Annotated in this window: 96 protein-coding genes, 6 tRNA genes and 7 rRNA genes (2 of these 109 cut by a window edge); 65 read left to right on the forward strand and 44 right to left on the reverse strand. The window is 61.5% G+C overall.

Features of this window, described 5'->3' with window-relative positions; translation table 11 throughout:
• Positions 1–540, forward strand: the end of a protein-coding gene (locus tag CLU91_RS19345; protein WP_100875439.1) for a TonB-dependent receptor. It extends 1,953 nt beyond the left edge of the window; only the last 540 of its 2,493 coding nucleotides appear in the window; the start codon falls outside the window, past its left edge; its stop codon occupies positions 538–540.
• Positions 541–668: 128 nt separating this feature from the next.
• Here CLU91_RS19345 and CLU91_RS19350 read toward each other — a convergent pair whose 3' ends face one another.
• Complete coding sequence (locus CLU91_RS19350; protein ID WP_232730802.1) at positions 669–1,343, reverse strand: response regulator; 675 nt, start codon at positions 1,341–1,343, stop codon at positions 669–671.
• Positions 1,340–2,248 carry a histidine kinase gene (locus tag CLU91_RS19355; protein WP_157814737.1) on the reverse strand — a complete coding sequence of 303 codons (909 nt, stop codon included), beginning with the start codon at positions 2,246–2,248 and terminating at the stop codon, positions 1,340–1,342. The genes CLU91_RS19350 and CLU91_RS19355 overlap by 4 nt, the downstream gene beginning before the upstream one ends.
• 435 nt (positions 2,249–2,683) lie before the next feature.
• Here CLU91_RS19355 and CLU91_RS28280 point away from each other — a divergent pair, with 435 nt between their 5' ends.
• The 5 genes from CLU91_RS28280 (at position 2,684) to CLU91_RS19380 (ending at position 8,837) form a co-directional block, all read left to right on the forward strand.
• On the forward strand, positions 2,684–3,499 hold the full coding sequence (locus CLU91_RS28280; RefSeq protein ID WP_198521365.1) for an NF038120 family PEP-CTERM protein: 816 nt from the start codon (positions 2,684–2,686) through the stop codon (positions 3,497–3,499).
• 1 nt (position 3,500) lies between these two features.
• Complete coding sequence (locus CLU91_RS19365) at positions 3,501–6,662, forward strand: S8 family serine peptidase (protein ID WP_100875441.1); 3,162 nt, start codon at positions 3,501–3,503, stop codon at positions 6,660–6,662.
• 121 nt (positions 6,663–6,783) lie between these two features.
• Positions 6,784–7,437, forward strand: a complete 654-nt coding sequence (locus CLU91_RS19370; protein WP_100875442.1) for an AIM24 family protein — start codon at positions 6,784–6,786, stop codon at positions 7,435–7,437.
• A gap of 17 nt (positions 7,438–7,454) precedes the next feature.
• Complete coding sequence (locus CLU91_RS19375; RefSeq protein ID WP_099389936.1) at positions 7,455–8,096, forward strand: AIM24 family protein; 642 nt, start codon at positions 7,455–7,457, stop codon at positions 8,094–8,096.
• A 3-nt stretch (positions 8,097–8,099) separates the two neighbouring features.
• The gene (locus CLU91_RS19380) at positions 8,100–8,837 is read left to right on the forward strand and encodes an AIM24 family protein (RefSeq protein ID WP_100875443.1); all 738 of its coding nucleotides are present in this window, start codon (positions 8,100–8,102) and stop codon (positions 8,835–8,837) included.
• A 6-nt stretch (positions 8,838–8,843) separates the two neighbouring features.
• Here CLU91_RS19380 and CLU91_RS19385 read toward each other — a convergent pair whose 3' ends face one another.
• Positions 8,844–9,641 (reverse strand): enoyl-CoA hydratase, encoded by a 798-nt coding sequence (locus tag CLU91_RS19385; protein WP_100875444.1) that lies wholly within the window; start codon positions 9,639–9,641, stop codon positions 8,844–8,846.
• Between the two features lie 42 nt (positions 9,642–9,683).
• Positions 9,684–10,313 carry a head GIN domain-containing protein gene (locus tag CLU91_RS19390; RefSeq protein ID WP_100875445.1) on the reverse strand — a complete coding sequence of 210 codons (630 nt, stop codon included), beginning with the start codon at positions 10,311–10,313 and terminating at the stop codon, positions 9,684–9,686.
• Between the two features lie 174 nt (positions 10,314–10,487).
• Here CLU91_RS19390 and CLU91_RS19395 point away from each other — a divergent pair, with 174 nt between their 5' ends.
• Positions 10,488–11,048, forward strand: a complete 561-nt coding sequence (locus tag CLU91_RS19395; protein ID WP_100875446.1) for a flavin reductase family protein — start codon at positions 10,488–10,490, stop codon at positions 11,046–11,048.
• A 136-nt stretch (positions 11,049–11,184) separates the two neighbouring features.
• Here the strand turns inward: CLU91_RS19395 and gdhA are convergent, their stop codons facing one another.
• A complete protein-coding gene (gene gdhA, locus CLU91_RS19400) occupies positions 11,185–12,528 on the reverse strand; it encodes an NADP-specific glutamate dehydrogenase (protein WP_100875447.1) in 1,344 nt (447 codons plus the stop codon).
• Between the two features lie 262 nt (positions 12,529–12,790).
• On the opposite strand from gdhA, the gene CLU91_RS27940 reads away from it, so the two are divergent.
• Complete coding sequence (locus CLU91_RS27940; protein ID WP_157814738.1) at positions 12,791–13,387, forward strand: hypothetical protein; 597 nt, start codon at positions 12,791–12,793, stop codon at positions 13,385–13,387.
• An 84-nt stretch (positions 13,388–13,471) separates the two neighbouring features.
• Here the strand turns inward: CLU91_RS27940 and CLU91_RS19405 are convergent, their stop codons facing one another.
• The 5 genes from CLU91_RS19405 to CLU91_RS19425 form a co-directional block, all read right to left on the reverse strand.
• Complete coding sequence (locus CLU91_RS19405; protein ID WP_100875448.1) at positions 13,472–14,719, reverse strand: DUF819 family protein; 1,248 nt, start codon at positions 14,717–14,719, stop codon at positions 13,472–13,474.
• A 184-nt stretch (positions 14,720–14,903) separates the two neighbouring features.
• Complete coding sequence (trhP, locus tag CLU91_RS19410) at positions 14,904–16,265, reverse strand: prephenate-dependent tRNA uridine(34) hydroxylase TrhP (RefSeq protein WP_100875449.1); 1,362 nt, start codon at positions 16,263–16,265, stop codon at positions 14,904–14,906.
• Between the two features lie 118 nt (positions 16,266–16,383).
• On the reverse strand, positions 16,384–18,816 hold the full coding sequence (locus CLU91_RS19415; RefSeq protein ID WP_100875450.1) for an acyl-CoA dehydrogenase: 2,433 nt from the start codon (positions 18,814–18,816) through the stop codon (positions 16,384–16,386).
• 123 nt (positions 18,817–18,939) lie between these two features.
• Positions 18,940–19,272 carry a hypothetical protein gene (locus tag CLU91_RS28725; protein WP_100875451.1) on the reverse strand — a complete coding sequence of 111 codons (333 nt, stop codon included), beginning with the start codon at positions 19,270–19,272 and terminating at the stop codon, positions 18,940–18,942.
• A 290-nt stretch (positions 19,273–19,562) separates the two neighbouring features.
• Positions 19,563–19,638, reverse strand: a tRNA-Phe gene (locus CLU91_RS19425).
• A gap of 119 nt (positions 19,639–19,757) precedes the next feature.
• Here CLU91_RS19425 and CLU91_RS19430 point away from each other — a divergent pair.
• On the forward strand, positions 19,758–20,528 hold the full coding sequence (locus CLU91_RS19430; RefSeq protein ID WP_232730803.1) for a hypothetical protein: 771 nt from the start codon (positions 19,758–19,760) through the stop codon (positions 20,526–20,528).
• 41 nt (positions 20,529–20,569) lie between these two features.
• On the opposite strand, the gene CLU91_RS19435 is transcribed toward CLU91_RS19430, so the two are convergent.
• Complete coding sequence (locus CLU91_RS19435) at positions 20,570–21,007, reverse strand: hypothetical protein (protein WP_100875453.1); 438 nt, start codon at positions 21,005–21,007, stop codon at positions 20,570–20,572.
• Between the two features lie 208 nt (positions 21,008–21,215).
• On the opposite strand from CLU91_RS19435, the gene CLU91_RS19440 reads away from it, so the two are divergent.
• Complete coding sequence (locus CLU91_RS19440; RefSeq protein WP_100875454.1) at positions 21,216–22,211, forward strand: cytochrome-c peroxidase; 996 nt, start codon at positions 21,216–21,218, stop codon at positions 22,209–22,211.
• Positions 22,212–22,220: 9 nt separating this feature from the next.
• On the opposite strand, the gene CLU91_RS19445 is transcribed toward CLU91_RS19440, so the two are convergent.
• The 3 genes from CLU91_RS19445 to CLU91_RS19455 all read right to left on the reverse strand — a co-directional run bounded on the left by CLU91_RS19445 (position 22,221) and on the right by CLU91_RS19455 (position 27,892).
• Positions 22,221–24,608, reverse strand: coding sequence for a S9 family peptidase (locus CLU91_RS19445; RefSeq protein ID WP_100875455.1), 2,388 nt, complete (start codon positions 24,606–24,608; stop codon positions 22,221–22,223).
• A gap of 92 nt (positions 24,609–24,700) precedes the next feature.
• Positions 24,701–26,974, reverse strand: coding sequence for a putative bifunctional diguanylate cyclase/phosphodiesterase (locus tag CLU91_RS19450; RefSeq protein WP_100875456.1), 2,274 nt, complete (start codon positions 26,972–26,974; stop codon positions 24,701–24,703).
• A 90-nt stretch (positions 26,975–27,064) separates the two neighbouring features.
• Positions 27,065–27,892, reverse strand: coding sequence for a YggS family pyridoxal phosphate-dependent enzyme (locus CLU91_RS19455; RefSeq protein WP_100875457.1), 828 nt, complete (start codon positions 27,890–27,892; stop codon positions 27,065–27,067).
• 92 nt (positions 27,893–27,984) lie between these two features.
• Here CLU91_RS19455 and ptsJ point away from each other — a divergent pair, with 92 nt between their 5' ends.
• Together ptsJ and CLU91_RS19465 are read left to right on the forward strand one after the other, a co-directional pair.
• A complete protein-coding gene (gene ptsJ, locus CLU91_RS19460; RefSeq protein WP_100876814.1) occupies positions 27,985–29,286 on the forward strand; it encodes a MocR-like B6 salvage transcription factor PtsJ in 1,302 nt (433 codons plus the stop codon).
• A gap of 30 nt (positions 29,287–29,316) precedes the next feature.
• A complete protein-coding gene (locus CLU91_RS19465; protein ID WP_100875458.1) occupies positions 29,317–30,036 on the forward strand; it encodes a glutamine amidotransferase-related protein in 720 nt (239 codons plus the stop codon).
• Between the two features lie 7 nt (positions 30,037–30,043).
• Here CLU91_RS19465 and CLU91_RS19470 read toward each other — a convergent pair whose 3' ends face one another.
• Positions 30,044–31,012: an IS1595 family transposase gene (locus CLU91_RS19470; protein ID WP_100875459.1), complete on the reverse strand. Its 969-nt coding sequence runs from the start codon at positions 31,010–31,012 to the stop codon at positions 30,044–30,046.
• Positions 31,013–31,152: 140 nt separating this feature from the next.
• Positions 31,153–31,458, reverse strand: coding sequence for a PsiF family protein (locus CLU91_RS19475; protein WP_100875460.1), 306 nt, complete (start codon positions 31,456–31,458; stop codon positions 31,153–31,155).
• 266 nt (positions 31,459–31,724) lie between these two features.
• Between CLU91_RS19475 and CLU91_RS19480 the strand changes: the two genes are divergently transcribed.
• A complete protein-coding gene (locus CLU91_RS19480; protein WP_071079601.1) occupies positions 31,725–32,264 on the forward strand; it encodes a DUF2058 domain-containing protein in 540 nt (179 codons plus the stop codon).
• Between the two features lie 29 nt (positions 32,265–32,293).
• On the opposite strand, the gene CLU91_RS19485 is transcribed toward CLU91_RS19480, so the two are convergent.
• Positions 32,294–32,764 carry a hypothetical protein gene (locus tag CLU91_RS19485; RefSeq protein ID WP_157814739.1) on the reverse strand — a complete coding sequence of 157 codons (471 nt, stop codon included), beginning with the start codon at positions 32,762–32,764 and terminating at the stop codon, positions 32,294–32,296.
• A 290-nt stretch (positions 32,765–33,054) separates the two neighbouring features.
• Here CLU91_RS19485 and CLU91_RS19490 point away from each other — a divergent pair, with 290 nt between their 5' ends.
• On the forward strand, positions 33,055–35,754 hold the full coding sequence (locus tag CLU91_RS19490) for a protein kinase domain-containing protein (RefSeq protein ID WP_100875462.1): 2,700 nt from the start codon (positions 33,055–33,057) through the stop codon (positions 35,752–35,754).
• A 90-nt stretch (positions 35,755–35,844) separates the two neighbouring features.
• Here CLU91_RS19490 and CLU91_RS19495 read toward each other — a convergent pair.
• Both CLU91_RS19495 and CLU91_RS28835 read right to left on the reverse strand, forming a co-directional pair.
• Positions 35,845–35,920: transfer RNA gene (locus CLU91_RS19495), tRNA-Phe, on the reverse strand.
• Between the two features lie 202 nt (positions 35,921–36,122).
• A complete protein-coding gene (locus tag CLU91_RS28835) occupies positions 36,123–36,302 on the reverse strand; it encodes a hypothetical protein (protein WP_100875463.1) in 180 nt (59 codons plus the stop codon).
• Between the two features lie 130 nt (positions 36,303–36,432).
• On the opposite strand from CLU91_RS28835, the gene CLU91_RS19505 reads away from it, so the two are divergent.
• From CLU91_RS19505 to CLU91_RS19540, 8 genes are all read left to right on the forward strand, one after another.
• The gene (locus tag CLU91_RS19505) at positions 36,433–38,613 is read left to right on the forward strand and encodes a S41 family peptidase (RefSeq protein ID WP_157814740.1); all 2,181 of its coding nucleotides are present in this window, start codon (positions 36,433–36,435) and stop codon (positions 38,611–38,613) included.
• A gap of 78 nt (positions 38,614–38,691) precedes the next feature.
• The gene (locus tag CLU91_RS19510; RefSeq protein ID WP_198521366.1) at positions 38,692–39,936 is read left to right on the forward strand and encodes an FAD-dependent monooxygenase; all 1,245 of its coding nucleotides are present in this window, start codon (positions 38,692–38,694) and stop codon (positions 39,934–39,936) included.
• A 159-nt stretch (positions 39,937–40,095) separates the two neighbouring features.
• Positions 40,096–40,812, forward strand: a complete 717-nt coding sequence (locus CLU91_RS19515; protein ID WP_100875466.1) for a DsbC family protein — start codon at positions 40,096–40,098, stop codon at positions 40,810–40,812.
• 131 nt (positions 40,813–40,943) lie between these two features.
• The gene (locus CLU91_RS19520; RefSeq protein WP_034753534.1) at positions 40,944–41,402 is read left to right on the forward strand and encodes a (2Fe-2S)-binding protein; all 459 of its coding nucleotides are present in this window, start codon (positions 40,944–40,946) and stop codon (positions 41,400–41,402) included.
• A gap of 10 nt (positions 41,403–41,412) precedes the next feature.
• Entirely contained in the window at positions 41,413–43,686 is a 2,274-nt protein-coding gene (locus CLU91_RS19525) for a xanthine dehydrogenase family protein molybdopterin-binding subunit (protein WP_100875467.1), read from the forward strand.
• 13 nt (positions 43,687–43,699) lie between these two features.
• The gene (locus tag CLU91_RS19530) at positions 43,700–44,308 is read left to right on the forward strand and encodes a nucleotidyltransferase family protein (protein ID WP_100875468.1); all 609 of its coding nucleotides are present in this window, start codon (positions 43,700–43,702) and stop codon (positions 44,306–44,308) included.
• A gap of 27 nt (positions 44,309–44,335) precedes the next feature.
• Positions 44,336–46,165 (forward strand): M61 family metallopeptidase, encoded by a 1,830-nt coding sequence (locus CLU91_RS19535; protein WP_100875469.1) that lies wholly within the window; start codon positions 44,336–44,338, stop codon positions 46,163–46,165.
• A gap of 220 nt (positions 46,166–46,385) precedes the next feature.
• On the forward strand, positions 46,386–47,561 hold the full coding sequence (locus CLU91_RS19540) for a GGDEF domain-containing protein (RefSeq protein ID WP_100875470.1): 1,176 nt from the start codon (positions 46,386–46,388) through the stop codon (positions 47,559–47,561).
• Here CLU91_RS19540 and CLU91_RS19545 read toward each other — a convergent pair.
• The 7 genes from CLU91_RS19545 to rpe form a co-directional block, all read right to left on the reverse strand.
• Positions 47,512–47,991: a hypothetical protein gene (locus CLU91_RS19545; RefSeq protein ID WP_100875471.1), complete on the reverse strand. Its 480-nt coding sequence runs from the start codon at positions 47,989–47,991 to the stop codon at positions 47,512–47,514. The genes CLU91_RS19540 and CLU91_RS19545 overlap by 50 nt on opposite strands.
• Before the next feature lie 20 nt (positions 47,992–48,011).
• On the reverse strand, positions 48,012–48,812 hold the full coding sequence (gene trpC, locus CLU91_RS19550; protein ID WP_100875472.1) for an indole-3-glycerol phosphate synthase TrpC: 801 nt from the start codon (positions 48,810–48,812) through the stop codon (positions 48,012–48,014).
• 34 nt (positions 48,813–48,846) lie between these two features.
• Positions 48,847–49,890 (reverse strand): anthranilate phosphoribosyltransferase, encoded by a 1,044-nt coding sequence (gene trpD, locus CLU91_RS19555; RefSeq protein WP_100875473.1) that lies wholly within the window; start codon positions 49,888–49,890, stop codon positions 48,847–48,849.
• A 65-nt stretch (positions 49,891–49,955) separates the two neighbouring features.
• The gene (locus tag CLU91_RS19560) at positions 49,956–50,519 is read right to left on the reverse strand and encodes an aminodeoxychorismate/anthranilate synthase component II (protein ID WP_100875474.1); all 564 of its coding nucleotides are present in this window, start codon (positions 50,517–50,519) and stop codon (positions 49,956–49,958) included.
• A gap of 1 nt (position 50,520) precedes the next feature.
• Positions 50,521–52,017 (reverse strand): anthranilate synthase component I, encoded by a 1,497-nt coding sequence (gene trpE, locus CLU91_RS19565; protein ID WP_100875475.1) that lies wholly within the window; start codon positions 52,015–52,017, stop codon positions 50,521–50,523.
• A gap of 232 nt (positions 52,018–52,249) precedes the next feature.
• The gene (locus CLU91_RS19570) at positions 52,250–52,966 is read right to left on the reverse strand and encodes a phosphoglycolate phosphatase (protein ID WP_100876815.1); all 717 of its coding nucleotides are present in this window, start codon (positions 52,964–52,966) and stop codon (positions 52,250–52,252) included.
• A complete protein-coding gene (rpe, locus tag CLU91_RS19575) occupies positions 52,966–53,640 on the reverse strand; it encodes a ribulose-phosphate 3-epimerase (RefSeq protein ID WP_100875476.1) in 675 nt (224 codons plus the stop codon). The genes CLU91_RS19570 and rpe overlap by 1 nt, the downstream gene beginning before the upstream one ends.
• Before the next feature lie 167 nt (positions 53,641–53,807).
• Between rpe and apaG the strand changes: the two genes are divergently transcribed.
• A complete protein-coding gene (gene apaG / locus CLU91_RS19580) occupies positions 53,808–54,182 on the forward strand; it encodes a Co2+/Mg2+ efflux protein ApaG (protein ID WP_034753698.1) in 375 nt (124 codons plus the stop codon).
• A gap of 23 nt (positions 54,183–54,205) precedes the next feature.
• On the opposite strand, the gene CLU91_RS28285 is transcribed toward apaG, so the two are convergent.
• The gene (locus tag CLU91_RS28285; protein WP_167468630.1) at positions 54,206–54,352 is read right to left on the reverse strand and encodes a hypothetical protein; all 147 of its coding nucleotides are present in this window, start codon (positions 54,350–54,352) and stop codon (positions 54,206–54,208) included.
• Positions 54,353–54,449: 97 nt separating this feature from the next.
• Between CLU91_RS28285 and mltA the strand changes: the two genes are divergently transcribed.
• Positions 54,450–55,628, forward strand: a complete 1,179-nt coding sequence (gene mltA / locus CLU91_RS19585) for a murein transglycosylase A (protein WP_332870895.1) — start codon at positions 54,450–54,452, stop codon at positions 55,626–55,628.
• Positions 55,629–55,660: 32 nt separating this feature from the next.
• On the opposite strand, the gene CLU91_RS19590 is transcribed toward mltA, so the two are convergent.
• Together CLU91_RS19590 and CLU91_RS19595 are read right to left on the reverse strand one after the other, a co-directional pair.
• Positions 55,661–56,098: a universal stress protein gene (locus tag CLU91_RS19590; protein ID WP_100875477.1), complete on the reverse strand. Its 438-nt coding sequence runs from the start codon at positions 56,096–56,098 to the stop codon at positions 55,661–55,663.
• Positions 56,099–56,235: 137 nt separating this feature from the next.
• Entirely contained in the window at positions 56,236–57,537 is a 1,302-nt protein-coding gene (locus tag CLU91_RS19595; protein WP_232730804.1) for an MFS transporter, read from the reverse strand.
• Between the two features lie 76 nt (positions 57,538–57,613).
• Here CLU91_RS19595 and CLU91_RS19600 point away from each other — a divergent pair, with 76 nt between their 5' ends.
• The 8 genes from CLU91_RS19600 (at position 57,614) to CLU91_RS19635 (ending at position 65,482) form a co-directional block, all read left to right on the forward strand.
• On the forward strand, positions 57,614–58,390 hold the full coding sequence (locus tag CLU91_RS19600) for an enoyl-CoA hydratase (protein ID WP_070282850.1): 777 nt from the start codon (positions 57,614–57,616) through the stop codon (positions 58,388–58,390).
• A 366-nt stretch (positions 58,391–58,756) separates the two neighbouring features.
• Positions 58,757–60,287 (forward strand): 16S ribosomal RNA (locus tag CLU91_RS19605).
• A gap of 98 nt (positions 60,288–60,385) precedes the next feature.
• Positions 60,386–60,462, forward strand: a tRNA-Ile gene (locus tag CLU91_RS19610).
• Positions 60,463–60,481: 19 nt separating this feature from the next.
• Positions 60,482–60,557, forward strand: a tRNA-Ala gene (locus tag CLU91_RS19615).
• 238 nt (positions 60,558–60,795) lie between these two features.
• Positions 60,796–63,671 (forward strand): 23S ribosomal RNA (locus tag CLU91_RS19620).
• 138 nt (positions 63,672–63,809) lie between these two features.
• Positions 63,810–63,922, forward strand: a 5S ribosomal RNA gene (gene rrf / locus CLU91_RS19625).
• Together the 16S, 23S and 5S rRNA genes with 2 tRNA genes alongside form the textbook arrangement of a ribosomal RNA operon.
• 215 nt (positions 63,923–64,137) lie before the next feature.
• A complete protein-coding gene (gene pedF, locus CLU91_RS19630) occupies positions 64,138–64,623 on the forward strand; it encodes a cytochrome c-550 PedF (RefSeq protein ID WP_100875478.1) in 486 nt (161 codons plus the stop codon).
• 25 nt (positions 64,624–64,648) lie between these two features.
• A complete protein-coding gene (locus CLU91_RS19635; protein WP_232730805.1) occupies positions 64,649–65,482 on the forward strand; it encodes a substrate-binding periplasmic protein in 834 nt (277 codons plus the stop codon).
• A gap of 57 nt (positions 65,483–65,539) precedes the next feature.
• On the opposite strand, the gene CLU91_RS19640 is transcribed toward CLU91_RS19635, so the two are convergent.
• Entirely contained in the window at positions 65,540–67,684 is a 2,145-nt protein-coding gene (locus tag CLU91_RS19640) for a TonB-dependent receptor family protein (protein WP_100875480.1), read from the reverse strand.
• Positions 67,685–67,889: 205 nt separating this feature from the next.
• On the opposite strand from CLU91_RS19640, the gene CLU91_RS19645 reads away from it, so the two are divergent.
• From CLU91_RS19645 to CLU91_RS19675, 7 genes are all read left to right on the forward strand, one after another.
• Entirely contained in the window at positions 67,890–68,846 is a 957-nt protein-coding gene (locus CLU91_RS19645; RefSeq protein ID WP_100875481.1) for a beta-propeller fold lactonase family protein, read from the forward strand.
• Positions 68,847–69,098: 252 nt separating this feature from the next.
• A complete protein-coding gene (gene adh, locus CLU91_RS19650) occupies positions 69,099–70,619 on the forward strand; it encodes an aldehyde dehydrogenase (protein WP_071075146.1) in 1,521 nt (506 codons plus the stop codon).
• Positions 70,620–70,673: 54 nt separating this feature from the next.
• Entirely contained in the window at positions 70,674–71,063 is a 390-nt protein-coding gene (locus tag CLU91_RS19655) for a DUF779 domain-containing protein (protein ID WP_034756816.1), read from the forward strand.
• Between the two features lie 55 nt (positions 71,064–71,118).
• Positions 71,119–72,849, forward strand: a complete 1,731-nt coding sequence (locus tag CLU91_RS19660) for a PQQ-dependent methanol/ethanol family dehydrogenase (RefSeq protein ID WP_100876818.1) — start codon at positions 71,119–71,121, stop codon at positions 72,847–72,849.
• A 287-nt stretch (positions 72,850–73,136) separates the two neighbouring features.
• On the forward strand, positions 73,137–74,297 hold the full coding sequence (locus CLU91_RS19665; protein ID WP_100875482.1) for a porin: 1,161 nt from the start codon (positions 73,137–73,139) through the stop codon (positions 74,295–74,297).
• Positions 74,298–74,354: 57 nt separating this feature from the next.
• Positions 74,355–76,457, forward strand: coding sequence for a 4Fe-4S binding protein (locus CLU91_RS19670; RefSeq protein ID WP_232730807.1), 2,103 nt, complete (start codon positions 74,355–74,357; stop codon positions 76,455–76,457).
• Entirely contained in the window at positions 76,447–77,457 is a 1,011-nt protein-coding gene (locus CLU91_RS19675) for an FAD:protein FMN transferase (protein ID WP_100875484.1), read from the forward strand. Before CLU91_RS19670 ends, CLU91_RS19675 begins: the two co-directional genes overlap by 11 nt.
• A 1-nt stretch (position 77,458) precedes the next feature.
• Here CLU91_RS19675 and CLU91_RS19680 read toward each other — a convergent pair whose 3' ends face one another.
• The gene (locus CLU91_RS19680) at positions 77,459–79,447 is read right to left on the reverse strand and encodes a sigma-54-dependent Fis family transcriptional regulator (protein WP_232730808.1); all 1,989 of its coding nucleotides are present in this window, start codon (positions 79,445–79,447) and stop codon (positions 77,459–77,461) included.
• A gap of 624 nt (positions 79,448–80,071) precedes the next feature.
• Here CLU91_RS19680 and CLU91_RS19685 point away from each other — a divergent pair.
• The 6 genes from CLU91_RS19685 (at position 80,072) to rrf (CLU91_RS19710) (ending at position 85,544) form a co-directional block, all read left to right on the forward strand.
• Positions 80,072–81,602: ribosomal RNA gene (locus CLU91_RS19685) — 16S ribosomal RNA — on the forward strand.
• Positions 81,603–81,700: 98 nt separating this feature from the next.
• A tRNA-Ile gene (locus CLU91_RS19690) sits at positions 81,701–81,777 on the forward strand.
• A 12-nt stretch (positions 81,778–81,789) separates the two neighbouring features.
• A tRNA-Ala gene (locus tag CLU91_RS19695) sits at positions 81,790–81,865 on the forward strand.
• Between the two features lie 260 nt (positions 81,866–82,125).
• Positions 82,126–85,001 (forward strand): 23S ribosomal RNA (locus tag CLU91_RS19700).
• Positions 85,002–85,139: 138 nt separating this feature from the next.
• Positions 85,140–85,252 (forward strand): 5S ribosomal RNA (rrf, locus tag CLU91_RS19705).
• 179 nt (positions 85,253–85,431) lie between these two features.
• A 5S ribosomal RNA gene (gene rrf / locus CLU91_RS19710) occupies positions 85,432–85,544 on the forward strand.
• A gap of 61 nt (positions 85,545–85,605) precedes the next feature.
• Here rrf (CLU91_RS19710) and CLU91_RS19715 read toward each other — a convergent pair.
• The 4 genes from CLU91_RS19715 to CLU91_RS19730 form a co-directional block, all read right to left on the reverse strand.
• Complete coding sequence (locus CLU91_RS19715; protein WP_100875485.1) at positions 85,606–85,950, reverse strand: DUF1840 domain-containing protein; 345 nt, start codon at positions 85,948–85,950, stop codon at positions 85,606–85,608.
• A gap of 180 nt (positions 85,951–86,130) precedes the next feature.
• Entirely contained in the window at positions 86,131–86,676 is a 546-nt protein-coding gene (locus CLU91_RS19720) for a hypothetical protein (protein WP_100875486.1), read from the reverse strand.
• 64 nt (positions 86,677–86,740) lie between these two features.
• Complete coding sequence (locus CLU91_RS19725) at positions 86,741–88,261, reverse strand: YifB family Mg chelatase-like AAA ATPase (RefSeq protein WP_100875487.1); 1,521 nt, start codon at positions 88,259–88,261, stop codon at positions 86,741–86,743.
• Positions 88,262–88,372: 111 nt separating this feature from the next.
• A complete protein-coding gene (locus CLU91_RS19730; RefSeq protein ID WP_035824443.1) occupies positions 88,373–88,621 on the reverse strand; it encodes an accessory factor UbiK family protein in 249 nt (82 codons plus the stop codon).
• Positions 88,622–88,890: 269 nt separating this feature from the next.
• Between CLU91_RS19730 and CLU91_RS19735 the strand changes: the two genes are divergently transcribed.
• The 13 genes from CLU91_RS19735 to CLU91_RS19795 all read left to right on the forward strand — a co-directional run bounded on the left by CLU91_RS19735 (position 88,891) and on the right by CLU91_RS19795 (position 101,669).
• Positions 88,891–89,658: a TorF family putative porin gene (locus CLU91_RS19735; RefSeq protein WP_100875488.1), complete on the forward strand. Its 768-nt coding sequence runs from the start codon at positions 88,891–88,893 to the stop codon at positions 89,656–89,658.
• A gap of 11 nt (positions 89,659–89,669) precedes the next feature.
• The gene (locus CLU91_RS19740) at positions 89,670–90,008 is read left to right on the forward strand and encodes a P-II family nitrogen regulator (protein WP_010393464.1); all 339 of its coding nucleotides are present in this window, start codon (positions 89,670–89,672) and stop codon (positions 90,006–90,008) included.
• An 11-nt stretch (positions 90,009–90,019) separates the two neighbouring features.
• The gene (locus CLU91_RS19745) at positions 90,020–91,555 is read left to right on the forward strand and encodes an ammonium transporter (protein WP_100875489.1); all 1,536 of its coding nucleotides are present in this window, start codon (positions 90,020–90,022) and stop codon (positions 91,553–91,555) included.
• Between the two features lie 204 nt (positions 91,556–91,759).
• Positions 91,760–93,058, forward strand: coding sequence for a glutamate--cysteine ligase (gene gshA / locus CLU91_RS19750; protein ID WP_034749425.1), 1,299 nt, complete (start codon positions 91,760–91,762; stop codon positions 93,056–93,058).
• A 97-nt stretch (positions 93,059–93,155) separates the two neighbouring features.
• The gene (gene gshB, locus CLU91_RS19755) at positions 93,156–94,112 is read left to right on the forward strand and encodes a glutathione synthase (RefSeq protein ID WP_100875490.1); all 957 of its coding nucleotides are present in this window, start codon (positions 93,156–93,158) and stop codon (positions 94,110–94,112) included.
• A 14-nt stretch (positions 94,113–94,126) separates the two neighbouring features.
• Positions 94,127–94,531: a PTS sugar transporter subunit IIA gene (locus CLU91_RS19760; protein ID WP_035824452.1), complete on the forward strand. Its 405-nt coding sequence runs from the start codon at positions 94,127–94,129 to the stop codon at positions 94,529–94,531.
• Positions 94,532–94,623: 92 nt separating this feature from the next.
• A complete protein-coding gene (locus CLU91_RS19765; protein ID WP_010393142.1) occupies positions 94,624–94,893 on the forward strand; it encodes an HPr family phosphocarrier protein in 270 nt (89 codons plus the stop codon).
• 44 nt (positions 94,894–94,937) lie between these two features.
• Positions 94,938–96,680: a phosphoenolpyruvate--protein phosphotransferase gene (gene ptsP / locus CLU91_RS19770; protein WP_100875491.1), complete on the forward strand. Its 1,743-nt coding sequence runs from the start codon at positions 94,938–94,940 to the stop codon at positions 96,678–96,680.
• A 132-nt stretch (positions 96,681–96,812) separates the two neighbouring features.
• A complete protein-coding gene (gene metX / locus CLU91_RS19775) occupies positions 96,813–98,012 on the forward strand; it encodes a homoserine O-succinyltransferase MetX (protein WP_100875492.1) in 1,200 nt (399 codons plus the stop codon).
• Positions 98,009–98,620 carry a methionine biosynthesis protein MetW gene (gene metW / locus CLU91_RS19780; RefSeq protein WP_070222822.1) on the forward strand — a complete coding sequence of 204 codons (612 nt, stop codon included), beginning with the start codon at positions 98,009–98,011 and terminating at the stop codon, positions 98,618–98,620. Before metX ends, metW begins: the two co-directional genes overlap by 4 nt.
• A complete protein-coding gene (locus CLU91_RS19785) occupies positions 98,620–99,879 on the forward strand; it encodes an AmpG family muropeptide MFS transporter (RefSeq protein WP_100875493.1) in 1,260 nt (419 codons plus the stop codon). Before metW ends, CLU91_RS19785 begins: the two co-directional genes overlap by 1 nt.
• Positions 99,860–100,762: a M48 family metallopeptidase gene (locus tag CLU91_RS19790; protein ID WP_100875494.1), complete on the forward strand. Its 903-nt coding sequence runs from the start codon at positions 99,860–99,862 to the stop codon at positions 100,760–100,762. The genes CLU91_RS19785 and CLU91_RS19790 overlap by 20 nt, the downstream gene beginning before the upstream one ends.
• A gap of 1 nt (position 100,763) precedes the next feature.
• A complete protein-coding gene (locus tag CLU91_RS19795) occupies positions 100,764–101,669 on the forward strand; it encodes a pseudouridine synthase (protein ID WP_100875495.1) in 906 nt (301 codons plus the stop codon).
• Here CLU91_RS19795 and CLU91_RS19800 read toward each other — a convergent pair.
• Complete coding sequence (locus CLU91_RS19800) at positions 101,666–102,442, reverse strand: exodeoxyribonuclease III (protein ID WP_100875496.1); 777 nt, start codon at positions 102,440–102,442, stop codon at positions 101,666–101,668. The two genes, CLU91_RS19795 and CLU91_RS19800, sit on opposite strands and share 4 nt — an antisense overlap.
• 109 nt (positions 102,443–102,551) lie before the next feature.
• Between CLU91_RS19800 and pyrE the strand changes: the two genes are divergently transcribed.
• The gene (gene pyrE, locus CLU91_RS19805; RefSeq protein WP_058050268.1) at positions 102,552–103,214 is read left to right on the forward strand and encodes an orotate phosphoribosyltransferase; all 663 of its coding nucleotides are present in this window, start codon (positions 102,552–102,554) and stop codon (positions 103,212–103,214) included.
• On the opposite strand, the gene CLU91_RS19810 is transcribed toward pyrE, so the two are convergent.
• Positions 103,211–103,453 (reverse strand): GNAT family N-acetyltransferase, encoded by a 243-nt coding sequence (locus tag CLU91_RS19810; RefSeq protein ID WP_157814741.1) that lies wholly within the window; start codon positions 103,451–103,453, stop codon positions 103,211–103,213. The genes pyrE and CLU91_RS19810 overlap by 4 nt on opposite strands.
• Positions 103,453–104,196: a sulfite exporter TauE/SafE family protein gene (locus CLU91_RS19815; protein ID WP_100875498.1), complete on the reverse strand. Its 744-nt coding sequence runs from the start codon at positions 104,194–104,196 to the stop codon at positions 103,453–103,455. The genes CLU91_RS19810 and CLU91_RS19815 overlap by 1 nt, the downstream gene beginning before the upstream one ends.
• Positions 104,197–104,321: 125 nt before the next feature.
• Between CLU91_RS19815 and CLU91_RS19820 the strand changes: the two genes are divergently transcribed.
• From CLU91_RS19820 to CLU91_RS19835, 4 genes are all read left to right on the forward strand, one after another.
• Positions 104,322–105,215 carry a LysR substrate-binding domain-containing protein gene (locus CLU91_RS19820; RefSeq protein ID WP_070222806.1) on the forward strand — a complete coding sequence of 298 codons (894 nt, stop codon included), beginning with the start codon at positions 104,322–104,324 and terminating at the stop codon, positions 105,213–105,215.
• Between the two features lie 21 nt (positions 105,216–105,236).
• Entirely contained in the window at positions 105,237–106,106 is an 870-nt protein-coding gene (locus tag CLU91_RS19825; protein WP_100875499.1) for an alpha/beta fold hydrolase, read from the forward strand.
• A gap of 95 nt (positions 106,107–106,201) precedes the next feature.
• Positions 106,202–106,393: a YqaE/Pmp3 family membrane protein gene (locus CLU91_RS19830; RefSeq protein ID WP_035824477.1), complete on the forward strand. Its 192-nt coding sequence runs from the start codon at positions 106,202–106,204 to the stop codon at positions 106,391–106,393.
• 65 nt (positions 106,394–106,458) lie between these two features.
• On the forward strand, positions 106,459–106,923 hold the full coding sequence (locus tag CLU91_RS19835; RefSeq protein ID WP_100875500.1) for a carboxypeptidase-like regulatory domain-containing protein: 465 nt from the start codon (positions 106,459–106,461) through the stop codon (positions 106,921–106,923).
• Positions 106,924–106,941: 18 nt separating this feature from the next.
• Here CLU91_RS19835 and CLU91_RS19840 read toward each other — a convergent pair whose 3' ends face one another.
• The 3 genes from CLU91_RS19840 to CLU91_RS19850 form a co-directional block, all read right to left on the reverse strand.
• The gene (locus CLU91_RS19840) at positions 106,942–107,979 is read right to left on the reverse strand and encodes an oxidoreductase (protein WP_100876820.1); all 1,038 of its coding nucleotides are present in this window, start codon (positions 107,977–107,979) and stop codon (positions 106,942–106,944) included.
• Positions 107,980–108,064: 85 nt separating this feature from the next.
• Positions 108,065–109,312: a M56 family metallopeptidase gene (locus CLU91_RS19845; RefSeq protein WP_100875501.1), complete on the reverse strand. Its 1,248-nt coding sequence runs from the start codon at positions 109,310–109,312 to the stop codon at positions 108,065–108,067.
• Positions 109,309–109,692 carry a BlaI/MecI/CopY family transcriptional regulator gene (locus CLU91_RS19850; RefSeq protein ID WP_100875502.1) on the reverse strand — a complete coding sequence of 128 codons (384 nt, stop codon included), beginning with the start codon at positions 109,690–109,692 and terminating at the stop codon, positions 109,309–109,311. Before CLU91_RS19850 ends, CLU91_RS19845 begins: the two co-directional genes overlap by 4 nt.
• A 305-nt stretch (positions 109,693–109,997) precedes the next feature.
• Here CLU91_RS19850 and CLU91_RS19855 point away from each other — a divergent pair, with 305 nt between their 5' ends.
• The gene (locus CLU91_RS19855) at positions 109,998–110,594 is read left to right on the forward strand and encodes a hypothetical protein (RefSeq protein WP_157814742.1); all 597 of its coding nucleotides are present in this window, start codon (positions 109,998–110,000) and stop codon (positions 110,592–110,594) included.
• A 126-nt stretch (positions 110,595–110,720) separates the two neighbouring features.
• On the opposite strand, the gene gatB is transcribed toward CLU91_RS19855, so the two are convergent.
• Genes gatB through gatC form a run of 3 tightly spaced genes read right to left on the reverse strand, consistent with a single transcriptional unit; the run spans position 110,721 to position 114,073 of the window.
• On the reverse strand, positions 110,721–112,196 hold the full coding sequence (gatB, locus tag CLU91_RS19860) for an Asp-tRNA(Asn)/Glu-tRNA(Gln) amidotransferase subunit GatB (protein ID WP_269800654.1): 1,476 nt from the start codon (positions 112,194–112,196) through the stop codon (positions 110,721–110,723).
• A gap of 37 nt (positions 112,197–112,233) precedes the next feature.
• Positions 112,234–113,718, reverse strand: a complete 1,485-nt coding sequence (gene gatA / locus CLU91_RS19865; protein WP_100875505.1) for an Asp-tRNA(Asn)/Glu-tRNA(Gln) amidotransferase subunit GatA — start codon at positions 113,716–113,718, stop codon at positions 112,234–112,236.
• A gap of 52 nt (positions 113,719–113,770) precedes the next feature.
• Positions 113,771–114,073, reverse strand: a complete 303-nt coding sequence (gene gatC / locus CLU91_RS19870) for an Asp-tRNA(Asn)/Glu-tRNA(Gln) amidotransferase subunit GatC (RefSeq protein WP_070222787.1) — start codon at positions 114,071–114,073, stop codon at positions 113,771–113,773.
• A gap of 351 nt (positions 114,074–114,424) precedes the next feature.
• Between gatC and CLU91_RS19875 the strand changes: the two genes are divergently transcribed.
• On the forward strand, positions 114,425–115,343 hold the 5' portion of the coding sequence (locus CLU91_RS19875; RefSeq protein WP_010393186.1) for a rod shape-determining protein. Its footprint extends 125 nt past the window's final position; 919 of the gene's 1,044 nt are visible here — the first part of the coding sequence; its start codon is at positions 114,425–114,427; the stop codon falls past the right edge of the window.

A 115,343-nucleotide genomic window follows, 5' to 3' on the forward strand; every position in this document is an offset into this window, starting at 1 on the left:
CTGCAGGCGACGTATCAAAGCCGCGAAGTGGTCAACGGCAGCGCCAACAGCAGCAGCGATGCGGACGCGCCCGGCCTGGAAGGCAATATCGTCATCACGCCGGGCAAGCGCATTCCTTTGACACCAAGCCATATTTTCAAAGCGCACGTGGATTACGAGGGCGGGCGCGACTGGACGGTAGGCCTGGCCATGACGGCCGTGTCCAGCGCGTATGCGCGCGGCAATGAAAACAACCAGCACCAGGCGGGCGGGGCGTCGTATCTGGGGTCGGGCAAGAGCGGTGGCTATGCCGTGGTGGAACTGAATGGGAAATATCAGCTGACGCCGCAGCTGAGCATATTTGCCCAGGTGAATAACCTGTTCGACCGCAAATATGCGACGGCGGCCCAGCTGGGCGCCACGGCTTTCGACGCCAACGGCAATTTCGCCGCCCGGCCGCTGCCCGCCGTGAACGGCGAGTATCCGATGGTCAACGCGACCTTTTATGCGGCCGGCGCGCCGCGCAGCGTGAACGTGGGCCTGCGCTATGTATTTAATTAGGTTTTCTTGACACTCAAGATGCCTGACAAAACCGTAGCGAGCGGATGGGATTTGTGGCTAAGAAGCGCAACCGTACTCTAGTACGGTGAGCATCGCAGGCCGCAAAGCGCGCCGCGCAGTAGGTTTGGTCAGGCATTCGGCTGAACGTGTTCGATGACGCCGTTGCGCAAGGCCAGGTGCACCAAAGCGGCGGGGCCGGGCACGTCGAGCTTTTCCTTGATGCAGGTCTGGTGGTTGGCCACCGTCTTGCTGCTCACGTGCAGCAGGCGGGCGCAGTCGGCGGCGCTGCGGCCTTCGGCCAGCAGGCGGAAGATTTCGAATTCGCGCTGGCTCAGGCTGCTCAAGCGCTGCACTTCCATGCTGGCCGTGCCTTGCAGCACGCCGGGTGCGCTGTGCGGATCGAGGTAGCGCCGGCCCGCGTGGGCGGCGCGCACGGCGTCGACCAGGTGTTCCGGGTCGGCCTGCTTGCTGACGAAGCCGCAGGCGCCGCCGTCAAACGCGCGCGCGATCAGCTGCGGCGTGTCGTGCATGGTAAACACCAGCACGCGGGCAGCGGCGTCGCGCGCGAGCAGCTTGCGCAGCAATTCCAGGCCGCCGATGCCGGGCATGGACAAATCCGTGACACACACGTCGGGCGCGTGCTCCAGGTGCAAGCCATACGCCGTTTCGCCATTGCCCGCCTCGGCCACGACGGTGATGTCGCCGCCCTGTTCCAGCAGGCGCCGGTAGCCCGTGCGCACCACCGGGTGGTCGTCCACCAGCATCACGCGGATCGGCCGCAGGGCGCTGTGCATGGCGTTCATGCCGCGCACCGGGCCGCCAGGGCCACTTCGATGCGCAAGCCGTTGCCCAGCGCACTGATCCAGCGGATATGGCCGCGCAGGCCGGCGACTCTTTCGCGCATGCCCAACATGCCGAAGCCGGGATCCTGCTGCCTGTCCTGGCACAAACCCTGGCCATTGTCTTCGATGGCCAGGTGCAGCAAGCCGTGCGCATCGGCGCGCAATTCCACGGTGGCCCGGTCGGCGCCCGCGTGGCGCGCCACGTTCGTCAAGCCTTCCTGCACCAGGCGGTAGATGGCCGTGGCGATGCCGTCGTCAAGGTCGGCGGGGATGGCATGCGGCGCGAAATGGCAAGCGATGCCGTGCTGCTGGGCCCAGCTGTCGCACAGTGTTTGCAGGGCCGCTTCCAGGCCCAGGCTGTCGAGCACGGGCGGGCGCAGCCGGCGCAGCATGCTGCGCACCATCGCATGCAGCGTTTCCGCGGAGCGGGCGATGCTGGCGGCGCAGGCTTGCACGTTCGCCTGGTCGGTGGCACCTGCGCGCAGGATGTAGCTGGCGGCGGCGCGGATGGCCGTGCAATCTTGTCCCACCTCATCGTGCAGCTCGCGCGCCAGCGCGCAGCGTTCCTCTTCCTGCGCGCGCAGCAGGCGCTGCGTGAGCGCGCGGTTTTGCGCCAGCAGCAGCGCCACCTGGCGTTCGCGCCGTACGGCAAAGCCGGCCAGCGCCAGCACCAGCAGCAGCAGGCTCAGGGCCAATTCATCGAGTTGCCAGTGCTCCTGGCGCCAGAGGACGCGCGTCAGCCGTTCGGCCAGGTCCAGCCTGGCGGCCAGCAGGAAAAAAGCCAGCGCCAGCGCGCAGCACACGATGCTGCGCCAGGCCGGCCGCTTGCCTGAGCGGCCGCTGCCGGCCAGTTGGTAGTGTTCCATGATGCTGCTCCCTGAGCACGGTCGATCCCCTTGTTGTGCAAGCTTCATGCCATCGGTGCAAGGGCAGCAGGGGCCGATCAGGCTGGGCAGAGAGGGCAGGCAGTGTTCCAGGATGGAACAGGTGTACCGCGATGTGACGGTGAGGACGACGCGGCAAGCGCGGTTTTCGAGCTTATCTGAAGTCGGGCCGGTCCGTTGGCGCGCACGTCAGGCGCGCGATGCATTGTTGTTCAAATGTAACGTTGAGATTCCTCAAGCTTTCATAGATAAAACAAAACAAAGTTTCGCGGAGTTAGATAAAAAATAAATAAATGATATTAAAAATATGATATTTATTTTATGCGATTTGCTATATTTGTTGACACTTTTGTGAAAAAGCTAAAAGCGGGCGCCAGACCTGCCGACCTATCTATCCACAACAATCAAGGGAATAGAATGAATCGTTCATCACATGCGCGGGTATCGCCCGCCACCGTCAATCCGCCCGCTATCCGCGGTCGTTCAACCGCCTTTGCCGCGCTGGCCACCTTGTCCGTGCTGGCCTCGGCGCCGGCCATGGCCGGTGTCCTGACCTTCGACAATTTGCCCCCCGACGTGTATGAAAGCGGCCAGACGCTCAATACGTCGAGCTACAACCTGCTGTTCCTGGCCGACCCGACCACGGCGGCCGGCGGCGGCGTCAGCGGCGTGGGCGCCATCCTCGATGGCCGGGTGGACTCGTCGTGCGATATCGCCGCCTGCCCGCAGGGCGCCACCGGCAATTACCTGGCCATCCTCAACGATGGCGGCGTGAATTTCTCGCGCGCCGACCACCGCGCATTCACCCTGGCCGGTTTCGACTATTCCTTCATCGCCCCCGTCTCCGGCTTGCCGAACATGCAGTGGGGCCAGCTGCAGCTGAGCGGCACCCTCAGCAACGGCCAGGTGATCAGCACTTCGTGGGCGTTTCCCGGCCAGGGCAACGATGGCAATTACTATTTCCAGAGCGCTTCCCTGCTGAGCGGCTTTGGCAACTACGCGTTTACGGGCCTGACCTTCAACGCGTGCATTTTCAATGACACGGGCGCGTGCAGCAATTCCCTCGATTTCCCCGCCTTTAACCAGGGCCAGTTCGCGCTCGACAATATCAATATCAGCGCCGTGCCGGAACCGTCGACCTACATGCTGATGCTGGCCGGCCTGGGCACCATCGGCATGCTGTCGCGCCGCCGCAGCGGCAAGTTCGCCGCTGTCACCGTGCAAGGAGCGTGAGATGAAACTACGTCCCGTTTCGCTCGGTATCCTCCTGCTGGCCGCCAGCCTGGCGCAAGCGGCGCAGGCGCAGGAACGCCGCTCCTACATCGTGCAACTGGTCGACAAGCCGGCCGCCACCTACACGGGCCAGGTCGCCGGCCTGGCCGCCACCAAGCCGGCCCCGGGGGCACGCATCAACGTGGGCGCCGCCGATGTGCAGGCCTACCTGAGCTACCTCGACACCAAACAGGCCGCCGTGGCCGGCACCGTCAGCGCGGCGCAAATCACGCACCAGTACAGCGTCGTCTTCAACGGCTTTTCCGCCCTGCTGACGGACGATGAAGTGCGGGCCCTGAAGAAAAACAGCGGCGTGGCCAGCATCAGCGCCGACTCCATCCTGCAGCTCGACACCAGCTACACACCCAGCTTCCTGGGCCTGGACAAGCCGGGCGGGATCTGGGAGCAGCTGGGCGGCAAGGCGCACGCCGGTGAAGACATCATCATCGGCATCGTCGACAGCGGCATCTGGCCCGAGAACACGGCCTTTGCCGACCGCCTCGACGAGAACGGCGTGCCCAGCCACAGCGGCAACAACGTCGTGTACGGCGCGCCACCGGCCAACTGGCAGGGCACGTGCCAGACGGGCGAGGGATTTTCCGCCGAAAATTGCAACAACAAGCTGATCGGCGCGCGCTACTACCGCGCCGCCACATCGGCCCTGCACTGGACGGAATTTCTGTCGCCGCGCGATTCCGTCGCCGGGCTGACGGGGCACGGCGGCCATGGCACGCACACGGCGTCCACGGCTGGCGGCAACAATGGCGCCCTGGCTACATCGAACGGCGCCTCGCTGGGCAAGGCGTCGGGCATGGCGCCGCGCGCGCGCATCGCCGCCTATAAAGTGTGCTGGACGGCCGCCTCGACGGGCCGCAACGGCTGCGCCACGGCCGACAGCGTGGCCGCCATCGACCAGGCGGTCAAGGATGGCGTCAACGTCATCAACTTCTCCATCGGCCCGAACGCGGGCGGCGGCGCCTTCGACGAACCGACGGAAGTGGCCTTCCTCGGCGCGGCGGCGGCCGGCGTGTTCGTCGCTACGTCGGGCGGCAACTCCGGCCCGGCCACGCCCGCACCCGATGTGCCGGCGCCCGTGTCGCACATCAGCCCGTGGCTGGCAACGGTCGCCAATTCAACCCATAACCGCCTGTATGCGGCCAACGCCATCCTCAGCAATGGCACGAAACTGGAAGGCGCATCGAGCAATGCGAATACGCCGGCGCTGCCGCTGATCCAGTCGCGCGACGCGGGCCTGGCCGGCGTGCTGCCGACGGACCTCAATTTGCTGCGCTGCTTCGGCGGGGCCGATGCCACCTCGGCGTATCTCGATCCGGCGAAAGTGGCGGGCAAAATACTCGTGTGCGACCGTGGCGGCAACGTGCTGGTCAACAAGAGCGCGAATGCCAAAACGGCGGGCGCGGCGGGCGTGATCATCGCCAACGTGGCCGGCGGCGCCAACACCATCATCAACCAGGCGCACGCGCTGTCGACCGTGCACCTGGCGCAGGCTCAGGGCGACGCGCTGAAGGCTTTCATGGCCGCAAACCCCGATGGCACGGCGGCGCTGGGTGAAATCCATACGATCCCCGACACCACGGTGCAGGCGCCGATCGTCAGCGACCGTTCCTCGCGCGGGCCGAACGTGGCCAACGCGAACATCCTGAAACCCGACCTGTCGGCGCCCGGCACCAACGTGCTGGCCGGCGTGACGGCCGACCTGACCCCGGCGCAGCGCGATGCCGTGGCGGCCGGTGGCGTGGCACCGTCGGCGGAATGGGATTTCTATTCCGGCACCTCGATGGCCAGCCCGCACGTGGCCGGCGTGGCGGCGCTGCTCAAGCAGCAGCACCCGGACTGGTCGCCCGCGGCCATCAAGTCGGCGCTGATGACGACGGCCTTCAGCACGTATCCGGATGGCTTGAACGGTTCCGTGTCGTGGGATGCCACGGCAAAGACCTCGGGCCAGCTGCCGTGGGGCCAGGGTGCCGGCCACATCGCGCCGAACAGCGCGGCCGATCCGGGCCTCGTGTACGATATGTCGGAAATCGACTATGCGCGCTTCCTGTGCGGCCTGAACCTGAAGGTCTACACGGCCGCCACGTGCCAGGCCATCGGCACCATCCCGGCCTATAACCTGAACCTGGCGTCGCTGACGGCGGCCAACGTGCTGGGCACGCAAGTGCTGACGCGCACGGTGACCAACGTGGGCGCCGGCAGCGCCGTCTACAATGTCTCGGCCAGCCTGCCAGGCTATACGGTGGCGGTGACGCCAACGAGCCTGAGCCTGGCGCCGGGTGCCAGGGGCCAGTACCAGGTCAGGCTGACGCGCACCACGGCGCCGGCCAATACCTGGACCTACGGCGCCCTGAGCTGGACGGATGGCACGCATACGGTGCGCAGCCCGCTGACGGCGCGCGGCACCGCGCTGGCCGCCATTCCACTGGTCAGCAGCGAAGCGGCCACGGGCAGCAAGGTGCTGACCCTGGGCACGGGCTTCACGGGCGCGCTGGTGGGCGTCAAGTCGGGTCTCGTCGAAGCCGTGCGCGAGACGCGCACGGTAGGCCAGGCCAACAACAGCACGGCTTCGGCCAGCTGCAAGGCTGGCGGCGCCACGGGCGTGAACGTGCACAGCGTGGTGATACCGGCCGGCACCCTGGCGGCGCGCTTTGCCACCTACGATTCGGAAACGACGGGCGGCGCGAATACCGACATGGACATGGAGGTCTACAACGCCGCCAATGTGCTGGTCGGCAGCAGCGGCAATGAAAGTTCCAATGAGCAGGTGGAACTGCGCCTGCCCGCCGCCGGCACCTACAAGGTGTGCGTGATCGGCTTTGCGCCGCAAAACGGCCAGGCCGACTACAGCTTGTCGTCGTGGGTGCTGGCGCCGGGCCTGTCGAATGGCGGCTTCAAGGCGCTGATGCCGGGCACGGCCTACACGGGCGGCACGGCAACCGTCTCGCTGAGCTGGTCCAACCTGGCCGAAGGCAAGCGCCACCTGGGCGCCGTCGGCTACCAGGTGGGCGGCGTGGTGCAGGGCGTGACGGTGGTCGAGGTCAATACCAATGATCCCGTGCCGCTGTTCCAGAACGCGCGCGGCGCCAGGCCGGTGCTGGCTGACTAAACCGTTCTTTGCGTGAATGCAAGGCGTGCCTCCGGGCACGCTTTTTTTATTCAGGCCCCCCCCGTTCGGGAGGAATAGCACTTGCATGGCGGTAAAGCCAACGGTATCTTGTCGGATAGCCATGGCTTTGTGGCCTGGCATTCTTGGGGAGTCGCGCGTGACCAGTTTCCGCACCAATACCGACCGCCTGCTGGAAGTGCGCCTGCAGGATGAAAAAGTGCTGGCGATTGCCGGCGCCATGGTCGCCTATACGGGCGCCATCAAATTTGAAAAATCCTTGCTGGGCGGCGAGGGCATCTTCGGCGCGCTCAAGCGCAAGGTGACGAACGAAGGCATGCAGCTGATGCAGGCTGCAGGCAGCGGCACGGTGTTTTTCGCGCAGAATGCGGCCGAGATCACCGTCATGGCGCTGGCCGGCGAAAAGCTGACCATTGAAAGCAGCAGCCTGCTGGCCTATGACACGGGCCTGAAGACGGGCACCAGCTTTGCCGGCTTGCGCGGCGCCAGCTCGGGCCAGGGCCTGTTTTCCACCACCGTCGAAGGCCACGGCAACCTGGCCGTCATTTCGCGCGGCAACCTGATCATGCTGGAAGTGACGCCGGCGCACCCGCTGCGCGTGGACCCGGACGCCTTCGTCGGCTTCAAGGGCGATATCCGCCAGGAATTCGTTTTTGATGTCAACTGGCGCACGATGATCGGCCAGAGCTCGGGCGAATCGTACCAGCACAAATTCACAGGCCAGGGCGTGGTGTTCATCCAGCCCGCCGAACGTTAAGTCAGCGAGGACCCGCGATGCCTGTCTATCAGCAGATCAATGAAAAGATGCTTGAGGTCAAACTCGGCAATGAAGAAGTGTTCGCCCGCAAGGGCGCCATGGTGTCTTACCAGGGCGACGTGGCGTTCAGCCGCTCCTTCCTGGCCGGCCAGGGCGTGCAAAGCCTGGCCATGCGCGCCGTCACGAACGAAGGCTACGCCATGATGTCGGCGCGTGGCACGGGCAGCGTGTTTTACGCCCAGGGCGGCCTGTTCGTCACCATCGTCCCCGTGCGCGGCGAAACTTTTTATGTGGAAAGCGATTCCCTGCTGGCCTTCGATGCGCGCCTGACGGCCGGCACCATGTTCCTTGGCAACCAGGGCGGCGTGCAGGGCGTGGTGCGCGGCATGGCTTCCGGCCAGGGGCTGTTCACCACCACCTTGCAAGGCACGGGCGAAGTGGCGATTTTGTCGGATGGTAACGCCATCGGCTTGCCCGTCACGCCGGACGTACCCGTGTTTGTCGACCCGCAAGCGTATATCGGCCACACGGGGCAGCTGAGCTCGACCATCGTCACGGACTTGAACTGGAAAACCTTCGTCGGCCAGGCGTCCGGCGAATCGTACCAGGTGAAGTTTACGGGCCAGGGCACGGTCTACATCCAAGCGAGCGAAAGGTAAGCCATGACGATTTACAATCCCGATACCTTGCCGAAGAACGATAACCTGAACCGTTTTTCGTATGTCATCGACGTCAAGGAACAGATCTTCATTCGCAAGGGCAAGATGATCGCCTTCTATGGCGAGCTGCGCTTCGAAGCCATGGGCAGCAGCGTGCTCGACCTGATCGTGCGCAATGCCTTCAATGCGCCCAAGTACGTGCACCATTTTGTCGTGGCGCAAGGCCAGGGCCAATTGATCCTGGGTGACAACGGCAACGACCTGGCGTGCTACGACCTGGACAACGCCAACATGACCATCCGCGCGAAAAACCTGCTGGGTTTTACCAAGGATGTGATTTGCCAGGAATCGACCTTGCCCGGTTATCTGACCATGATCGGCACGGGTAAAGTGATCGCCTCGTCGAACGGTCCCGTGCATTTCCTGGAACTGCCGTGCCGCGTGGACGAGCAGGCCGTGCTGGGCTGGGCCGATTGCCCCAGTCCCTCGTATCACTACGATTACGCCCACGTGCAGGGCTGGGCCTCGGCCGCCGGCGCGCTCACGGGTTTTAGCCTGTCGGGCGAGGAAAAGCAGATCGACTTCACGGGCGCCGGCACGGTGCTGGTGCAGTCGTCCGAGCTGGACGTGACGGGCAGCTCGGCCTTGGCCAACCTGCTGGCGCAATTGCCGCTGCTGGGCAAGGAAGACCTGGGGACCTTGAGCTTGTCCGTGCAGCAGCAGATGAAGCAGGAGCGTTAAGTTATATTACGGCCGCGCCCAGTTGGGCGGCCGCTTTTCCAGGAAGGCGGTGACGCCTTCGTCCGCATCCTCTTCCATCATGTTGCGAGCCATCACGTCGCCCGCATACGCATACGCCTCGTCCAGCGGCAGCTGGCGCTGTCGGTAGAACATTTGCTTGCCGTAGCGGATGGCCGTCGGGCTTTTCGCCATGATCTGCTGCGCCAGGCGCGCCACGGCCTCGTCGAGTGCCGCGTCGGCCACCGTTTCGTTGATCAGGCCCCAGTCGGCGGCCGTGTCGGCGTCGATGAAGCGGCCCGTCACCAGCATGTCGAAGGCCCGCTTGGGCGAGACGTTGCGCGACAGGGCCACCGACGGCGTGGCGCAAAACAGGCCCACGTTGATGCCGGAGACGGCAAAGCGCGCGGACGCGCCCGCCACGGCCAGGTCGCAGCTGGCGACCAGCTGGCAGCCGGCCGCCGTGGCGATGCCATGCACGCGGGCAATCACGGGTACGGGCAAGGTTTGAATGGCTTGCATCACGCGCGAGCATTGCGCGAATAGGGTCTGATAATAATCAAGCTGGCGCGTAGCCTGCATCTGGCGCAAATCGTGGCCCGCGCAAAAGGCTTTGCCTTCGGCGGCCAGCACCACGCAACGCACGTGCGGCTGCTGCGCGATGGCATCGAACGCCTCTTGCAGCGCGCCCAGCATGGCTTCCGACAGGGCATTGAATTGCAGCGGACGGTTCAGGCGCAGGGTGACGAGGCCAGCCTCGTCCTCGCGCAGCACCAGCGGTGCTTGCGGGTCATGTGTTGCGGTCATGCGGTCTCCAGTGGCCTGATGGCCTTGTTGTTCTAGGAAATCTTATTTGGCGGCATTGACGCTGCCGATACCGGCGATCGACTTGTGCACGATCTTCGGCTTGCCGTAATAGATCAGTTCGCCCATGCCGCGCACCACGGCGTTCAGTTCGCCCGAGGAATACACTTTGACGGAGCCGATGCCGTCGAAATTGACGTCGACGTTTTTCGCCAGCAAGGCTTTCGTATCGACTTCGCCCACGCCTTGCGCCTTCAGGCGCAGCCAGTCGACCTGGCCATCGGCGGCCAGGCGGCCCGCGCCCTTGTAGCTGATGTCGACTCTTGGACCATTGAGCTTGGTCAAGATCTTCTCGCCCGCGCCTTCCGCGATCAGCTTGCGCAAGGTGGGCATGGTGATGATGACGCGCGGGTCGCCCTCGGTCTTCTTGATATCTTTATCCTTCATGGAAATTTTCAGCTCGCCATCGACCACTTCCGTGATGACGCCGCTGAGGAATTTCTGGTCGCCGCGCAGCAGCAGGCTTTGTTCCTTGCCCGATTCCACTTCGATGCTGATGGGGCCGCGGATGTCGATGGCGTTGAAGGCGGCTACCGTGCGGGTTTGCTCGTCGGCATGCGCGAGGGTGGACAGGCAGGCGAGGGACAGGACGGACAACAGGAACAGAGGGCGCATGGCGGTTTCCTTGAGTAGTTGATCAGTGTATTCTATTGTGCAACATCTCCATTGGGGAGAACTTTGCGATGAACGGCACAAATCGCGGCGCGGATGACAGCCGCCGCCGGCCAGCCGCGCGCCCGGCAAGGCGCCGTTGGGCTATGCTGTGGCGTACCGCGTCCTGGAGCCTGCATGAAAAATTACCACAAAGAAGATTATCCCGTCGCCGATATCCGCCGCTTCCTCGAACCGGGGCCCGTGGTACTGGTCAGTTCCACGTGGCAGGGCGAGAGCGACGTCATGACCATGGCCTGGCACATGTTGATGGAGTTCACACCATCCTTGCTGGGCTGCTTCATTTCCGATGCGAACCACAGCTATGAAATGATCAAGCGCAGCATGGAATGCGTGATCAACCTGCCCACGGCCGACATGGTCGACCAGGTGGTCGCCATCGGCAATTGCAGCGGCGAAGACACGGACAAGTTCACCGCCTTCGGCCTCACGCCGCAGCCGGCCGAGCTGGTGGGCGCACCGCTGATCGCCGAGTGCTACGCCAACTTCGAATGCAAGCTGGCCCAGGTGTCGGGCAACCCGAAAGGCGGCTTCTTCATCTTCGAGTGCGTGAAAGCCCACGTGGCTACGTCGCCCAAGCTGCCGGAAACGTTACATTACCGCGGCAACGGCGAGTTCATGGTGTCGGGGCGGACCATCAGCCGCAAGAGCCTGATGAAGCCCGAGATAGACACCTGACCAAACCTACTGCGCGTCGATATAGGCGGCCTGCGATGCTCACCGTACTTGAGTACGGTTGCGCTTCTTAGCCACCTCTATCTTCCGCTCGCTACGGTTTTGTCAGGTGTCGTGAGGCCGCTTAAATCACCCCCCCTTAAATCACCCCTTGCGCCAGCATCGCGTCAGCGACTTTGACGAAACCGGCGATATTGGCGCCATCCACATAGCTGACCGTGCCATCGGCGCGCGTGCCGTATTGCTTGCACGCGGCATGGATGCCTTGCATGATCTGCAGCAAACGCGCGTCGACTTCTTCGCGCGGCCAGGAAATTCGGGCCGCGTTCTGGCTCATTTCCAGGCCGGACGTGGCCACGCCGCCCGCATTGCTGGCTTTGCCTGGCGCGTACAGCACGCCGGCCGCTTCGAAGGCCTTGGCTGCCTCGATGGTGGTGGGCATGTTGGCGCCTTCGGCCACGCATTGCACGCCGTTGGCGATCAAGGTGCGCGCATCATCGATGTTCAATTCATTTTGCGTGGCGCAGGGCAGGGCGATGTCGACCGGCACATGCCATGGCGACACGCCCGCCTCGAAGCGCACGCCCGTGCGCACAGCGTAATCGCTGACCCTGCCGTACAGGTGGTTCTTGATTTCCATCAGGATGGCCAGCTTTTCCGGCGTAAAACCGTCTTCATCGATGACGGTGCCGCTGGAATCGGAGACGGTGATGACTTTCGCGCCCATGGCCATGGCTTTTTCCACCGCGTATTGCGCCACGTTGCCCGAACCGGAAACGGACACGCGCATGCCTTCGAACGAGCGGCCCCGCGTTTTCAGCATTTCCTGCGCAAAATACACGGTGCCGTAGCCCGTCGCTTCCGGCCGCATCAGCGAGCCACCGAAGCTGGCGCCCTTGCCCGTAAACACGCAGTCGGCGCGGTTGCTGAGCTTTTTCATCATGCCGGCCATATAGCCCACTTCGCGCCCGCCCACGCCGATGTCGCCGGCCGGCACGTCCGTGTCCGAACCCACGTGGCGGAACAGTTCACTGACGAAGGCCTGGCAGAAGCGCATCACTTCGCCCGGGCTCTTGCCCTTCGGATCGAAATCGGCGCCGCCCTTGCCGCCGCCCATCGGCAAGGTGGTCAGGGCATTCTTGAATGTTTGCTCAAAGGCGAGAAATTTCAGCACGGATAAGGTGACGGACGGGTGGAAGCGGATGCCGCCCTTGTACGGCCCGATGGCCATGCTGTGCTGGATGCGGTAGCCGCGATTGACTTGCACTTGCCCATGGTCATCGACCCACGACACGCGGAACATCACCACGCGCTCCGGCTCGATCAAGCGTTCCAGCAAGCCTTGTTCCGCGTATTTCGGGTGCTGTTCCAGGAACGGCCACAAGCTCTCCATGACTTCGGTGACGGCTTGCAGAAACTCGGGTTGACCTGGATTGCGTGCGGCGACATGCTGGACATACTCGTGAGCAGATGCGTATTTCATCAGAATTCCATGGAGGTAATCGGTTATTTGGGCAACTATCATCGCAGATTTCGCACAAAAATGGTGCGGAAATTTGGTTTTGAGGGGTTTCTGCTACATTCTGGGGCGCATTTTCCGGCTGGCCGGCGCGGCAAAACAGGTAGTGCTCTGGTGGTTTTTAAGAATTGTTTATTTATTGAAAGATTGACAGATCCCAATCACCCCTGTGGGTAGTCAGGCAAGAATGACTTGCTGTTTGCCAACTTTGAATGGGGGAATCCTTATGTTCAAGTGTCTTGCCACTAAAAGCGCGCCTATCGTCATCGCCTTGCTTTGCGCGCACATGCTTTCCGGATGCGTAACAAAGACAGTGCCAGTGGTAGCATCGGCCTCAAGCTATGAATGCAGGCCGACGCCAGTCGATGGCTTGCCCATGGCGGGGGAGGGTGCGTATGGATGCCATTTTCAACTGCTCGATACGGAGACGAAAGCAATTCTCGTCAATACACCGTATTCGCTCGACGTCTATGCACCGTCGAAATCGGCAGCCTCAGCAACACCCTTTCTCACTACACTGAAAGGTGTGACCGATGCGCATGGGCGATCCGGATTCATACGGGCATCATTTCCCATCACTCCCGAGCGCATGCGATTTGTGCGGGTGGTGGGAAGCGGGCCATATGGCCTCAGTCCTCAATTGTTGCGCCCGACGGACGGCTCGGGCGTGGCCGGCATGCATTATCACGTGACAGGTTGCGGATACGATCAAACAGGCATTACCGATGAGCAAGGTCTTGCGCCCCTGTTTCTCAGTGTATCCGAGTGCAAACTGAAAGCGGCTTTTTACATGTGCCGTAATGGCAAGTGCCCGACCAAGTGACGTCTCCGTCGCCTCCTTGCGCAGCCCATAAACGACAACGCCAGCCCGCAGGCTGGCGTTGTCGTCACTGCGCTGCCAGGAGCGTCACCCCGCCATGCCGCGCAGGATCAAACCCGTGATGTAGGCGCCATAGGTGCCCAGCGCGTAGCCCAGCACGGCCAGCAGCACGCCGACGGGGGCCAGCGAAGGGTGGAAGGCGCTGGCGATGACGGGGGCGGAAGCGGCACCGCCGATGTTCGCCTGCGAGCCGACGGCCATGAAGAACAGCGGTGCGCGGATCAGCTTGGCGACGAGCAGCATCAGGCCGCCATGCACGGCGATCCAGATCAGGCCCAACAGGAACAGGAAAGGCTTGTCGAACAGGGCTTTCAAGTCCATGTGCATGCCGATGGTGGCCACCAGCACGTACAGCATGGCCGAGCCGATGGTCGAGGCGCCCGCGCCTTCCAGGCTGCGCGCTTTGGTAAAGCTCAGCAGCAGGCCGAAGGTGGTGGCGAGCACGACGATCCAGAAAAAGTTCGACGTCAGGCTGTAATCCTGCAGGCGCCACTCGGCGGGCAGGGTGGCGATCCAGCTGATGATGGGGCCGGCCAGGAAGTGTGACAGGCCCGTCACGCCCAGGCCCACGCCGAGGATGATCATGATATCGGTCAGGCTGGCGATGCGCGCGTGCTGGGCCCGATAACTTTCGATGCTGTCCTTGAGCGCATTGATGGCGGATAAATCCGCGCCGGTCCAGCGGTCGAAGGCGCCCGCGCGGCCGGCCAGGAACAGCAGCACGGCCGTCCAGACGTTGGCCACCAGCACGTCGACGGCGACGAACTGGCCGAACAGCGTGGCGTCGACTTCAAACACTTCCTTCATGGCCGCCTGGTTGGCGCCGCCGCCTATCCACGAACCGGCGACGGTCGTCATGCCGCGCCAGGTGTCGCCCGCCACCGTTTCCGGGTGGATCAAACGCAAGGCTTCGAACGAAACGAGGGCGCCCAGCATCACGCCCAGCGTGCCCGTCAAAAACATGATGATGGCCTTGGGGCCGAGGCGGATGATGCCGCCGAAATCGATGGCCACGCACAGCAGCACCAGCGCGCTGGGCAGCAGATAGTCGCGTGCCACGGCGTACAGGCCGGAGGCGTTGCCGTTGATGATGCCAAACGTGTTGAGCAGCGCCGGGATCAAATAGCACATCAGCAGCGACGGGATATAGGTATAAAACTTTTTCCAGAAGCCGTCTGCGCGGGAGGCTGTCCAGAAGACGGCCCCCAGGGTCATGGCGAGCAGGCCGAGGACGACGGCGTCGTTGGTGATGAGGGCGGTATTGGCAGGTGGCATCGGGGATTCCGGTGAACGTGTCAGGAACGCCCGGGATGCCGATAAGGCCCCCGGGTGCGAGGTGGCCGTATCGTATAGCAATGTTGAGGCTTAAACAAATTGTTTAAGCGGCGATGTGCGGATTTTTACTTGTCAAATCAAACACTTGGAAACTGCTACGCCACCTGGCGCAGCAGACTGGCGGTTACAAATAGCGGGCCAGCAAGGCCTTGTCGAGCGCCCCGTCGAGTTCGATGCGCACGAAGTGGCCGCTGCCGGGCGCGACCTGGATCTCCTTGCCATCGTCGCTGAGCATGCGCGCGATGGTGAAGTCGCGGTTGCCGCCCGGATGCAGGGCCTCGATGCGGTCGCCCACGGCGAAGCGGTTTTTCACTTCCACCCTGGCCCAGCCGTCCGTCACGTCCAGCACGTCGCCCACGTACTGGCTGCGGTCCGCCTCGGAGGCGCCGCGCATGTAGTTCTGGTGCGTTTGCGTGTGATGGCGCTGGTAAAAACCGTCCGTGTAGCCGCGGTTGGCCAGGCCTTGCAGCTGACCCAGCAGGCTGATGTCGAAGGGACGGCCCGCCACGGCGTCATCGATGGCCTGGCGGTAGACTTGCGCCGTGCGCGCCGCGTAGTACAGCGACTTGGTGCGGCCCTCGACCTTCAGCGAATCGACGCCGATTTTCACCAGGCGCTCGATATGCTCGACGGCGCGCAAGTCCTTCGAATTCATGATGTAGGTGCCGTGCTCGTCTTCGAGGATCGGCATCAGCTGGCCCGGCCGCTGGGCTTCTTCGATAAAGTAGGGCTGGTCGGCCAGCGGGTGGCGCGGCTGCTGGTGCAGGGCGGAAAACGCATTGTTGTCGGCCTCGGCCAGCGCCTGGTGAAATTCCAGCGGCACCACCTGCATGCCGCCCAGGTCGCCGCTGGCGTCCTCGGACGCATTTTTCACCTTGTAGTCCCAGCGGCAGGAATTCGTGCACGTGCCCTGGTTCGGGTCGCGGTGGTTGAAATAGCCGGAGAGCAAACAGCGGCCCGAATAGGCGATGCACAGGGCGCCGTGGACGAACACTTCGAGTTCCATTTCCGGGCAGCGCTGGCGGATTTCCTCGATCTCGTCGAGCGACAGTTCGCGCGACAGAATCACGCGCGTCAGGCCCATGCGGTGCCAGAATTTCACGTCAGCCCAGTTGACGGCATTCGCCTGCACGGACAGGTGCACGGGAACGTCCGGCCACTTGTCGCGCACCATCATGATCAGGCCCGGGTCGGCCATGATCAGGGCGTCCGGGCGCATGGCGATTACCGGTTCCATGTCGCGCAAATACGTTTTCAGCTTGGCGTTGTGGGCGAAGATGTTGCTGGCAACAAAGAATTGCTTGCCGCGCGCATGCGCGCCATCAATGCCCTCCTGCAAGGCTTGCAAGGTCGAAAAATCGTTATTGCGCACGCGCAAACTGTAGCGCGGCTGGCCCGCATAGACGGCGTCGGCGCCATAGTCGAAGGCGGCATGCATCTTGGCCAGGGAGCCGGCAGGCAGGAGGAGTTCGGGAGCGTGGCGCATGGAAGATGGGCAAAGCCGGCGATTGTAGGCCGGCTGGCCATGGATTTCCTTGCCTGGGGTCAAAGGATTGCAATATGGCGGCGCGCAATGCGCCGCCGTGCCGCTGAGCAGCCTGTAATTATTTTGGCGTCAGGGCGTACCGGCTATCGCTCATCCTCGGGTTCGCCGCCTCGCTCCCGTGCGTGGCGCGCTTGTCGCCGGGTGCCACCACGCCCGCATCATCGCGCGGATAGGCATCTTGCGTTGCCAGCACTGCGGCGGGCGCAAAATCGTCGACCTGTATCAAACCATCGACCAGGCGCGCGAATTCCAGCAAGGTATTGTGCTCCTGGCCGCTGACGGTGCCCGCCGCCTTGGCCGTCACCAGCCACTGCTGCATGGCGGACAGGCTTTGCGGCAGGTGCCGCAGGGCCGCGCCTTCGGGCGTGTCTTTCAGGCGTTTTTCGATGGACAGCACGTCCGGCAGCAGGGTCAATGCCCGCTCGGCGCAGGCCACGGGGTCGCTGGTTTCGCTGGCAACATGGCCGTCGGCCAGCAGGCGTTCGCGGTCGGCGCCCGGCGTTTGCAGGGCCAGCGCCACTTCACTGCCCAGTTCGTCGGACGGCGGACGGTGGGGCAGGCCAAACGGGAACAGCAGGGTACGCAGCAGCACGGCCAGCACGCGCGCGGGGAAATTGTCGAGCACGCCCGTCAAGCCCTGCTGCGCCTTGACCAGCGCATCTTGCAGCGACCAGTGCACATAGGGCAGGTCGGCCTCGGGCTGGCCATCGTCCTCGTAGCGCTTCAGCACGGATGACGCCAGGTACAGCTGCGCCAGCACGTCGCCCAGCCGGGCGGACAGCCGTTCGCGGCGCTTGAGTTCGCCACCGAGCACGAACATCGACATATCCGTCATGACGGCAAACGCCGTCGACAGCCGCGTCAGGGCGCGGTAATAGGGCGCCAGTGCGGGCGCGCCGGCGTCGGGCACGGCCGCCAGGCGCGCGCCGCCCAGTCCGTACCAACATCCCCTGGCCAGGTTGCCCAGCACAAAGCCCACGTGGCCAAAGAAGGCCGCATCGAAATCGCGCAGGGCCTTGCGGCCGTCGCTTTCGCTGACGGCGGCCATTTCCCTGAGCACATACGGGTGCGCGCGGATGGCGCCCTGGCCGAAGATGATCAGGCTGCGCGTGAGGATGTTGGCGCCTTCGACCGTGATGGCGATGGGGATTTGCTGGTAGGCGCTGGCGAGGAAATTGTTGGGGCCAATACAGATGCCCTTGCCGCCGAGAATATCCATGCCGTCGTTGACAAGCGCGCGGCCCCGTTCCGTGACGTGGTATTTGACGATGGCGGAAATGACGGCCGGCTTTTCGCCCAGGTCGACGGCGTGCGCAGCCAGGGTGCGGGCCGCGTCCATCAGGTACAGGTTGGCGCCCATGCGCGCCAACGCTTCCTGCACCCCTTCGAACTTGCCGATCGGCATGTTGAACTGGCGCCGCACGGCCGCATACGCGCCGGTGCCGCGCACGGCCATCTTGCCCATGCCCACGCTGGACGAGGGCAGAGAGATCGCGCGCCCCGCCGCCAGGCATTCCATCAGCATGCGCCAGCCTTTGCCCACCTGCGCCTGGCCGCCGATGACCCAGTCGATGGGGATGAAGACATCGTTGCCGGACGTGGGGCCGTTCTGGAACGCGGCGTTCAATGGGTGATGGCGGCGGCCGATCACCACGCCGTCGTGGCTGGCGGGGATCAGCGCGCAGGTGATGCCCGGTGCATCGTTGTCGGAGAGTAAATGGTCGGGATCGCTGGTCTGGAATGCCAGGCCCAGCAAGGTCGCCACGGGCGCCAGCGTGATATAGCGCTTGTTCCAGCTGAGGCGGAAACCCACAGTGGCGCGGCCCTCATGCATGCCCATGCACACGACGCCCAGGTCGGGAATGGCGGCCGCGTCGGAACCCGCATACGGGCTGGTGAGGGCGAAACACGGGATCTCGGTGCCGGCGGCTAATCGCGGCAGATAATAATCTTTTTGCGCCTCGGTGCCGTAGTGCAACAACAATTCGGCCGGCCCCAGCGAATTGGGCACCATCACGCTCACCGCCAGCGCCGAGCAGCGGCTCGACAGCTTCATCACCACCTGCGAGTGCATATAGGCGGAGAACTGTTTGCCACCGTATTGTTTCGGGATGATCATGCCGAGGAAACCCTGGCTTTTCATGTAGGCCCAGGCTGGCGGTGGCAAGTCGAGTTGCTGTTGCGTTTCCCAGTCATTGACCAGTTCGCACAGCCGCTCGACGTCATGCTCAAGAAAGTGGCGTTCCTCGGCCGTGAGCGTGGCGCGGCCATAGGCATGCAGTTTTGTCCAGTCGGGCCGGCCGGAAAACAGCTCGGCATCCCACCACGTGGTGCCCGCTTCGAGCGCGTCGCGTTCCGTGTCGGACATCGTCGGCAGGATGCGCTTGAACAGGGCCAGCAGGCGCGGAGCAAGCAGGGCGCGGCGCACGGGGCCGGGCGCGAACAGCAAAGCCAGGCCCAGCAGGGCCAGCATCAGTATGATCGTCAGCATGCGATATCTCCCTGTGTAATAAGGACAGGGTAGGCGCATATGGCCGATGTTACCGTGCGGTACAGCGCATACGCACAACGCCAACCGCATGGGTTGGCGTTGTGGTGTCTGGCGTGGGGCGTATTAGCGTTGTGGCACGACAATCACCGTATCGCCCGTCTTGCCCTTGGCGCCCGTGTCGCCTTTGGCGCCTGCATCACCGGCGGCACCAGCGTCGCCCTTGGCGCCATCGTTGCCTTGCATGCCGCTGTCGCCGGTCTGGCCCGTGGCGCCGGTGGCACCGGTCGCGCCTGCAGGGGCTTCGGCGCCCGTGGCACCGGTAGCGCCGGCAGGACCAGGCGCGCCGGCAGGGCCGGGAACGACTTGCACGACGGTCGGCGCGGGTGGCGCTTCGCGCTGGCAAGCGGTCAGGGCGAGGGTAGAGGCGAGCGCGAGCAATATCAGGGTAGGTTTCATGATGCATCCTTTGGCAGTGTGCCGTTATGTACGGAACGGCTCGACGGCGTCGGGCGCGAGTTTCGCATGGCGGTGTGGCGGGGAGAGCTGACCTGTCACCCCGTCTGCCGTGTCGCGCAGGGCGCTGGCGGCGGGGAGGGTGTGTGATCTGCCTGCAGCATGGGCCCTTGCGCGGCTGCAGTCCGTACGTTTGCGTACATAGCTGGCGATGGATGGCATGGCGTTGTTTGCAGGAGAAAACAAAAAAGCCAACCCGAAGGTTGGCTTTTTGCTATGCACTGCTGAATTCTTGGTGGCCCGGGGCGGAATCGAACCACCGACACAAGGATTTTCAATCCTCTGCTCTACCGACTGAGCTACCAGGCCAAGGCGGCGAATTATAGCAGAAAGACTTTCCACCTGACCAGAGCTAGCTGTGTTCAAATGCAACAGATGGCCAAAACATGGTGTTTTGGCATCCTTGTATGACCTGAAGGGATGTGGCGATGCAGCGATGTATTGGAGTGCAGGGCCTGGCGGCTGTGGGCTTGTTCAGTTTGTTTTGCGGTACGGCGCGGGCCGATGGCCTGGCCGATCTGAATGCGGCGCTGGCGCGTTTGCAGGGCCAGATGCCGATCAAGGCGCAGGTCGAATCGAAAACCTGGCGCCGCGAGGGCGAGGGCAAGGCGGCGGAAGACGATAGCGGCCAGGCGACGGTGGCGGTCGACAGCGGGCCGGCGGGCTTGCAGGTGCTTTACGGCAAGGACTTGCTGGCGAAAGTGGAAGCCGAGCAGCGCGCCAGGGTGAAGGATCCGAAGGTCAAGACGCCGATCGGCTTTGCGCTGGGAGAAATGAAGGCGACGGAGCTGCGTTCCATGGTGTCGGCGGCGGACTCCCTGTCGCGCGAAATCGAGGAAGCCGTGTTCAGCGGCGAGAAGATGGATAGCTACAAGGGCAAGCCGGCGCGCCTGCTCAGCTTTACCTTGTCGCTCGACAAGGTGCCGGAAAAGGACCGCAAGTATGTGAAGAAGTTCGAAGGCGGCATCGAGGTGTGGATCGCCGCCGACGGCACGCCGCTGGCCAGCCATTTCCACTTTGACGTGAGCGGACGCGCTTTCGTCGTCATCAGCTTTACGCAAAAGACGGACGAGACGCGCCAGTATGGCGTCAGCGGTGACCATTTATTGCTGCTGCGCAAGGAAAGCAAGAATGCCACCTCGGGCGCGGGCGAGAAGGTGGAAAGCAAGATCATCAAGACCTTGCAACTGCAGTCCTGACCTGTTGCAGAACCCCCCAAGCCGCTGATCCAGCGGCTTTTTTACATCGCCGAGCTGCCGCCCAGGCCGCTCTTTTGCAGCACGCAGCGTCCCGCTTCGCAGGTGGCGCCCGGGTCCGTGACGATGGCGCAGGTCGACATCATGCTGTCTGCCTGCTGCTGCTTGCGGCTCGCCTCGGCTTGCGCCTGGGCCAGTGCCTTGAGTTTCTTGCCGTCATTATCCTTGCTGGACCAGGCCAGGTAGCGCTCGGGCCCGCCACAGGCCTTGGCGCCGATGGCGAGGGTCTGGCATTGCTGCGTGGAATCGCAGACGGCGGCACCCACTTCCGCCTGGATTTGCGCCAGCAAGCTGGCATTGCCGGGGGCGGGCGGTGCATCTTGTGCGGGGGCGCTGCCGCAGGCGCTGGCAGCGAGCAGCAGGAAGCTGGCGCACGCGGCGCGCAGCAGTGGCAACAGGGCGGAGTAGGTAGGCGTTTGCATGCCTTCATCATGTGCCACGCTTGCGTAAATGGCAAGCGCGATTCGCGCTTGGCCAGAACCTTGATCCCGGTCATTTATATTATCAACCCGTCAAAGTTAATATAAATCAACATCCAATCAGCGATGTACGGGTGGCAACCGGGCCGGTGCGCTGTATTCCCGCGCCGGCGCGTGCCGCCGATTCGGGAATGTTTCCAGGAGTTAGACTATGCGCCGCACCCTCTCACCCATCCTTTTCATCACCAGCCTGGCCTTCGGCGGCGTGCTGCACGCCGCCGAAAAGGAAGCGATCCAGCCGATCACTGCCGCCAAGGTGGCCAATCCGGCGATGGTCGAATTGGGCAAGAAATTGTTTTTCGACCCGCGCCTGTCGCGCTCGGGCTTTATTTCCTGTAATAGCTGCCATAACCTGAGCATGGGCGGCACGGACAACATCAAGACCTCGATCGGCCACAACTGGCAGCGCGGACCCATCAACTCACCCACGGTGCTCAATTCCAGCATGAACGTGGCGCAATTCTGGGATGGCCGCGCCAAGGATTTGCAGGAGCAGGCGGGCGGTCCCATCGCCAATCCCGGCGAGATGGCTTTTACGCACGAGCTGGCCATCGACGTGCTGGCCTCGATTCCCGCCTACCGCGCGGAGTTTCGGCAAGTCTTTGGCCGGGATAAACTGACCATCGAACAAATCACGCGCGCCATCGCCGCCTTTGAAGAGGTGCTGGTGACGCCCGGTTCCCGCTTCGACCAATGGTTGATGGGCAAGAAAAGCGCGCTGACGAAAGACGAGCTGGCCGGCTACCAGCTGTTCAAATCGAGCGGCTGCATCGCCTGCCATAACGGCCCCGCCGTGGGCGGCAACACCTTCCAGAAGATGGGCGTGGTGGAACCGTATAAAACGGCGATGACGGCGCAAGGGCGCTCGGCCGTGACGGGCAAGGATGCCGACCGTTTCAATTTCAAGGTGCCGACCCTGCGCAACGTGGAGCTGACCTACCCCTACTTCCACGATGGCGAAGCGGCCACCCTGACGCAAGCCGTCGACGTGATGGGCCGTTTGCAACTGGGCCGCACCTTTACGCCCGACGAAAATGCCAAGCTGGTGGCCTTCCTGAAAACCCTGACGGGCAAGCAGCCGCACATCGTGCTGCCGATCCTGCCGCCATCGTCGGACACGACGCCGCGGCCCGTGCCGTTTGACTGACCCCAGCCTTTACTTCAGCGTGCGCTGGAACAGCTGATAAATCCGGCGGTACTCGTCATACCACGCTTCCGGCTGCACGAAGCCGTGGCGCTCCATCGGGTAGCTGGCCATTTCCCAGTTATCCTTTTTCAGCTCGATCAAGCGCTGCGACAGGCGCACGGAGTCCTGGTAAAACACGTTGTCGTCGATCATGCCGTGGGCGATCAAGAGGTTGCCCGTCAGCTTGTCCGCGTATTCGATCGGCGACGAGATTTTATACGCTTGCGGATCGACGTCCGGCGTGTTCAGGATATTCGCCGTGTACTCGTGGTTGTAGGTCGTCCAGTCCGTCACGGGACGCAGGGCGGCGCCCGATTTGAAGATGTCCGGCGCGCGCATCAGGGCCATCAGGCTCATGAAGCCGCCATAACTGCCGCCATAGATGCCCACGTTCCGGATGTCGCCTTGGTGCTGCTGCGCCAGCCAGTTGGCGCCGTCGATGAAATCTTCCAGTTCCGGGTGGCCCATCTGGCGGTAGATGGCCGTGCGCCAGGCGCTGCCGTAACCGAGCGAGGCGCGGTAGTCGACGTCGAGCACGATGTAGCCTTGCTCGACCAGCAGGTTGTGGAACATCTGTTCGCGGAAGTAGACGGGATAGCGCTCGGTCACGTTCTGCAGGTAGCCGGCGCCGTGGGCGAACATGACGATCGGGTAGCGCTTGCCCGTTTCCAGCTGCGCCGGGCGATACAGCTTGGCCCAGATCGGTGCCGCACCATGCGTGGATGGCACTTGCACCAGTTCCGGCATGACCCAGCTGCGCGCCTTGAAGGCGTCGCTGCGTGTATCCGTGAGGATAGTCGCCTTGCCGCCAGAGACAGAAACGGTGGCCAGCTGGGCCGGCATATAGCTGGTGGAATAGCGCAGCAGCAGCTTGCCGTTGTCGGGTGACAGGCCGAAGTTTTCCACGCCTTTCAAACTGGTGACTTCGCGCGCGCCGCCCTCTTTCGCCGTGCTGGCGCACACTTCATACGTGCCAGGCGCTTGCCGGTTGCACATGAAATAGGCATGCTTGCCGTCGCGGCTCCATTCGACGGCGCTCACTTCCCATGGGCCGCTGGTCAGCGCGCGCGCCGGGGCCGCGCCCGTTTTCGCGTACAGGTGAGCGTAGCCGCTTTCCTCGGACAGATACCACAGGGTGGCGTTGTCGGGCAGCCAGCCGAATTGCTCGGCGCGGCGGTTGACCCAGGCCGCGTCGCTGATGCGGTGCACGGGCACGAGGGCGCCGTTGGCCAGGTCGACGTTGGCGAGCCAGCCATCCTTGTTGTCGATGGCGCGGATGCGCACGGCGGCCTTGCTGCCGTCATCGGTCCAGGCGATGCCGTCGCGCTGGGCGTCGATACGCACGGGGCGGTTGCCTTTCAACGGCGGCAGCTTCTGTTCCGCGCGCAGTAGCGCCAGCGGATCGATCGCGATGCCGGGCAGGCTGTCGAAAGCGATCTCGCGCACCTGGCCCGTGCGCAGGTCGGCCAGTTTCAGGCTTTGCGCAATCGGCATGTTGCGGCCCACGCGCGTGCGCTCGTCGTCCGCTTCCGGGTAGCCCGTTTCCGTGACGTAGCGGGCCAGTTTGCCCAGCTTGCCCTTTTCGGCGGCCTTGTCTTGCGTGACGAACAGCAGCCAGCGGCCGTCCGGCGACAGGGCGCTGCCGGAAATGGTGACTTTCTCGCCCAGGTAGATCGGTTCCGGCGCGCGCGTGGCGTCCAGGCGGCGCTCTTCCTGGCGGCGTTCGCGGCTGGCATCGCGGTCTTGCTTCTGGCGCGCCAGGTTGACGATCAGGCGCAGCTGCAGTTCGCGCAGCGCGTCCGCTTCCGGCTTGGCGTCCGGGTCCTTGGCCGCGCGCAGCAGGGCCACGGGCGCGCTCAGGCGCTCAACGCGGCTCCAGCTGAACCAGTCGCTGCCGCTGCGGTATTGCACGGCGCCGCCGTCGCTTGAGTATTGCGGGTCGCTGATGGCGGTGACGCCGCGCGTAATTTGCGTCAAGGCGCCGTTTTTCAGGTCGCGCTCGAACAAGTCGCCGTTGCGCAGCAGGATGGCGCGCGTGCCGGCCCGGTTGACGAGCATCTGCTGGCCATCAAGATGGGCCAGTTGCGCGTCGTCGACCTTCGCGCCGCTATTGAGTCTGGCGCCGGCGCCTGGCAATTGATAGGTGTCGCGCAGGGGCGAGCCGAGGCGTTTTTGCTTGTAATACAGCTGGCCATTCCAGCCCCACCACGCCGCTTCGACGGGTGTGCCTATCCAGTCGGGATCGGCCATGGCCTGGTCCAGGGTGATCGGCGTGGGGGCGGTGGCGGAGGGGGCGGCGTGCGCGGCGGACAGGGCGGCAGCTAGCAGTGTGAGTAGCAGGGGAAGAACCAGACGCATCGGGGATCACTTTAATCAAAGGGGATGGTGAAGGTACAGGCTATGAGGCCGGTATTCTAGCGGAGGAGTTTCGTACAAGAAATGTCGGAAAGCTAAGCTTGCTGCCGGGCCAGCCACGTCATGAAATCAGGCAATGGCATGGGCCGCGCATACAGGTAACCCTGCAAGCCGTCGCAATCGTGGGCGACCAGGAAGTCGGCCTGCTCCTGCGTTTCCACGCCTTCGGCCACCACGCGCAAGCCCAGGTGGCGCGCCATGGCCAGGATCGCCTGCACGATGGCCTTGTCGCGTGCATCGCGCGGCGTGTCGTCGATGAAGCGCTTGTCGATTTTGAGTTCGTACAGCGGCATCGAGGTCAGGTAGGAGAGGCTGGAATAGCCGGTGCCGAAATCGTCGATGGAAAAGCGGATGCCCAGGTCCGCCAGTGCGCGCATGCGCGCCAGCGAGGCATCGCGCTGGTCGATCAGCAAGCCTTCCGTCAGTTCCAGGATCAGGGCACCGGCCGGCGTGCCGTGTTCGGCCAGCGCCGCCTGCACGCGGGCGGTGAAATCGGGCTGGCGAAACTGGGCCGGGCTGACGTTGACGGACAGGGGAACGGGCTGGCCAGCCTGCGCCAGCACCTTGGCGGCGCGGCACGCCTCGCGCAGCGCCCAGTGCCCCAGCCTGACGATCAGTCCCGATTCCTCGGCGATGGGGATGAAGATGCCCGGTGCGATGAAGCTGCCGTCCGGCTGCTGCCAGCGCATCAGCAATTCGGCGCCCGTGACCCGTCCATGGCGGTCGACCTGCGGCTGCACGTGCATGCACAATTGGCCCATGTCGAGCGCGCGTGCCAGCGCCCGTTCCAGGGTCAGGCGACGCTCCACGTCCGCCTGCATGGCCGCTTCAAAGAAGGCGATGCCGTTGCGCCCTTCCGCCTTGGCGCGGTACATGGCGATATCGGCTTCGCGCAGCAAGTCGTGCGCCTGCTGCTGCGCTTTCGGCAGCAGGGTCACGCCGATGCTGGCGCTGCAATGATACGACTGCCCGCCGATCTCGAAGTCGCGCGCGATGGCGGCGCGGATTTTCTCGGCCACCTGGGCCGCCGCATGGGCCGCGCCGTGCAAATCATCGGCCAGGTGCGCCAGCAGCACGACGAATTCGTCGCCGCCGATGCGCGCCACCGTGTCGGCCTTGCGCATCAGCTGTGCCAGCCGTTCTCCCGCCAGGCGCAGCAGCGCGTCACCGGTGGCATGGCCGCGCGCGTCATTGATGTGCTTGAAGTGGTCGAGGTCGATGAACATCAGCGCGCTGATGGACTGGTCGCGCGGCGCGGCGGCCAGCAAGTGGGCGATGCGATCCATCAGCAGGCGCCGGTTGGGCAAGCCCGTCAGCACGTCGTAGAAGGCCAGGCGGTGGATGTCCGCTTCCGATCGCTTGCGCTCGTCGATTTCGCGTTCGACGGCCACCCAGTGCGTTTGCCTGCCGTCCGCATCCGTAAACGGCACCAGTTCCGCTTCGACCCAGTACGCCTTGCCGGCCTTGTTGTAGTTCAGCAATTCCACCCTGGCCGGCTGGGCGCTGGCCATGGCGGCGGCGACGCGCGCCAGTTCGCCCGCATCGGTGGCGGGGCCCTGCTGGAACAGCAGGCTGCGGCCCAGCACCTCGGCACGCGCATAGCCGCTGCTGCGCTCGAAGGCGTCGTTGACGAAAATGATGCGCGTGGCTGGCACCGCGCCTGGGCCGGGCGGGGCATCAGCCACTTCGGCCACTTCGGCGATCATCACCATGTCGTTCAGGCGGGCCAGCGCCGTGGCCGTCAAGCGCAGCTCGGCGTTGCGTTGCGACAGGGCCTGGCTGCTGTCTTCCAGGTGGCGCAGCAGGAAGGCGCAGGACAGGGTCAGCACGGCGGCGATGAACAGGAAGTTCAGGGCCACGATCAGCGCGCGCAGCACGGGGGAGTCGGGCGTGCCCGGCATTTGCAGGGCGACGTCGGGGTGCAGGCCGAGCAAAAAGATGGTCAGCGAGGTCAGCGCCAGGGTGGACAGGGCTGGCCGCATGCCCAGCAGCAGTGCCGCCAGCACGGGCATGAGCATCATGTAGATCTGGCTGACGGGGCCGATTTTCAGCAGCAGGCCCACGCCCACCAGGTAGGCGACGATGAGGAATTGCCACACGCGCCAGCGGTAGGGCATGGCGCGCAGATGCCAGATGACGCCGATCCAGCCGATGGCCAGCAAGTCGAGGGCGACAATGGACCAGATGGCTTCGCTGGCCGCCAGCAAGGCGCTGGGAATGGCCGTCACGAAGCCAAGCAGCAGCACCACCTGCAGCAGGTGCTTAAAGACCTGGCCGCGCCAGTGCGCGAGATCGTTCGACGCCGCCACGCTGCCGTCCTTTCTCCAGAATGCCGTGTAACCGTACTGAGCAGTAGGTTGACTAAATACTACGCGCTATCTTTCTTCATGTCATCTTGATCATTCGGCATGATTGACTGCACGATCATCTTCCGCTGCCGGCCAGTAGTGGCTATCGGGCGTGTCCCGCGCGCCGAAGATGGCCTGGCCGACGCGCACGACGGTGGCGCCTTCTTCGATGGCGATTTCGTAATCTCCGGACATGCCCATCGACAGCTCGTCGAGGCTGATGCCATCAGGGGCGTCCTGGCGCAGCCGGTCGCGCAGTTCGCGCAGCAGTACGAAGCAGCGGCGCACGCGCACGGCTTCCGCCGATAACAGCGCCAGGGTCATGAGTCCGCGCACGCGCAGCGCCGGGAAGGCGGACAGCTGGCGCAGGAAAGCGGCCACATCGTCCGGCGGCAAGCCGTACTTGCTGGCTTCGCCCGAGGTGTTTACTTGCACGAACACATCAAGCCCGCGCCCTTCCGCTTGCAGGCGCCGCTCCAGCGCCTCGGCCACGCGCAGACTGTCGAGCGCCTGGAATTCGCTGGCAAAGCGCGCCACCAGCTTGGCCTTGTTGGTCTGCAAATGGCCGATCACCGACCATTGCAGGTCGGCCAGGTCCGCCATCGCTTCCCATTTGCGGCCCGCTTCCTGCGGCTTGTTTTCTCCCAGCATGCGGCAACCGGCGGCGTAGGCCAGACGCAGGCTCGCCTCGGGCTTGGTCTTGCTGACCGGCAGCAGGCGCACGCCGGCCGGATCGCGCCCGACCCGCTGGCATGCGGCCGCCATGCGCGCATGCACTGCCGCCAGATTGCGGCGGAAGTCGTCCACCGACACGGCTTGCGGCCAGCGCCCATGCCGCTCATGCATGGTGGGAGTGAGCAGGGGAGTGTCTGTGTGCATGTGTCAGCCTTGTCTTCGCGCTATTCGCGGCAGGAGTCGCCGCAGTGATGTATTATTGTCCTATGCCAAAATATATCATGTCTGAGACTATCGTGAAAATCACAGGGAAAACCGCCGCGGAACTGTTCGACAGCATCCGCGCGCTGACGCAGGCGGGCGAATTGCTGCCGGGCCAGGAGCTGCCCACCGTGCGCGAGCTGGCCGCGACCTTGGGCGTCAACCGCAATACCGTGTCGCTGGCGTACCAGCGCCTGGTGACGGCCGGCATCGCGGTCACGCAAGGGCGCCTGGGCACGGCCATCCGCCCGCAGCGCGATCCCGGCGAGCAGGAAGGCTTGCTGCCCGGCTCGCCGCTGGCTGACCTGGCCGGCGGCAATCCGAACCTGGCCTGGCTGCCCGATGTCGGCGCGGCCCTGGCGCGCAAGCCATACCGCCCGCGCCTGTATGGCGAGGCTACCGTGGATCCGGAACTGGAAGCGCTGGCGCGGCGCTGGATGGCCGGCGACTGCCCCGAGGGCCACGACATCACCCTGACGAATGGGGCGGTGGACGCGGTCGAGCGCCTCTTGGGGGCGTATCTGGTCGCGGGCGACAAGGTGGCCGTGGAAGACCCGTGTTTCGTCAGCAGCATCAACACCTTGCGCAGCGCCGGGCTGCACGCCGTTGGCGTGGCGGTCGATGCCGAGGGCATGCAAGCCGGGGCGCTGGAGCGGGTGCTGGCGCAAGGCGCGCAAGCCGTCATCGTGACGCCGCGCGCGCACAATCCCACCGGCTGCAGCCTGAGCGCTGCGCGCGCGGATCAGCTGCGCGCCGTGCTGGCCGCCTACCCGCACGTGCTGGTCATCGTCGACGACCATTTCTCGCTGCTGTCCGCCGCCGGCTACCAGGATGTGATTGCGCCTGCGGCCCGGCGCTGGGCGCTGATCCGTTCCGTGTCGAAGATCTTCGGCCCCGACCTGCGCCTGGCCGTTGTCGCCAGCGACGGGCAGACGGCACAGCGTTTGCGCCTGCGCCTGGCGCCCGGCACGAACTGGGTCAGCCATCTCTTGCAGGATGCCGTGAGTTCCTGCCTGTCGTCGCCCGACGTATCCGCGCAAGTGGTCCTGGCCCGCGCCGACTATGCGCGCCGCCGCGACATGATGGCGGCGGCGCTGGCGGCGCACGGCCTGGTCTGCGCCAGTCCCGCCGATGGCCTGAACCTGTGGCTGCCGCTGCCGGACAGCAGCCAGGCGGCCGTGCTGGCGCTGGCCCGGCATGGCTGGCTGGTGCGTGGCGGCGAAGCCTTCGGCGTGCAGGCGCAGGCGCAGGGATTGCGGATCACCGTGTCGACCATCGATGAAGCGGGCGCGCAGGCGTTCGCCAGCGTGCTGGCCCAGGTGCTGGGCAGGTCATAGTTTCAGTTACTCGTCACAGAAGGGAACATCATGAAAGTCCATTTCATCGTGCATGAAGCGTTCGAGGCGCCGGGCGCCTATGAGACTTGGGTGCATGAACGGGGCCACGAGGCCGCGTATTCCCGCGTCCATGCCCACGAGCCGTTGCCCGGCTCCATCGCGGACATCGACCTGCTGGTCGTCATGGGCGGGCCGCAGTCGCCGTCGACGACGCGCGAGGAATGCCCGCATTTCGACGCGGCAGCCGAACAGGCCCTGATAGCCGCCTGTGCCGCGGCGGGCAAGGCCGTGGTCGGCGTTTGCCTGGGCGCGCAGCTGATCGGTGCGGCCTTGGGAGCGCGCCATGCGCACAGCCCTCAAAAGGAGATCGGCAAGTTTCCCGTCATGCTGACGGAGGCAGGGCGGGAGAACGGCAAGTTCACGCATTTTGGCGATGTCCTGGAAAGCGGGCATTGGCACAGCGACATGCCGGGCCTGACCGGCAACGCAAAAGTCATCGCCTATAGCGAAGGGTGCCCGCGCCAGATCGTCGAATACGGTAACCTGGTGTACGGCTTCCAGTGCCATATGGAGTTCACGCCGGAGGTGGTCGAGCTGCTGATCGCCGCGTCGGAAGCAGAACTGGCCACGCTGGCGTCGCACCGCTTCGTGCAGCAGCCGGCGATTCTGCGCGCCCATGACTGGCAAGCGATGAACGGCCAACTGTTTGTTTTCCTCGACCGGCTGATGCAGACCTACGCAGCGCAATAAAAAAAGGCTATGTCACCGCCAGGTGTGGGAACGCGCCCAGCGTTGCTTTCAATAATGTTTCTGGGGAACGAATACGCCCGGCGTCGAGTATCCAGCGCCACCCCAGGTAGTTCGGCAGGTAGCGCGTGGCCACGCCGTGAAACGGCCCCAGCCATTGTCGCAAACGGCTGTGATAGGCGTTGACGTTCTGTACGTGGGCGGCGCCCTGCACGCGGATGCCTGCGCGCAAGTTGACGGCCTGATGGCTGATACGAGCTTCCCTGGCAAAGGCCCGGTAGGCCGCATGGCCGTCGGTGACCAGCAGGACATCCTTGTCGATCATGGGCAACAAATAGTGGCGCAACCGCGCCTTGGTCAGCGCCCCTTTGCCCGTGACGAAATTGAGGGTCTGGCCCGTGCGGTCGCGCGCCACCAGAATGCAGACCTGTTCATTGGAAATGCCGCGCTTGTGGGCACGGCCGCCCCGGCGGCGCGCCGGACGCGTCATGCTTCTGGATCCCTTTTCCGATTCCAGCAGATATAACTCGTCGGCCTCGGCAATGCCATGCAGGCCATGCGGCCGGTCCGTCTTTGCCAGCGATAAAAACCGGTGGCGCCAGCGAAACGTGGTATTGCGGTGTACGCCCAGTTCAGTGGCTGCCTTGCGCACGGAATCCGATGCCAGCAGACAATCGGCGTAGTCGAGCCACAGCGATTTATGGCGCAAGCGGGCCAATGGGGTGCCAGAGAGCGCATTGAAGGTGCGGCCGCACGGCACGCAGCGGTAGCGCTGCAGTCCGTGCGCATGACCATGTCGATGCAGGTGATGCGATTGGCAGGCGGGGCATGCCAATCGCGGCTGTAGCACACCTTCCAGCAGCGCGACGGTCGCGTCATGTGGCGCGTTGCCACGCAGCAGGGCCATTCCTGCCTGTCGTTGGCGCCGGCTCAAATGCGCAAATTGCGCGATAAAACTGATCCATTCGGCTGGCTGCATGATCTGCTCCCTGTGTGGTGAGTATGCAGAGTCAGACAGCACAACCAAGGGAAGATTCGGCATTTCCCCTATTTGCCGATGACAGAGCCTAAAAAAACGCCAGCATGATGCTGGCGTTGCTGGGGCAAGCGGCGAGGCGCTTATTTCTTCGGTGCGCTCAGGCATTCCTTCATGAAAGCCTTGCGCGCATCGCCCTTCATGTCCTTGGCGTCGGCATTGCATGTTTTCATCTTGTTTTGTTGCGTCATGGCCGGCGCCGGCTTGGCGCTCAGGCATTCCTTCATGAAGGCCTTGCGCTCATCGCCCTTCTTGCCGGCGGCATCGGCATTGCAGGTGGTCATTTTCGACTGTTGCGCCGTCTTGGCGACGGGGGCCGCTTCCGGTGCGGCGGCAAAGGCGGTGCTGGCAAACGCGGCAGCGATGCAGAGGGCGATTAATTGTTTCATGGCAAATCCTTGTAGACGCAGGCGATGGAAGGGGACGTGCAATCGGCAGCTCACTGCCGATATGCAGAACGTAACTAACTATATGACATTTATCAACAAAATTTCCACTTGTGTGTGTCTTTTTGTTACTGCCGGGCGCCAGACGTCCACCGGCTGGCGCGGACAGCCATGTTGCGGCGGCAGCGGTCCTGTTTTTTGCTATGCTAGCGTCTTTCTACCGGCCGATGCCGCTGCCTTGGCCGGCGCACCCTCAATACGGAGTAGTTATGGTCTCGTTGCAAGAGCAGTTTTTAAAGGCCGGCCTGGTCGACAAGAAGAAGGTCAAGCTGGCCAACCAGGACAAGAGCAAGCAGAAAAAGGACGAGCGCAAGAGCGGCACGCAAAGCGTCGACGAGGTGCGCCTGGCGGCGCTTGAGACGCAGCGCAAGAACGCGGAACGCGCGCGCGAACTGAACGCGCAGCGCGACGCGGCCGCCAACCAGAAAGCCATCGTGGCGCAGATCGCGCAAATGGTGCAAAAAAACCGCCAGAGCAAGGGCAACCACGGCGAGCTGCCGTACAACTTCACGTTCAACAACAAGATCGAGCGCATCTACGTGACGGCCGCCGTGCAAGCCCACCTGGTGGCGGGCCGTCTGGTGATCATCTGCCTGGGCGGCGCCGTGGAACTGGTGCCGCGCATCATCGCCGACAAGATCGCCGAACGCGATCCCGCCATCGTCGTGCGCGTGAAACAGGCCAGCACGGAAGTGGACGAGGACGATCCGTATGCGGCGTTCCAGATTCCTGATGATTTGATGTGGTAGTGTTGGCGCCCCCTTTTGGGGCGCCGCGGCTATTTCAGGTCTTGATCGACCCTGATCGCGCCATCAAGCGACATCAGGTAGTCATATAGTGCGTAGGTGGACGCTAGTTTCTTTTTCGTGCTCCACCATATCGCCAAGAGAATGAAGCCCGCACCTATCGGGAGCGTCAGCAGCGAGAGAACCAGTATTGCCGACATCCAGCCCTTGATCGTGCGTGTGCCGGCGGGTGGATTCAACGCATACAGCACGCCGTTGGCGCGCTCCAGTGCCAGCAAGGCGCCACTCTGCGTTTCCTGCGTCATGATGGTCATGTGCAGCTTGACCTTCTCGCCCGACTGCAGCACCTCCTGCAGGATATCGTCCATTTCTTCCGTGACGAGGAAACGCCTTCTCACCCGGGTGCCATCGGCCATCGTCAGCTTATTGTATTGGTAGTAGCAGCCTTTGCTCCATTTGTCCCCCAGGGACTCGATGACACCTTCGTAGACCTTGATACTCATTTCCATGCTCCTTGCGATAACGTGCTCAAAGCATGCCAGCGCAGCTGCCCGCCGCGCCACGGTTTTGACATAACTGAATCATGACAGCCATGTATGTTGTTGATTTAAAAGCAGATTTGTATGTGCGTAGGGAATCGGGTGTATCCGTGCGGCATGCCGGTGGCGGCGTCGGCTGGCATGCCATGAATATTTTCCAGTAGGAAACTTGTCGAGTTTGTTATCATTTCGTTTAACTTGTGGTGCGCCAGGGCGCCACGTTTGTTGGTGTACTGATAACAGCAAGGAAAGTCATGGGCAATGTGTATCGCTACCGTTTTGGGCCGGTCGAGTTTGACGAGGCCAGCGGCGAGCTGTCGGTGAATGGCTTGCGGGCGGAAATTCATCCCCAGGGCCGTGCCTTGTTGTCGGCCTTGTTGGCGCGCCGCCATGAAATTGTCTCGCGCAGCGAGCTCGAGGCCATCGTCTGGAAGGGCGGTTCGGCCAGCAAGGAAGCCCTGGCGACTGCCGTCAACCGCTTGCGCAATGCCCTCGGGGAGTCGCATGCCAGTCTCATCGAGACCGTGCCGCGCCAGGGTTACCGCATCACGGGGGACGGCGACCGGGTAGTGGTCGGCAAGACATTTGAAAGCCAGATCGCCCTGGCGCCCGGACAAGCCGTGCCGGGGCGGGATCATTTCCGCCTGGAACGCATCCTCGGCCAGTCCACTTCAGGCGAAGTCTGGCTGGCCTGCGATGCTGCCAGCGGCGAGCGCCGCGTGTTCAAGTTTGCCACCGATGCGCAGTATCTGGCCTCGCTGAAGCGGGAAACGACGATTTCGCGTTTCCTGCGCGATGAACTGGGGCCGCGCCCCGACATCGCCATGGTGCTGGACTGGAATTTCGAGCAGCCGCCGTTTTTCATGGAAAGTGAGTTTGGCGGCGACAATCTGCTGGAGTGGAGCCGCCAGGATGGACGCCTGGCCCAGCTCGATGGCGCAGCGCGTCTGTCGCTGTTCCTGCAAATTGCCGATGCCGTGGCCGCCGCGCATGGCGTGAGCGTGCTGCACAAGGACTTGAAGCCGCAAAATATCCTGATCGCGCCAGTGGCGGCAGGCTGGCAGGCGCGTCTGACCGACTTTGGCAGCGCGCGCCTGCTCGAACCGGGACGGCTGGAGCAGCTTGCCATTACACAATTGGGCATGACGGGCACGCACGGCGTCGGCAGCGACGTGTCGCAGGGCACGCCCATGTATATTGCGCCCGAATTGTTCGCCGGCGGCGCAACGACGCAGCGCAGCGATGTGTTTGCGCTGGGCGTCATGTTGTACCAGTTGCTGGTGGGCGACATGCAGCGGCCATTGATGCCGGGCTGGCAGCGCGACATTGCCGACAGCCTGCTGGCCGACGATATCGCCCAGGCCACCGATGGCGATCCCGTGCGCCGCCTGGCCAGCGTGGCCTTGCTGGCCGAGCGGCTGCGTAGCCTGGACGCGCGCCGGGCGCAGGCGCAGGCCGAGCACGCAGCGCAGGAGGCGGCGCAACTGGAGCGTGCGCGCGTGCGCCGCTTCCAGGCGCAGCGGCCATGGATGCTGGTATCGCTGGCCGTGCTCGCCGTCGGCCTGGCGGCCAGCCTGGTGTTTTATCAGCAGGCGCGGCGCGACCAGCAGGCCCTGCTGCGGCAAGTGGCCGTGGGGCAGGCGATGAACCGCTTCCTCGGCGAAGACTTGATCGCCCAGGCCAACCCGTCCATCAGCGGCCGTGCGGGCGTGACCATGCTGGAGGCCGCCAGGAAGGCGGCGCCGGCCATCGATGCTCGCTTCAAGGACAGCGCGCCGGAAGTGCAAGTGGCCCTGCACGAGGCGATGCAAAAGACATTTTCGGGTTTGACCGAGCATCAGGCCGCCATAGCCGAAGGCCGTTTGGCCCTGCGCGCAGGCCAGGCGATGCCTGCCGATAGCGAGCAGCTGGCGCAGATTCGCGTCAACCTGGCCAGCGACCTGATCGAAATGTCGCAGACCAGTGAGGCGCAGGCGGAGCTTGATATTGTCGAGCGCTGGCTGGCCAGCCGCCAGGGCCGGTATCCGGTCATCGAGGCCGGCTATTGGCTGGCCCGCGCCACCATCGCCACCACCGCATTTGATGAAAAGCTGGGCGTCGAGCAAACGCGCCGCGCCTTGCAGATACTGGGCGCCATGCCGCAACCCCCGCATGCCATCGAGGAATATGCGATGCTGATGTATGCCGATGCCAGTCGCATGGCGAAAGATTATGGGGAAGCGGAAAAGTATTTTCTCAAACTGATTGCCCTGCAAGAAACCCGCTATGGGGCGCAAGGGGCGCGCACCTGTTTTACGCGCCTGGGCCTGGCGTCGACGTACAGCTATCTGAATCGGGTGGAAGAAGCCATTGCCATGTTGCGTGACAGTGCACATTGCCTGAAAGCGGCGCTGGGCATGGAAAATACGCGCACGGCGATAGCGTACGACATTTTGGGCGCCGCATATTACAAGGCGCAGCGCTACCAGGAGTCAGTCGATGCCTATATGACGGCCAGCCCGGTGTATGGCCGGCTCAAGGGACAGCAGTCGTTCCACTCCGTCGGTGCGCGTTCTTCCGCCGCGCTCGCGTATGTCGGCATGGGCCGCTATGGAGAGGCGGAGCAGCTGTTCATCGATACCTTGCGCGACGTACGCGCTGGCAATGCGGAAGACAGCGCGGCGGTGCAATGGAATCGCTACCAGCTTGCCAATTGTCGCCTGCAGCAGCGCCGTACCGATGGTGTGGCGGCCTTGCTGCAAGGCTTGCAGGAAGACACGCTGGGGCACGCTCAGGTATTGCTGGACTGGGATGGCCGCCTGGCCTACCAGCGCGGCCGCCTGGCGCTCTACACGGGGCAGCGGGCGCAGGCACTGGCGCTGCTGGAAACGGCAGCCACCATCATTGCAGCCAAGAATCCCGAAGGCCCTATCTCGGAAGCGGCGATCCGCGCGCTGATGGCGAGCGCAAAATAGTAGCGCGAGCAGCGCGGCGGCAGGCCAAAGCTTGCCGCCAACGCAAAAACGCCACCCGAAGGTGGCGTTTTTGAACGTATTACGAATTCTTGGTGGCCCGGGGCGGAATCGAACCACCGACACAAGGATTTTCAATCCTCTGCTCTACCGACTGAGCTACCAGGCCAAGGTGGCGAATTATAGCAGACCAAAACAGGAATGCAAGAGCCGGCTGCGACTTTTCCCCGATTTCCTGCATGGCCATCACATTACTTGCCTACAGGTCAAATATGATTTGATATAAACGGTATTTTTTCAATAAAGGAAGGGCGGATAGTGCGGCTCTCGACATTCATTCGAGAGTACCGCCGCTTGCACGCCACCACCAATCACACAATCACCTGGGCCTGGATGAGGACCAGCCCACGCCGCTGCAGCGTTTCCGCTTTGGCGGGCGCACGCGACGCAATGGCCTGATCGCCGAACTGCACGCCATGCGCGAAGCAGGCGTTCGGCACATCGGCTTGCAGCTGCGGCAGAACCGCCGTCTGAGCGCTTGTCTCCCGCATGATGTTGCCGGATAATCAAGCACTCAACGCCGCTTGTGAACGGAGGTTCACAAGCGGCGCTTTTTCATGGCGGAACCGGCGGGAGCAGCGATTGAAAGCAGGTCAGAGGATGAAATGGCAACTGGGAGTCATGTCCATGCTCGTCCTGCACATGACTGCCGCGCAGGCGGGCGAGGGCGACGTGCTTGCGCTGGCGCGGCTGTGGAGCGAGGCGCGCGCCACGCATCCGGCCCTGGCCGATGGCGCCATCGACTGGGACCGCGCACTGGTCTCTGCGCTGCCGCAACTGCAGGGCAAGGATGACGAGGCCAGCTTGCGCGGCGCCGCCACCGCCATGATGGCGCCTTTGCATGACGGCGCGCTGCGCATTGGCGTGCCAAGCCAGGAGTTCGTGCGCTGGCCGGCCGATGGCCCCGTGCTGGAATGGCTGCCCGGCGATACGGCGCTGCTGCACCTGCACCCGGGCATGCGGATCGATGCGGCGCCGTTCGTGCTGCCGGCGCGCGCCAGGCGGGTGATCCTGGACCTGCGCCCGATCGCTGAAGTACCGTCCATGCCGCCGCCAGTCATGCTGCACGCCGTGCTGGCCCGGTTGATCGGCCATCCGCTGTTGCCGCCGGCGCGACGCTACCGCTTTTCAACGGGGCCACGGCCGCAAGATCCGCAGGATTGGGAAGGCATCACGCCCGGTTTCATGCAGATGGAAACGCAGCGCCTGCAGCCGTCGGCCGGTGCGCGCGCCCTGCCCATGGTGGCAATCGTGAACGATACGCAGCCTGTGCCAGGCGCCTTGCTGGCACTGCAGCGGGCGGGGCGCGCACGCATCGTGGCCGAGGAAGGGGCGTGGCGCAGCCGGACCGGCCCGCTGCAAACGCTATGGTTGGCCGAAGGCCTGCCGGTGGAGTTTTCTGCTGGCCAGCTGGTCTGGCCAGACGGCAGCGTGGCGCTCTGGCATGCCGACCGGACCTTGCCCGAGGATCGCGCCACGGGAGAGGGCAGTGCGCCTGTGACGGCGGCGCTGGCGCTGCTGGCGCACCAGGAACACCCCGCACGCAAGGTGGCGCCTGTGGTGCAAGCGGCCATCTATCCCGTGCGGCAGGACGATGCCGCGTATCGCGACATGCGTTTTCCACAGCGCGAGTGGCGCATGCTGGCGGCGATCAAGCTGTGGGCCACCATGGATCAATACTTCCCCGCCCGCCGTCTGATGGATACATCCTGGGAAGAGGCCTTGCGGGTCTGCCTGCGGCGCATGGAGGAGGTGCGCGACGCCCGAGAATATGGGCTGGCGCTGCAGGCGATGGCGGTGCATCTCGATGACAGCCATGTCGGTACGGCCAGCCGGGCACTGGGCTGGAACGAGCGCACGCACGGACTTGGCGTGCAGCTTGCGCGCATCGACGGGCAGATCGTGGTGGCCGGCGTGACCGACCCCGCGCTGGAACGCACTGGCCTGCTGCACGCGGGCGATGAGATCATCAGTATCGATGGCGAAGACGTGGCCGTGCGCCTCGCGCGCTTGCGCACCATGACGGCCGCCTCGTCAGATGCGGGCCACTGGCGCAAGGCCATGTACGAGATGTCGATCGTCCCGGCCGGAATCAAGGTGCAACTGCTGCTCGCCGGCGGCGATGGGGTGCGGCGCAGCGTGACGCTGGAGCCAACGCCGCTGGGCGATGCGCGGCCCTTGCGCCATGCCTGGCCAGCCGTGCGGGTGGAACAGGGCATCGCCTATGTCGACCTGGATCGATTGCCGCCCGAAGACGTCGACGCCATGTTCGATACCATCCGGGACAGCCGCGCGCTGATACTCGACATGCGCGGCTACCCGCGTGCGACGGGACGCGCCATCGCCAGGCGCCTGAACGTCAATCATGCCGCTTTCTTTTCCACATCGTACCAGCAGCTGGCAATGCCGCTGGAAGCGGGCCATGGCGCGCAACTGGCGTATGTGGACCGTCTTTTTCCCGCGCGAGGGCCGCTGTACCGCGGCAAGGTCGTCATGCTGATCAACGAGCAAACGCAAAGCGCGGCCGAACACCTGGCGTTGATGGTGGAGGCGGCCACGCCCGTCACTTTCATCGGTACGCCCAGCGCGGGGGCGAATGGCGACTTGCGGGACGTCGTGCTTCCTGGAAATGTCCATGTCTGGTATTCGGGCCTGGAGGTGCGCCATGCGGATGGGCGCCAGCTGCAAAGAGTGGGCGTGCAGCCGCATATCCTGGTCGCGCCCACGCTGGCCAGCTTGCGTGCCGGGCGCGATGAAGTGCTGGAACGGGCGCAGGCATTTCTGCGCCAGGATCAAGAATAGTCAAAATCTTTGGCTTCCCCCGTTTCCGCTGGCGCGCAAGCATGCTGAAACGGGGGCGGCAAACGCTATAATGACCGCATGAACAGTCCCACTTCCCCCACCATGCGGCGCTTCATGCACAGCCACAGCGACGTTTGCATCGTCGGCAATGGCGCCATCGCGAAAACCACGGCGCTGGCGTTTGCCCAGGCAGGACAAAGCGTCACCCTGTTATCTCCGGCGAGCCCGCCGGTGACCGCATCCCCTTCGGTCGCCAAGCCGGTCGAAGCCAGCTGGGACGTGCGCGTGTTTGCGCTCAATCACACGGCGCACGACTTGCTGTCGTCGCTGAAGGTGTGGGGCGCCCTGGAGGCTGACAGGGTGGCGCCCGTCGACGCCATGCTGGTCAACGGCGACGGCGCGCAGGCGGGCGGACTCGGTTTCGACGCCTACGGCGCCCATGTGGGTACCCTGGCGTGGATCATCGAAGACCGCAACCTGGGCCAGGCGCTGGACGCCGCCCTGAAATTCGCGCCGAACGTCAGCGTGCTGCAGGGCCGCGCCAGCCGTCTGGAATGGACGAATGACTCGGCCATCGTGCACCTCGATGGCGGCGACACCATCACCTGTGCGCTGGTGGTGGGCGCTGACGGCGCCCAGTCGTGGGTGCGGGGCCAGTGCGACATCGGCCTCGATTACCGCTCGTATGGCCAGCGCGGCGTGGTCAGCAACTTCGCCTGCGAAAAGCCGCACCATGGCGCGGCGCACCAGTGGTTTACGGGCAGCGAAGGCATCGTCGCGCTGCTGCCGCTGCCGGGCGAGCGCGTCTCTCTCGTCTGGTCGGCGCCCGATGCGCTGGCCGATACCTTGATGGCCGAATCGGCCGATGCCCTGGCCGCGCGCCTGGCCGCGTATTGCCACGACAAACTGGGCAAGCTCACGCCGCTGCAGCCGGAACTGGTGCGCGCGTTTCCGCTGACCCTGATGCGCCCGCACGCCATGGTGGCGCCGCGCGTGGCCCTGGTCGGCGACGCCGCCCACGTGGTCCATCCGATGGCCGGCCACGGCATGAACCTGGGCTTTGCCGACGTGGCGCAGCTGGTCAAGACGATCAGCGAACGCGAAGCGCACCGCGGCATCGGCGACGAGCGCGTGCTGGCCCGCTATGCGCGCGCGCGCAAGGAAGACGTGCTGCTGATGCAGCTGGCCACCGATGGCCTGGCGCGATTATTTGGCGCCGATCTGGAGCCGCTGCGCGTGGTTCGCAATTTGGGATTAAACTTGCTGGATAAATTACCGGCCCTGAAGCGAAAAATGATTGCGCACGCCTTGGGGCATCAGTGAAAATCAGGAAGTCTTAAGATATCGCTGGATAATGGCAGCAGTGAAAATTCAAGGTCGCCGCAGCAGGTCTGCGGCGATCGTTTTATCAAAGAGATAACGACGCCGGGCTCCCTGCCAGTTTCGCCGGGCGTTACAAGTGGAGAAGTGATAGTGATCAAAATGAGCAGAATCGCATTGGTACTGGCCTCGGGCCTGATGATGTCGTGCGCCGGCGCGGAAACGCCAACGGAAGCGAGCATCAAAAAGCTGATCGAGCCGCGCCTGGGCGAAGGCGCCAAGGTCGATTCGGTCAAGGAAACGCCATACGGCGGCCTGTACGAAGTGCGCACCGGTGGCGACATCCTGTACACGGACAAGGCCGCGCAATACCTGTTCGTCGGTCACGTCTTCGACGCCAAGACGTCGCAAGACCTGACCAAGGTGCGCCTGGACGAAGTCAACCGCATCAAGTTCTCGGACCTGCCGCTCGACTCGGCCATGAAGACCGTCAAGGGCAATGGCAAGCGCGTGATCGCCGTGTTCGAAGATCCGAACTGCGGCTATTGCAAGCGCTTCCGCCAGAACGCCCTGAAGGAAATCGACAACGTCACCGTCTACACCTTCATGTACAACATCCTGTCGCCCGATTCGATCGCCAAGTCGCGCAATATCTGGTGCGCGCCGGACCGCAACAAGGCCTGGGATGACTGGATGTTGAACGGCAAGGCGCCGGCCACGGTGGCCGCCACGTGCGCCAATCCGCATGAAAAAATCCTGGCCCTGGGCCAGCAGTTGCGCGTTTCGGGCACGCCGGCCATCTTCTTTGCCGACGGCAGCCGCATTCCGGGCGCAGTCGATGCGAAAACCTTGGAACAGAAATTCTCGACCATTAAGTAATCCGGGCTGTCGCCAGGAAGGCTGGACGGCGCGCCCTCGCAAGGCGCGCTTTTTTTTGCGTTTTTTTCCGCTGTCGTATCATCAAGTGTTGTTCGTAGACGCCATAACAATCCAAAGAGGGGAAGCAGCAGATGATTACCTTGAATATCAACGGACGCGACACGCAGGTCGACGCCGATCCTTCCACGCCCATCCTGTGGGCGCTGCGCGATAACCTGAACATGACGGGCACCAAATTCGGTTGCGGCGCGGCCCTGTGCGGCGCCTGCACGGTGCACCTCGACGGCCAGCCGATCCGCTCCTGCATCACGCCGATTTCCTCGGTGGGCGCGCAAAAGATCACCACCATCGAAGCGATGGAAAACGACCAGGTGGGCAAGGCCGTGCAGGCCGCATGGGTGCGCCACGACGTGCCGCAATGCGGCTACTGTCAAAGCGGCCAGGTGATGAGCGCGACGGCGCTGCTGCGCACCAACAAGGCGCCCAGCGATGCCGACATCGACGGCGCCATGAGCGGCAATATCTGCCGCTGCGGCACCTATCAACGGATCCGCGCAGCCATCAAGGACGCGGCCAAGACCCTGGCCTGAGGAGAGCGACATGCGTATCGAATGGTTGAATCAGGAAGCATTGCAGCATGGCGGCGTGACCCTGGGCGCGGCGCTGGCAGCGGTGCCGGTGGCTGTGGTTGGCGCGGCCGATGGCGTGTCGCGGCGCGGTTTCATGAAGGCCGGCGCGGTGGCCGGCGGCGGCTTGATGCTGGGCTTTTTCCTGCCCGGTGCCGGCAAGCTGGCGCAGGCGGCCGATGCCGCTCCCGCCAAGCCCGTGTATGCGCCGAACGCGTTTTTGCACATCGCTCCCGATAACACGGTGACGGTGCAGGTGAACCGGCTGGAATTTGGCCAGGGCGTGCAAACGAGCTTGCCCATGCTGATCGCCGAGGAACTCGACGCCGACTGGAGTCTGGTGCATGGCGCGCTGGCGCCCGCCGGCGAGCAGTACAAGGATGCCGCCTACGGCATGCAGATGACGGGCGGCTCGGGCAGCATCGCCCATTCGTTCACGCAGTACCGCGAAATCGGCGCCAAGGCGCGCGCCATGCTGGTGGGCGCCGCTGCCACACAGTGGAAGGTCAGCCCCGACCAGGTGCGCGCCGCCAAGGGCGTGCTGTATGGCCCCGGCGGGCAAAAGGCGACGTATGGCGAACTTGCCGACGCGGCCATGCGCCAGCCCGTACCTTCCAGCGTCAAGCTGAAGGACCCGCGCGACTTCGTCATCATCGGCCAGCCCGTGAAACGCCTGGACGCGGCCGCCAAATCGACGGGAAAACAGCAGTTCGGCATCGACTTCAAGCCGCCCGGCGCGAAAGTGGCCATGGTGGCGCGCCCGCCCGTGTTTGGCGCGAAGGTGGCGAAATTCGACGCCAGCAAGGCGAAAGCCATCAAGGGCGTGCTGGACGTGCTGGAAGTGAAGACCGACCGTGGCGGCAGCGGCGTGGCGGTGATTGCCGACGGCTACTGGCCCGCCAAGCAGGGACGCGACGCTTTGGTGATCGAATGGGATACGAACGCCGTGGAAAAGGTCAGCAGCGACCAGCAACTGGTGGCCTTCAAGGCGCTGGCGAAAACGCCGGGCACGGTGGCGCGCGCATTCGATGTCGCCGCATTATCCAAGGCGCCGAAAAAGATCGAAGCCGTGTACGAGTTCCCTTACCTGGCGCACGCGCCGATGGAGCCGCTCAATTGCGTCGTCGACCTGCAGGACGACAAATGCACGATGTGGGTCGGCTCGCAATTCCAGACGGGTGACCAGGCAGCGATTGCCGCCACCTCGGGCCTGAAACCCGAACAGGTGACCCTGCACACGATGATGGCCGGCGGCGGCTTCGGCCGGCGCGCCGTGCCCTCGTCCGACTACGTGGTCGAAGCCGTCAACGTCGCCAAGGCGTACCGCGCGGCGGGCAAGAGCGGTCCGTTAAAACTGATGTGGAGCCGCGAGGATGACATCAAGGGCGGCTACTACCGGCCGTCGCATGTACACCGCGCGCAGATCGGCCTCGACGGCAAAGGCAAGATCCTCGCCTGGGACCACACCATCGTCGGGCAGTCCATCATGGCCGGCACGCCGTTCGAAGCCTTCATGGTGAAAAATGGCGTCGACGGCACCATGGTCGAAGGCATGGGCGAGCCGTACACCCTGCCGATGAAGCTGTCCGTGCACACGGCCAAGGCGAACGTGCCCGTGCTGTGGTGGCGTTCCGTCGGCTCGACGCATACGGCCTTCGTGATGGAAACCCTGATCGACGAGGCGGCGCATGTGGCGAAGATGGACCCCGTCGCCTACCGCAAGCAGCTGATCGACGCGAAGCACACGCGCCACATCGCCGCGCTGGACCTGGCCGTGGCCAAGTCAGGCTATGGCAAGAAGAAGCTGCCGAAGGGGCAGGCCTGGGGCGTGGCCATGCATGAATCGTTCAATTCCGTGGTCGCCTACGTGGTGACGGCGTCGGTGGTCAAAGTTGCGCCCAGGCTGCACCAGGTATGGGCGGGCGTGCATTGCAACCTGGCCGTCAATCCCCTGACGATCGAGGCGCAAGTGCAGGGCGCCGCGCTGATGGCGCTGGGCATGACCATCCCCGGCGCGGCCATCACGCTCAAGGATGGCGTGGTGGAGCAGCAGAACTTTGGCGACTACCCGGTGCCGCGCATGCCCGACATGCCGGTGATCGAGGTACACCTGGTGCCGTCGGGCGACGCGCCGACGGGCATGGGCGAGCCGGGCGTGCCGCCATTGGCGCCTGCGTTTGCCAATGCGCTGTTTGCCCTGACGGGCAAGCGCCTGCGCAAGCTGCCGTTCGACCTGGCGGCCGCATGACGGCAGCAGTTTTTTGAGTACGGTCGGCATCTTGCTGGCAGCCGGAAGGGGACGCAGGTTCGACCCTTCCGGCGTACAGAACAAATTATTGCAGCCGTTGACGGAAGGCTCGCATGCGGGCTTGCCTGTCGTGGTGGCGGCAGCGATGAACATGCTGGCGGCCTTGCCGCGCGTGCTGGCCGTGGTGCGTGCCGACGACACGCAGGTGGCGCGCGCGCTCGGTGCGCTGGGCTGCGAGGTGCGCGTCTGCCATGACGCCGATACGGGCATGGCCGCCTCGCTGACCTGCGCCATCGACTATGTGCGCGGCGCGCCGGGCTGGCTGATCGCCCTGGGCGACATGCCTTTCGTGGAAGCGGCTACAATCGCCGCCTTGTCGCAAGCCATCGGCGCTGGCGCGCGCATCGCCGTGCCCGTGTTCCAGGGGCGGCGCGGCAATCCTGTCGCGTTCAGCGCTTTTTACTTGCCGCTGCTGCTGGCGCTCGATGGCGACCAGGGCGCGCGCAGCATCGTCAACAGCCATGCCGTATGCGACGTGACAGTGGACGACGGCGGCATCTTGCGCGATATTGATACACCTGACGATTTGTCGCCGGTGCATGGCACGCCCGGGCGACTTTAGAACACCCATGCCAGACACGAGAAAAACATGAAAAAAGCTCCAATTAAAAAAAGTATCGCCAAGGCGCCCGCCGCCGGCATCATCTACAGCATCGCCGCCCTTGATCTGGCTGGCCACATGTTCAAGGTCACCTTGACGGTCAAGTCGCCAGCCGCCATCGGCCAGGTCTTTTCCTTGCCGGCCTGGATCCCGGGCAGCTACATGATCCGCGAATTTTCGCGCAACATCGTCAGCATCCGCGCCGAGTCCGAGGGCAAGGCCGTGGCGCTGACCAAACTGGACAAGCATTCGTGGCAAGCCGCTCCGTGCAAGGGCGCCTTGACGCTCGAATACGACGTCTACGCCTGGGATTTGTCCGTGCGCGCCGCGCACCTGGACCAGAATCACGGCTTCTTCAACGGCACCAGCGTGTTCCTGCGCGTGCTGGGCCAGGAATCCGACGCACATGAAGTGCACATCGTGCAGCCGAAGGATGCGGCCTGCAAGACCTGGCGAGTCGCCACCACCCTGCCGGAACTCAAGGCCAAGCGCTATGGTTTCGGCAGCTACCAGGCGGCCAACTACGATGAGCTGATCGACCACCCGGTGGAGATGGGCGACTTCGCGCTGGCCACTTTCAAGGCGCATGGCGTGCCGCACGATATCGTCGTCACGGGCAAGGTGCCGAACCTGGACCTGGACCGTTTGTGCCGCGACCTGAAAGCGATCTGCGAAACGCAGATCGCCTTCTTCGAGCCGAAGACGAAAAAAGCGCCGATGGACCGCTATGTGTTCATGACCATGGCCGTCGGCGACGGTTACGGCGGCCTGGAACACCGTGCCTCGACGGCGCTGATCTGCGCCCGCGCCGACTTGCCGACGACGGCGTCGATCAGCACGGAGATCGGCGACGGCTACCTGAAATTCCTCGGCCTGTGCAGCCACGAGTACTTCCATACCTGGAACGTCAAGCGCATCAAGCCGGCCGCCTTTGCGCCGTACAACCTGCAGGCGGAAAGCTATTCGCCGCTGCTGTGGCTATTCGAAGGCTTCACCAGCTATTACGACGACCTGATGCTGGTGCGTGCTGGCCTGATCGACGAGGCAGCCTATTTCAAGCTGCTGGGGAAAACCGTCAACAGCGTCTTGCGTGGCAGCGGCCGCAGCAAGCAAAGCGTGGCCGATTCCAGCTTCGACGCCTGGGGCAAGTACTACCGCCAGGATGAAAACGCGCCGAACGCCATCGTCAGCTACTACACCAAGGGTTCGCTGATCGCGCTGGCCTTCGACCTGACGATCCGCAGCAAGACGAGTGGCGAGAAATCGCTGGACGACGTGATGCAGGCGCTGTGGCAGCGCTATGGCCGCGATTTCTACAAGGGTAAAGCGCGCGGCGTGACGCCGGCCGAGGTCGAAGCCCTGTTCGATGAAGTTTCCGGCACGCGCATGAAACCGTTCTTCGAGCGCTACATCCGCGGTACGGACGACGTGCCGCTGGCGCGCCTGCTGGCGCCGTTCGGCGTGAAATACAGCGACGCGCGCAAGGCGGAAAAGCCCAGCCTCGACGTCACTCTGGGCCGCGACGGCAACGACGCCAGACTGGCGCAGGTGCACCAGGGCGGCGCCGCCCACGCGGCCGGCCTGTCGGCAGGCGACGTGCTGGTGGCTGTCGATGGCTTGCGCGTGACGGGTTCCAACCTGGACACCTTGCTGGGTCGTTATGCCGTCGGCGCCAGGGTGGCCATCCACGCCTTCCGCCGCGACGAGCTGATGACGTTTGCCACCGTCTTGCAGGGCGACCGCGTCCCTAGCGTCAGCTTGACACTGCTGCCGGCGCCAAAGAAAGCCACGGGGCCAAAGCGTCCTAGCGCCGCATGACGCTCATGCTGATGAACATGCGTTAAGACAGAGAACCGGCCGTTATGGCCGGTTTTTCATTTCAGGATGCAACTTCTTAAATGCAAGTTATCCACCCGTATTGGCGCTGTGCCATCATATTTACCGCAAATGAACTAATTTTCCTTCAACTAAACTAAAATTGCCGAACTGTTTCTTTTAGATCGCGCCCAACGTGCAAACCCTCGATCCACGAACGATCATGCTGATGACGACCCTGATGTGCGGGGCCATGAGCATCGTCATGTTCTCGGTGTATCGCAGTTTCCGGCGCGAGGTGCATGGCCTGGGGCATTGGGCGGCCGGTTTGCTGTTGCTGGTATGCGCGTCGCTGCTGTTTGGCACCCGCGAGGTACTGCCGCCGGCATTGTCGATGATCGCGGCCAATGCGGCGCTGGTGGCCGGCATCGGCCTGTCGATGCTGGGCACGGAGAAATTCTTTGGCCTGGCGCCCAGCCGCCGTGCCTATTTGCTGATACTTGCCCTGGCCATCGCCGGCAATAGCTGGTGGCTACTGGCGCGCCCCGATTTCTCGGCGCGCGTGGCGGTTTTCTCCCTGCTGGTCTTCCTGTTGTATGCGCGCCAGGTGCAACTGGTGTGGCGCCATGGCGAGCGCCATTTCTCGAGTTTTTTCTTTGGCGTGCTGATGCTGATGCAAGCCCTGGTGGTGCTGGTGCGCGGCATGTCGGCCTTGCTGCATGGCGGCGCCAGCGTGAACCTGGCGGTGGCAGGCACGCCGGCCGGCATCTATCTGGCGGTCGCCAATTTCATGGCGCTGCTGCTGACCGTGGGCTTCATGACGGTGGCGACGCGCCGCCTGCAGCAGATACTGGAGCGCCGCTCGACCCACGATCCGCTGACGCAGGTGCTGAACCGGCGCGGCTTTGGCGACGCCTATGCACGCGAGATAGATAATCTGCGCCGCCGCCGTTTGCCGTTGACGCTGCTCAGCATCGACCTCGATTACTTCAAATCGATCAATGACCGCTACGGTCACGCGGTGGGAGACCAGGTGCTGGCGCATGTGGCCACCGTGATCAAAGGCGCCTTGCGCGAATCGGATTGCGTGGCGCGTTTCGGCGGCGAGGAGTTCGTCGTGCTGATGCCGGATATGCCCGTGCATAATGCCTTGGGCGTGGCCGAACGCATACGCGCCTTGCTGCGCGAGTCCAGCCATGCGGAACTGCCTTCGTGTACCGTCAGCATCGGCGTCGCTTGCCAGGCATCGCTGCTGGAGGGGCTGGAAGAATTACTGTCGCGCGCCGATGCGGCCCTGTACCTGGCCAAGGAGCGGGGGCGTGACCGCATCGAACTCGATGCCGCTGCGCTTACTGCGGACCGGACAATGTCCGCAGCTGGAATCGGTACTGTTCGTTGAACAGGAAGGTTTCGGAAAAATCGAAGGTTTTGGCGTGGCGGCGCATCAGATGTGCCGCTGGCGGAAAGAGGGTTGGCACGCGCCGTACGGCGGCCAGCGCCGCAGCCGATGCTTCGCCGTCGCGCGAACGGTGCACGTGCACGCTTTTCAGCTCGCCGTCGGGGCCAACGCTCAGGTCGAGCACGACGATGGCCGGCAACATGGGCGGCAGGCGCCCGCTGAACGTGTATGCACCGTTGGCCGCCATGATCTGCTGCGCCACCAGCGATTTGTAGGCGTCGATGCTGGCGGCCAGCTGTATCGCGGCCAGCTGTATCGCGGCCGGCGTGCGAGGGGGCGTACCTGCGGGCGTGCGCGTCGCCGGCGGGGCCGCAGTCTGGCAAGCCGACAGCAGGGCAGCAGTGGCAAGGACGATGATCGCGTGTCTCATGCCTGCCAGACTACCATGCTTTAACTGAACAGGCGTTCCAGTTCCACGCCGGGGTCTGGCGCGCGCATGAACGCTTCGCCCACGAGGAAACTGTGGATGTGCGCGTCGCGCATGCGTTGCACGTCGGCCGTGCTGTGGATGCCCGATTCCGTGATGATCAATTTGTCTTGCGGGATGCGCGGCAAAAGATTAATCGTCGTGTCCAGCGACGTCTCGAACGTGCGCAGGTTGCGGTTGTTGATGCCGATCAGCGCGCTCTTGAGTTTCAGGGCCGCCGTCAGTTCGTCGCCATCGTGGCTTTCGATCAGCACGCCCATGCCCAGTTCGTGGGCGCATGCTTCCATCTCCGCCATCAAGCCATGGTCGAGCGCCGCGACGATCAGCAGGATGCAGTCGGCGCCCATGGCGCGCGCTTCATAAATCTGGTACATGTCCACCATGAAGTCCTTGCGCAGCACGGGAATGGCGCAGGCGGCGCGCGCCTGCTGCAGGTATGCCACGCTGCCCTGGAAGAACTGTTCGTCCGTCAGCACGGACAGGCAGGCCGCGCCATGCTGGGCATAGCTGGCGGCGATGTCCGCCGGGCGGAAGTCGGCGCGGATCACGCCTTTCGATGGCGACGCTTTTTTGACTTCGGCGATGATGCCGGGCTTGCCGGCGGCGATGTGCTGGCGCAGGCTAGCTTCAAAACCGCGCAGACCGGCGCGCAGGGCGCCGTCGCTTTCCACGTCGCCGCGCAGGCTGGCCAGGCTGCGGCGGGCTTTGGCCTTGGCCACTTCGTCGGCCTTCACGGCCAGGATTTTATCGAGTATGTCGGACATGATGGTCGCTATTCTATAAGGGAGGGCGGAGGACTTACGCTTGTGCCGGGGTGCCCAGCTGCTGCGTCACCTGCACGAATTGTTCCAGTTTTGCCAAGGCGGCGCCCGAGCTGACGGCGGTGCGCGCGCGCGCCAGGCCGTCTTCGATCGAGCTGGCCACGCCGGCCGCGTACAGCGCCGTACCCGCGTTCAGGGCGACGATGTCGGCAGCGGCGCCGGGTTCGCCGCGCAGCGCTTCCATCATCTTCGCTTTTGACTCGATGGAGTCGGCCACCTTCAGGTTGCGGCTGGCGATCATCGACATGCCGAAGTCTTCCGGATGGATTTCATATTCGCGGATTTCGCCGTTGATCAGTTCACCGACCATGGTGGCCGCACCGAGCGACACTTCATCCATATTGTCGCGGCCATACACGACGATCGCATGCTGCGCGCCCAGGCGCTGCAGCACGCGCACCTGGATGCCGACCAGGTCAGCGTGGAACACGCCCATCAGAATGTTCGGCGCGCCGGCCGGATTGGTCAGCGGACCGAGGATATTGAAGATCGTGCGCACACCGAGTTCGCGGCGCACGGGCGCCGCATGCTTCATGGCCGCATGGTGGTTGGGCGCATACATGAAGCCGATGCCCGTTTGCGCGATCGACTGGGCGATCTGCTCGGGCTGCAGGTTGATGTTGACGCCCAGCGAGTCGAGCACGTCGGCGCTGCCGGACGAGGACGAGACGCTGCGCCCGCCATGCTTGGCCACGCGCGCGCCGGCGGCCGCCGCCACGAACATCGAGGCGGTGGAAATGTTAAACGTGTGCGCGCCATCGCCGCCCGTGCCGACGATGTCGAGCAGGTTGGTGGTGTCAGCCATGGGCACCTTGGTGGAAAACTCGCGCATCACTTGCGCGGCGGCGGCGATTTCGCCGATGGTTTCCTTTTTCACGCGCAGGCCCATGGTCAGCGCCGCGATCATGGTGGGTGACATTTCGCCGGACATGATCTGGCGGAACAGGTACAGCATTTCGTCGTGAAAGATTTCGCGGTGTTCGATGCAGCGCAGCAGGGCTTCTTGTGGGGTGATCGGCATGATGCTTCCTTCTTCAATGATGGCGCAGGAGGACACTGATGGCACGCCGTGGCGTGCGCAGGGAATCAGCGCTCGAGGAAATTCTTCAGCAGGGCGTGGCCGTGCTCCGAGAGGATCGATTCGGGGTGGAACTGCACGCCCTCGATATCGTATTCCCGGTGGCGCACGCCCATGATTTCGCCGTCGTCCGTCCACGCCGTCACTTCCAGGCAGGAAGGCAGCGAGGCGCGTTCGATCGCCAAAGAGTGGTAGCGGATCACTGTGAAGGGACTGGGCAAACCTTTGAAGACGCCCACGCGCGTATGCGCGATGAGGGAAGTCTTGCCATGCATGACTTGCTTGGCGCGGATGACCTTGCCGCCAAACGCTTCGCCGATGGCCTGGTGGCCCAGGCACACGCCCAGTATCGGTTTCTTGCCGGCGAAGTGCTTGAGCACTTCCACCGAAATGCCCGCCTGTGCCGGTGCTTTCGGGCCGGGCGAGATGCAGATGCGGTCCGGGTTCAGCGCTTCGATCTGTGCTATCGTGATTTCATCGTTGCGGTAGACCCGCACGTCTTCACCCAACTCGCCGAAATACTGCACGATGTTGTAGGTGAAGGAGTCGTAGTTGTCGATCATCAGCAGCATCTTAAAACTCCCCATCCAGGCCATCTTGCACTTGTTCGGCGGCGCGCAATACGGCGCGCGCCTTGTTTTCGGTTTCCTGCCATTCCAATTCGGGGATCGAGTCGGCCACGATGCCGGCCGCGGCCTGCACATACAGCATGCCGTCCTTGATCACGCCCGTGCGGATGGCGATGGCCACGTCCATTTCGCCGCCAAACGACAGGTAGCCGCAGGCGCCGCCGTAGATGCCGCGCTTGGTGATTTCCAGTTCGTCGATCACTTCCATGGCGCGCACTTTCGGCGCGCCCGTCAGGGTGCCGGCGGGGAAGGTCGCACGCAGCACGTCCAGGTTTGACAGGCCGTCTTTCAGCGTGCCTTCCACGTTCGAGACGATGTGCTGCACGTGCGAGTATTTTTCGATGACCATGCGGTCGGTGACTTGCACGCTGCCCGTTTCGGCGATGCGGCCGATGTCGTTGCGCGCCAGGTCGATCAGCATCACGTGTTCGGCGATCTCTTTCGGATCGGCCAGCAGTTCGGCCGACAGCTCGGCGTCGCGCTCTGGCGTGGCGCCGCGCGGACGGGTGCCGGCGATGGGGCGCAAGGTGACTTTCTTGCCGCCGTCTGCCCTCGTCTCGTTGCGCACCAAAATCTCGGGCGAGGCGCCGATGATCTGCATGTCGCCGAAATTATAGAAGTACATATACGGCGACGGATTGAGCGAACGCAGGGCGCGGTACAAGGTCAGCGGCGAATCGACATACGGTTTGCGGATGCGCTGGCCGATCTGCACCTGCATCAGGTCGCCCGCCATCACGTATTCATGCGCCTTGGCGACCGCCTTCAGGTAGTCTTCCTTGGAAAAGTCGCGGATGGTTTCCGTGCGCACGGAAGCGCTGGTGACGGGTGCATCGACGCCGCGGCGCAGCATCATGCGCAAGTCTTTCAGGCGCTGACGCGCTTTCGAGAACGACTCGGGCTGCGTGGTGTCGGCGTAGACGATCAGGTAGAGTTTGCCGGACAGGTTGTCGATGACGGCCAGTTCTTCCGTCACCATCAGCTGGATGTCGGGCAGGTTCAGGTCATCCTTCGGCGCGCCGCCGGCCAGCTTTTTCTCGATGTGGCGCACGGTGTCGTAGCCGAAGTAGCCGGCCAGGCCGCCGCAGAAACGCGGCATGCCGGGGCGCAGGGCCACCTTGAAGCGCGACTGGTACTGTTCGATGAAATCGAGCGGATTGCCTTCGTGCTCTTCGATCACGACGCCGTTCTTGACGATTTCCGTGTGGCTGCCATAGCTGCGCAACACGGTCGTGGCGGGCAAACCGATGAAGGAATAGCGGCCGAAGCGCTCGCCGCCGACGACGGATTCGAGCAAGAAGGTGTTCTTGCCGCCTTGCTGCGTCTGCGCCAGTTTCAGGTACAAGGTGAGCGGGGTTTCGAGGTCGGCAAAAGCTTCCGCGATCAGGGGAATGCGGTTGTAGCCTTGCTGGCCCAGCGATTTGAATTCGAGTTCGGTCATGTGTCTCTCCATGCCGCCAGGGTACGCGTGTGCGTCGTGCTGTCAAAGCACAGATCCTGCGGTGGGTTATCAAAAAACCTGCCGGCGCGCGTGCGCAGCCGACAGCAATCTTACACGGCTCGGCCCTCAGGCCTGCCAGGATTGCCAGCGTCGCCAAAGCCAGGCCTCAATCGAGCCGGTTTGGGTGACATTGTGTTTTTTGATGAGAAACGTGTTCACGATGTGGTGTGGGTCAGTATGCTGGTCTGTTGTGCATGCTTATAAAATGCGCCGCTTCGAGCAGCGTATTTACTATACCATCGGAATCGGTGTCGTGTATAGAGTGTCCGTGGTTGTAACCATACGGTACGGTCAAGACGGGGCAAGCCGCAGCCCGTGCCGCTTGCGCGTCATTCGAGGAGTCGCCGATGGCCACCACTCTGGCGGGTGCCAGGTCGAAGTCCGCGCACACTTGCAGCAGCGGCATGGGGTGCGGTTTTTTCTGCGGCAGCGAATCGCCGCCATAGACGATCTCGAAATACTGTGCCAGGTTTTTCTGTTGCAGCAGAGGCAGGGCGAAGGCGATCGGCTTGTTGGTGACGCAGGCCAGGCGCAAGCCCGCCGCCTGCATCGCCGCCAGCCCCGCTTCCACGTCCGGGTAGATGGTGCTGAACTGGCCGTTGATGGCCAGGTAGTGGCGCTGGTAGCCGTCCATCGCCTGCTCGAAACGCTGTTCCACGCCGGCCGCATCGAAGTCGAGCGCCAGCACGGTGCGGATCAGGTTTTCCGAACCCTTGCCCACCATCAGCTTGATGGCGTCGGCGCTGATGGGCGCCAGGCCCAGTTCGGCGCGCATGCCGTTGATGGCGACATGGAAATCGGGCACGGTGTCGAGCATCGTGCCATCGAGGTCGATGATGGCGGCGCGCACGCCGGCCAGTACGTGGTCTTTCACCGTGCCCGCTTGCATCATGCGCCCGTCACTTTTGCCAATTCGGCGCGCATGGCGTCGATGACTGCCTTGTAGTCGGGCTTGCCGAAGATGGCCGAACCGGCGACGAAGGTGTCGGCGCCAGCGGCGGCAGCGGCGGCGATGTTGTCGATCTTGATGCCGCCATCGACTTCCAGCATGATGTCACGGCCCGATTCGTCGATCATGCGGCGTGCTTCGGCGATTTTTTTCAGTGCTTGCGGAATGAAGGACTGGCCGCCGAAGCCTGGATTGACGGACATGATCAGGATGATGTCGATCTTGTCCATCACGTGTTCCAGGTAGTGCAGCGGCGTGCCCGGGTTGAACACCAGGCCCGATTTGCAGCCATTGTCGCGGATCAGCTGCAAGGAACGGTCAAGGTGATCCGACGCTTCCGGGTGGAAGGTGATGATGTTCGCGCCAGCCTTGGCGAAATCCGGGATAATGCGATCAACAGGCTTGACCATCAGATGCACGTCGATGGGTACTTGCACGTGCGGGCGGATCGCTTCGCATACCAGCGGGCCGATGGTCAGGTTCGGCACGTAATGGTTGTCCATCACGTCGAAGTGGATGATGTCGGCGCCGGCGGTAACGACGTTGCGTACTTCCTCGCCCAGGCGGGCAAAGTCGGCGGACAGGATGCTGGGAGCGATACGGAATGTTGTCATGGTGGCTTAGGGCTAAGAGTAGAAAATGCGAAGATGCGCTATTTTACGCTTGACGCCGTTACCATGCCTCATTGAAGCACGGTGGAACGCAGAATACACGGCGCGCGATGGCCTATGCGGCGCGCGCGACACACAATATGACTGGCAATGTCTGAATAGGAATGACGATGGCGACTTATGAATTTACGGTAACGGTCAAGACGCAATACCTGCCCGAGCAATCGGCACCGGACCAGGGGCGGCACGTGTTCAGCTATACGATCCGCGTCGTTAACACGGGCACGGCGGGCGCGCAACTGATTTCGCGCCACTGGGTCATCACGGATGCGAACAACAAGGTGGAAGAGGTGCGCGGCCTGGGCGCCGTCGGCCACCAGCCGTTGCTGCAGCCGGGCGAGCAGTTCGAATACACGAGCGGCACCATGCTGGGCACGCCGCAAGGTTCGATGCACGGCGAATATTTTTGCGTGGCCGAGGATGGCCATCAGTTCGAAGCGCCAATCCCCGAATTCGTGCTGTCGGTGCCGCGTACCCTGCATTAAGGAAACGCCGGGGGCTTGCCCCCTTACTTCAGTTTTTCGGTGGCGTCCTGTTCTTCACTGAGCTGCTTGCGCGCCGGCGGTGCGGGCTTTTTGCCCGAATACATGGTCCACCAGACTATAAATGCCAGCAAGAAGAACGCCACCAGCGCCTCTATCATCAAGATCCACATACGCACTCCTATGTTATTTACCCGCAGCTTAGTATTTACCCGCCGTCTGTTGACACGCGGTAGTCTACCCGTTTCAATCGGCGCCGTCGCGCTTGCGTTGTCCGCCTGTACCACGCCACCCGCGCCGCCCGCTGCCAGCGGCAAGGCGCCGCCCATCGCGCCGACCGTCGTCAAGCCCGTTCCGGCCAAACCGGCCGACGCCAAGGACGCTGCGGATGTGGCGGCGCCCACCTTCGTGCCCGCCAAATTTTCCGCCTTGCCAGGCTGGGCCCGCGACGACATGCGCGCCGCCTGGCCCGCCTTCATGGCCTCGTGCGGCGTGCTGGTCAAGCGTCCGGACTGGAAGGAATCGTGCACGATTGCGCGCCAGGTGAATGCGGACAGCGACAAGGCCATCCGCCTGTTCTTCGAGACCTTCTTTGTGCCCAATCAAGTCGTCACGGCCGATGGTGCCAGTACTGGTTTGGTGACCGGCTACTACGAACCCTTGCTGCACGGGGCGCGCAAGCGGGGCGGTCCCTACCAGACGCCGCTGTACAAGGTGCCCGACGACCTGGTTTCGGTGGATTTGTCCGGCGTGTATCCGGAATTGAAAAACATGCGCTTGCGGGGCAAGCTGGTCGGCAAGAAGGTGGTGCCGTACGCGACCCGCGCTGACATCGAGCGCGCCACATCCGTCACGGGCAAGGAATTGCTGTGGGTGGATGACGAAGTCGAGGCCTTTTTCCTGCAAGTACAGGGATCGGGGCGCGTGCAGCTGACCGATACGCAGGAAACCGTGCGCGTGGCGTACGCTGACCAGAATGGTCATCCGTATAAATCGATCGGCCGCTACCTGGTCGACAAGGGCGAGCTGACCCTGAGCCAGGCGTCCGCGCAGGGCATCAAGGCGTGGATCGCCGGCCATCCCACGCGCAAGGATGAATTGTTCAACGCCAATCCCAGCTATGTCTTCTTCAAGGAAGAGCGCTTGCCCGATCCGAAAGTGGGACCGAAGGGCGCATTGGGCGTGCCGCTGACGCCGCAGCGCTCGGTGGCCATCGATTCGCGCTTTTTGCCGCTGGGTGCGCCCGTGTTCCTGTCCACCACGCAAGCCAATAGCGAGATCCCCATGCAGCGCCTGGTGATGGCGCAGGATACGGGCGGCGCCATCCGCGGGCCGATCCGGGTCGATTATTTCTTTGGTTTTGGCGCGGAAGCGGCCGAGAATGCGGGCCGCATGAAGCAGAGCGGCGCCGTGTGGGTGTTGTTGCCGAAGCAGGCGCCGGCGCGCTAGGGAAAGCGTCGCCGGGCAGTTCGTGGTGTGACTTAGCGCAGTACCATCACTGGCAGGTGCGTGTGGGCCAGCACTTTTTGCGTTTCGCTGCCCACGAACAACTTGTTCAAGCCTTTGCGGCCATGCGAAGCCATCAGGATGATGTCGCAATGGTAGGTTTGCGCCGCATTGACGATTTCATCGTGCGGGCTCGGCGACACGGCGACCACGCCTTCGAAAGGCACGCCTGCGGCACTTGCCGCCTCGCCGATCTTGTCGATGGCGCGTTGCGACGCTTCCTGCATCTGCTGTTCATACAGGCTGGCGTCGAGCACGATGCCGCCGTCGGCCATCGGCGAGAACGGGAACGGCTGCACCACGCTGATGGCGACCAGCTTGGCCTTGTTCAATTGGGCGAAGGCGAGGGCGGTCTCGGCGGCTTTGTCGGACAGCGGCGAGCCGTCGGTGGGAAATAAGATGGTGTTAAACATAGCGTGCTCCTCAAGTGATGTAAGACAGCTTATGGATTTACATCAATTAAAACCTTGATATAAATCAAACCTCATAGGCTTTGGCGTGAATAGTGTCGCCAAAGCAATCTTTTGCCAGTGTATTCCCGTTCACCGCTTCAGGTGCGCACGCTACGCAGCGGCGTGCCCCACACCATCGCGACGGTCAACACAATGCTGCCAGCCGCGATGCAAGCGAGGCCAGTGCGCACGCCGAAGTGTTCCGCTACCCAGCCGGCGGCCAGCGCGCCCAGCGGCGCCGTCGCCACCGTCAGGAAACGCATGGTCGACGTCATGCGGCCCAGCATGGGGTCGGGCGTGACCTTCTGGCGCAGGCCCAGGTAGGGAATGAAGAACAGCATCACGCCGCAATCGAAAAAGAACATCAATATGGCATAGGCCACGGCGCTGGCGGCCGCGCTGCCAAACAGTGCGGCGGGAATCGTGGGCGTCAGGGCAAAACAGAGCGAGGTCGATGCCAGGCCGATCAGGATGGTGCGGCCGGCGCCGTAGCGGCGCGTCAGCGGCTTGACGATGAAGGCGCTGAGCAGCACGCCGGCGCCACCGAGCATCTGCGTCATGCCCAGCACGCCAGGACTCATGCCCAGGTCGCGCGTGGCGAACAGCACCGTCAATGCCATGCTGGCATAAAACAGGAAGTGCCAGATGCCGGCGCCCCAGGCCAGTGCACGCAGCAGCGGTTCGCGCCAGACGAACAGCAAGCCGTCGGCGATGTCGCGCAAGGCGTGCTTGTCAGACGGCGCCGGCCGTGGATCGCGCACGCTCATGGCGCGCAAATTGCAGACGGAAACCAGATAGCCGCACGCCGTGCACAGGATGGCGACGGGCGCCGACAGCACTTGCACCAGCACGCCGGCCAGGCCGGGACCGATCAGGCGCGAAGCCGATTCGGTGGCGGCAAACTTTGATTGCGCATCGATCAAGCCGTCGCGGCCCACCAGGAAAGTCAGGAACACCTGTTCGGCGCCGCCACCGACGACGAAGCCCGTGCCGATGATGAACCCCACTATATATAACCATGGCATCGACAGCACGCCGCACCAGTAGGCCACGGCCACGCTGGCCAGGGCCAGGCCGGACATGCTTTCGCTGAACAGCATGATCGGGTGCTTGCTGCGCCGGTCCAGCAGCACGCCGACGGGCAAGCCGAAGAGGGCGAACGGCAGCGCCTGCAAGGCGACGAGCACGCCCATCTGTTCCGGCGTCGCATGTAGTAACAATACCGCGCACAGGGGCAGGGCCAGCGAGGTGATCTGGGCGCCGAAGCAATTGAGGCCGTTGCTGAACCACAGGCGGCGGAAATTGACGCTGGCGGCGCTGCCGTCGCCGCGCAGGTAACGGGCGCAGTACTGGAAGAAGGAAGAGAAAATACGCTGCTCGATAAAGATGATCGGACTCACAATAATAGCAGCGCACCTGCCGCGCCGCTGCCGTTAGCCGCTACAATCGTTGCACCGTTCATCGAGAGGAGACACCATGCAATACGAAGACCTGATCATCGACATCCAGGACAAAGTGGCGGTCATCCGCCTGAACCGCCCCAAGGCTTTGAACGCCTTGAACGACAACATGATGAATGAGCTGGGCGACGCCCTGCTCAAATTCGATGCGGACGAGAATATCGGCTGTATCGTCCTCACGGGTAGCGAAAAAGCATTTGCCGCCGGCGCCGATATCGCCGCCATGGCCGATTACACCTATCCGGACACCTTTACCCAGGGTTACATCAGCCGCAACTGGGAGCATATCTTGCGTGTGCGCAAACCCGTGGTGGGCGCGGTGGCCGGCTATGCGCTTGGTGGCGGCTGCGAACTGGCCATGATGTGTGATTTCCTGATCGCCGCCGACAGCGCCAAATTTGGCCAGCCGGAAATCAAGGTCGGCGTCACGCCAGGCGCGGGCGGCACGCAGCGCTTGCCGCGCGCCATCGGCAAGGCCAAGGCCATGGATCTGCTGCTGACGGCGCGCACCATCGATGCTGCCGAGGCGGAACGCATCGGCCTCGTGTCGCGCGTGGTGCCGGCTGATAAATTGCTGGAAGAAACCCTGGCTGCCGCCAAGACCATTGCCGCCATGCCGACCTCGGTGGCCATGATGATCAAGGATTGCGTCAACCGCGCTTTTGAAACCACCTTGACCGATGGTGTCGCCTACGAGCGCCGTTTGTTCCAGGCCGCCTTCGGCACGCCGGCGCAAAAAGAAGGCATGCACGCTTTCCTGGAAAAGCGCTTGCCAAACTTCGACGGTCTTTGATATGATTCGCCTCCTCGCAAAACGACGCACACAAAACATGGTGTTGCAGAGTAAAACGGGGAGAAAAAGAAGGTTGACGAAATGCTGCAAACGCTTCATACTCTTCCTTCTTCGCAGCTGACAAACACAACGATTTGTCGATAGCGCGAAAGTAGCACCGAATACAGTTCTTTAACAATTAACAGTCGATAAGTGTGGGCATTTGATGTAAGTGCAGCGCTGCGCAAGCAGCGTAAAACTTAAAATATCAAATGTTCACAAGAAATAATGAAATAGGATACTTCTTCGGAAGTAGCCTGTCAGTTTTTTGAGTGAGCGACCCATCAGCAATGATGGTGCCTGTAAAAGGGCAAAGTAACAGAGATTAAACTGAAGAGTTTGATCCTGGCTCAGATTGAACGCTGGCGGCATGCCTTACACATGCAAGTCGAACGGCAGCACGGAGCTTGCTCTGGTGGCGAGTGGCGAACGGGTGAGTAATATATCGGAACGTACCCTAGAGTGGGGGATAACGTAGCGAAAGTTACGCTAATACCGCATACGATCTAAGGATGAAAGTGGGGGATCGCAAGACCTCATGCTCGTGGAGCGGCCGATATCTGATTAGCTAGTTGGTAGGGTAAAAGCCTACCAAGGCATCGATCAGTAGCTGGTCTGAGAGGACGACCAGCCACACTGGAACTGAGACACGGTCCAGACTCCTACGGGAGGCAGCAGTGGGGAATTTTGGACAATGGGCGAAAGCCTGATCCAGCAATGCCGCGTGAGTGAAGAAGGCCTTCGGGTTGTAAAGCTCTTTTGTCAGGGAAGAAACGGTGAGAGCTAATATCTCTTGCTAATGACGGTACCTGAAGAATAAGCACCGGCTAACTACGTGCCAGCAGCCGCGGTAATACGTAGGGTGCAAGCGTTAATCGGAATTACTGGGCGTAAAGCGTGCGCAGGCGGTTTTGTAAGTCTGATGTGAAATCCCCGGGCTCAACCTGGGAATTGCATTGGAGACTGCAAGGCTAGAATCTGGCAGAGGGGGGTAGAATTCCACGTGTAGCAGTGAAATGCGTAGATATGTGGAGGAACACCGATGGCGAAGGCAGCCCCCTGGGTCAAGATTGACGCTCATGCACGAAAGCGTGGGGAGCAAACAGGATTAGATACCCTGGTAGTCCACGCCCTAAACGATGTCTACTAGTTGTCGGGTCTTAATTGACTTGGTAACGCAGCTAACGCGTGAAGTAGACCGCCTGGGGAGTACGGTCGCAAGATTAAAACTCAAAGGAATTGACGGGGACCCGCACAAGCGGTGGATGATGTGGATTAATTCGATGCAACGCGAAAAACCTTACCTACCCTTGACATGGCTGGAATCCCCGAGAGATTGGGGAGTGCTCGAAAGAGAACCAGTACACAGGTGCTGCATGGCTGTCGTCAGCTCGTGTCGTGAGATGTTGGGTTAAGTCCCGCAACGAGCGCAACCCTTGTCATTAGTTGCTACGAAAGGGCACTCTAATGAGACTGCCGGTGACAAACCGGAGGAAGGTGGGGATGACGTCAAGTCCTCATGGCCCTTATGGGTAGGGCTTCACACGTCATACAATGGTACATACAGAGCGCCGCCAACCCGCGAGGGGGAGCTAATCGCAGAAAGTGTATCGTAGTCCGGATTGTAGTCTGCAACTCGACTGCATGAAGTTGGAATCGCTAGTAATCGCGGATCAGCATGTCGCGGTGAATACGTTCCCGGGTCTTGTACACACCGCCCGTCACACCATGGGAGCGGGTTTTACCAGAAGTAGGTAGCTTAACCGCAAGGAGGGCGCTTACCACGGTAGGATTCGTGACTGGGGTGAAGTCGTAACAAGGTAGCCGTATCGGAAGGTGCGGCTGGATCACCTCCTTTCTAGAGTTTGCACGAATCAGTCATGATTCACGCATCAAATGTTCACACTTATCGGCTGTTTAATTAAGAAGAAACAGTAGTCGTAGTAGCACCGCGTTGGGGCTGTAGCTCAGCTGGTTAGAGCACCGTGTTGATAACGCGGGGGTCGTTGGTTCGAGTCCAACCAGCCCTACCAGCTAATTAGTAAAATCTCAGGGGGATTAGCTCAGCTGGGAGAGCACCTGCTTTGCAAGCAGGGGGTCGTCGGTTCGATCCCGTCATCCTCCACCACGTTTTATTCGAAAGTACAAATGTAAGCCTCGGGGTTTAGATTTGATCTTTTAGCGATCAAAGCTGTTTCGTTCTTTAACAATCTGGAAGAAGTAAAGATTATTTATTGATCGGTTTGCCGTAAAAAGCGAATCGATGGGTAATGATTGTATGTATCAACAAACAAGCAACAACGTTGTACTTTCTTATCCCTGTAGCGCTCTTTGATAGTTTCGATTATCAGAGGCTAACGTTATAGGGACAAGCGAATAAGTGCACATGGTGGATGCCTTGGCGATTACAGGCGATGAAGGACGTAGTAGCTTGCGATAAGCTGCGGGGAGTGAGCAAACACACTTTGATCCGCAGATTTCCGAATGGGGCAACCCACCCTTTTAGGGTATTGCATACTGAATACATAGGTATGCAAGGCGAACGCGGCGAACTGAAACATCTAAGTAGCTGCAGGAAAAGAAATCAACCGAGATTCCCAAAGTAGCGGCGAGCGAAATGGGAAGAGCCTGTACGTGATAGTCGGACTGATAGAAGAATCCTCTGGAAATAGGAACCGTAGCGGGTGATAGTCCCGTATTCGAAATCAGACCGGTGATACTAAGCGTACGACAAGTAGGGCGGGACACGTGACATCCTGTCTGAATATGGGGGGACCATCCTCCAAGGCTAAATACTCGTAATCGACCGATAGTGAACCAGTACCGTGAGGGAAAGGCGAAAAGAACCCCGGAAGGGGAGTGAAATAGATCCTGAAACCGTGTGCATACAAACAGTAGGAGCGGACTTGTTCCGTGACTGCGTACCTTTTGTATAATGGGTCAGCGACTTACATTCAGTGGCAAGGTTAACCGAATAGGGAAGCCGTAGAGAAATCGAGTCCGAATAGGGCGATCAGTCGCTGGGTGTAGACCCGAAACCAAGTGATCTACTCATGGCCAGGATGAAGGTGCGGTAACACGCCCTGGAGGTCCGAACCCACTAATGTTGAAAAATTAGGGGATGAGCTGTGGGTAGGGGTGAAAGGCTAAACAAACTTGGAAATAGCTGGTTCTCTCCGAAAACTATTTAGGTAGTGCCTCAAGTATCACCATCGGGGGTAGAGCACTGTTATGGCTAGGGGGTCATTGCGACTTACCAAACCATTGCAAACTCCGAATACCGATGAGTGCGAGCTTGGGAGACAGACGTCGGGTGCTAACGTCCGGCGTCAAGAGGGAAACAACCCAGACCGCCAGCTAAGGTCCCAAAGATTGGCTAAGTGGAAAACGAAGTGGGAAGGCTAAAACAGTCAGGATGTTGGCTTAGAAGCAGCCATCATTTAAAGAAAGCGTAATAGCTCACTGATCGAGTCGTCCTGCGCGGAAGATGTAACGGGGCTAAGCCAGTCACCGAAGCTGCGGATATATAGCAATATATATGGTAGGAGAGCGTTCTGTAAGCCTGCGAAGGTGTCTTGTAAAGGATGCTGGAGGTATCAGAAGTGCGAATGCTGACATGAGTAGCGATAATGGGGGTGAAAAGCCTCCACGCCGTAAGCCCAAGGTTTCCTGTTCAACGTTCATCGGAGCAGGGTGAGTCGGCCCCTAAGGCGAGGCAGAGATGCGTAGCTGATGGGAAGCAGGTTAATATTCCTGCACCGTCGTATGATGCGATGGGGGGACGGATCGCGGAAGGTTGTCCAACTGTTGGAATAGTTGGTTTTTGGCTCATAGAAGGCGCTTAGGCAAATCCGGGCGCGGAATTCAAGGGGTTGAGACGAGTGCACTTGTGCACGAAGCAATCGGAAGTGGTTCCAAGAAAAGCCTCTAAGCTTCAGTCATACGAGACCGTACCGCAAACCGACACAGGTGGGCGAGATGAGTATTCTAAGGCGCTTGAGAGAACTCGGGAGAAGGAACTCGGCAAATTGGTACCGTAACTTCGGGAAAAGGTACGCCCCGGTAGCTTGACTGGTTTACTCCAGAAGGGTGAAAGGGTTGCAATAAACTGGTGGCTGCGACTGTTTAATAAAAACACAGCACTCTGCAAACACGAAAGTGGACGTATAGGGTGTGACGCCTGCCCGGTGCTGGAAGATTAAATGATGGGGTGCAAGCTCTTGATTGAAGTCCCAGTAAACGGCGGCCGTAACTATAACGGTCCTAAGGTAGCGAAATTCCTTGTCGGGTAAGTTCCGACCTGCACGAATGGCGTAACGATGGCCACACTGTCTCCTCCCGAGACTCAGCGAAGTTGAAATGTTTGTGATGATGCAATCTACCCGCGGCTAGACGGAAAGACCCCATGAACCTTTACTGTAGCTTTGCATTGGACTTTGAACCAATCTGTGTAGGATAGGTGGGAGGCTTTGAAGCGGGGACGCTAGTTCTCGTGGAGCCAACCTTGAAATACCACCCTGGTTTGTTTGAGGTTCTAACCTTGGTCCGTTATCCGGATCGGGGACAGTGCATGGTAGGCAGTTTGACTGGGGCGGTCTCCTCCTAAAGTGTAACGGAGGAGTTCGAAGGTACGCTAGATACGGTCGGACATCGTGTTGATAGTGCAATGGCATAAGCGTGCTTAACTGCGAGACTGACAAGTCGAGCAGGTACGAAAGTAGGACATAGTGATCCGGTGGTTCTGTATGGAAGGGCCATCGCTCAACGGATAAAAGGTACTCTGGGGATAACAGGCTGATTCCTCCCAAGAGTTCATATCGACGGGGGAGTTTGGCACCTCGATGTCGGCTCATCACATCCTGGGGCTGTAGCCGGTCCCAAGGGTATGGCTGTTCGCCATTTAAAGTGGTACGTGAGCTGGGTTTAAAACGTCGTGAGACAGTTTGGTCCCTATCTGCCGTGGGCGTTGGAAATTTGAAGGGGGCTGCTCCTAGTACGAGAGGACCGGAGTGGACGTATCTCTGGTGTACCGGTTGTCACGCCAGTGGCATTGCCGGGTAGCTAAATACGGAAGAGATAACCGCTGAAAGCATCTAAGCGGGAAACTTGCCTTGAGATGAGATTTCCCAGAGCCTTGAGCTCTTTGAAGGGTCGTTCGAGACCAGGACGTTGATAGGCTGGGTGTGGAAGTGCAGTAATGCATTAAGCTAACCAGTACTAATTGCCCGTACGGCTTGTCCCTATAACCTTAGCAGGTACAGAGGATAAGACGGTACAACGTTGCGTGTTTGTTGATACTACCAGTCATTACCCCAATCTTTGCTTCTTCCAGATTCAGGCTTTGTCGCTCCATTGAGGACAAATGCCAGTACAAGTTATGCCTGATGACCATAGCAAGTTGGTCCCACCCCTTCCCATCCCGAACAGGACCGTGAAACAACTTTGCGCCGATGATAGTGCTGCAACCAGTGTGAAAGTAGGTTATCGTCAGGCTTGTTATACGCAGTAGAGAAAAACCCGATCAGCAATGGTCGGGTTTTTTTTCGTCTGGTGGTTTTATCTGGCGCTGGCGGATTACACGTGCGGTGACACATATACGTGTTGCAGCTGTTCCAAATTGATACATGGGCGGCCGGATGCGGGGCAAATACGCATGGCATGGCATTTGCTCTTCTTGGATATTCACTAAAAAAACCAAGGAGACCAGCATGACCTATTCCATTCGTACCCTGCTCGGCATGGCGGCCGCCGGCGCCGTTGCCCTCACTTCCCTGCTGACCTTGCCGCATGCCTATGCGCACGGCAATGTCACGCCGCAAGGCGTCGACACCACCGGCTTGCCCAAGGTGGGCGACAAGTGGCTCGAACAAAACCCGTATCGTGGCAACAAGCTGGCCTTGACGGTCGGCACCTCGGCCTACAACCAGAATTGCGCGCGTTGCCACGGCATCGAAGCCATCTCGGGCGGTATCGCGCCGGACTTGCGCCAGCTCGACCGCGATTGCTTCGGTATCAAGAATGAGACAAAGAAACAGGCTTGCTATAAGGAAACGGACAATTATTTCCTGACGACTATTCGTCACGGTAAAGTACGCAATGGCGCCGTGTACATGCCGCCGTTCGAAGGCGTGTTCAACCAGGAAGCCATGTGGGCCATCAAGACCTACCTGGAAACCCGCCGCGAATCCAATTAAGCCGAATTGATCACGAAGGAGTCCCATGCGTTCATTTCAACTCCGGGGCAAGCGAGCGATGCTCTCGCTCGCTTGCCTGGCGCTGTGCGCAGCCGCGCCGGCGCGCGCCGACTGGCAGAAAGTGCAGCAGTCGGGCAGCCTGAAAGTGGCTGTGTATAACGAGTTTTCTCCGTTTTCCGACAAGGGCACGGGCATCGATATCGACATCGCCGAAGCGCTGGCGAAAAAGCTGGGGCTGAAACTGAGCTTGCTGCCATTTCCCGCCGGCGAAAACCTGAACGACGATTTGCGCAATATGGTGTGGAAGGGGCATTACCTCGGTTATGGTCCTGCCGACGTGATGCTGCATGTGCCCGTCGACAAGAAATTGATGGCGGATAACGACAAGGTCGAGATCTTCGCACCGTACTACGTGGAAACCGTGCGCCTGGCGCGCAGCGCGCAAGCCGTGCCGCAGTTCGATGGCGTCGCTACGCTGGCTGGCAAGCGTATCGGCGTGGAAAAAGTATCGATCGCCGCCATGCTGATGCTGGGCGAAGACAATGGCAAGTACCGCGACGACGTGCGCATCTTCGACACGGCCGCCGAAGCCTTGCAGCAATTGCAGGCGGGAAAGCTCGACGCGGTGCTGGCGAATCGTTCGGAAATCGAGTCGGTGCTGAAAAGCGATCCCGCTTTCCCCTTGAGCGAAGTGGCGTTCGCCCGCTTGCCGCGTGCCGGCTGGGCCGTGGGCCTGGCCGTCAGCAAGCAACAACTCGACGTGGGCAAGTTGCTGCAGGCAGCCATGAACGAGATGGCGGCCAGCGGCGAATTGAAAGCTATCTTTGAGAAATATGGCGTGAAGGAAGCGCGGCCGTAACAGGTCATGCTAGTCAGGTAAAAAGCCCGCGTATCTTCCGATACGCGGGCTTTTTCTTTAGAAACTGTACTGGGCGCTAACCCCCAGCAACCAGTTACGTCCCGGCGCCGCTTCATAGTAGCGCTTGTTGCTGTCGCCGACGATGACGGAGCCCACGTAGGTCTTGTCGAAAAGATTGTTCAGGCGGGCAAATTCCTTGAAGCGCCAATTCCCTACGTTTTGCTTGGCGTTGAAGCGCGCGTTGAACACCGTGTAGCCTGGCGCCGGCTTTTCGATGTTGCTGTCTTCCGCGTAGACCTGCTTGCTGGCCACGCTTTCCAGCGCTGCGCCGAAGCGGTCGAGCGTGTCTTTCCACGCCAGTTCCGCAAACAGGTTGGCGCTGGGTATGCCCGGCAATCGACTGCCTTCGCGCACGCTGCCAAAGGCCTGGTCATACACGGCGTGCAGGCTGGTCAGCGCCACTTTTGTCGTGAAACCATACGGCAGGTTCGAGTCCAGCGATATTTCCATACCCTGGCGCAAGGTCTTGCTGGCATTGATGTAGCTGGTGCGACCGTTACCAGAGTTCTGGCCGTCGACCACCAGTTCGTCATTCGTCTTGATCTGGAACACGGCCGCGTTCACCTGCGTGTTGTGATTGATCCTGGCCTTGATACCCGCTTCCAGGTTGGTGCTGGTGGCGGGTTTCAAGTTGAAATTGAAGCCGCTGTTTTTACCCGAGTAAAACAGTTCGTTCAGGGTAGGCGCTTCGAAGCCGCGCGCGGCGCTGGCGTACACGTTGACGTTCGGCGTCAGTTTATACAGCAGGCCCAGCACCGGTGTCGTGTGGCTGAACTCCAGGCTGCCGCTGTCGTTGCCATTGCTGAGATAGCGGTCGTTGACCGACACTTTCATCTTGCTGTAGCGCACACCAGCGCTCAGCAGCCATGGCCCGCTTTGCCATTCCGCCTGGATATACGGGTCGAGACTGGAGACGACATCCTGCTCGTCGCGGCGCAGCTTGCCTTTTACGCCAAAGCTATTGCCAATGTAATTTTCATAGCCGGTGCGGTCATCGCTGGAGCGGCCGTAATCGATGCCGATGGTGGTGCTCAGTTTGCCGCCGGCCAGCTGGTTCACGTGCAGCCAATTGGTATCGATGCCATAGAACTGACGCTGGAAGTCGACCACGCCGCCTGAGTGTGAGGGAGGGTTCTGGAAACCGATGTTGAAAGCCTGGTACTGGATCACATCGCGGTTGCCGCCATACACCATCACATGCAGGCGGTCGTCGCCGAACGACTGTTCATAAGTGGCGCCGATTTGTTGGTGGTCGATGCTCTTGCGCGTGTTGTAGCGCTCGGCCAGGGTGCGTTTCGGGTTCTGTGTATCCGTCGTATCGATTTCGCCGGCGCGCGAGTCGCGGGCAAACGTGGCCCAGGTGGCGCCCAGCGGATCTTGCGTGTTGCCTTGATGCAGGCTGTTGGCAACGATGGTCAGCTTGCTGTCCGCATTGGGCTTGACGGTGATCTTGCCGAAGGCCTGTTCGCGCGTGGCGGCGCTGTGGTCGCGGAAACCATCCGTGCGGAAGCGCGAGCCGTCGAGCACGTAGCCGATACCGCCTGCCTGGCCTTGTGCCGTCAGGTCCACCTTGCTGGTGCCGAAACTGCCGCCCGTTACATTCAATTCGACGGACGGGGGATTTTGCCCATCCCTGGAAAACAGCTGGATCACGCCGCCCGAGTGATTGCCGTAGATGGCGGAGAAAGGTCCGCGCAGCACTTCGATGCGTTCTGCCGTGTCGAGGTTGAAGGTGGCGGCCTGGCCCTGGCCGTCCGGCATGCTGGCAGGAATGCCATCGCTGACCAGTTTGACGCCGCGCACGCCGAAAGCCGAGCGTGCGCCGAAGCCGCGCGACGAGATCTGCAAGTCTTGCGCATAGTTCTGGCGGTTTTGCACAACCAGGCCTGGCACGGCGGCCAGCGCTTCCGACGCGTTGACGCGGATTTGCCCATCCTGGATGCGGGCGCTGTCGACAACGTCGATCGAGGCCGGCACTTCCTGGCTGGGGTGGGCGATGCGGCTGCCGCTGACGACCACCGTATCCATCAGTTGCCCGTTGGCCAGGTCAGCTGCCTCGGCGGCAAAAACGTGGGGGGCGAGGGTGGCGCTGCCGGCGACAAACAGGCTGGCAATGGTGTTCAAGCGGAAACGATGCTGCATGCGGATTCTCCAATGTGATTAAAAGCCTGCTTTGGTCGCGTGCGCGGCGCAGGTCTGCATAGTTGTATCAAGCAATATGCCTGCCATGTCTCCATTGGTGGGCTGAAATTATACGCGTGTCGGTGGCACGGCGTTTGCATGCAGCAATGTTCAGAGGCGCCGATGCCGCGCGCTTTTCCTGTGTTTTTCCATTGAAAAGGTGATTATGCCCAACTTCTTCTCACGCTTGCGCCAGGTGTGCTGGCTGCTGCCTGCGCTCGCCAGCACCGCCCTCCAGGCCGCTCCTTTTGCCTATGTCCCCAATGAAAAATCGGGCACCTTGAGCGTGATCGATACGGCCACCGACCAGGTGGTGCGCCAGATCGCGGCAGGCAAGCGGCCGCGCGGCATCGCCGCCGACCCCAGCGGACGGCAATTGTTTGTTACCGATGCGGCCAGCAGCGCCTTGTTGCTGATCGATAACGCGACCGGCACGCCCGTGCGCACGGTGGCGCTGGGCAAGTCGCCGGAAGGGGTCAGCGCCTCGCAAGATGGTAGTCATGTGGCCGTGGCCGTCGAGGAAAACAATAGCGTGGCCTTGCTCGATGGCCAGACGGGCGTCTTGCTAGCCGATATCAAGGTGCACGGACGTAACCCGGAACATGCCGTATTCAGCCCGGACGGGCGCTGGCTGCTGGTCAGTGCGGAAGAGGCCGAGCAAGTCGATGTCATTGATGTGGCGCAACGCCGCCAGGTCGCTTCCATCGCCGTGGGCCTGCGGCCGCGCGGCATCGGTTTCAGTCCGGACTCGGGCCGTGCCTACGTGGCGTGCGAACTGGTCAATGCCGTGTATGTGATCGACATGGCCGAGCGCAAGGCCATCGCCACCATTCCAGCGGGCAAGAATGCGAATGGCATCGCCGTCCATCCTGGCGGCAAGCAGGTGTATGTCTCGAACGGTATCGATGGCACGGTGATGGTGATCGACACCGCCAGTCATCAGGTCACGGCCACCATTCCCGTCGGCAAGCGTCCGTGGAATATGGCCATCACGCCCGATGGCAGCAAACTGTACGTGGCCAATGGCCGCTCGAACAGCGTTTCCGTCATCGACACGGCCAGCGCGCGCAAGGTGGCCGATATTGCCGTGGGCGAATTGCCATGGGGCGTGGTGATTCGCTAGTGACACAGGTGCAGGTGTTCCAGTCTGGTACACCTGTTCCATTGTGCAGCGGCTCAAGCCCGGGCATGCGCTGAAAAGCGCGCCGGTATTGACGCCACACCCTTGTAACAGGGGGAAAAGCGGCTAAGTTTGTAGTGGGATGGCGAGCTGGCACGGCATTTGCGGAAGACTCCGTGTACTCACCCCATCTGTACCAGGACGTTTGATTTTAATTAAAGTATTTCCATTCTAATTAACCCGATAGAGGACGACATGAATCTCGCAGACATCAGCAAACTGGGCGTAGCCAATCCCTTCAAACAACGCTATGACAATTACATCGGCGGCAAATTCGTTGCCCCAGTAAAAGGTGAATACTTTCCTAACATTACGCCGATCACGGGCTTGCCATTTTGCGAAATTGCCCGTTCCACGGCGGAAGACGTCGAGCTGGCCTTGGACGCCGCCCATGCCGCCAAGGATGCCTGGGGCAAGACCTCGCCTGCCGAGCGCGCCAATATCCTGAACCGCATCGCCGACCGCATCGAACAAAACCTGAGCCTGATTGCCACGGCGGAAACCATCGACAACGGCAAGCCGATCCGCGAAACGATGAATGCCGACATTCCGCTGGCCATCGACCATTTCCGTTATTTTGCCGGCTGCATCCGCGCGCAGGAAGGTTCCGTCGCGCAAATCGATGCGGAAACCTATGCCTATCACTACCACGAGCCGCTCGGTGTCGTGGGCCAGATCATTCCGTGGAATTTCCCGATTCTGATGGCCGTATGGAAACTGGCACCAGCCCTGGCCGCCGGCAATTGCGTCGTCTTGAAACCGGCCGAGCAAACCCCGGCGTCCATCATGGTGTTGATCGAACTGATCGGCGACTTGCTGCCACCGGGCGTGCTGAACATCATCAACGGTTTCGGCCTGGAAGCGGGCAAGCCGCTGGCCTCGAGCAAGCGCATCGCCAAGATCGCCTTTACGGGCGAAACGGGCACGGGCCGCCTGATCATGGGCTATGCCGCGCAAAACCTGATTCCCGTCACCCTGGAGCTGGGCGGCAAGTCGCCGAATATCTTCTTTGAAGACGTGATGGATGCCGATGATGATTATTTCGATAAGTGCCTGGAAGGTTTTACCATGTTTGCGCTGAACCAGGGCGAGGTGTGCACCTGTCCATCGCGCGTGCTGATCCAGGAATCGATCTACGAGAAATTCATCGAACGCGCCTTGAAGCGCGTGGCCGCCATCAAGCAGGGCAACCCGCTCGACTCGTCCACCATGATCGGCGCCCAGGCGTCGCAGGAGCAGCTGGAAAAAATCCTGTCCTACCTCGACATCGGCCGCCAGGAAGGCGCCGAAGTGCTGGCCGGCGGTGAGCGCCATACGCAGGCCGGCGATCTGGAGGGCGGCTACTACGTGCGTCCGACCGTGTTCAAGGGCAACAACAAGATGCGCATCTTCCAGGAAGAGATTTTCGGACCGGTCGTCTCCGTGACCACCTTCAAGGATGAGGCCGAAGCGCTGGCGATTGCCAACGACACCTTGTATGGCCTCGGTGCCGGCTTGTGGACGCGTGACGGTTCGCGCGCCTTCCGCATGGGACGCGCCATCCAGGCGGGCCGCGTGTGGACCAATTGCTACCACCTGTATCCAGCCCACGCCGCGTTCGGCGGCTACAAGCAATCGGGTATCGGCCGCGAAAACCACAAGATGATGCTCGACCACTACCAGCAAACGAAGAACTTGCTGGTGAGCTATAGCCCGAAAGCGCTGGGCTTCTTCTAAACCGGCAACAGGCGCCGCACCCTTGGTCGGGGGCGGCGCGCAGAAAGGGATGCCATGAGTGCAGCAATTGCCCGGGTGGTCGCCACCGATGCGGCGCTGGAAATGATGGACAAGTTGCGCCAGCGTCACGGCCCGTTGATGTTTTTCCAGTCGGGCGGCTGCTGCGACGGCAGCGCGCCCATGTGCTATGCGCTGGGCGAGTTCGATGTCAGCGATACCGATATCTATCTCGGCAATTTGAATGGCACACCGTTTTACATGGGACTCGAGCAATTCGAGTACTGGGAGCATACCCAGTTGATTATCGATGTGGTCGATGGCAATGGCGGCATGTTTTCACTCGACAACGGCACGGGCAAGCGCTTCCTGACGCGCTCGCGCCTGTTCACCGATGAAGAGTGCGCGCTGTTGCATGCCCAGCCGCATGAGCACCGCAAGACTTGATACACACATACTAATAAAACAGAGGGAGATGATTGTGCAGAAAAAAATCATGGGGATGGTCGTCGGTTTGAGTTTGGCATCGCTGGCCCAGGCGGCCGACGTGGGCAATGTCACCAATGCCATGCTCGACAATACGGCGAAGAATCCGGCCAGCGTGCTGTCGTTTGGCATGGGCACGCAGGGCCAGCGCTATTCGCCGTTGACACAAATCAATGACAAGACCGTGGCCAAGCTGGTGCCGGCCTGGTCGTTCTCGTTTGGCGGCGAAAAACAGCGTGGCCAGGAATCGCAGCCGCTGATTCATAACGGCAAGATGTTCGTCACGGCATCGTATTCACGCATCTTTGCCGTCGACCTGAAAACGGGCGCCAAGCTGTGGAAATATGAGCATCGTTTGCCGGACGGCATCATGCCCTGCTGCGACGTGGTCAACCGCGGTGCCGCCCTGTATGGCAACCTGGTGATTTTCGGCACGCTCGACGCCTATCTGGTGGCGCTCGACCAGAACACGGGCAAGATCGTCTGGAAGGAAAAAGTCGACGATTATGCGGCCGGCTACTCGATGACGGCCGCGCCGCTGATCGCCGAAGGCTTGCTGCTGACGGGCGTGTCGGGCGGGGAATTCGGCATCGTCGGCCGGGTAGAAGCGCGCAACCCGATGACGGGCGACCTCGTGTGGAGCCGTCCGACGGTAGAGGGGCACATGGGCCACCGCTATGACAAGGATGGCAAGGCCATCGACAACGGTATCTCGGGAACCGTGAACAAGACCTGGCCGGGCGACCTGTGGAAAACGGGCGGCGCCTCGACGTGGATGGGCGGCACCTACGATCCGCAAACCAAGCTCGCGTATTTTGGCACGGGCAACCCGGCGCCATGGAACAGCCACTTGCGTCCCGGCGATAATCTGTATTCGTCGTCCACCGTGGCGCTGGACGTGAAAACGGGGCAGATCAAATGGGCGTATCAAAACACGCCCAACGATGCCTGGGATTTCGATGGCGCCAACGAGTTTGTCACCTTCGACATGGATGGCAAGCGCTACGGTGGCAAGGCCGACCGCAACGGTTTCTTTTATGTGATCGACGCCAACACGGGCAAGCTGCAGAACGCCTTTCCGTTTGTGAAGAAAATCACCTGGGCCAGCAGCATCGACCTGAAAACGGGACGGCCGAACTACATCGCCGCCGGCCGCCCTGGCGACCCGACCAAGGGCGAGGAGGGCAAGAAGGGCACGACCGTGTTTGCCGCGCCCGCTTTCCTCGGCGCCAAAAACCAGATGCCGATGGCGTACTCGCCGCAAACCAAGCTGTTCTATGTGCCTGCGAACGAATGGGGCATGGATATCTGGAACGAGCCGATCAGCTACAAGAAGGGCGGCGCCTTCCTCGGTGCCGGTTTTACCATCAAGCCCTTGTTTGACGACTACATCGGCGCCATGCGGGCCGTCGATCCGAAGACGGGCAAAATCGTGTGGGAAATCAAGAACAACGCGCCGCTGTGGGGCGGCGTGATGAGCACGGCCGGCAACCTGGTGTTCTACGGCACGCCGGAAGGTTTCCTGAAAGCCGTCGATGCGAAGACGGGCAAGGAGCTGTGGAAATTCCAGACGGGCTCCGGCGTCGTGGCGCCGCCCGTCACCTGGCAGGATGGCGACACGCAATATGTTGCCGTCGTTTCCGGCTGGGGTGGCGCGGTGCCGCTGTGGGGCGGCGAAGTGGCGAAGAAAGTCAACTTCCTGGAACAGGGCGGTTCCGTGTGGGTCTTCAAACTGGCATCGAAGTAAGGGGGTGAAGCATCCGGGCCACTCGGATGGGTGTCTCCCTGTCCGCCGGGTGTTTTCTTTTTGCTGACGGCCCAGGCCGTCAGTTTTTTGTTTACCTGTATGCCCGCTACGCCTGCTTGCGGTCAAAAAATGAACACTGTCAGTGGCGATTGATCCGCTGCTGCACACCTTAACTACGCTTTTTCTCTTTCTCCCTCTGAGCCGTGCTGGGCACGCTTATTGCCAAAGCTTGAGGTACATCAATCACTGGTGTGCACACTAAAAACAGAGAAGAAAGAGGAGACGCAATGAACACATGGATCAAGCTGGGGAGCCTCGGTGTCATGACAATCGCAGCGGTGGGGCAGGCACAAGCCGTCGATATCAAGGCGGGCGACTGGACCGTGTCGGTGGGCGGCATCGTCAACGCCTATTACACGCAAGTATCGTGTTCGGGCGATGCGGTGGGCGGGCTGGCGCTGGGCGGCCAGGCGCTCGGTTGCGGCGGCGAAAAGGACCGCACCACCATCGGCAATGGCTTGCTGCCGAATGGCTTGATCACTTCGGCAAGCTCACGCCTGGGCGAGTACGACGTGAAAGCCTTGATCGGGATCTACAACTCGACGGCCACCGACAGCGCCATCAGCCAGAACAGCGTGGTCGACGTGCGCCAGGCCTTCTTTACGTTTGGCAATGAGCACATGGGCACCTTCAAGCTGGGCCGCGACTATGGCATCTTCGGCGCAAATGCGATTTTGTCCGACATGACCTTGTTGGGCTCGGGCGCACCGGTGCAGGCGACGCAGCGGGGCCGGGTGACCCTGGGCCATATCGGTGCCGGCTACACCTATCTGGGCAACTATGGCCAGATCATGTACAGCTCGCCGAAGTCCGGCGGCGTTGGCGTCGATGTGGCGCTGGTCAGCCCCGTCTCCGATACGCCCATCGTGGCAGGCTCGACCTATTCCTCGAAGTCGAGCCCGCAAGTGCAGGCACAAGTGACGTATGCGCAGGAAGGATTGAAAGCCTGGCTGGGCGTGAAGTCGCAAAAATTCACCTCGAAAACGCCGGGTGTCGATGACCTGACCATGCGCGGCGTGGAAGTGGGCGGCTCGTACCAGATGGGTCCGGCTGGCGTATTGGTCAACTTCCAGGGCGGCAAAGGACTGGGGATACTCTCCGATGCGGATCAGGGCGATACCAAGTCGAAGAACTGGCTGCTGCAAGGCACGTATAAAACGACGGACAAGCTGAAGCTGGGCTTGTCTTACGGCATCAGCAAGAACGACGACAACACGGCCGGCACGGGTGGCTTGAAGTCGAACGCCAACCTGACCCTGGGCGCGTACTACTCGCTCAACAGCGCGATCACCCTGGTGGGCGAACTGGGCCAGACGCGCTCGAAAGGCTTTGCGGGCGGCGAAGCGAAGATGAATGGCGTGTCGCTGGGCGGCATTATTTTCTTCTAATTAATGAACGCGGCGCCTTGCGACAGGGCGCCGCACGGAGCACAGTGCATGCGGATAATGCGGTTGTTCATAGCCTGCTGGCTATTCCTGTTCATTCTGGGACAGGCGTGGGCGGGCGTGCTCACCAAGGCCGAACTGGCACGGCGTTTTCCTGCACCCATCGTCGTCGGCGACAAGGAAGCCGACTTGCCCGTCTGGCCCTTGTTCCGCCAAAACGCCACGGCTACCGAACTGGTCGGCTACGTGTTTGAATCGGTGGACCTGGCGCCGATTCCCGGCTTTTCCGGCGTACCCGTCAATCTGCTGATCGCCATCGATCCGAAAGGCAGTTTTCTCGACGTCGCCGTGCTGTCGCAACACGAACCCGTGTTTCTCGATGGCCTAGGTGAAGCACCCCTGTTTCAGTTCGTCAAACAGTACCAGGGCTTGTCGCTGAAACAGAATATCGCCATCGATGCAAGAACCAAACGCGCGCCAGATGCGACCCATGCCGATATCGACGGCGTGTCGAAGGCCACGGCCTCCGTGCGCATCATCAACCAAAGTGTGCTCGCGTCGGCATTGAAAGTGTCGCGCAAAAAACTGGGTTTCGCGCAAGGCCGCGACCCGGACCAGATCGCCCGCATCCGCATGGAGGTATTCGAGAAACGCAGCGTGACGCAGATGCTCGCACAGGGCTTGATCCAGCATGTTCGCTTAAGCAACAAGGACGTGGAAGCCTTGTTTGCGGGCAGTCCCGGCGCGGGACTCGATGTGGAAGCCCAGCGCGATCCGGACGGCGTGTTCATCGACCTGTACCTGGCGTATGTATCCGTGCCCAGCGTGGGGCGCAATCTGTTGACGGAACGCAGCTGGAACAAGCTGCGCAACCGGCTTGACGAGGGCGACCACGCCATCCTCGTCATGTCGCGCGGGCGCTATAGCGTGCTGGGCGACGATTTCGTGCGCGGCACCGTGCCCGACCGGCTGTTGTTGAAGCAGGACGGCTTGCCCATCGACATGCGCGACCTCGACCTGGAATTGCGCTTGTCCGATGGGGGATCGTTGCCGACGGAAAATGTCGCCGTGTTTCGGATCATCAGCCAGGCGGGGCTCGATGCGGCCAGCCCGCTGGCGTTTACCATGCCGATCACGCGCAACAAGGGCATCGTGTATCCGGAACGCATCGCGCGCAACGTGGATTTCAACTACCGCTTGCCGGCCGAGTTCTATACAGCGCCGCAAGGCGACGATGCCACGTGGCGCGGCACGTGGAAGAACCGCAAGGCTGAGTTGATGCTCTTGCTGGCCGGGATGGCGCTGCTGGCCGGCGCATTGGCCTGGCAGAAACGCCTGGTGCGCGATGGCCGCCAATTTGCGTGGTTCCGCCGCCTGTTCCTGGTGTTTACCATTGGCTTCATCGGCTATTACGCGCAGGGGCAGTTATCGATCGTCAATATTACGGGCTTCATTCAGGCACTGCTGGCGGGGCGCAGCCTGGGTTTTTTCCTGTTTGATCCAATGACGGTGACCCTGTGGGCCTTCGTACTGCTCAGTCTGTTCATCTGGGGGCGCGGCACGTTTTGCGGCTGGCTGTGTCCGTTTGGCGCGCTGCAGGAATTCACTGGCAAGCTGGGCCAGTTGCTGCGCTTGCCGCAGTGGAAGATCAAGCCGCGTCTCGATGGCCGCTTGAAATGGATCAAGTATGGCTTGCTGGCGGCCATACTTGGCAGCAGCCTGTTTTCCAGCCAGATCACGGACAAGTTGGTGGAGCTGGAGCCATTCAAGACGGCCATTACCCTGAACTTCGTGCGCGCCTGGCCGTTCGTCGCGTATGCCGTGGGCTTGTTGCTGCTGAGTAGTGTTTCCTATAAATTCTTTTGCCGCTATCTGTGCCCATTTGGCGCGGCGCTGGCGCTGCTGGGACGGTTTCGCCTGTTCAACTGGATTCCGCGGCGCAAGGAATGCGGCACACCGTGCCAGACTTGCCGCCACCGCTGCGAACATCACGCCATCGCGCCCAGTGGGAAAATCGATTACGGTGAGTGTTTCCAGTGCATGGATTGCGTGGTGATTTACGCCAGCGATGAAAAATGCGCACCCTTGATGCTGGAAATCAAGCGTGCCCGCACCATTCCCATCGTCCGGGCCACGGCAGAGGAGAGCAGCGATGCAGCGTAGAACGTTTATTTCCGCAGCGATCGGCAGCGTGGCCGGCATGGCGGGCGTTATTTTGCCTGGCAGCATGGCGCGCGGCACGGCCACGGCATCCGGCGTGCGGCCTTATCAAGGCGCCGCGCTGGCGTTTGGCACGACGATCGCCATCACCGTGTCGCACCACGATCAGCACCAGGCCGAACTGGCGATTGAAGACGCCTTGCACGCGGCCAGGAATATCGACCGCTTGATGAGTATTTACAGCCCGGCCAGCCAAGTCTTTCAGCTGAACCGCGATGGCCGCCTGGCCCGGCCGGATGCGCATCTGCTGGCCGTGCTGTCGCAGGCGCAAGCCTTGTCGCAATGGAGCGATGGGGCGTTTGATATCACCGTGCAGCCTTTATGGCAGCTGTTTCGCGCGGCGGCAGACCAGGCACGCATGCCGACGGACACATTGCGTCGCGCAGCGCAGGCGCGGGTAGGCTGGCGGCAACTGGCTTGGGATAGCCGCGAAGTGCGTTTTCTTCAGCCCGGCATGGCGCTGACCTTGAATGGTCTGGCGCAAGGCTACGCGGCGGACATGGCGCTGGCGGCCGTGCAGGCGCGCGGTATACGGCACGCGCTGCTCGACACGGGCGAATTCATTGCGCGCGGACAGCGCTCCCTGCGCCGTCCGTGGACCTTGGGGATCCAGGATCCGCGCGATGCAGAAATCCTGGCGGCCACCTTGAAAGTGGAGGGGCGCAGCGTGGCCACGTCAGGCGATTACGAATGCAGTTTTACGCCTGACTTCGTGCATCACCACATCTTCGACCCCGCGAACGGTGATTCGCCGCGCGAACTGGCCAGCGTGACCGTGCTGGCGCCCACGGGCTTGCTGGCCGATGGCTTGTCGACGGCCTTCATGGTGACGGGCGCGGCGCGCGCGCATGCGATGGCCGCACACATGGAAGGCGTCGACCTGATGACCATCGACAAGCAGGGCCGACGCGAGATGTCGCCCGGCTTTTCCCGTCTACTCTAGGCTACTTCAGATGCGGTACTTTGCGATAGATCGTGTTGCGCGACACGCCCAGGGCCCGCGCCGTGGCCGAGACGTTGCCGCCGTGTGCATCGAGCGACTTGAGGATCGCGCTTTGTTCCATTTCTTCCAGGTTGGCGCCGGCGGCGATCATGCGGTCCGTGCTGGCGCTGGCGGCAGTCGCTTGCGTCATCTCAATATCGTCGAGGAAATCATCAGGCATGTGGCGCAGACAGATTTCATGCTCGTCGCCCGCCATGACGATGGCCGTGCGCAACAGGTTCGTCAGCTGGCGGAAATTTCCCGGCCATTTGTGCTGGTGAAACATGCGCAGGATGTCCGGCGCCACCGTGTAGCGCGTATCGGGCGCTTCCGTTGCGAGGATCTTTTTCACGACTGTATCCAGGTCGGTGCGTTCACGCAGCGGCGGCAGTTTGACCACCAGGCCATTCAGGCGGTAATACAAGTCTTCGCGGAACAGTCCCTTGGCCATGCGTTCGCGCAAGTTGTGGTTCGTGGCGCAAATGAGTTCCACATTAACGGTGATCGATTTGCTGCTGCCCAGCGGGGTGACCATGCGTTCCTGCAGCACGCGCAACAGCCGTGCCTGCAAGCCAAACGGCATGTCGCCGATTTCATCGAGGAACAGGGTGCCGCCATTGGCTTGCAGGATCTTGCCTATCGCCCCTTTCTTGCGCGCGCCCGTAAATGCCCCGTCTTCATAGCCGAACAGTTCAGACTCGATCAGGGTTTCCGGAATCGATGCGCAATTGACGGCAATGAACGGCCCCATGGCCCTCGGCGAGTCGTTATGGATGGCTTGCGCCAGCAATTCCTTGCCGGTGCCCGTTTCGCCCATGACGAGGATGGGAATGTCGCGTCCCAATACCTTGTTGACCTTTTCGATCACCAGTTCCAGTTGCGGATCGCCCGTGCGCAGGTAGCGCAGGCCCGACAGGCGGCGCGCCGCGTTGGCCGCATGGCTGGCCGGCGCGGGAACCTGGGCCGGCACGGCGTTGATATCGCTATGGTCGGTGCTGGCAGTGAAACCGTGCTGGAAGACGCTATTGGACAAGCGCAACTGCGCGCGCCCATACACGCGCACGCCGCTGTGCATGCACAGGTTCAGCAAACCGGGTGAAGCCGTGCGGTAATGTTCGTACAGGGCAGACACGGGCAAGCCGAACAGTGAACTGAAGGTATGCGATTGCAGCGCGGCGAATGACAGGCCCAGCTGGAACAAACCGTTTTTATTGGCGGATAAAAACCGTCCGCCCGGCGTGAATGAGGCGATGCCTTCCATCAAGGTGCCGATGAATTCGGGACGCGCGTGGAAGTGCACGGTGATGGCGTCTTCGAAGGTGGCGGAAAACAGCTGATTTTCGATCATCAGCGCCGACATGCGCACCAGGGCCATCGTATGCTTGTGAAAACTGCGCTGGTCGCTCGATACGTCCAGCACGCCGATGACATTGCCCCTGTGATCAGTGATCGGTGCCGCTGAGCACGTCAGAAAATGATTGGCGGCCAGGTAATGCTGGTCCGCATGGACCAAGGTCGGCACTTTCTCCGTGATGGCCGTGCCGATGGCATTCGTGCCGCGGCTTTGTTCCGACCATGCCACGCCCGGCTGCAGCGCCACGCGGTTGGCTTTCTCCAGGAAATCATCGTCGCCCAGCGAATGCACGATGACGCCGTTGGCATCCGTCAATATCACCATATTGTGCGTGTTGACGATTTGCTGGTACAGGGTTTCCATCGCCGGCAGTGCGTGCGTGTGCAGCATGCGGTTTTGCTCGATCAGCAGTGACAGGTCGGATTTGCCGGCCGGCGTAAAGTCGGGCGTGGCCGTGGGCGACAGGCCAAAGGCGACGGAGCGCTGATGGGAAGTTTCAATGATGACGGGGACGTTGTCTTGCCCTGCCGGCAAAATGTTCGCGTCCGCGATGGACGAAAACGGTGCGCTACGGTAAGTAGCTGACGGTTGATACATGATCTCGTTGCCTCCGTTGGGCCCTGTACTGGGCGCTCTTTTGAATATCGAGAGTGTTCCATAATGTAGCACCTGTCACGGATGGGAGCAAAGCAAAGCGAACCGGGCTATCCCCAGTGTTGCTGCCAGGCCCAGAGTTGCTCCTCTCAGTGGACAGTGCATAGAGCTGTATAAGCAAGTGTGGTGCCAGGGGCGTTTCACGGGGTGCAAAAATAGCCCTTGCAGGGTGCGCGGGGCAGGGCTATAATTCGCCCCCTCGCTGAACGACGCATGCAAATGCCGAGTGAGACGAGAAAAGAAGGAGTTGACGGATGTAGTGAAATGCTTCATACTCTTCCTTCTTCGCAGCTGACAAACACAACGCTTTGTCGATAGCGCGAAAGCAGTAACCGAATACAGTTCTTTAACAATTAACAGTCGATAAGTGTGGGCATTTGATGTAAGTGCAGCGCTGCGCAAGCAGCGTAAAACTTAAAATATCAAATGTTCACAAGAAATAATGAAATAGGCGCTACGAAAGTAGTGGCCTGTCAGTTTTTTGAGTGAGCAAATCTTTTGCAATGCAAAAGATTTGGATGGTAGTGATACTGTCCGACCTGTCAGAAATGACATTAAACAGAGATTAAACTGAAGAGTTTGATCCTGGCTCAGATTGAACGCTGGCGGCATGCCTTACACATGCAAGTCGAACGGCAGCACGGAGCTTGCTCTGGTGGCGAGTGGCGAACGGGTGAGTAATATATCGGAACGTACCCTAGAGTGGGGGATAACGTAGCGAAAGTTACGCTAATACCGCATACGATCTAAGGATGAAAGTGGGGGATCGCAAGACCTCATGCTCGTGGAGCGGCCGATATCTGATTAGCTAGTTGGTAGGGTAAAAGCCTACCAAGGCATCGATCAGTAGCTGGTCTGAGAGGACGACCAGCCACACTGGAACTGAGACACGGTCCAGACTCCTACGGGAGGCAGCAGTGGGGAATTTTGGACAATGGGCGAAAGCCTGATCCAGCAATGCCGCGTGAGTGAAGAAGGCCTTCGGGTTGTAAAGCTCTTTTGTCAGGGAAGAAACGGTGAGAGCTAATATCTCTTGCTAATGACGGTACCTGAAGAATAAGCACCGGCTAACTACGTGCCAGCAGCCGCGGTAATACGTAGGGTGCAAGCGTTAATCGGAATTACTGGGCGTAAAGCGTGCGCAGGCGGTTTTGTAAGTCTGATGTGAAATCCCCGGGCTCAACCTGGGAATTGCATTGGAGACTGCAAGGCTAGAATCTGGCAGAGGGGGGTAGAATTCCACGTGTAGCAGTGAAATGCGTAGATATGTGGAGGAACACCGATGGCGAAGGCAGCCCCCTGGGTCAAGATTGACGCTCATGCACGAAAGCGTGGGGAGCAAACAGGATTAGATACCCTGGTAGTCCACGCCCTAAACGATGTCTACTAGTTGTCGGGTCTTAATTGACTTGGTAACGCAGCTAACGCGTGAAGTAGACCGCCTGGGGAGTACGGTCGCAAGATTAAAACTCAAAGGAATTGACGGGGACCCGCACAAGCGGTGGATGATGTGGATTAATTCGATGCAACGCGAAAAACCTTACCTACCCTTGACATGGCTGGAATCCTTGAGAGATTGAGGAGTGCTCGAAAGAGAACCAGTACACAGGTGCTGCATGGCTGTCGTCAGCTCGTGTCGTGAGATGTTGGGTTAAGTCCCGCAACGAGCGCAACCCTTGTCATTAGTTGCTACGAAAGGGCACTCTAATGAGACTGCCGGTGACAAACCGGAGGAAGGTGGGGATGACGTCAAGTCCTCATGGCCCTTATGGGTAGGGCTTCACACGTCATACAATGGTACATACAGAGCGCCGCCAACCCGCGAGGGGGAGCTAATCGCAGAAAGTGTATCGTAGTCCGGATTGTAGTCTGCAACTCGACTGCATGAAGTTGGAATCGCTAGTAATCGCGGATCAGCATGTCGCGGTGAATACGTTCCCGGGTCTTGTACACACCGCCCGTCACACCATGGGAGCGGGTTTTACCAGAAGTAGGTAGCTTAACCGTAAGGAGGGCGCTTACCACGGTAGGATTCGTGACTGGGGTGAAGTCGTAACAAGGTAGCCGTATCGGAAGGTGCGGCTGGATCACCTCCTTTCTAGAGTTTGCACGAATCAGTAATGATTCACGCATCAAATGTTCACACTTATCGGCTGTTTAATTAAGAAGAAACAGTAGTCGTAGTAGTTCCGCGTTGGGGCTGTAGCTCAGCTGGTTAGAGCACCGTGTTGATAACGCGGGGGTCGTTGGTTCGAGTCCAACCAGCCCTACCAGTAAAAATTCCCGGGGGATTAGCTCAGCTGGGAGAGCACCTGCTTTGCAAGCAGGGGGTCGTCGGTTCGATCCCGTCATCCTCCACCACGTTTTACTCGAAAGTGCAAATGTAAGCCAGTCAAACAGACCCGGTTTAGATTTGATCTTTTAGCGATCAAAGCTGTTTCGTTCTTTAACAATCTGGAAGAAGTAAAGATTATTTATTGATCAAGTCTATGCGTGCAGAAATGCATGAGGCGACTTGATGGGTAATGATTGTATGTATCAACAAACAAGCAACAACGTTGTACTTTCTTATTCCTGTAACGCTCTTTCATCATGCAAATGATGAGAGGCTAACGTTATAGGGACAAGCGAATAAGTGCACATGGTGGATGCCTTGGCGATTACAGGCGATGAAGGACGTAGTAGCTTGCGATAAGCTGCGGGGAGTGAGCAAACACACTTTGATCCGCAGATTTCCGAATGGGGCAACCCACCCTTTTAGGGTATTGCATACTGAATACATAGGTATGCAAGGCGAACGCGGCGAACTGAAACATCTAAGTAGCTGCAGGAAAAGAAATCAACCGAGATTCCCAAAGTAGCGGCGAGCGAAATGGGAAGAGCCTGTACGTGATAGTCGGACTGATAGAAGAATCCTCTGGAAATAGGAACCGTAGCGGGTGATAGTCCCGTATTCGAAATCAGACCGGTGATACTAAGCGTACGACAAGTAGGGCGGGACACGTGACATCCTGTCTGAATATGGGGGGACCATCCTCCAAGGCTAAATACTCGTAATCGACCGATAGTGAACCAGTACCGTGAGGGAAAGGCGAAAAGAACCCCGGAAGGGGAGTGAAATAGATCCTGAAACCGTGTGCATACAAACAGTAGGAGCGGACTTGTTCCGTGACTGCGTACCTTTTGTATAATGGGTCAGCGACTTACATTCAGTGGCAAGGTTAACCGCATAGGGAAGCCGTAGAGAAATCGAGTCCGAATAGGGCGATCAGTCGCTGGGTGTAGACCCGAAACCAAGTGATCTACTCATGGCCAGGATGAAGGTGCGGTAACACGCCCTGGAGGTCCGAACCCACTAATGTTGAAAAATTAGGGGATGAGCTGTGGGTAGGGGTGAAAGGCTAAACAAACTTGGAAATAGCTGGTTCTCTCCGAAAACTATTTAGGTAGTGCCTCAAGTATCACCATCGGGGGTAGAGCACTGTTATGGCTAGGGGGTCATTGCGACTTACCAAACCATTGCAAACTCCGAATACCGATGAGTGCGAGCTTGGGAGACAGACGTCGGGTGCTAACGTCCGGCGTCAAGAGGGAAACAACCCAGACCGCCAGCTAAGGTCCCAAAGATTGGCTAAGTGGAAAACGAAGTGGGAAGGCTAAAACAGTCAGGATGTTGGCTTAGAAGCAGCCATCATTTAAAGAAAGCGTAATAGCTCACTGATCGAGTCGTCCTGCGCGGAAGATGTAACGGGGCTAAGCCAGTCACCGAAGCTGCGGATATATAGCAATATATATGGTAGGAGAGCGTTCTGTAAGCCTGCGAAGGTGTCTTGTAAAGGATGCTGGAGGTATCAGAAGTGCGAATGCTGACATGAGTAGCGATAATGGGGGTGAAAAGCCTCCACGCCGTAAGCCCAAGGTTTCCTGTTCAACGTTCATCGGAGCAGGGTGAGTCGGCCCCTAAGGCGAGGCAGAGATGCGTAGCTGATGGGAAGCAGGTTAATATTCCTGCACCGTCGTATGATGCGATGGGGGGACGGATCGCGGAAGGTTGTCCAACTGTTGGAATAGTTGGTTTTTGGCTCATAGAAGGCACTTAGGCAAATCCGGGTGCGGAATTCAAGGGGTTGAGACGAGTGCACTTGTGCACGAAGCAATCGGAAGTGGTTCCAAGAAAAGCCTCTAAGCTTCAGTCATACGAGACCGTACCGCAAACCGACACAGGTGGGCGAGATGAGTATTCTAAGGCGCTTGAGAGAACTCGGGAGAAGGAACTCGGCAAATTGGTACCGTAACTTCGGGAAAAGGTACGCCCCGGTAGCTTGATTGGTTTACTCCATGAGGGTGAAAGGGTTGCAATAAACTGGTGGCTGCGACTGTTTAATAAAAACACAGCACTCTGCAAACACGAAAGTGGACGTATAGGGTGTGACGCCTGCCCGGTGCTGGAAGATTAAATGATGGGGTGCAAGCTCTTGATTGAAGTCCCAGTAAACGGCGGCCGTAACTATAACGGTCCTAAGGTAGCGAAATTCCTTGTCGGGTAAGTTCCGACCTGCACGAATGGCGTAACGATGGCCACACTGTCTCCTCCCGAGACTCAGCGAAGTTGAAATGTTTGTGATGATGCAATCTACCCGCGGCTAGACGGAAAGACCCCATGAACCTTTACTGTAGCTTTGCATTGGACTTTGAACCAATCTGTGTAGGATAGGTGGGAGGCTTTGAAGCGGGGACGCTAGTTCTCGTGGAGCCAACCTTGAAATACCACCCTGGTTTGTTTGAGGTTCTAACCTTGGTCCGTTATCCGGATCGGGGACAGTGCATGGTAGGCAGTTTGACTGGGGCGGTCTCCTCCTAAAGTGTAACGGAGGAGTTCGAAGGTACGCTAGATACGGTCGGACATCGTGTTGATAGTGCAATGGCATAAGCGTGCTTAACTGCGAGACTGACAAGTCGAGCAGGTACGAAAGTAGGACATAGTGATCCGGTGGTTCTGTATGGAAGGGCCATCGCTCAACGGATAAAAGGTACTCTGGGGATAACAGGCTGATTCCTCCCAAGAGTTCATATCGACGGGGGAGTTTGGCACCTCGATGTCGGCTCATCACATCCTGGGGCTGTAGCCGGTCCCAAGGGTATGGCTGTTCGCCATTTAAAGTGGTACGTGAGCTGGGTTTAAAACGTCGTGAGACAGTTTGGTCCCTATCTGCCGTGGGCGTTGGAAATTTGAAGGGGGCTGCTCCTAGTACGAGAGGACCGGAGTGGACGTATCTCTGGTGTACCGGTTGTCACGCCAGTGGCATTGCCGGGTAGCTAAATACGGAAGAGATAACCGCTGAAAGCATCTAAGCGGGAAACTTGCCTTGAGATGAGATTTCCCAGAGCCTTGAGCTCTTTGAAGGGTCGTTCGAGACCAGGACGTTGATAGGCTGGGTGTGGAAGTGCAGTAATGCATTAAGCTAACCAGTACTAATTGCCCGTACGGCTTGTCCCTATAACCTTAGCAGGTACAGAGGATAAGACGGTACAACGTTGCGTGTTTGTTGATACTACCAGTCATTACCCCAATCTTTGCTTCTTCCAGATTCAGGCTTTGTCGCTCCATTGAGGACAAATGCCAGTACAAGTTATGCCTGATGACCATAGCAAGTTGGTCCCACCCCTTCCCATCCCGAACAGGACCGTGAAACAACTTTGCGCCGATGATAGTGCTGCAACCAGTGTGAAAGTAGGTTATCGTCAGGCTTGTTATACGCAGTAGAGAAAAACCCGATCAGCAATGGTCGGGTTTTTTTTCGTCTGGTGGTTTTATCGCGACAAATCGCCACTTTTATCCCCATCTTCAGGCAAATTGCTATATAATTCGCCTCCTCAGATCAGATGGTTTGCTGCCCCGTTGGGAGCAGGCTGTTGAAAAAGTTATGCCTGATGACCATAGCAAGTTGGTCCCACCCCTTCCCATCCCGAACAGGACCGTGAAACAACTTTGCGCCGATGATAGTGCTGCAACCAGTGTGAAAGTAGGTTATCGTCAGGCTTGTTATATAAAAAAACCCCGCTAGGTGCGGGGTTTTTTTTCGTCTGCAACATTCATCGGATCAGATGCCCCAGGTGATGCTTTCATTTTCCGCCTTGGCCGAGCGCAGCATTTCCATCAAGGGATAGGCGCGCTGCGAAAAATGCACTTTTTGCGCGCGTGCATGGGCGCCCGATTCGCCATCTTCCAATGTTTCCGGGGTATGCGCATCGTGTTCGATGTCATTTTCCGGATGCAGTTTGCTTTCCGCGACTTCTTTTTCCAGCAGGGCCAGGGCATCGCCCGCTTCAGCTGGCGTGATGACGCCGCGCGTGGGGTTCTTGTGCAGGATGTCGAGGATGCGCTGGGCATGTTCCTGGTACATCAGCACTTCTGGGGAGGATTTGGATTTGAATGAGATCAACATAAGCGCTTTCTGAGACTTGTTGTTAGTGTCGAAACAATATCACGACTTGAAATATCGCACAGACCGTCCGTTTGCCCGGATTGCATATTTGCAAGCCGGATAGGGCCATCTGTTGGACAACACACGTATTTACAAGAGCTTGCTTACCGCAACAACAGCCGTTTAAGCGATCGTTAAGTCTCAATCCAGTTTCACTGAGTCCATGAAGGTGTCGATGGTGTCACGCGACAGCTTGCTTTCTTCGCCGAGAATGATGATCTGGAAGATGCGTTTATCCTGTGCCACAAAACGCCCGACCAGCAGGACGGGTTTTCCTTGCTGCGTCCCCGTCGCTTCGACGCTGAGCGAGCTGCGCTGGTGCGTTCCGGCCGCCGTGCTGCTGGCTGCCGAGGCCGATTTTTCGCTGCGCACGGTGCCATTGATATTTTTCAACAGGGCAGTCTGCATGGCGGGCAAGGCCGCTTGCGCCTGTTCTGCGCTGTCGAGTACGGCGCTGCCGATGGCGAAGGTATTGCCATCAACCTCGCTCGCCGTCATGGTGAGGCTGACTTTCTTGCCATCGAGATCGATCTCGCGTGTCAGCACGGCCGGCTTGCCTGGAAACAGGGCCGTGAACTGGGCGTCGGGGCTGCGATAGTCGCGCCAGTCGAATTTCGGACTGCACGCGGACAGGATGCTGGCGGCCGCGAGCGTAGCCAGCAAGAGAGCAAGTGATGGTTTTTTCATCAGCAGATGGTAGCAGTGCCGCCAGTCCCGTGCAATCGCGCACGTGTGGCTTTCACTGGTCGCTTTATATTTCACGCAGCACGCGCCGGTACTGGATCGCTTCGGCAACATGCGCCTGCGTGATGTCAGGGCTGCCCGCCAGGTCCGCGATACTGCGCGCCACGCGCAATACCCGGTGGTAGGTGCGTGCGGACCAGTGCAGACGCGCCATGGCGCCATGCAGCAACTGTTCGCCATGCGTTTCCAGACGACAATGCTGTTCAATTTCCGTGCTGCTCAGGCGCTGGTTCGCTTTTCCCTGGCGTGCCAGTTGCAGGGCAAAGGCTGCCGCTACCCGGGTGGCGATGGCTTGCGTGCTTTCACCGGCGCCAGCGTGTCGGCCCAGCGCCGCCGGTGGCATGGCGGCAACTTCGATTTGCAGGTCGATACGGTCGAGCAGCGGGCCGGACAGGCGATTGTGATAACGGAGCACGGCGTCCGGCGTGCAGCGGCAACGGCCCGAAGCGTGGCCAAGATAGCCGCACGGGCAGGGATTCATGGCGGCGATCAACTGAAAGCGGGCAGGAAACTCGGCCTGGCGGGCCGCGCGTGAAATGCTGATGACGCCCGATTCCATCGGCTGGCGCAAGACATCGAGTACCCGGCGCTGGAATTCGGCGATTTCATCGAGAAACAGCACGCCGCAGTGGGCCAGCGAGATTTCTCCCGGGCGCGGCACGTTGCCGCCGCCCACCAGGGCTACGCCGGACGCCGTCTGATGCGGCGCGCGATAGGGACGGCGTTTCCAGTGTTCCACCTTGAAGTGACCACCCAGCGAATGGACGGCAGCCGATTCCAGCGCCTCTGCATCGCTCATGGGCGGCAGCACGCCGGGAAAGCGACTGGCCAGCATGGTCTTGCCCGCGCCTGGAGGGCCAATCATCAAGACGTTGTGACCGCCCGCGGCCGCCACTTCCAGTGCGCGTCGCGCTTGCTGCTGCCCTTGCACATCGGCAAAGTCGGGATATGCAAAAACCTGTGCTGCCAGCACGGGCTGGTGGCGTTGCAGGGCCGTGTGGCTGGCGGGCGCGGCAAAGTGCGCGCAGACCTCGAGCAGGCTGTGGGCGGGATAGATGCAGGCATCGCTGACGAGAGCGGCCTCGTCCGCGTTCGCCTGCGGCAGGATGAAGGCGCGTGGTGCGCCCGACTGGCTGCGCTGCATGGCAAAAGTCATGGCCAGCGCGCCGCGGATGGGACGCAGCTGGCCCGAGAGCGACAGTTCGCCCGCGAATTCATAGTGGTGTAATTGGTCGCCCGGCAACTGGCCGGAGGCGGCCAGGATGCCCAGCGCAATGGGCAAGTCGAAGCGGCCCGATTCCTTGGGCAGGTCTGCCGGCGCCAGATTGGCCGTGATGCGCCGTGCCGGCATCTCAAAGCCGCAATTTTGCAGCGCGGCCCGCACGCGGTCGCGCGATTCCTTCACTTCCGTATCCGGCAGGCCGACGATGGTAAATGAGGGCAAGCCATTGGCAAGGTGGACTTCGACACTTACCTCGGGCGCCTCCATGCCGGCCAGGGCGCGGCTTTTCAGGACGGCCAGACTCATCAGACTCCCCTGTGGCGCGAGCGCGGTCAGGATCAGTCTAGCGCTTGAAGCGCTGTCAGGCTTGAGATATGCCAGCAAGGCCGTGCATAACGCGACCTTGCTGGCGGTACTTTATGCCTTTGGGTCGTTCAGGCGCGTTTCCAGTTCGATCAGGCGCAATTCCAGTGCGTCGAGCTTGGCGCGGGTCTTGGCCAGCACTTGCGCCTGGATATCGAATTCTTCGCGCGTGACGAGATCGAGGCGGGCGAAGCCCTGGGTCATCATCGATTTCACGTTTTTCTCGATATCCTTGGCCGGCGAGTTTTCGATGGCCTGGTGAATCTTGCCTTGCAAGTCGTTAAAGAAGGTATTCATGTCCATGGTCAGTCCTTTTATGGTGCGGCATGTGCATCGCACCATTGCGGTGCACAGCAGTGTTAATCTGGTGCGGAAATAGGCAAATCTACAACGCTTCAGCAGTCCATACCCGCATGTCCAAGGGCTTGCAGGGTATGTATGGACGGAAATGCACCTGTCAAGGTGGCTGAGAGCTGGCACGTATTCTGCTAAAGAAGGTATGAACGCTTTGTGATCTCCAGCCAAGATTTTAAACCTCAACCGCTTTAAAAGTTCAATAAAAGGGAATCGCCATGAAGAATCTGTCCAAGAACATGACTTTAGTAGCCGCGTTGACGCTGGCCATGACCGCCGTGTGCGGTAGCGCCATGGCCCAGGATGCAGTGGCAGCGCCTGCTGCGGCCGAAGCCGTACCTGATAACGTGGTGAGCTACAACGTGGCGCTGACCAGCGATTACCGTTACCGCGGTGTGTCGCAAAGCCGCCTGAACCCGGCCGTCAGCGGCGGTGCCGACTATACCCACAATCCGACGGGCCTGTATGTCGGCACCTGGCTGTCGAGCATCAAATGGATCAAGGATGGCGGCGGCGATACCAACCTGGAATGGGATGTCTACGGCGGCAAGCGTGGCGAGATCAACAAGGATTTCACTTATGACGTGGGCGGCCTGTATTACTTCTATCCCTCGAATGGGCTGAGCACCAATGCGAATACCTTCGAGCTGTACGGCCAGCTCGGCTATGGCCCGGTTTATGTCAAATACTCGCATTCGACCACGAACCTGTTCGGTGTCGCCGACAGCAAGAACAGCGGCTACCTCGACGTGGGCGCCAACGTCGAGGTGCATGATGGCTACATGCTGAACCTGCATGCCGGGCGCCAGAAAGTCGAGCACAACGATGCCCTCAGCTACAACGATTACAAGATCGGCGTGACCAAGGATTTCGGCGTAGTGACCGTGGCTCTGGCCGCCGTCAAGGCCAACATCACGTCGCTGGCACCGAATGGCAAGAACCTGGCGAAATCCGGTCTCGTGCTGACCGTGTCCAAAACCTTTTAAGCGAGACTGCCATGAAAATGATTACCGCAATCATTAAACCGTTCAAACTGGACGAAGTGCGCGAAGCCTTGTCGGCTATCAATGTGCAAGGCATTACCGTCACGGAAGTCAAAGGTTTCGGCCGCCAGAAAGGGCACACGGAACTCTACCGTGGTGCTGAGTATGTCGTCGATTTTTTGCCAAAAACCAAGATTGAAGCGGCCGTCGATGACGCCATTGTCGACCAGGCCATCGAAGCGATCGAAGGTGCCGCGCGTACCGGTAAAATCGGCGATGGCAAGATTTTCGTCTACAACCTGGAACAGGTCATCCGCATCCGTACCGGTGAAACCGGCAACGAAGCGCTCTAAGGGGAATATTGATGCATAAAAATATAACAAAATTGCTCGCCGGGATAGCCTGCCTGTGTGCGTTTGGCGTCGCCACGCCAAGCTTTGCCGATGCGCCCGCCAAGACGGAGGCGGCCACGACCACGGCCGTCGCCGCCCCTGCCGTCACGCCCGTACCTGACGCCGCGCCCGCTGCCGCCGCGCCGGCCCCGGCCGCTGCCGCGCCAGCCGCCGCGCCCGTCGCCAACAAGGGCGATACCAGTTTCATGATGATCAGCACCTTGCTGGTGATCTTGATGACCATCCCCGGCCTGGCCCTGTTCTACGGCGGCCTGGTGCGCTCGAAGAACATGCTGTCGGTGCTGATGCAGGTGTTCATGGTGTTCGCGCTGGTCATCGTGCTGTGGTGCATCTATGGCTACTCGATTGCCTTCACGGAAAAAACCGCCTTCTTCGGTGGCTTCGACCGCCTGTTCCTGAACGGCATCTGGGATCCGGCTAAAGGCACGTTTGCCGCCGCCGCTACCTTCAGCAAGGGTGTCGTCATTCCCGAGTTCGTGTTCGTCGCTTTCCAGGGCACGTTTGCCGCCATCACCTGCGCGCTGATCGTCGGCGCCTTTGCCGAACGCGCCAAGTTTTCCGCCGTGCTCGCCTTCGTCGTGCTGTGGTTCACGTTTGCCTACCTGCCAGCGGCCCATATGGTGTGGTTCTGGACCGGTCCTGACCTGATCACCAACGCCGCCACCTCGGCCAGCGAAGCCCTGAAGGCGGGCTGGATCTGGCAAAAAGGCGCGCTGGACTTCGCCGGCGGCACCGTGGTGCACATCAACGCCGCCGTTGCCGGCCTGGTCGGTGCCATCATGATCGGCAAGCGCGTCGGCTACGGCCGCGAATCGATGGCGCCGCACTCGCTGACGATGACCATGATCGGTGCCTCGCTGCTGTGGGTGGGCTGGTTCGGTTTCAATGCCGGTTCCTCGCTGGAAGCGGGCGACGTCGCGGCCCTGGCCTTCGTCAACACCTTGCTGGCCACTGCCGCCGCCACCCTGTCGTGGGTATTTGGCGAGTGGATCAGCAAAGGCAAGCCATCGATGCTCGGCGGCGCCTCCGGCGCGGTGGCCGGCCTGGTGGCGATCACCCCGGCAGCCGGCTTTGTCGGTCCGATGGGCGGCCTGGTCATGGGCTTGCTGGCCGGTATCGTCTGCCTGTGGGGCGTGAATGGCCTGAAACGCCTGATCGGCGCCGACGATTCGCTCGACGTGTTCGGCGTGCATGGCGTGGGTGGTATCCTCGGCGCCCTGCTGACGGGTGTGTTTGCGGCACCACAACTGGGCGGCCAGGGCATCTTCGACTATGTCACCAACAAGATGTCGGCGGATCCCTATTCCATCGGCCATCAGGTGTGGGTGCAGGCGCAAGCAGTCGGCACCACCATTATCTGGTCGGCCGTGGTCTCCGTCATCGCCTATAAACTGGTCGACATCGTCATCGGCCTGCGCGTACCGGAAGAAGAAGAGCGCGAAGGCCTCGATATCACGAGCCACGGCGAGCAGGCGTATCATGGTTAAATAATCACTATCTGGCATGCCAGCGCCCCGGCGCGGCATGTCCGGCTGGAAAAGGCGCCTCATTGAGGTGCCTTTTTTTCGTTGTGGGAATGTAAAAGGTCTTTAAAACAAGGCTTTTGCCCCGATTTGGGGTACTTACACGGTAATATAGTCGGCAGTTCTGTGTGCTTTTTTGAATACTGCACATAATTTAAGGATGTAACTATGGTTCCCCATCTCGTCACGGCCCTGACCGGACCGCTGCTCGACCTCGAAAAAAAGATTCTGGCCGCGACGCCGGCCATTGAGCGCTGGTTCCGCATGGAGTGGCAAGAGCATACGCCGCCCTTCTATTGCTCGGTAGACTTGCGCAACGCCGGCTACAAGCTGGCGCCCGTCGATACCAATCTGTTCCCTGGCGGTTTTCATAACCTGGCCACGGAAATGCTGCCCCTGTCCGTGCAGGCGGCCATGGCCGCCATCGACAAGTATTGCCCGGACGCCCGCAACCTGCTGATCGTGCCGGAATTGCACAACACCACGCCGCAGTACCTGCAAAACGTGGCGCGACTGATGCAGATCTTCCGCCAGACGGGACTGCACGTGCGCTTCGGCTCCTGGTCGCCCGAGATCACCCAGCCGACACCGTTGGCGTTGCCAGATGGCAACATGCTCGTCATCGAGCCGCTCGTGCGCCTGAACAATGGCCGCCGCCTGGGCTTGAAGGATTTCGACCCGTGCACGATTCTGCTGAATAACGACTTGTCGGACGGCATCCCCGATATCTTGCAAAATATTCATGAGCAAAGCCTGCTGCCGCCCTTGCACGCGGGCTGGGCCTTGCGTCGCAAGAGCAACCACTACACGGCCTACGATGAAGTGGTGAAAAAATTCGGCAAGATGATCGATGTCGATCCGTGGATGCTCAATCCCTTCCACGCCAAGTGCAGCGACGTCAATTTCCAGGAAGGCGAGGGCGAAGATGCGCTGGCCGCCAGCGTCGACGTGCTGCTGGCCAAGATCCGCAAGAAATACAAGGAATACGGCATCAAGGAAAAACCGTTCGTCATCGTCAAGCCCGATGCGGGCACATATGGCACGGGCATCATGACGGTGCGCGACGCCAGCGAAGTGCGCGACCTGTCGCGCAAGCAGCGCGAAAAAATGTCGATCGTCAAGGATGGCCAGCTGGTGACCGACGTGATCATCCAGGAAGGCGTGCCGACCTTTGAAAGCATCAAGGATGCCGTGGCCGAACCCGTCGTCTACATGATCGACCGCTACGTGGTGGGCGGCTTCTACCGCGTGCATGCGGAAAAGGGCGTGGACCAGAACCTGAACGCGCCCGGTTCGCAGTACGTGCCGCTGGCGTTTGCCCAGCAGCATGCCGTGCCGGATTTGAAGGCCAAGCCGGGCACTGCCGCGCCGAACCGCTTCTATGTGTACGGCGTGGTGGCGCGCCTGGCTTTGCTGGCCGCGTCGCTGGAAATGGAGCGCACGGACCCGAATCCCGAGGTGTATTGATCCACCACGGAGGCTTGCCGGGCGCGGCGACTACCGCGCCTGGCGATCTCGGCTAGAATCAAGCATTCCTTATCCAGGCTCCCCGATTGGACGCACCATGAAAATTGCATTCCTTGCCGACCCGCTGGCAGGCTTCAAGACTTACAAAGATTCCACCTTCGCCATGATGCGCGAGGCGGCCAAACGCGGCCACGCCGTGTATGCCTTCGAACAGAAGGACATGGCGCTGGAAGAGGGCATCGTCACGGCATTGGTAAAACATATCGAGCTGACCGGCGACGAACACGACTGGTACAAGGTCGTCTCGACCGAGGAAGTACGGCTGTCCACCCTGGACGCCATCATCGAGCGCAAGGATCCGCCGTTCGACATGGAATACGTGTACGGCACGTATCTGCTGGAGCTGGCGGAAAAGCAGGGTGCCTGTGTCTTCAACAAGCCGTCCGCCATCCGCGACAACAATGAAAAGCTGGCCATTGCCCAGTTTTCCGAATTCACCTCGCCAACCCTGGTCACGTCGGACGAAGCGCGCCTGCGCGCCTTCCACGCCAAACACCAGGACGTCATCTTCAAGCCGCTCGACGGCATGGGCGGCACGGGCATCTTCCGCGTCAAGGCCGATGGCCTGAACCTGGGCGCCATCATCGAGACGCTGACGGACAACGGCGCGCAAACCATCATGGCGCAGCGTTTTATCGCCGACATCGACAAAGGCGACAAGCGCATCCTCGTCATCGGCGGCAAGCCGGTGCCGTTTTCGCTGGCGCGCATCCCGCAGGCGGGTGAAGTGCGCGGCAACCTGGCCGCCGGCGGCACGGGCGTCGCGCAGCCATTGACGGCGCGCGACCTGGAAATCGCAGAAAAGCTTGGCCCGATCCTGGCCGCGCGCGGCCTGATGCTGGTAGGATTGGACGTGATCGGCGACTATCTGACGGAAGTCAATGTCACCAGCCCGACCTGCTTCCAGGAAATCATGCAGCAGACGGGTTTTGACGTGGCGGCCATGTTTGTCGACGCCGTCGAGCATGGCGTTGCGCAAGCGCAGCAGCGCTAGAAGGTGAAATGACTATGGTAGGGATTTTGCTCATGACACATGCACCGCTGGGACAGGCCTTCATCGCCGCCTGCGCGCATGTGTTTCGGGGGCCAACGGAACGGTTTGAAGCCATCGACGTCGTCGCCGACCAGGACCTGGCGGAAGTGCAGAAGCTGGCGTCGGACGCCATCTGCCGCCTCGACGACGGTTCCGGCGTGCTGGTGATTACCGACGTGAAGGGCGGCACGCCGTCGAACTGCTGCAACAAGCTGGCCGATGCGGGGCGGGTGGAAGTCATCGCCGGCATCAGCCTGCCGATGCTGCTGCGCGCCATCACGTATCGCCGCGACACGCTCGACGTGGTGGTGGAGATGGCGCTGGCCGGTGCGCAAAGCGGCGCCGTGCGCGTCGATAACCGCATTCGCGTGGGCGAGTAAAGAGTGACATGGCCGCCGCCCTGAAGGCGGCGGGTTTTATAGGCAAAGGCTGGCAACAATGCAGTGCATTCAGGGATAGAGACCATACAAAAATGATTCAAAAAGAACTCGAAATCATCAACAAGCTGGGACTGCACGCACGCGCCTCCGCCAAATTTACCCAGCTCGCCGCCAAGTTCAAGAGCGACGTCTGGCTGACCCGCAACGCGCGCCGCATCAACGCCAAGTCCATCATGGGCGTGATGATGCTGGCCGCCGGCAAGGGTGCAAAAGTGACCCTGGAAGCCGAGGGCGATGATGAGCAGGCATGTGTCGATGCGCTCACCGCCCTGATTAATGACAGGTTTGGCGAAGGCGAGTAATGCCTGCCGAACGTAGCTGCAGCCGCATTCCGACAGGTCACCCCATGGCATCTTTCACGCTCCACGGCATCCCGGTCTCCCGCGGCATCGCCATTGGCCGCGCGCATCTGCTGGCGCCGGCCGCCCTTGACGTCAAACACTACCTGGTCGCCCAGGAACAGATCGAAGCCGAAGTCCAGCGTCTGCAAAACGCCATCGCCGCCGTTCACAAGGAACTGCAAACCCTGTGGAACGAGCTGCCGAAAGATGCGCCCACCGAACTGGGCGCGTTCATCGACGTGCATGCGCTGATCCTGTCGGACCCGTTGATCGCCGAAGCGCCGCTCGACATCATCCGTTCGCGCCATTACAACGCCGAATGGGCGCTGCTGACGCAAATCGACGAATTATCGGCGCAGTTCGACGAAATCGAAGACCCGTATCTGCGCGAGCGCAAGGCCGATATCCAGCAAGTGGCCGAGCGCGTGCTGAAGGTCTTGCTGGGCACGGAACAGCTGCTGCCCAAGGCGGCCACGGCGGATGAGCTGGTGGCGCAGATGATCGTCGTCGCGCACGATATTTCTCCGGCCGACATGCTGCAGTTCCGCGACCGCTCCTTCATCGGCTTCATTACCGACGTGGGCGGGCAGAACTCGCACACGGCCATCGTCGCGCGCAGCCTCGATATCCCGGCCGCCGTCGGCATGTCGCAGGCGTCGATGCTGATCGAGCAGGACGACTGGCTGATCATCGACGGCGACGCCGGCGTCGTCATCGCCAACCCCAGCGCGCTGGTGCTGGAGCAGTACCGCGAGCGCCAGACGGCCATGCAGCGCGCGCGCAAGAAGCTGGGCAAGCTGAAAAAGACGCCGGCCGTCACCAAATGCGGTACCCCCATCACCCTGCTGGCGAATATCGAACTGCCCGAGGATTGTCCGTTTGCGCTGGAGTCCGGCGCCAGCGGCGTGGGCCTGTTCCGCTCCGAATTCCTGTTCATGGGCCGCGCCCACAAGATTCCCACCGAGGATGAACAGTTCGAGGCTTACCGCAACACGGTGCAGTCGATGAAAGGGCGCGTGGTGACCATCCGCACGCTTGACATCGGCGCCGACAAGCCGCTCGACCAGTCCGACCATACGGCCTTGAATCCCGCGCTGGGCTTGCGCGCCATCCGTTACTGCCTGGCCGAGCCGCAACTGTTCCTGACGCAGCTGCGGGCGATCCTGCGCGCCTCGGCCTTCGGCAAGGTGCGTATCCTGATCCCCATGCTCGCGCATGCGTTCGAGATCGACCAGTCGCTGGCCATGATCGCGCAAGCGAAGGCCAGCCTGCGCGAGGAGGGCGTCAAGTTCGACGACGAGGTCGAGGTGGGCGCCATGATCGAGATTCCCGCCGCGGCGCTGGCCTTGCCCATGTTCGTCAAGCGCATGGATTTCCTGTCGATCGGCACGAATGACCTGATCCAGTACACGCTGGCCATCGACCGCGTGGATTATGAGGTGGCGCATTTGTACAATCCGCTGCACCCGGCCGTGCTGCAACTGATCTCGATGACGATCGCGGCCGGCCACAAGGCGGGCATCGACGTGGCCGTGTGCGGCGAAATGGCGGGCGACGTTAAGCTCACGCGCTTGCTGCTGGGCATGGGACTGCGCGAGTTTTCCATGCATCCGGCCCAGCTGCTGGCGGTCAAGCAAGAGATCCTCAACAGCGACCTGGGCCTGATTGCGCCACAAATGCGCAAAATTATGCGTTCCATGGAACCAAATGTGATCGCGGAAGCCGTACAACAGTTGCAGCTCATGTAAACTGTCACCTTAAGCATCAGGACACGTCGCGCGCGGCAAGAGGTGTCCTGATGCTACAGTTGCAGCACCTATCATCGCGGTGCTGCATCGACCATGGCCCGTGGGGCCACCTCCTTTTATAAACCGACACACATGTCATCCATTGGAATCGTTTCGCCGCAAACCATGTATTTTGCGCAACCCCTGCAGCTGCAAAGCGGTGCATCGCTGCGCGACTATATGTTGATGTATGAAACCTACGGCACCCTGAACGCCGACAAATCGAACGCGGTGCTGGTCTGCCACGCCCTGAACGCCTCGCACCACGTGGCCGGCGTCTACGCGGACGAGCCGAAAAGCACGGGCTGGTGGGACAATATGGTGGGACCGGGCAAGCCGCTCGACACCAATAAATTTTTCGTCATCGGCGTCAACAACCTCGGTTCCTGCTTCGGCTCGACGGGCCCCATGCACACCAATCCCGCCACCGGCAAGCCGTATGGCGCCTCTTTCCCCGTCGTCACGGTGGAAGACTGGGTCAGCGCGCAGGCGCGCCTGGCCGATGAACTGGGCATCACCCGGTTCGCCGCCGTGATGGGAGGGTCTTTGGGCGGCATGCAGGCGCTGGCGTGGAGCATCATGTTCCCCGAGCGGCTGCGCCACTGCGTGGTGATCGCCTCGACGGCCAAACTGTCGGCGCAAAACATCGCCTTCAATGACGTGGCGCGCCAGGCCATCCTGTCCGACCCCGATTACCATGGCGGCGACTTCTATGCGCACGGCGTGGTGCCGAAGAACGGCTTGCGCGTGGCGCGCATGGTGGGCCACATCACGTATCTGTCGAATGACGACATGGCCGAGAAATTCGGCCGCAAGCTGCGCGATGCAGCGCAGACGGGCGACTACAAATTCGGCTTCGGTATCGACTTCGAGATTGAATCGTACTTGCGCTACCAGGGCGACAAGTTCTCCGAATACTTCGACGCGAACACCTACCTGCTCATTACCAAGGCGCTCGACTACTTCGATCCGGCGCGCGCGCATGGCGGCGACCTGGCCAAGGCCCTGTCGGGCACCAAGGCCAAGTTCTTCCTCGCCTCGTTTTCCACCGACTGGCGCTTCTCGCCCGAGCGCAGCCGCGAAATCGTCGAAGCGCTGGTCTGCAACCGCCGCCAGGTCACGTATGCGGAAATCGACGCGCCGCACGGCCACGACGCCTTTTTGCTGGAAGATGCGCGCTACATGAACATGGTGCGCGCCTATTATGGCCAGGTATGGAACGACATCGGGGCGGGCTTGCCCGCTCCCGCACAGCACACCGCCGTCCGCCAGGGCGCCAAGGAGATCGCATGACTTTTGACGAATTGAGCGCGCTGCGCCCCGACCTGGCCTTCATCGCCCACTGGGTGCCGAACAATGCGCACGTGCTGGACGTGGGCTGCGGCGAAGGCGTGATGCTGCAGTATCTGCAAAGCGACAAGGAATGCAGCGGCTATGGTATCGAGATCGCCGACGACAAGGTGCTGGCCAGTACCCTGCGCGGCGTGAACGTGATCCAGCAAGACATGGAAAAGGGCCTGGCCATCTTTGGCGACAACAGCTTCGATACGGTGCTGTGCCTGTCCTCGCTGCAGATGATGAAGCAGGTCGAGCCGCTGCTGCGCGACATCGTGCGCGTGGGCGCCGAAGCCATCGTCTCGTTCCCCAATTTCGCCTACTGGCCGCACCGCGTGGCATTGCTGAAAGGGCGCATGCCCGTGTCGAAATCGCTGCCCTACCAGTGGTACGACACGCCCAACGTGCGCTGTGCCACCATCAACGACTTCCGCGAACTGGCCGAGGAATGCGGCCTGGAAGTGATCGAATGCGTGGCCCTGGCCGAAGGCAAGATGGTCTCCGTGCTGCCGAACCTGCGCGGCGACCTGGCCGTCTTCCGCCTGCGTAAAAAAGCGGTGCATTGATGAGCAAAAGCCCGGCGCCAGGATGGCGTTCCCATGCCAATGGCCGCATGCTGGCCGTGCTGGTGCTGGGCTTCAGTTCCGGCCTGCCCCTGTTCATCCTGCTGTACCTGCTGCAGGCATGGCTGGCCAAGTCGGGCCTGAACGTCAAGGCGCTGGGGCTGTTCGCCCTGGTGCAGTTCCCGTACATCTGGAAATTCCTGTGGGCGCCCCTGATGGACCGCTACCGCATCCTGGGACTGGGGCGGCGGCGCGGCTGGATGGCGCTCACGCAAGTGGCGCTGTTCTTTGCCATCGGCGCCATGGGCATGCTCGATCCGCTCACGCAGATCGGCCTGATCGCGGCGGCCGCCGGTGGCGTCGCATTTTTGTCTGCCAGCCAGGACATCGTCATCGACGCCTACCGGCGCGAAATCCTCAGCGATAACGAGCAGGGCCTGGGCGCGGCCGTCATCGTCAACGCGTATAAAGTGGCGGGCATGGTGCCGGGCGCGCTGTCGCTGATCCTGGCCGACCGCATGCCGTGGCAGCCCGTCTTCTGGATCACGGCCGCCTTCATGCTGCCGGGGTTTGTCTGCACCCTGCTGATCAAGGAGCCGACCGTCTACGGCTCGCCGCCGAAGACCATGCGCGAAGCGATCATTCTGCCGTTCCAGGAATTCATCGCGCGCGATGGTTGGCGTAACGCAATGTGGATCCTCGCCTTCGTATTACTCTACAAAATCGGCGACAGCATGGCCACGGCGCTGGCGACGAAGTTTTATCTCGACCTGGGTTTTAGCATGACGCAGATCGGCCTGGCCGCCAACACCACGGGTTTTTGGGCCAGTCTGGCCGGCGGCGTGGTGGGCGGCGTGTGGATGCTCAAGCTGGGCATCAACCGGGGCCTGTGGGTGTTTGGCGCATTGCAGGCGATCGCGATTCTCGGCTTCGCCTGGCTGGCGCAGGTGGGGCCGAACACTATGCTATTGAGCGCCGTGATCGGTTTTGAAGCTTTCGCCAGCCTGGGCCTGGGCGCGGCCGCCTTTGTCGCGTTCCTGTCGCGCAGCACGGACCCGCGCTACACTGCCACGCAATATGCCTTGTTTTCCAGCCTGAGCGCCGTGCCGCGCACCCTGATCAACGCCTCGGTGGGCTTCCTGGTCGCCGAGCTGGGCTGGTTCTCATTTTTCATCGTGTGCTTCTTCCTGGCCTTCCCGGCCATGATGATGCTGCCTAAAATCGCTCCATGGAGGTCTGCCAATGGCAACAATATCCCTTAAACGTTACACCGTCCTGGCCAGCCTGTGTGCCGCCACCGCGCTCTCGCCCCTGTCCGTCCACGCCCAGCAGGCGACGGTCCAGGATGGCATCAAGGTACGTCCCTTGTCGACTTCACGCATCTTTGCCGGCGGCGCCGATTTCAATGCACAATCGAAGCAACAATATACGCAGCTGGTCAACGAAGCGAAGGAAAAAAATGCGCTGATGCCGGACAGCGATCCGCAGGTCAAACGCCTGCGCGCCATCGCCCAGCGCATCATCCCGTTCGCCACGCGCTGGAACGAGGCGGCGTCCAGCTGGAACTGGCAGGTCAACCTGCTCAACTCGGACGAGGTCAATGCCTTTTGCATGCCGGGCGGGCAGATCGCTTTTTACAGCGGCATCATCACCAAACTCAACCTGACCGACGATGAAGTGGCCATCGTCATGGGGCATGAAATTTCGCACGCGCTGCGCGAACACTCGCAGGCGCAGGCCGGCAAGGGCAACCTGGCGGCCGTCGGCGCCAAGCTGGCCGGCGCCGGGCTGTCAGCCTGGCTCGGCGTCGATCCGAACATCACCAGCACCGCCACGAATATGGCGGCGCAGGGCGTGATGCTGAAGTTCTCGCGCGACGATGAACGCGAGGCAGATTTGATCGGCATGGACCTGGCCGCGCGCGCCGGCTTCGATCCGCGCGCCGGCGTGATCCTGTGGCAGAAAATGGCCGCCGTGAGCGCTGGCGCGCCGCCGGAATTCCTCTCGACCCACCCGTCGGGCAAGGACCGTATCTCGCAGATGAACAGCCACATGGCGCAAGTGCTGCCCTTGTACGCGCGCAGCAAGGGCGTTAGCGTGGATGCCTTGCCGCCATACCGCAGCACCGCCATCGCGCAGCGCTAGGATGGCGAAGCGTCACGCCGCCGCACCCTTGCCCATGCGCGACGGCGTGGCGCCCAGTTATCTGTGGCTGCCGGAGGGGCAGTGGCCGGACATGCTCACCTTTCTGATCGAGCGCTATCCGCAGATCGGCGCCGCGCAATGGCTGGACCGCATGGCGCGCGGCGAAGTGGTCAATGGCGATGGCGCCGTGCTTGGACCGGACAGCGCATACCGGCGCGGCATGCGCATTTTTTACTACCGCGAGCTGGAACGCGAAACGCCGATCCCGTTTCAGGAAGCCATCCTGTTCCAGGACGAACACCTGGTGGTGGTCGACAAGCCGCACTTCTTGCCCATGACACCGGCCGGGCGCTTCGTGCAGGAGACCTTGCTGACGCGTCTGAAGAAAAGCCTGGACTGCGCCGAGCTGACGCCGATCCACCGCCTCGACCGCGAGACGGCCGGCGTGGTGATTTTTTCGCGTCAGGTAGCCAGCCGTGGCGCCTACCAGTCGCTGTTCCAGCGCCGCGAAGTGCACAAGACCTACGAGGCGCTGGCGCCTGTGCTGGCGGGCCGGGAATTCCCGTTCACGTACCGCAGCCGCATGGTCGAGGGCGAGCAGTTTTTTCTCATGCGCGAGGAGGCGGGCGAGCCGAATTCGGAAACCGTCATCGACGTAATCGAGCGGCGCGGTGAGGTGAACCTGTACCGGCTGCAGCCGCATACGGGGCGCAAGCACCAGCTGCGCGTGCACCTGGCATCGCTGGGCATCGCCATCGTCAACGATGCGTTTTACCCGCTGGCGCTGCCGTGCAAGGAAGACGACATGTCGCACCCGCTGCAGCTGCTGGCGCGGGCCATCGATTTCACGGACCCGTTGACGGGCGAGCCGCGCCGTTTTGAGAGCCGGCGCAGCCTGGAAGCTTAGCCCTTGATGGTGTAATCGATGATCAACGGTGCGTGGTCGGAAAAACGCTCGTCCTTGTAGACGCTGACCGTGTGCGCCTGGGCTGCGATGCCGGGGGTGGCGACGTGGTAGTCGATGCGCCAGCCCACGTTTTTCGCGTAGGCTTGTCCGCGGTTGCTCCACCACGTGTACTGGTCTTCGCGCTTGTCCAGGCCGCGGTGCACGTCGACAAAGCCCACTTCGTCGAAGACGCGCGTCAGCCACGCGCGCTCTTCTGGCAGGAAGCCGGAATTCTTCTTGTTGCCCTTCCAGTTTTTCAGGTCGATTTCATGGTGGGCGATATTCCAGTCGCCGCAGATGACCACTTCGCGGCCCAGCGCCTTCAATTCCAGCAAATGCGGCAGGAACAGTTCCATGAAGCGGAACTTGGCTTCCTGGCGTTCCGGGCCGGACGAACCGGACGGGCAATACACGGAAATGACGGACAGATTGCCAAAATCGCAGCGCACGTAGCGGCCTTCGGCGTCGAATTCAGGGCTGCCGAAGCCGATATGCACGGCGTCCGGTTCGGCCTTGCTGTACACGCCCGTGCCGGAATAGCCCTTTTTCTCGGCATAGTGGAAATGGCCATGGTAGCCGTGCGGGTTGAGGAATTCCGGCGTCATGTCGGGCAGTTGCGCCTTCAATTCCTGCACGCAGATGAAATCGGCCGTTTGCGTTCCCATCCAGTTGAAAAAGCCTTTTTTGGCGGCGGAACGGATGCCGTTCAGGTTGGCGGAGATAATTTTGGGCATAGGTCGAGAGTGAAAATGGGGCCAGCCGGGGCCGGCGGGCGCGGCATGGCGATTGTCTCGCCGCTGCGCGCGGATTAAAATACAGGCACTTTTAAAAAATGAGGCTAATGTGAATAATTTACGCCAGCAGTTTATCGCGTTTTCAGTATCCAAGGGCGTCTTGCGGTTTGGCGAGTTCACCACCAAGGCCGGACGCCAGTCGCCATACTTCTTCAATGCGGGCCTGTTCCATGACGGCGCCACCCTGGCCGAGCTGGCGCAGTTCTACGCGCAGACCCTGCTCGACTCGGGCGTGGAATTCGACATGCTGTTCGGTCCCGCCTACAAGGGCATCACCCTGGCGTCGGCCACCGCCGTGGCGCTGGCCGGCAAGGGCCGCAACACCTCGTTCGCCTTCAACCGCAAGGAAGCCAAGGACCACGGCGAAGGCGGCACCATCGTCGGCGCCAAGCTGCATGGCAAAGTCGTCATCATTGACGATGTGATCTCGGCCGGCACGTCGGTGCGCGAATCGGTGGACATGATACGTGCCGCTGGCGCCGAACCATGCGCCGTGCTGATCGCCCTGGACCGCATGGAGCGCTCGGGCCCGGACGGCCAGCTGTCGCCAAGTTCGGCGGTGCAGGAAGTGTCGAAACAGTACGGCATCCCCGTCATCTCGATCGGCAACCTGGATGACTTGTTCGGCTACCTGAACGGCGCGGGCGCCGATCCGGAACTGCTGCAGCATAAAGAAGCCGTTTCGGCCTACCGCACCAGGTATGGCATCTAAGTAGTCCTCTCCAGCAGTGCCCGCAGCCGCGGGTCGCTGCAGGCGGCGCCAGCTTGCGGATGGCATTGCAGCAGCCGCCGCAGCAATGCGCCGCCGATGCCGCGCCGCCGGAACGGCGGTTTCACGAACAGCATATTTACCGTCACCCCGTCCGCGCACTTGCTGATGTCGAGCATGGCCACTTGCTGGCCGTCGATCCACGCGCACAGCGCGGCGTCCCCTTGCCAATCGATGTGCATCACGCCAGCCATGGTTTGACCGCCGCATGCAGTCCCAAGGCGAACAGGCCGATAAAAAAGCACCGCTTGAATACCTGTTGCGCGATGCGCCCGCGCAGCCATTGACCGGCCAGCATGCCGGCCAGCGCCGGCAGCAGCGCATACGCGGAAGCGCCGGCCGCGCCGAGGCTGAAGTCGCCGTGCAGGGCCAGGCTGGCCGCCAGCGCCACGGTCGATGCCGTAAACGCCAGGCCCAGTGCCTGTACCAGCGCATCGCGCGCCAGCCCCAGTCCCTGCAGATACGGCACGGCGGGGATGACGAACACGCCCGTGGCGGCCGTCACCAGTCCCGTCACGGCGCCCGCCACAGGCCCCAGCCACGCTTCATGCCGCGCCGGCACGCGCAGCTGCAGCGAGAATAATCCCGCCAGCGCATACAGCATCAGCGCCACGCCCAGCGCGACGACGGCCCAGGCGCCGCTGTCGGCCGGCAGCAATGCGCCGCCCGCCAGGGTGCCGGCCATGACGGCGGCCAGCATCGGCCACAGGCGCCGCAGCAGGGCGCGCAGGCCGGGGCCGGCCGCCAGCTGCCACACGTTCGTCACCATCGATGGCACGATCAGCAGGGCGGCCGCCTGCACGGGCGGCATGACGAGGCTGAGCGTGCCCATGGCTACCGTCGGCAGTCCCAGGCCGACTACGCCCTTGACGAAGCCTGCGACGAGGAAGCTGGCGCCGACGGCCAGCAGGAATGACGTTTCCATCTTTTCTATCCAGAGTGGTTTTGCGTGGATTCTGCGCTTGCCCGGGGATTTCGCCAAGGCGGATTATTTTGAGTCAGCCTTAGTAAAATACGAAGGCTGATAAGATGGCGAAAAGGAGAGCCGCCATGCGCTTTGATCTGGTCGATTTGCAGTTGTTTGTCAACGTGGTGGAGGCGGGCAGCCTGACGGCGGGCGCCGCGCGCAGCCATCTCGCATTGGCGTCGAGCAGCGCGCGCGTGCGCGGCATGGAAGAGATGCTGGGCATGCCCTTGCTGCTGCGCGGACGGCGCGGCGTGGAGCCGACGCCAGTGGGCCAGACCTTGCTGCATCACGCGCGCCTGGTGCTGCTGCAAATGGAGAAAATGCGCGGTGAGCTCGGCGAATTTGCGCGCGGCTTGAAAGGGCAGTTGCGCCTGCTGTGCAATACGGCCGCGCTCAGCGAATTTTTGCCCGAGGCGCTAGGTGCTTTTCTCGACCGCCATCCGAACCTGACCATCGACCTGGAAGAGCGCCTCAGTTACGATATCGTCAAGGCCGTCTCGGAAGGGCTGGCTGACATGGGCATCGTCTCCGATTCGGTCGACATGCGCGGCTTGCAGACGTTTCTGTTCCGCCCCGACCGGCTGGTGGTCATCGCCGCGGCCGACGGCGTGCATCACCGCGCGCTGGGCCAGGATGGCGTCGTCGCGTTCTCCACGCTGCTGGATCACGATTTCATCGGCCTGGCCGACGACAGCGCGATGCAGCAGTACCTGGGCATGCATGCGGCGCGTCTGGGCCGTCCCTTGAAGGTGCGCGTGCGCCTGCGCAGTTTCGATGCCGTCTGCCGCATGGTGGCCAGCGGCGTGGGCATCAGCGTGGTGCCGCTGGCGGCGGCCAGCCGCTGTCAGCAGACGATGGCGCTGCGCTGCCTGGAATTATCCGATCCCTGGTCGGTACGCAATCTGACGATCTGCGTGCGCCAGTTCAGTGAATTACCCCTGTATGCGCGCCAGTTGATCGATCATCTGAAGGCGTGACAGGGCATGACAGGAGCAGCGATGCGTTTTTCAGAAGACAAGATGGCCAGCCTGCGGTGCAGCGACCAGGTCGAGCGGCCGATCCACATCTGGCAGCCGGCGGCGCCACCACGTGCAGTGATCCTGGCGATCCACGGCGGCATGGCGCATGCGGGCGACTACGTCACGCCGGCGCTGTATTTCCGCCAGCACGGCATCGCCACCGTCAGCTTCGACATGGTGGGCCACGATGGCCAGCGCAAGGTCGATATCCCTTCGTTCGATGCCTTCCTCGACGACGAGGAATTGTTCCTCGCGTGGGTCAAGGCCACGTATCCGGGCGTGCCTATCTTCATCATGGGGCACTCGATGGGCGGCCTGATCGCCACGCACCTGGGCTTGCGGCGCTTTGCGGGCGATGCGGCGATCAAAGGCTTCATCATCTCGTCGCCGTATTACGTGAATGCGATTCCCGTGCCGAAGGTGCTGCAGATGTTGTCCGGCTGGCTGGCGCAGCGCTACCCCACGATGAAGGTGCCGCTGGGGAACTTGACCATGCTGCTGACGCACGATCAAACCATCACGGCGCGCCATTTCCAGGATGAGCGCGACGGCATCCGCGCCAGTGCCGCATCGGTGCGCTTCGCCCACGCCTTGACGTCGGCGCAAAAGGAATTGGCGGGCGGCTTGTCGGACTGGCGCTTCCCCCTGTTCGCCGTGGTGGCGGGCGACGACAAGCTGGCCGACAGCCGCGCCACGGAAAGCATGCTGCGCAGCGTGCCCGATGGCCTGCTCGACTACCACTACTATCCAGCCAACTATCACGAGAACTTCAATGAGGTGAACCGCGACGCGATCTTCGCCGCCATCCTGGCGTGGATGGAAAAACTGCTGGCACCCGTGCCGGCGTGAGGCGCCGGTATCGTTATAATCGGATTCATTGAATTGACCGCCGGCGCATGCCGGCCCGGTCCCCGCGGCACAGGGGAATACTCAAGGAATGAACGATGCGCTTGCTGATTGCCCTGATACTCCCGTGGCTGACCTTTTTCACGATCGGCCGCCCCATTGCCGGCATCATTTGCCTGATCCTGCAAATCACCCTGATCGGCTGGCTGCCGGCGGCGATCTGGGCCGTGTACTCGCTGAGCCAGTACAAGACGGACCAGAAGATCGCCGAGGCCATGCGCCGGCGCTGATGCGGGGCTAAGTCTTGTTTAAGCTGCGCTTCCTATCTTGATTCAACCGACACGAGGAGAGTGAGATGGCACAAGACAGATGCGGTACCCTGACCTTGGCGGCGGCAATGCTGGCCGCCGGGCTGTTGCTGGGAAGTGTGGCGCAGGCGCAGGGCGATACTGCCTTGCCGCCCGTGCAGAAGAGCGGTTCAGTGGAATACCTGAGTGGCGGCATCGGCCTCGACGAGTCGACCGCCATCAAGAGCGCCAGCCGGCATTGGCCATTGAGCCTGGTGTTTTCCGTGCAGGCGACGGGCAAGGCGGAATTTGCCTCCGACGTGAAGCTGACAATACGCGACGCCAAGGGCGCGCCGGTGCTGGAGACGACGGCCAGCGGACCGTTCCTGCTGGCGAAACTGGCGCCGGGCAGCTACAGCCTGCGCGCCACCCTGGCCGGCAAATTGCTGGAACGCAAGGTGCAGGTCAAGGCTGGCAGTTCCGCGCGGGTGGAACTGGTCTGGCCGGCGGGAACGAATCAGGGCCGGCCTTGATGGGCGAGGGCAGCCCGATCAGCTGACCGCGAGCACGCGCCCTTCGGCGGCGCTTTGCAGCGCCAGTTCGATCAGGCGTATCGTTGCCGCCGCATCTTCGGCCGCCACGGGCGCCGCTGCGCCGTGACGGATGGCGTCGGCCATGCCCTGGTAAAAGTCCTGGTAGCGGCCCGCCTGCATCTCAAGGTGCTCGCAATGTCCGTCCGGCTGCGTGCCCAGGTGCAGCGCGCCGCGCACGGGATCCACGCCCCAGCCGGGCTGTCCAGGTCTGCCGCCCGCCTTCAGGGCGTCTTCCTGCGGGTCGAGACCAAACTTCACGAAACTGCCCTTGTCGCCATGCACGGCGAAGCGCGCCGTTGGCGCTTTTACCAGGCAGCCGGCCTGCAGCACCACGCGCAGCCGGTCGTAGTACAGCACGATGTGCATGTAGTCGACGGCTTGCGCGCCATCGCGCTGCAGGGCGATATCGGCGTACAGTTTTTCCGGCTGGCCGAACAGCTGCATGGCTTGGTCCAGCATGTGCGGACCCAGGTCGTACAGCAAGCCGCCGCCGGGTGCGCCGGACTCGCGCCAGCGCTGGCGGATCTCGGGGCGGAAACGGTCGAAATGCGATTCGACGCTGGCGATGTGACCCAGGGTGCCCTGCGCCAGCAGCGTTTTCAGGGTCAGGAAGTCGCCATCCCAGCGGCGGTTGTGGTACACGCTGAGCACCAGCTTGCGTTCTTTCGCCAGCGCGATCAGGCTCTGTGCTTCAACGCTGGAAATGGTGAAGGGTTTGTCCACCACCACGTGCTTGCCCGCCTGCAGGGCCGCTTGCGCCAGGCTGAAATGCGCCTCGTTGGGTGCGGCGATGACGACCAGTTCGATCGATGGATCGGCAAACAGCTGCGCCGGCTCGGCGTAGACGGTGGCGTGCGGCCAATCCTTGTGTACGAGGTCCGGTTTGCTGGAGGCGACGGCTGTCAGTTCCAGGGCCTCGATGGCCGACAGGACGGGAGCGTGGAAGGTGGAGCCGGCAAAGCCGTAGCCGACCAGGCCGGTTTTGATCTTGTTCATGGCGTGTTCCAGGTGCGTGGAAGAATCCATGATCATACCCGCAAGCGGGCGGCGGCAGCGCTGCCGCGATACCGCCGCGCGTGCATTAGTTCAGGCGCCAGACGTATTGCACTTTCACGCTGGCGCTGACCGGCTTGCCGCCAGCCAAGGCCGGCTTGAACGTGCACTTGGCAATGCCGCTGCGCGCCGCCTCGTCGAGGGCCGGATGGCCGCTGCTGTTGACCACGCTCGAGCCCAATACCTTGCCGGCGGCACTGACGTCAAAGGACATGTTGACCGTGCCCTCTTCCTTCGCCTGCAGCGATGCGGCTGGGTAGACCGGTTTGCCGCACACGCCAAAGTCGATGACGGGGCGGCGCTCCAGTACCGGCGCGCTATCGGCGGCGACGGCCTGGCCGTAGATGCCGAGGCAGGCGCCGGCGAGGGCAAGCAGCGGCACGGCTGCCTTCCAGTTCAGGGTTTGTGGTGCGGGGCGCAGCAATCGTTTGATACGTGACATAAGATCTCCTCCGTCGGCCGCCTGGGCCAGGTGGTGGGTTGAGAACTGGAGACGTTCCAGTTCCGAGAGTGCAAGAGCCAGACGCCGCGGTTCGCCCAGTTGTCTTGCTGCGAAATCATCTGCAATGTGTTCGCGTTCGAGACGCACGCCGCGCGAAATCCACCAGACGGCAGGGTGGAAGAACAGCAGCGCTTCGATGGCGTTTTGCAGCAGGTTGAGCAGATAATCGTGGCGCCGGATATGCGCCAGTTCATGCGCCAGCAGTGCGTCGAGCAGCTGCGGCGGCATGCCCGTGACCAGCGCCGCAGGCACCAGCGCCATGGGTCGCCAGATGCCGGCCGTGAGCGGGCTGGCGATGTTGTCGAGCACGCGCAGCCGCACGGGCCGTGTTACGCCAGCATCCTGCGCCATGCCCGATAAACGCGCCTGCCAGTGAGCATGCGTGCTGCCGGTCTGGCTGGCGCTGCGTGCTATCCACAGCATGCCCAGCGCCATGCGCAGGGCCAGCATGGCGGCGCACAGCGCCCACACGCCGACGACGGCGCGCAGCAGCAGGTCCAGGTCGGGCAAGCTGTCGGGCGCCAGCAGGGCGGTGGACAGCAAGGCGCTGGAGAAGAGGGCGCCCGTGGCATCGGCACCGGCCAGGCGCAGATACAAGCCCGCGGCAGGCCACGCCAGGCAGGCCAGCAGGGCGCCGCAGCCGACGGCGTAGCGCGCCTCTGGCCGCGCATTGCGCAGGGCGGCCCACGCCAGCGCCGTGGTGCAGCCGATCAGGATGCCCTGCCACAGGAAGTGCAGCAGGGTACAGCCCAGGGCCGGCACGAAGCCGTTCATGACTGATCGTCCTTGAGCATTTTTTCGATCTCTTCGCGTTCGGCGCGCGACACGCCCGTGCGCAGGGCCGCCAGCACCAGTGCCTTGGCCGAGCCGGCGAAAGCCTTCTGCATCAGTTCTTTCAGCAGATTCGTCTGCAGGCTGTGCTGGGCCTGGGCCGGCGCATACACGTGCGAGCGCTGGCTTTCGTCGCGGATCAGCAAGCCCTTGGTGTGCATGATCTGCATCAGGCGCAACACGGTGCCATACGTGATGGCCGGCTTGGCCAGCGCCATCGCCTCGTGCACCTGCTTGGCCGTGGCGGCGCCCAGCGGCCACAGTGCCTGCAGCAGATCAAGTTCGGCTGCCGTCGGTTTCGGGATATCGTGCGTCTTGGCCATGCTGTTTTCCTCTTGCCAGAATTTCAATATGGCTAGACTAATCGTTATAGACAAAAATGTATACTTTAATTTTCAAATGAAGCGCAAGCTGCCTTTATGCGATAAAAAGAACTAGACAGCACGGTATAGATGCGCTCGCGTGGCAGGTAAACGCACACGCGGCGGCGTCGAAATAATTGCATTTTGGAAATTATCATGTAATCATCTTCTATTCCTGTCGGAATATAGTTGATCTGGCCGATCATCTGGATGGCCGAGCGCTCATTTACTCTCTCCCTTACTCTGCCATGCGCCTTAAAGAAGCTTTGCTGTTGACGACCTGTACTCTCGTGCTGGCCGGATGCCATACCACGCGCTCCTCTCCCCGCTATGTATTTGCAGATACCACGCAGCCGTCGGCAAGTCTGGCGATTCAATCGATCCATACCGGGTCGCGGCAAAAAGCCACCGTCGACCGCAATGAAGTCGACTGTGCTCCCGACGGCAAGTGGAAGGCGCAACGCAGCTTCGAGCTGGCCAGTTTCCAGGGCGCGAAGTTCAGCGATCCGCCGGTCTTGGTGCGCCTGCCGGAAGGCATGTCGCATTTCTTTGTCAATTTCCCGGTCGGTTCATCGAACGAGTGTTCGATGTCCTTTGCCACCTACCTGGAAGCGGGGCATAGCTATACCTTGAAGGCGGATGGCCATCTGGGCGCCTTCTTTTCCCTTGACCCCGGCGGTTGCCGTGTTGCCGTGATCGATAACGACACCGGGCAAGCCAAGCATTTGATTAAGGGGCCGCACGCGCAATCGCAGTTCGGTTCCGTGTCCTGTCCGAATCCGGCGCTGTTCGCAGCCGCTGCCGAAGCTGCGGAGCACGCCGCAGACGCTGCGGAGGCGGCTGCGGCTGCTGCGGCCAAGTAAGGCGCCGCGGGCGCCGCCCAGGGCGGCAAGGGAAGGGGCGCAGGCATCGCCAGATACCTGGCATGCCAGTTTCTCCATTAAAAAAAGACGCCGCGGCGTCTTTTTTTGAGGGGGATGGAGGGGCGCTTATCCCGCCAGCTTGGCCTTCAGCAACTCTGTCAGCTGGGCCGGATCAGCCTTGCCCTTGGACGCTTTCATGGACTGGCCGATCAGCGCGTTGATGGCCGCTTCCTTGCCGGCGCGGTACTGTTCCACCGACTTGGCGTTCGCCGCCAGCACTGCGTCAACGATGGCTTCCAGGGCGCCGGAGTCGGAGATTTGGCGCAGATCCTTGGCGTCGATGATGGTATCGACCAGGTTCTCGTCGCTGGACTTCGCTTCCCACATGCCGACGAAGACCTCTTTTGCCGCCTTGTTCGAGATCGTGCCATCGGCAATGCGCTTGAGCATGGCGGCCAGCTGCGCGGCGGAGACGGGCGCGTCGTCCAGGTCCACGCCTTCGCGGTTCAGGGTCGACGATACGTCGCCCATCAGCCAGTTGGCGGCGGCCTTGGCGTTTTCCTTGCCGGCCTTGTCGACCACGGCGACGAAATAGGTGGCCATGGCTTTCGATTGCGTCAGCACCAGCGCATCGTAGTCCGGCAGCGCGTATTCGTTGATGAAACGGGCGCGCATGGCGGCAGGCAGTTCCGGCATCGACGCCTTGACCGTGTCGATCCACGCTTGCGAGATGACCAGCGGCGGCAGGTCAGGATCCGGGAAGTAGCGGTAATCCTGGGCGTCTTCCTTGCTGCGCATTTCGCGCGTTTCCTTGCGGTCCGGATCGTACAAACGCGTCGCTTGCACGACCTTGCCGCCGTCTTCGATCAATTCGATCTGGCGGCGCACTTCCACGTGCACGGCTTCTTCGATGAAGCGGAAGGAGTTCAGGTTCTTGATTTCGCAGCGGGTGCCGAATTCCTTCTGGCCGACAGGACGCACGGAAACGTTGACGTCGCAGCGGAACGAGCCTTCCTGCATGTTGCCGTCGCAAACGCCCAGCCACATGACCAGCGAGTGCAGGGCCTTGGCGTAGGCCACGGCTTCGGCGGCGCTGCGGATCTCCGGTTCCGAGACGATTTCCAGCAGTGGCGTGCCGGCGCGGTTCAAGTCGATGCCGCTCATGCCCGCATAGTCTTCGTGCAGCGATTTACCGGCGTCTTCTTCCAGGTGGGCGCGCGTCAGGTTGACCGTCTTGGTGACGAATTCGCCATCCTTTTCGTAGCCGAAGGTCAGGGCGCCGCCGATGACGACGGGGTCCTCGAACTGGCTGATCTGGTAGCCCTTCGGCGAATCCGGATAAAAATAGTTTTTGCGCGCGAAGACCGAGTGCGGCGCCACGGTGGCGCCCACGGCCAAACCAAAACGGATCGCGCGCTCGACGGCTTGCTTGTTCATCACGGGCAGCACGCCTGGCAGCGCCAGGTCGACGGGGCTCGCCTGCGTGTTGGCGTCGGCGCCGTACTTGATCGGCGAACCGCTGAAAATTTTGGATTCGGTCGTGAGCTGCACGTGGTTCTCAAGACCGATGACGACTTCCCATTGCATAGTGTTCTCGCTTATTTTTGTTGGCGCCGCCGGGGCGGCGCGTGTGTTCTTATTAAATACCGGCAGGGCTGCGCGTATGCCAGTCCGTCACCAGCTGGTACTGGTGGGCCACGTTCAGCAGCCTGGCTTCGCCAAAATAATTGCCGATGATTTGCAGGCCGACGGGGCGCTTGCCGTTTTTCTCGCCTGCGCCGAAGCCGCATGGAATCGACATGCCGGGCAAGCCGGCCAGGCTGGTCGACAGGGTGTAGATGTCGGCCAGGTAGTTCGCCACCGGGTCGTCCGTCTTGTCGCCCAGGTCCCAGGCGACGGTCGGCGCGACGGGTCCCATGATGACGTCGCAGACGGCGTTCGGGCCATTCAATACGGCGTCGAAATCCTGCGCGATCAGGCGGCGGATCTTTTGCGCCTTCAGGTAGTAGGCGTCGTAGTAGCCGTGGCACAGCACATAGGTGCCGACCATGATGCGGCGCTGCACTTCCGGGCCGAAGCCCTGGGCGCGCGACTTTTTGTACATGTCCTGCAAATCCTTGTACTCGGCGGCGCGGTGGCCGTAGCGCACGCCATCGTAGCGCGACAGGTTCGACGACGCTTCGGCCGGGGCGATCATGTAGTAGGCGGGAATCGACAGGGCCGTATTCGGCAGCGAAATGTCGACCAGGGTGGCGCCCAGCTTTTCATACTGCGCCAGCGCGCCGCGCACGGCCGCTTCCACGTCCTTGGCCAGGCCCTCGCCGAAATACTCGCGCGGTACGCCGATGCGCAAGCCCGTCAACGGCTGGCCCAGTTCACGCGAAAAATCTTCCGTCACGCCGCCCTGTTCCGGCGACAGGCTGGTCGAGTCGCGCTCGTCGAAGCCGGCCATGGCCGTGAGCAGCAGGGCGCAGTCTTCGGCCGAGCGGGCCATCGGGCCGCCCTGGTCCAGCGACGAGGCAAAGGCGATCATGCCGAAGCGCGAGACGCGGCCATAGGTCGGCTTGATGCCGGTGATGCCACAGAAGGCGGCTGGCTGGCGGATCGAGCCGCCCGTGTCGGTGCCGGTGGCCGCTGGCGTCAGGCCGGCCGCGACGGCGGCCGCCGAGCCGCCGGACGAGCCGCCTGGCACGGCCGTCTTGTCCCACGGGTTCTGCACGGCGCCGAAGGCCGAGTTCTCGTTGCCGGAACCCATGGCGAATTCATCGCAATTGACCTTGCCCAGGGTGACCATGCCGGCTGCCTGGAATTTTTCCACCACGGTGGCGTCAAACGGGCTGGCGTAGTTGGCCAGCATTTTCGAGCCGGCCGTCGTGCGCCAGCCGCGGGTCACGAACAGGTCCTTGTGCGCGATCGGCACGCCCGTCAACGGCGTGGCGGTGCCAGCGGCGATGCGAGCATCCGCTTCGGCAGCTTGCGCCAGGGTCAGGGCACGGTCGACGTGCAAGAAAGCGTTCGAGTTGTCCGCTGCGATGCGGTCGAGGAAATGCGTCGCCAGTGCAACGGCGGAAATTTCCTTGTTCTGCAAGAGCGTGGACAGCTGTTTGATGGATTTTGTATGCATGGCGTTTCTATTTTGATATTCGACGGGAAGACAACAGCATGGAGTGGCGCAGTTACTCGATCACTTTTGGCACCAGGTACAAGCCATCCTGTACCTTCGGCGCCACGGCCTGGTAGGCGTCGCGGCGATTCTGTTCTGTGGCGACGTCCTCGCGCAGGCGCAGGGCGATATTGTCCATATGGGCAGCCAGCGGGTGGCTCAGGGGCGCCACGCCATCGGTATTGACGGCTTGCATTTGTTCCGCCAGGGCAAAAATCTTGTTCAATTGGGCCAGGGACGTGACGGCCTGATCGTCGGCCATTTCGAGTTGGGCCAGGTGGGCGATGCGTTTTACGTCGGAGAGTGTCAGGGACATGGCGAATGGCGCGGAGTGCCGCGCATTAGTATTAAGTTGGCGTTTCGATAAAACGCGAATATTTACTGCTTTTTTGCTCACAAAAGCCGGGGAATGCCGCGTAACTCGCGGCTGCAAGAGTCGCACTTTTCCATGGTTTTTGAGCAAATCGCATTCAAATTATAAGGTAGAATGGCGGGTTAATGCGTTGCCGGCGCTGATGGACCGCTGCCGCAGCATAGAAAAGATTGCGCAAGCGCCAAGCGAAACCCGGAAAAACCGCCTTCATGGATTTTCAGGGTGCCTGAAAGCGCCCGCTTTGAAACTCCCCATAAACAGCTTTTGCGCAGCTCGATGCGCTACAGGACACTCATGTTTGGTTTTTTACGCAGGTATATCTCCACCGATCTGGCCATTGACTTGGGCACGGCCAACACCCTTATTTATGTGCGCGGCCTCGGTATCGTCCTGGACGAACCGTCCGTCGTCGCCATCCGCCAGGAAGGCGGTCCGAATGGCAAGAAGACCATTCAGGCAGTCGGCAAGGAAGCCAAGCAGATGCTGGGCAAGGTGCCGGGCAATATCGAAGCGATCCGTCCTATGAAAGATGGCGTGATCGCCGACTTCACCGTGACCGAGCAGATGCTCAAGCAATTCATCCGCATGGTGCATGACTCGAAATTCTTCCGTCCATCGCCGCGCATCATCATTTGCGTGCCGTGCGGTTCGACCCAGGTCGAGCGCCGCGCGATCCGCGAATCGGCGCTGGGCGCCGGCGCGTCGCAGGTGTACCTGATCGAAGAACCGATGGCAGCGGCCATCGGCGCGGGCTTGCCCGTATCCGAAGCGACCGGCTCGATGGTGGTCGACATCGGCGGCGGCACCACGGAAGTGGGCATCATTTCGCTGGGCGGCATGGTCTACAAGGGTTCCGTGCGCGTCGGCGGCGACAAGTTCGATGAAGCCATCGTCAACTACATCCGCCGCAATTACGGCATGCTGATCGGCGAACAAACGGCCGAAGCCATCAAGAAGGCCATCGGTTCGGCTTTCCCTGGCTCGGAAGTGAAGGAAATGGAAGTCAAGGGCCGCAACCTGTCCGAAGGCATCCCGCGCTCGTTCACCATTTCCAGCAACGAGATTCTCGAAGCGCTGACCGATCCGCTGAACAACATCGTCTCGGCCGTGAAGAACGCGCTGGAACAGACGCCGCCGGAATTGGGCGCCGACATTGCCGAAAAAGGCATGATGCTGACGGGCGGCGGCGCACTGCTGCGCGACCTGGACCGCC

Source organism: Janthinobacterium sp. 64 (assembly GCF_002813325.1).
Lineage (GTDB): Bacteria > Pseudomonadota > Gammaproteobacteria > Burkholderiales > Burkholderiaceae_D > Janthinobacterium.

Coding starts and splice junctions, on each gene's coding strand:
- CLU91_RS19830 (WP_035824477.1), top strand. CDS start 106,202: ATGCGCTTGCTGATTGCCCTGATACTCCCGTGGCTGACCTTTTTCACG.
- CLU91_RS19850 (WP_100875502.1), bottom strand. CDS start 109,692: ATGGCCAAGACGCACGATATCCCGAAACCGACGGCAGCCGAACTTGAT.
- CLU91_RS19635 (WP_232730805.1), top strand. CDS start 64,649: ATGCGTTCATTTCAACTCCGGGGCAAGCGAGCGATGCTCTCGCTCGCT.
- CLU91_RS19765 (WP_010393142.1), top strand. CDS start 94,624: ATGATTCAAAAAGAACTCGAAATCATCAACAAGCTGGGACTGCACGCA.
- CLU91_RS19825 (WP_100875499.1), top strand. CDS start 105,237: ATGCGTTTTTCAGAAGACAAGATGGCCAGCCTGCGGTGCAGCGACCAG.
- CLU91_RS19455 (WP_100875457.1), bottom strand. CDS start 27,892: ATGCACACAGACACTCCCCTGCTCACTCCCACCATGCATGAGCGGCAT.
- CLU91_RS19540 (WP_100875470.1), top strand. CDS start 46,386: ATGCTGATGACGACCCTGATGTGCGGGGCCATGAGCATCGTCATGTTC.
- CLU91_RS19725 (WP_100875487.1), bottom strand. CDS start 88,261: ATGAGTCTGGCCGTCCTGAAAAGCCGCGCCCTGGCCGGCATGGAGGCG.
- CLU91_RS19715 (WP_100875485.1), bottom strand. CDS start 85,950: ATGTTGATCTCATTCAAATCCAAATCCTCCCCAGAAGTGCTGATGTAC.
- CLU91_RS19740 (WP_010393464.1), top strand. CDS start 89,670: ATGAAAATGATTACCGCAATCATTAAACCGTTCAAACTGGACGAAGTG.
- CLU91_RS19390 (WP_100875445.1), bottom strand. CDS start 10,313: ATGCGCCCTCTGTTCCTGTTGTCCGTCCTGTCCCTCGCCTGCCTGTCC.
- CLU91_RS28725 (WP_100875451.1), bottom strand. CDS start 19,272: ATGAAACCTACCCTGATATTGCTCGCGCTCGCCTCTACCCTCGCCCTG.
- CLU91_RS19815 (WP_100875498.1), bottom strand. CDS start 104,196: ATGGAAACGTCATTCCTGCTGGCCGTCGGCGCCAGCTTCCTCGTCGCA.
- CLU91_RS19760 (WP_035824452.1), top strand. CDS start 94,127: ATGGTAGGGATTTTGCTCATGACACATGCACCGCTGGGACAGGCCTTC.
- CLU91_RS19810 (WP_157814741.1), bottom strand. CDS start 103,453: ATGCACATCGATTGGCAAGGGGACGCCGCGCTGTGCGCGTGGATCGAC.
- CLU91_RS28835 (WP_100875463.1), bottom strand. CDS start 36,302: ATGCGGGAGACAAGCGCTCAGACGGCGGTTCTGCCGCAGCTGCAAGCC.
- CLU91_RS19790 (WP_100875494.1), top strand. CDS start 99,860: ATGGCAACAATATCCCTTAAACGTTACACCGTCCTGGCCAGCCTGTGT.
- CLU91_RS19370 (WP_100875442.1), top strand. CDS start 6,784: ATGGCTTTGTGGCCTGGCATTCTTGGGGAGTCGCGCGTGACCAGTTTC.
- CLU91_RS19795 (WP_100875495.1), top strand. CDS start 100,764: ATGGCGAAGCGTCACGCCGCCGCACCCTTGCCCATGCGCGACGGCGTG.
- CLU91_RS19655 (WP_034756816.1), top strand. CDS start 70,674: ATGAGTGCAGCAATTGCCCGGGTGGTCGCCACCGATGCGGCGCTGGAA.
- CLU91_RS19470 (WP_100875459.1), bottom strand. CDS start 31,012: ATGCAGCCAGCCGAATGGATCAGTTTTATCGCGCAATTTGCGCATTTG.
- CLU91_RS19475 (WP_100875460.1), bottom strand. CDS start 31,458: ATGAAACAATTAATCGCCCTCTGCATCGCTGCCGCGTTTGCCAGCACC.
- CLU91_RS19505 (WP_157814740.1), top strand. CDS start 36,433: ATGTCCATGCTCGTCCTGCACATGACTGCCGCGCAGGCGGGCGAGGGC.
- CLU91_RS19720 (WP_100875486.1), bottom strand. CDS start 86,676: ATGAAAAAACCATCACTTGCTCTCTTGCTGGCTACGCTCGCGGCCGCC.
- CLU91_RS19525 (WP_100875467.1), top strand. CDS start 41,413: ATGCGTATCGAATGGTTGAATCAGGAAGCATTGCAGCATGGCGGCGTG.
- CLU91_RS19570 (WP_100876815.1), bottom strand. CDS start 52,966: ATGCAAGCGGGCACGGTGAAAGACCACGTACTGGCCGGCGTGCGCGCC.
- CLU91_RS19520 (WP_034753534.1), top strand. CDS start 40,944: ATGATTACCTTGAATATCAACGGACGCGACACGCAGGTCGACGCCGAT.
- CLU91_RS19660 (WP_100876818.1), top strand. CDS start 71,119: ATGGTCGTCGGTTTGAGTTTGGCATCGCTGGCCCAGGCGGCCGACGTG.
- CLU91_RS19490 (WP_100875462.1), top strand. CDS start 33,055: ATGGGCAATGTGTATCGCTACCGTTTTGGGCCGGTCGAGTTTGACGAG.
- apaG (WP_034753698.1), top strand. CDS start 53,808: ATGGCGACTTATGAATTTACGGTAACGGTCAAGACGCAATACCTGCCC.
- CLU91_RS19545 (WP_100875471.1), bottom strand. CDS start 47,991: ATGAGACACGCGATCATCGTCCTTGCCACTGCTGCCCTGCTGTCGGCT.
- metW (WP_070222822.1), top strand. CDS start 98,009: ATGACTTTTGACGAATTGAGCGCGCTGCGCCCCGACCTGGCCTTCATC.
- CLU91_RS19415 (WP_100875450.1), bottom strand. CDS start 18,816: ATGCTGACGATCATACTGATGCTGGCCCTGCTGGGCCTGGCTTTGCTG.
- rpe (WP_100875476.1), bottom strand. CDS start 53,640: ATGACAACATTCCGTATCGCTCCCAGCATCCTGTCCGCCGACTTTGCC.
- metX (WP_100875492.1), top strand. CDS start 96,813: ATGTCATCCATTGGAATCGTTTCGCCGCAAACCATGTATTTTGCGCAA.
- CLU91_RS19465 (WP_100875458.1), top strand. CDS start 29,317: ATGAAAGTCCATTTCATCGTGCATGAAGCGTTCGAGGCGCCGGGCGCC.
- CLU91_RS19640 (WP_100875480.1), bottom strand. CDS start 67,684: ATGCAGCATCGTTTCCGCTTGAACACCATTGCCAGCCTGTTTGTCGCC.
- trhP (WP_100875449.1), bottom strand. CDS start 16,265: ATGCGCCACGCTCCCGAACTCCTCCTGCCTGCCGGCTCCCTGGCCAAG.
- CLU91_RS19680 (WP_232730808.1), bottom strand. CDS start 79,447: ATGTATCAACCGTCAGCTACTTACCGTAGCGCACCGTTTTCGTCCATC.
- CLU91_RS19395 (WP_100875446.1), top strand. CDS start 10,488: ATGAAAAATTACCACAAAGAAGATTATCCCGTCGCCGATATCCGCCGC.
- CLU91_RS19480 (WP_071079601.1), top strand. CDS start 31,725: ATGGTCTCGTTGCAAGAGCAGTTTTTAAAGGCCGGCCTGGTCGACAAG.
- CLU91_RS19600 (WP_070282850.1), top strand. CDS start 57,614: ATGCAATACGAAGACCTGATCATCGACATCCAGGACAAAGTGGCGGTC.
- CLU91_RS19735 (WP_100875488.1), top strand. CDS start 88,891: ATGAAGAATCTGTCCAAGAACATGACTTTAGTAGCCGCGTTGACGCTG.
- CLU91_RS19430 (WP_232730803.1), top strand. CDS start 19,758: ATGCAGCGATGTATTGGAGTGCAGGGCCTGGCGGCTGTGGGCTTGTTC.
- CLU91_RS19535 (WP_100875469.1), top strand. CDS start 44,336: ATGAAAAAAGCTCCAATTAAAAAAAGTATCGCCAAGGCGCCCGCCGCC.
- CLU91_RS19510 (WP_198521366.1), top strand. CDS start 38,692: ATGAACAGTCCCACTTCCCCCACCATGCGGCGCTTCATGCACAGCCAC.
- gatA (WP_100875505.1), bottom strand. CDS start 113,718: ATGCATACAAAATCCATCAAACAGCTGTCCACGCTCTTGCAGAACAAG.
- CLU91_RS19385 (WP_100875444.1), bottom strand. CDS start 9,641: ATGACCGCAACACATGACCCGCAAGCACCGCTGGTGCTGCGCGAGGAC.
- CLU91_RS19730 (WP_035824443.1), bottom strand. CDS start 88,621: ATGGACATGAATACCTTCTTTAACGACTTGCAAGGCAAGATTCACCAG.
- gatC (WP_070222787.1), bottom strand. CDS start 114,073: ATGTCCCTGACACTCTCCGACGTAAAACGCATCGCCCACCTGGCCCAA.
- CLU91_RS19365 (WP_100875441.1), top strand. CDS start 3,501: ATGAAACTACGTCCCGTTTCGCTCGGTATCCTCCTGCTGGCCGCCAGC.
- CLU91_RS19350 (WP_232730802.1), bottom strand. CDS start 1,343: ATGAACGCCATGCACAGCGCCCTGCGGCCGATCCGCGTGATGCTGGTG.
- CLU91_RS27940 (WP_157814738.1), top strand. CDS start 12,791: ATGTTCAAGTGTCTTGCCACTAAAAGCGCGCCTATCGTCATCGCCTTG.
- CLU91_RS19820 (WP_070222806.1), top strand. CDS start 104,322: ATGCGCTTTGATCTGGTCGATTTGCAGTTGTTTGTCAACGTGGTGGAG.
- gdhA (WP_100875447.1), bottom strand. CDS start 12,528: ATGAAATACGCATCTGCTCACGAGTATGTCCAGCATGTCGCCGCACGC.
- CLU91_RS19435 (WP_100875453.1), bottom strand. CDS start 21,007: ATGCAAACGCCTACCTACTCCGCCCTGTTGCCACTGCTGCGCGCCGCG.
- CLU91_RS19445 (WP_100875455.1), bottom strand. CDS start 24,608: ATGCGTCTGGTTCTTCCCCTGCTACTCACACTGCTAGCTGCCGCCCTG.
- pedF (WP_100875478.1), top strand. CDS start 64,138: ATGACCTATTCCATTCGTACCCTGCTCGGCATGGCGGCCGCCGGCGCC.
- adh (WP_071075146.1), top strand. CDS start 69,099: ATGAATCTCGCAGACATCAGCAAACTGGGCGTAGCCAATCCCTTCAAA.
- CLU91_RS19405 (WP_100875448.1), bottom strand. CDS start 14,719: ATGCCACCTGCCAATACCGCCCTCATCACCAACGACGCCGTCGTCCTC.
- CLU91_RS19665 (WP_100875482.1), top strand. CDS start 73,137: ATGAACACATGGATCAAGCTGGGGAGCCTCGGTGTCATGACAATCGCA.
- CLU91_RS19515 (WP_100875466.1), top strand. CDS start 40,096: ATGAGCAGAATCGCATTGGTACTGGCCTCGGGCCTGATGATGTCGTGC.
- CLU91_RS19355 (WP_157814737.1), bottom strand. CDS start 2,248: ATGGAACACTACCAACTGGCCGGCAGCGGCCGCTCAGGCAAGCGGCCG.
- CLU91_RS19670 (WP_232730807.1), top strand. CDS start 74,355: ATGCGGTTGTTCATAGCCTGCTGGCTATTCCTGTTCATTCTGGGACAG.
- CLU91_RS19675 (WP_100875484.1), top strand. CDS start 76,447: ATGCAGCGTAGAACGTTTATTTCCGCAGCGATCGGCAGCGTGGCCGGC.
- gshB (WP_100875490.1), top strand. CDS start 93,156: ATGAAAATTGCATTCCTTGCCGACCCGCTGGCAGGCTTCAAGACTTAC.
- CLU91_RS19590 (WP_100875477.1), bottom strand. CDS start 56,098: ATGTTTAACACCATCTTATTTCCCACCGACGGCTCGCCGCTGTCCGAC.
- CLU91_RS19785 (WP_100875493.1), top strand. CDS start 98,620: ATGAGCAAAAGCCCGGCGCCAGGATGGCGTTCCCATGCCAATGGCCGC.
- CLU91_RS19375 (WP_099389936.1), top strand. CDS start 7,455: ATGCCTGTCTATCAGCAGATCAATGAAAAGATGCTTGAGGTCAAACTC.
- gshA (WP_034749425.1), top strand. CDS start 91,760: ATGGTTCCCCATCTCGTCACGGCCCTGACCGGACCGCTGCTCGACCTC.
- ptsP (WP_100875491.1), top strand. CDS start 94,938: ATGGCATCTTTCACGCTCCACGGCATCCCGGTCTCCCGCGGCATCGCC.
- trpE (WP_100875475.1), bottom strand. CDS start 52,017: ATGACCGAACTCGAATTCAAATCGCTGGGCCAGCAAGGCTACAACCGC.
- CLU91_RS19560 (WP_100875474.1), bottom strand. CDS start 50,519: ATGCTGCTGATGATCGACAACTACGACTCCTTCACCTACAACATCGTG.
- CLU91_RS19840 (WP_100876820.1), bottom strand. CDS start 107,979: ATGAACAAGATCAAAACCGGCCTGGTCGGCTACGGCTTTGCCGGCTCC.
- CLU91_RS19745 (WP_100875489.1), top strand. CDS start 90,020: ATGCATAAAAATATAACAAAATTGCTCGCCGGGATAGCCTGCCTGTGT.
- CLU91_RS19800 (WP_100875496.1), bottom strand. CDS start 102,442: ATGCCCAAAATTATCTCCGCCAACCTGAACGGCATCCGTTCCGCCGCC.
- CLU91_RS19845 (WP_100875501.1), bottom strand. CDS start 109,312: ATGAACGGCTTCGTGCCGGCCCTGGGCTGTACCCTGCTGCACTTCCTG.
- CLU91_RS19380 (WP_100875443.1), top strand. CDS start 8,100: ATGACGATTTACAATCCCGATACCTTGCCGAAGAACGATAACCTGAAC.
- CLU91_RS19440 (WP_100875454.1), top strand. CDS start 21,216: ATGCGCCGCACCCTCTCACCCATCCTTTTCATCACCAGCCTGGCCTTC.
- trpD (WP_100875473.1), bottom strand. CDS start 49,890: ATGCCGATCACCCCACAAGAAGCCCTGCTGCGCTGCATCGAACACCGC.
- trpC (WP_100875472.1), bottom strand. CDS start 48,812: ATGTCCGACATACTCGATAAAATCCTGGCCGTGAAGGCCGACGAAGTG.
- CLU91_RS19645 (WP_100875481.1), top strand. CDS start 67,890: ATGCCCAACTTCTTCTCACGCTTGCGCCAGGTGTGCTGGCTGCTGCCT.
- CLU91_RS28280 (WP_198521365.1), top strand. CDS start 2,684: ATGAATCGTTCATCACATGCGCGGGTATCGCCCGCCACCGTCAATCCG.
- CLU91_RS19485 (WP_157814739.1), bottom strand. CDS start 32,764: ATGAGTATCAAGGTCTACGAAGGTGTCATCGAGTCCCTGGGGGACAAA.
- CLU91_RS19835 (WP_100875500.1), top strand. CDS start 106,459: ATGGCACAAGACAGATGCGGTACCCTGACCTTGGCGGCGGCAATGCTG.
- CLU91_RS28285 (WP_167468630.1), bottom strand. CDS start 54,352: ATGTGGATCTTGATGATAGAGGCGCTGGTGGCGTTCTTCTTGCTGGCA.